This window comes from Phenylobacterium sp. (assembly GCF_024508875.1).
GTDB lineage: Bacteria > Pseudomonadota > Alphaproteobacteria > Caulobacterales > Caulobacteraceae > Phenylobacterium.
In genome coordinates, this window is sequence record NZ_JANINU010000307.1 from 1 (window position 1) to 112,108 (window position 112,108).

General features: G+C 69.2%; 104 protein-coding genes and 1 riboswitch. Of the genes, 57 read left to right on the plus strand and 47 right to left on the minus strand.

Annotated elements, in window-relative coordinates; genetic code table 11:
• The 7 genes from Q0L11_RS20035 to Q0L11_RS20065 form a co-directional block, all read right to left on the minus strand.
• A partial coding sequence (locus tag Q0L11_RS20035) for an AAA family ATPase (RefSeq protein WP_296599606.1) occupies positions 1 to 969 on the minus strand: 969 nt, incomplete at its 3' end.
• Complete coding sequence (locus tag Q0L11_RS20040) at positions 969 to 2,114, minus strand: exonuclease SbcCD subunit D (RefSeq protein ID WP_296599607.1); 1,146 nt, start codon at positions 2,112 to 2,114, stop codon at positions 969 to 971. The genes Q0L11_RS20035 and Q0L11_RS20040, both read right to left, overlap by 1 nt.
• Before the next feature lie 125 nt (positions 2,115 to 2,239).
• Positions 2,240 to 4,666 (minus strand): AAA family ATPase, encoded by a 2,427-nt coding sequence (locus Q0L11_RS20045; RefSeq protein WP_296599609.1) that lies wholly within the window; start codon positions 4,664 to 4,666, stop codon positions 2,240 to 2,242.
• Between the two features lie 463 nt (positions 4,667 to 5,129).
• Positions 5,130 to 6,332 (minus strand): hypothetical protein, encoded by a 1,203-nt coding sequence (locus tag Q0L11_RS20050; RefSeq protein ID WP_296599610.1) that lies wholly within the window; start codon positions 6,330 to 6,332, stop codon positions 5,130 to 5,132.
• Positions 6,329 to 7,441, minus strand: a complete 1,113-nt coding sequence (locus tag Q0L11_RS20055) for a hypothetical protein (RefSeq protein WP_296599611.1) — start codon at positions 7,439 to 7,441, stop codon at positions 6,329 to 6,331. Before Q0L11_RS20055 ends, Q0L11_RS20050 begins: the two co-directional genes overlap by 4 nt.
• Positions 7,442 to 7,448: 7 nt before the next feature.
• Positions 7,449 to 7,808, minus strand: a complete 360-nt coding sequence (locus Q0L11_RS20060) for a hypothetical protein (protein WP_296599613.1) — start codon at positions 7,806 to 7,808, stop codon at positions 7,449 to 7,451.
• Between the two features lie 275 nt (positions 7,809 to 8,083).
• The gene (locus tag Q0L11_RS20065) at positions 8,084 to 8,221 is read right to left on the minus strand and encodes a hypothetical protein (RefSeq protein ID WP_296599614.1); all 138 of its coding nucleotides are present in this window, start codon (positions 8,219 to 8,221) and stop codon (positions 8,084 to 8,086) included.
• A gap of 110 nt (positions 8,222 to 8,331) precedes the next feature.
• Between Q0L11_RS20065 and Q0L11_RS20070 the strand changes: the two genes are divergently transcribed.
• Positions 8,332 to 8,784, plus strand: a complete 453-nt coding sequence (locus tag Q0L11_RS20070) for a type II toxin-antitoxin system VapC family toxin (protein WP_296599764.1) — start codon at positions 8,332 to 8,334, stop codon at positions 8,782 to 8,784.
• Positions 8,785 to 9,284: 500 nt separating this feature from the next.
• Entirely contained in the window at positions 9,285 to 9,833 is a 549-nt protein-coding gene (locus Q0L11_RS20075; protein WP_296599616.1) for a VOC family protein, read from the plus strand.
• 112 nt (positions 9,834 to 9,945) lie between these two features.
• Here the strand turns inward: Q0L11_RS20075 and Q0L11_RS20080 are convergent, their stop codons facing one another.
• The 7 genes from Q0L11_RS20080 to Q0L11_RS20110 all read right to left on the minus strand — a co-directional run bounded on the left by Q0L11_RS20080 (position 9,946) and on the right by Q0L11_RS20110 (position 18,254).
• On the minus strand, positions 9,946 to 11,541 hold the full coding sequence (locus Q0L11_RS20080; RefSeq protein ID WP_296599618.1) for an ATP-binding protein: 1,596 nt from the start codon (positions 11,539 to 11,541) through the stop codon (positions 9,946 to 9,948).
• 252 nt (positions 11,542 to 11,793) lie between these two features.
• Positions 11,794 to 13,005, minus strand: coding sequence for a carbohydrate porin (locus Q0L11_RS20085; RefSeq protein ID WP_296599620.1), 1,212 nt, complete (start codon positions 13,003 to 13,005; stop codon positions 11,794 to 11,796).
• A gap of 26 nt (positions 13,006 to 13,031) precedes the next feature.
• A complete protein-coding gene (locus Q0L11_RS20090) occupies positions 13,032 to 13,607 on the minus strand; it encodes an NADPH-dependent FMN reductase (RefSeq protein ID WP_296599621.1) in 576 nt (191 codons plus the stop codon).
• 54 nt (positions 13,608 to 13,661) lie between these two features.
• Positions 13,662 to 14,732 (minus strand): MBL fold metallo-hydrolase, encoded by a 1,071-nt coding sequence (locus Q0L11_RS20095; RefSeq protein ID WP_296599623.1) that lies wholly within the window; start codon positions 14,730 to 14,732, stop codon positions 13,662 to 13,664.
• Positions 14,733 to 15,067: 335 nt separating this feature from the next.
• A complete protein-coding gene (locus Q0L11_RS20100) occupies positions 15,068 to 16,000 on the minus strand; it encodes an alpha/beta hydrolase (RefSeq protein WP_296599624.1) in 933 nt (310 codons plus the stop codon).
• Between the two features lie 8 nt (positions 16,001 to 16,008).
• A complete protein-coding gene (locus tag Q0L11_RS20105; protein ID WP_296599625.1) occupies positions 16,009 to 16,965 on the minus strand; it encodes an enoyl-CoA hydratase/isomerase family protein in 957 nt (318 codons plus the stop codon).
• Between the two features lie 212 nt (positions 16,966 to 17,177).
• Entirely contained in the window at positions 17,178 to 18,254 is a 1,077-nt protein-coding gene (locus Q0L11_RS20110) for an SDR family oxidoreductase (protein ID WP_296599626.1), read from the minus strand.
• 21 nt (positions 18,255 to 18,275) lie between these two features.
• Between Q0L11_RS20110 and Q0L11_RS20115 the strand changes: the two genes are divergently transcribed.
• Both Q0L11_RS20115 and Q0L11_RS20120 read left to right on the plus strand, forming a co-directional pair.
• Complete coding sequence (locus tag Q0L11_RS20115) at positions 18,276 to 18,989, plus strand: SDR family oxidoreductase (RefSeq protein WP_296599627.1); 714 nt, start codon at positions 18,276 to 18,278, stop codon at positions 18,987 to 18,989.
• A 46-nt stretch (positions 18,990 to 19,035) separates the two neighbouring features.
• A complete protein-coding gene (locus tag Q0L11_RS20120) occupies positions 19,036 to 19,275 on the plus strand; it encodes a 4-oxalocrotonate tautomerase family protein (protein ID WP_296599628.1) in 240 nt (79 codons plus the stop codon).
• On the opposite strand, the gene Q0L11_RS20125 is transcribed toward Q0L11_RS20120, so the two are convergent.
• From Q0L11_RS20125 to Q0L11_RS20155, 7 genes are all read right to left on the minus strand, one after another.
• Positions 19,272 to 20,222 (minus strand): LysR substrate-binding domain-containing protein, encoded by a 951-nt coding sequence (locus Q0L11_RS20125; RefSeq protein WP_296599629.1) that lies wholly within the window; start codon positions 20,220 to 20,222, stop codon positions 19,272 to 19,274. The two genes, Q0L11_RS20120 and Q0L11_RS20125, sit on opposite strands and share 4 nt — an antisense overlap.
• A 13-nt stretch (positions 20,223 to 20,235) precedes the next feature.
• Entirely contained in the window at positions 20,236 to 21,309 is a 1,074-nt protein-coding gene (locus Q0L11_RS20130) for a nitronate monooxygenase (protein ID WP_296599630.1), read from the minus strand.
• Positions 21,306 to 21,938 carry a sensor histidine kinase gene (locus Q0L11_RS20135; protein WP_296599631.1) on the minus strand — a complete coding sequence of 211 codons (633 nt, stop codon included), beginning with the start codon at positions 21,936 to 21,938 and terminating at the stop codon, positions 21,306 to 21,308. The genes Q0L11_RS20130 and Q0L11_RS20135 overlap by 4 nt, the downstream gene beginning before the upstream one ends.
• A 111-nt stretch (positions 21,939 to 22,049) precedes the next feature.
• Positions 22,050 to 22,649 carry a response regulator gene (locus Q0L11_RS20140; RefSeq protein WP_296599633.1) on the minus strand — a complete coding sequence of 200 codons (600 nt, stop codon included), beginning with the start codon at positions 22,647 to 22,649 and terminating at the stop codon, positions 22,050 to 22,052.
• Between the two features lie 92 nt (positions 22,650 to 22,741).
• Positions 22,742 to 23,113: a response regulator gene (locus tag Q0L11_RS20145; protein ID WP_296599635.1), complete on the minus strand. Its 372-nt coding sequence runs from the start codon at positions 23,111 to 23,113 to the stop codon at positions 22,742 to 22,744.
• Positions 23,113 to 27,096, minus strand: a complete 3,984-nt coding sequence (locus Q0L11_RS20150) for a PAS domain-containing protein (protein WP_296599638.1) — start codon at positions 27,094 to 27,096, stop codon at positions 23,113 to 23,115. The genes Q0L11_RS20145 and Q0L11_RS20150 overlap by 1 nt, the downstream gene beginning before the upstream one ends.
• A gap of 116 nt (positions 27,097 to 27,212) precedes the next feature.
• On the minus strand, positions 27,213 to 29,531 hold the full coding sequence (locus Q0L11_RS20155) for a TonB-dependent receptor (protein WP_296599640.1): 2,319 nt from the start codon (positions 29,529 to 29,531) through the stop codon (positions 27,213 to 27,215).
• Between the two features lie 183 nt (positions 29,532 to 29,714).
• Here Q0L11_RS20155 and Q0L11_RS20160 point away from each other — a divergent pair, with 183 nt between their 5' ends.
• The 9 genes from Q0L11_RS20160 to Q0L11_RS20200 all read left to right on the plus strand — a co-directional run bounded on the left by Q0L11_RS20160 (position 29,715) and on the right by Q0L11_RS20200 (position 37,624).
• A complete protein-coding gene (locus tag Q0L11_RS20160; RefSeq protein WP_296599641.1) occupies positions 29,715 to 30,137 on the plus strand; it encodes an OsmC family protein in 423 nt (140 codons plus the stop codon).
• 241 nt (positions 30,138 to 30,378) lie between these two features.
• Positions 30,379 to 31,677 (plus strand): epoxide hydrolase family protein, encoded by a 1,299-nt coding sequence (locus Q0L11_RS20165; RefSeq protein WP_296599643.1) that lies wholly within the window; start codon positions 30,379 to 30,381, stop codon positions 31,675 to 31,677.
• Positions 31,678 to 31,762: 85 nt separating this feature from the next.
• Positions 31,763 to 32,848 (plus strand): redoxin domain-containing protein, encoded by a 1,086-nt coding sequence (locus Q0L11_RS20170; protein ID WP_296599644.1) that lies wholly within the window; start codon positions 31,763 to 31,765, stop codon positions 32,846 to 32,848.
• A gap of 13 nt (positions 32,849 to 32,861) precedes the next feature.
• On the plus strand, positions 32,862 to 33,887 hold the full coding sequence (locus tag Q0L11_RS20175) for an alpha/beta hydrolase (RefSeq protein ID WP_296599646.1): 1,026 nt from the start codon (positions 32,862 to 32,864) through the stop codon (positions 33,885 to 33,887).
• Positions 33,888 to 33,904: 17 nt separating this feature from the next.
• A complete protein-coding gene (locus tag Q0L11_RS20180; RefSeq protein WP_296599647.1) occupies positions 33,905 to 34,441 on the plus strand; it encodes a hypothetical protein in 537 nt (178 codons plus the stop codon).
• An 8-nt stretch (positions 34,442 to 34,449) separates the two neighbouring features.
• Positions 34,450 to 35,073, plus strand: a complete 624-nt coding sequence (locus tag Q0L11_RS20185) for an isochorismatase family cysteine hydrolase (RefSeq protein ID WP_296599649.1) — start codon at positions 34,450 to 34,452, stop codon at positions 35,071 to 35,073.
• Positions 35,070 to 35,927 carry an enoyl-CoA hydratase/isomerase family protein gene (locus tag Q0L11_RS20190; protein WP_296599650.1) on the plus strand — a complete coding sequence of 286 codons (858 nt, stop codon included), beginning with the start codon at positions 35,070 to 35,072 and terminating at the stop codon, positions 35,925 to 35,927. Before Q0L11_RS20185 ends, Q0L11_RS20190 begins: the two co-directional genes overlap by 4 nt.
• 13 nt (positions 35,928 to 35,940) lie before the next feature.
• Positions 35,941 to 36,420: a DNA starvation/stationary phase protection protein Dps gene (dps, locus tag Q0L11_RS20195; RefSeq protein ID WP_296599652.1), complete on the plus strand. Its 480-nt coding sequence runs from the start codon at positions 35,941 to 35,943 to the stop codon at positions 36,418 to 36,420.
• 451 nt (positions 36,421 to 36,871) lie between these two features.
• Positions 36,872 to 37,624 carry an SDR family NAD(P)-dependent oxidoreductase gene (locus Q0L11_RS20200; protein ID WP_296599653.1) on the plus strand — a complete coding sequence of 251 codons (753 nt, stop codon included), beginning with the start codon at positions 36,872 to 36,874 and terminating at the stop codon, positions 37,622 to 37,624.
• Positions 37,625 to 37,929: 305 nt separating this feature from the next.
• Here the strand turns inward: Q0L11_RS20200 and Q0L11_RS20205 are convergent, their stop codons facing one another.
• Genes Q0L11_RS20205 through Q0L11_RS20225 form a run of 5 tightly spaced genes read right to left on the minus strand, consistent with a single transcriptional unit; the run spans position 37,930 to position 44,810 of the window.
• A complete protein-coding gene (locus tag Q0L11_RS20205; protein ID WP_296599655.1) occupies positions 37,930 to 39,984 on the minus strand; it encodes a CocE/NonD family hydrolase in 2,055 nt (684 codons plus the stop codon).
• A gap of 31 nt (positions 39,985 to 40,015) precedes the next feature.
• On the minus strand, positions 40,016 to 41,122 hold the full coding sequence (locus Q0L11_RS20210; RefSeq protein WP_296599657.1) for a mandelate racemase/muconate lactonizing enzyme family protein: 1,107 nt from the start codon (positions 41,120 to 41,122) through the stop codon (positions 40,016 to 40,018).
• Between the two features lie 16 nt (positions 41,123 to 41,138).
• Complete coding sequence (locus Q0L11_RS20215; RefSeq protein WP_296599659.1) at positions 41,139 to 42,641, minus strand: aldehyde dehydrogenase; 1,503 nt, start codon at positions 42,639 to 42,641, stop codon at positions 41,139 to 41,141.
• Positions 42,642 to 42,664: 23 nt separating this feature from the next.
• Positions 42,665 to 43,807 (minus strand): iron-containing alcohol dehydrogenase, encoded by a 1,143-nt coding sequence (locus Q0L11_RS20220; RefSeq protein WP_296599660.1) that lies wholly within the window; start codon positions 43,805 to 43,807, stop codon positions 42,665 to 42,667.
• On the minus strand, positions 43,800 to 44,810 hold the full coding sequence (locus Q0L11_RS20225) for an aldo/keto reductase (RefSeq protein WP_296599662.1): 1,011 nt from the start codon (positions 44,808 to 44,810) through the stop codon (positions 43,800 to 43,802). The genes Q0L11_RS20220 and Q0L11_RS20225 overlap by 8 nt, the downstream gene beginning before the upstream one ends.
• Before the next feature lie 163 nt (positions 44,811 to 44,973).
• On the opposite strand from Q0L11_RS20225, the gene Q0L11_RS20230 reads away from it, so the two are divergent.
• The 4 genes from Q0L11_RS20230 to Q0L11_RS20245 all read left to right on the plus strand — a co-directional run bounded on the left by Q0L11_RS20230 (position 44,974) and on the right by Q0L11_RS20245 (position 49,569).
• On the plus strand, positions 44,974 to 45,594 hold the full coding sequence (locus tag Q0L11_RS20230) for a dimethylsulfonioproprionate lyase family protein (RefSeq protein WP_296599663.1): 621 nt from the start codon (positions 44,974 to 44,976) through the stop codon (positions 45,592 to 45,594).
• Positions 45,595 to 45,710: 116 nt separating this feature from the next.
• Positions 45,711 to 47,186 (plus strand): aldehyde dehydrogenase family protein, encoded by a 1,476-nt coding sequence (locus Q0L11_RS20235; RefSeq protein ID WP_296599664.1) that lies wholly within the window; start codon positions 45,711 to 45,713, stop codon positions 47,184 to 47,186.
• Positions 47,183 to 48,541 (plus strand): MFS transporter, encoded by a 1,359-nt coding sequence (locus Q0L11_RS20240; protein WP_296599665.1) that lies wholly within the window; start codon positions 47,183 to 47,185, stop codon positions 48,539 to 48,541. Before Q0L11_RS20235 ends, Q0L11_RS20240 begins: the two co-directional genes overlap by 4 nt.
• Before the next feature lie 71 nt (positions 48,542 to 48,612).
• Positions 48,613 to 49,569, plus strand: coding sequence for a LysR substrate-binding domain-containing protein (locus tag Q0L11_RS20245; protein ID WP_296599666.1), 957 nt, complete (start codon positions 48,613 to 48,615; stop codon positions 49,567 to 49,569).
• Positions 49,570 to 49,682: 113 nt separating this feature from the next.
• On the opposite strand, the gene Q0L11_RS20250 is transcribed toward Q0L11_RS20245, so the two are convergent.
• Both Q0L11_RS20250 and Q0L11_RS20255 read right to left on the minus strand, forming a co-directional pair.
• Positions 49,683 to 52,109, minus strand: a complete 2,427-nt coding sequence (locus tag Q0L11_RS20250; RefSeq protein ID WP_296599667.1) for a TonB-dependent receptor — start codon at positions 52,107 to 52,109, stop codon at positions 49,683 to 49,685.
• Positions 52,110 to 52,296: 187 nt separating this feature from the next.
• Positions 52,297 to 53,988 carry a tetratricopeptide repeat-containing sulfotransferase family protein gene (locus tag Q0L11_RS20255; protein WP_296599670.1) on the minus strand — a complete coding sequence of 564 codons (1,692 nt, stop codon included), beginning with the start codon at positions 53,986 to 53,988 and terminating at the stop codon, positions 52,297 to 52,299.
• 503 nt (positions 53,989 to 54,491) lie between these two features.
• Here Q0L11_RS20255 and Q0L11_RS20260 point away from each other — a divergent pair.
• Positions 54,492 to 54,938: a carboxymuconolactone decarboxylase family protein gene (locus tag Q0L11_RS20260; RefSeq protein WP_296599671.1), complete on the plus strand. Its 447-nt coding sequence runs from the start codon at positions 54,492 to 54,494 to the stop codon at positions 54,936 to 54,938.
• A gap of 103 nt (positions 54,939 to 55,041) precedes the next feature.
• Here Q0L11_RS20260 and Q0L11_RS20265 read toward each other — a convergent pair whose 3' ends face one another.
• On the minus strand, positions 55,042 to 55,890 hold the full coding sequence (locus Q0L11_RS20265) for a winged helix-turn-helix domain-containing protein (RefSeq protein WP_296599673.1): 849 nt from the start codon (positions 55,888 to 55,890) through the stop codon (positions 55,042 to 55,044).
• Between the two features lie 592 nt (positions 55,891 to 56,482).
• Here Q0L11_RS20265 and Q0L11_RS20270 point away from each other — a divergent pair.
• From Q0L11_RS20270 to Q0L11_RS20295, 6 genes are all read left to right on the plus strand, one after another.
• On the plus strand, positions 56,483 to 57,064 hold the full coding sequence (locus tag Q0L11_RS20270; protein WP_296599675.1) for a RadC family protein: 582 nt from the start codon (positions 56,483 to 56,485) through the stop codon (positions 57,062 to 57,064).
• A complete protein-coding gene (locus Q0L11_RS20275) occupies positions 57,061 to 57,945 on the plus strand; it encodes a toprim domain-containing protein (RefSeq protein ID WP_296599676.1) in 885 nt (294 codons plus the stop codon). Before Q0L11_RS20270 ends, Q0L11_RS20275 begins: the two co-directional genes overlap by 4 nt.
• A gap of 60 nt (positions 57,946 to 58,005) precedes the next feature.
• On the plus strand, positions 58,006 to 58,413 hold the full coding sequence (locus Q0L11_RS20280) for a DUF2958 domain-containing protein (protein ID WP_296599678.1): 408 nt from the start codon (positions 58,006 to 58,008) through the stop codon (positions 58,411 to 58,413).
• A 154-nt stretch (positions 58,414 to 58,567) separates the two neighbouring features.
• Positions 58,568 to 60,349 (plus strand): ParB/RepB/Spo0J family partition protein, encoded by a 1,782-nt coding sequence (locus Q0L11_RS20285; protein ID WP_296599679.1) that lies wholly within the window; start codon positions 58,568 to 58,570, stop codon positions 60,347 to 60,349.
• Positions 60,350 to 60,475: 126 nt separating this feature from the next.
• Positions 60,476 to 60,976, plus strand: a complete 501-nt coding sequence (locus tag Q0L11_RS20290) for a GcrA family cell cycle regulator (protein ID WP_296599680.1) — start codon at positions 60,476 to 60,478, stop codon at positions 60,974 to 60,976.
• A gap of 163 nt (positions 60,977 to 61,139) precedes the next feature.
• Positions 61,140 to 62,072 (plus strand): DUF2493 domain-containing protein, encoded by a 933-nt coding sequence (locus tag Q0L11_RS20295; protein WP_296599681.1) that lies wholly within the window; start codon positions 61,140 to 61,142, stop codon positions 62,070 to 62,072.
• Positions 62,073 to 62,143: 71 nt separating this feature from the next.
• Here the strand turns inward: Q0L11_RS20295 and Q0L11_RS20300 are convergent, their stop codons facing one another.
• The 6 genes from Q0L11_RS20300 to Q0L11_RS20325 form a co-directional block, all read right to left on the minus strand.
• Positions 62,144 to 62,686, minus strand: a complete 543-nt coding sequence (locus tag Q0L11_RS20300; protein WP_296599682.1) for a hypothetical protein — start codon at positions 62,684 to 62,686, stop codon at positions 62,144 to 62,146.
• Between the two features lie 5 nt (positions 62,687 to 62,691).
• Positions 62,692 to 63,654, minus strand: a complete 963-nt coding sequence (locus Q0L11_RS20305; RefSeq protein ID WP_296599683.1) for a hypothetical protein — start codon at positions 63,652 to 63,654, stop codon at positions 62,692 to 62,694.
• Between the two features lie 357 nt (positions 63,655 to 64,011).
• Positions 64,012 to 64,392: a helix-turn-helix transcriptional regulator gene (locus Q0L11_RS20310; protein WP_296599684.1), complete on the minus strand. Its 381-nt coding sequence runs from the start codon at positions 64,390 to 64,392 to the stop codon at positions 64,012 to 64,014.
• A 71-nt stretch (positions 64,393 to 64,463) separates the two neighbouring features.
• Positions 64,464 to 64,928, minus strand: a complete 465-nt coding sequence (locus Q0L11_RS20315) for a hypothetical protein (RefSeq protein ID WP_296599685.1) — start codon at positions 64,926 to 64,928, stop codon at positions 64,464 to 64,466.
• 16 nt (positions 64,929 to 64,944) lie between these two features.
• Entirely contained in the window at positions 64,945 to 65,370 is a 426-nt protein-coding gene (locus Q0L11_RS20320) for a hypothetical protein (RefSeq protein WP_296599686.1), read from the minus strand.
• Between the two features lie 28 nt (positions 65,371 to 65,398).
• Positions 65,399 to 65,800 carry a hypothetical protein gene (locus tag Q0L11_RS20325; RefSeq protein ID WP_296599687.1) on the minus strand — a complete coding sequence of 134 codons (402 nt, stop codon included), beginning with the start codon at positions 65,798 to 65,800 and terminating at the stop codon, positions 65,399 to 65,401.
• 130 nt (positions 65,801 to 65,930) lie between these two features.
• Here Q0L11_RS20325 and Q0L11_RS20330 point away from each other — a divergent pair, with 130 nt between their 5' ends.
• From Q0L11_RS20330 to Q0L11_RS20350, 5 genes are all read left to right on the plus strand, one after another.
• The gene (locus Q0L11_RS20330) at positions 65,931 to 66,161 is read left to right on the plus strand and encodes a helix-turn-helix transcriptional regulator (protein WP_296599688.1); all 231 of its coding nucleotides are present in this window, start codon (positions 65,931 to 65,933) and stop codon (positions 66,159 to 66,161) included.
• 511 nt (positions 66,162 to 66,672) lie between these two features.
• Positions 66,673 to 66,987, plus strand: a complete 315-nt coding sequence (locus Q0L11_RS20335) for a DUF736 domain-containing protein (RefSeq protein WP_111274218.1) — start codon at positions 66,673 to 66,675, stop codon at positions 66,985 to 66,987.
• A 219-nt stretch (positions 66,988 to 67,206) separates the two neighbouring features.
• The gene (locus Q0L11_RS20340; RefSeq protein WP_296599690.1) at positions 67,207 to 67,587 is read left to right on the plus strand and encodes a type II toxin-antitoxin system PrlF family antitoxin; all 381 of its coding nucleotides are present in this window, start codon (positions 67,207 to 67,209) and stop codon (positions 67,585 to 67,587) included.
• Between the two features lie 2 nt (positions 67,588 to 67,589).
• The gene (locus tag Q0L11_RS20345; RefSeq protein WP_296599692.1) at positions 67,590 to 68,057 is read left to right on the plus strand and encodes a type II toxin-antitoxin system YhaV family toxin; all 468 of its coding nucleotides are present in this window, start codon (positions 67,590 to 67,592) and stop codon (positions 68,055 to 68,057) included.
• A gap of 133 nt (positions 68,058 to 68,190) precedes the next feature.
• Positions 68,191 to 69,078, plus strand: a complete 888-nt coding sequence (locus tag Q0L11_RS20350; protein ID WP_296599693.1) for a hypothetical protein — start codon at positions 68,191 to 68,193, stop codon at positions 69,076 to 69,078.
• A 113-nt stretch (positions 69,079 to 69,191) separates the two neighbouring features.
• Here Q0L11_RS20350 and Q0L11_RS20355 read toward each other — a convergent pair whose 3' ends face one another.
• The 3 genes from Q0L11_RS20355 to Q0L11_RS20365 are packed head-to-tail and all read right to left on the minus strand — an operon-like array spanning position 69,192 to position 71,339.
• Positions 69,192 to 70,787: a type IV secretory system conjugative DNA transfer family protein gene (locus Q0L11_RS20355; RefSeq protein WP_296599694.1), complete on the minus strand. Its 1,596-nt coding sequence runs from the start codon at positions 70,785 to 70,787 to the stop codon at positions 69,192 to 69,194.
• The gene (locus Q0L11_RS20360; RefSeq protein ID WP_296599695.1) at positions 70,784 to 71,002 is read right to left on the minus strand and encodes a conjugal transfer protein TraD; all 219 of its coding nucleotides are present in this window, start codon (positions 71,000 to 71,002) and stop codon (positions 70,784 to 70,786) included. The genes Q0L11_RS20355 and Q0L11_RS20360 overlap by 4 nt, the downstream gene beginning before the upstream one ends.
• 37 nt (positions 71,003 to 71,039) lie before the next feature.
• Positions 71,040 to 71,339 (minus strand): conjugal transfer protein TraD, encoded by a 300-nt coding sequence (locus Q0L11_RS20365; protein ID WP_296599696.1) that lies wholly within the window; start codon positions 71,337 to 71,339, stop codon positions 71,040 to 71,042.
• A gap of 158 nt (positions 71,340 to 71,497) precedes the next feature.
• Here Q0L11_RS20365 and traA point away from each other — a divergent pair, with 158 nt between their 5' ends.
• The 3 genes from traA to Q0L11_RS20380 all read left to right on the plus strand — a co-directional run bounded on the left by traA (position 71,498) and on the right by Q0L11_RS20380 (position 75,135).
• Positions 71,498 to 74,104 carry a Ti-type conjugative transfer relaxase TraA gene (gene traA, locus Q0L11_RS20370; protein ID WP_296599697.1) on the plus strand — a complete coding sequence of 869 codons (2,607 nt, stop codon included), beginning with the start codon at positions 71,498 to 71,500 and terminating at the stop codon, positions 74,102 to 74,104.
• Positions 74,101 to 74,766 (plus strand): DUF6118 family protein, encoded by a 666-nt coding sequence (locus Q0L11_RS20375; protein WP_296599698.1) that lies wholly within the window; start codon positions 74,101 to 74,103, stop codon positions 74,764 to 74,766. Before traA ends, Q0L11_RS20375 begins: the two co-directional genes overlap by 4 nt.
• 129 nt (positions 74,767 to 74,895) lie before the next feature.
• Positions 74,896 to 75,135, plus strand: a complete 240-nt coding sequence (locus tag Q0L11_RS20380) for a helix-turn-helix transcriptional regulator (RefSeq protein ID WP_296599699.1) — start codon at positions 74,896 to 74,898, stop codon at positions 75,133 to 75,135.
• Positions 75,136 to 75,389: 254 nt separating this feature from the next.
• Here the strand turns inward: Q0L11_RS20380 and Q0L11_RS20385 are convergent, their stop codons facing one another.
• The gene (locus Q0L11_RS20385) at positions 75,390 to 75,794 is read right to left on the minus strand and encodes a ribonucleotide reductase subunit alpha (RefSeq protein ID WP_296599701.1); all 405 of its coding nucleotides are present in this window, start codon (positions 75,792 to 75,794) and stop codon (positions 75,390 to 75,392) included.
• Between the two features lie 162 nt (positions 75,795 to 75,956).
• On the opposite strand from Q0L11_RS20385, the gene Q0L11_RS20390 reads away from it, so the two are divergent.
• The 3 genes from Q0L11_RS20390 to Q0L11_RS20400 are packed head-to-tail and all read left to right on the plus strand — an operon-like array spanning position 75,957 to position 78,018.
• Complete coding sequence (locus tag Q0L11_RS20390; RefSeq protein ID WP_296599703.1) at positions 75,957 to 76,259, plus strand: MoaD/ThiS family protein; 303 nt, start codon at positions 75,957 to 75,959, stop codon at positions 76,257 to 76,259.
• Positions 76,256 to 76,831 (plus strand): molybdenum cofactor biosynthesis protein B, encoded by a 576-nt coding sequence (gene moaB, locus Q0L11_RS20395; protein ID WP_296599765.1) that lies wholly within the window; start codon positions 76,256 to 76,258, stop codon positions 76,829 to 76,831. Before Q0L11_RS20390 ends, moaB begins: the two co-directional genes overlap by 4 nt.
• The gene (locus tag Q0L11_RS20400; protein ID WP_296599704.1) at positions 76,822 to 78,018 is read left to right on the plus strand and encodes a molybdopterin molybdotransferase MoeA; all 1,197 of its coding nucleotides are present in this window, start codon (positions 76,822 to 76,824) and stop codon (positions 78,016 to 78,018) included. The genes moaB and Q0L11_RS20400 overlap by 10 nt, the downstream gene beginning before the upstream one ends.
• Here the strand turns inward: Q0L11_RS20400 and Q0L11_RS20405 are convergent, their stop codons facing one another.
• Positions 78,019 to 78,561, minus strand: a complete 543-nt coding sequence (locus tag Q0L11_RS20405) for a hemerythrin domain-containing protein (protein ID WP_296599706.1) — start codon at positions 78,559 to 78,561, stop codon at positions 78,019 to 78,021. It lies immediately after the preceding gene.
• Positions 78,562 to 78,769: 208 nt separating this feature from the next.
• Positions 78,770 to 79,324, minus strand: a complete 555-nt coding sequence (locus Q0L11_RS20410; RefSeq protein WP_296599707.1) for a hemerythrin domain-containing protein — start codon at positions 79,322 to 79,324, stop codon at positions 78,770 to 78,772.
• 180 nt (positions 79,325 to 79,504) lie between these two features.
• Here Q0L11_RS20410 and Q0L11_RS20415 point away from each other — a divergent pair, with 180 nt between their 5' ends.
• The 3 genes from Q0L11_RS20415 (at position 79,505) to moaA (ending at position 84,113) form a co-directional block, all read left to right on the plus strand.
• Positions 79,505 to 81,718 (plus strand): adenosylcobalamin-dependent ribonucleoside-diphosphate reductase, encoded by a 2,214-nt coding sequence (locus tag Q0L11_RS20415; protein WP_296599708.1) that lies wholly within the window; start codon positions 79,505 to 79,507, stop codon positions 81,716 to 81,718.
• A gap of 54 nt (positions 81,719 to 81,772) precedes the next feature.
• Entirely contained in the window at positions 81,773 to 82,948 is a 1,176-nt protein-coding gene (locus Q0L11_RS20420) for an NnrS family protein (RefSeq protein WP_296599709.1), read from the plus strand.
• 59 nt (positions 82,949 to 83,007) lie between these two features.
• A riboswitch (molybdenum cofactor riboswitch) is annotated at positions 83,008 to 83,144 on the plus strand.
• Positions 83,136 to 84,113 (plus strand): GTP 3',8-cyclase MoaA, encoded by a 978-nt coding sequence (moaA, locus tag Q0L11_RS20425; RefSeq protein ID WP_296599711.1) that lies wholly within the window; start codon positions 83,136 to 83,138, stop codon positions 84,111 to 84,113. (Overlaps the previous riboswitch by 9 nt.)
• A 2-nt stretch (positions 84,114 to 84,115) precedes the next feature.
• On the opposite strand, the gene Q0L11_RS20430 is transcribed toward moaA, so the two are convergent.
• Entirely contained in the window at positions 84,116 to 84,886 is a 771-nt protein-coding gene (locus tag Q0L11_RS20430) for a cyclic nucleotide-binding domain-containing protein (RefSeq protein ID WP_296599713.1), read from the minus strand.
• Between the two features lie 252 nt (positions 84,887 to 85,138).
• On the opposite strand from Q0L11_RS20430, the gene Q0L11_RS20435 reads away from it, so the two are divergent.
• From Q0L11_RS20435 to msrB, 14 genes are all read left to right on the plus strand, one after another.
• Entirely contained in the window at positions 85,139 to 86,527 is a 1,389-nt protein-coding gene (locus Q0L11_RS20435) for a nitrate/nitrite transporter (RefSeq protein WP_296599714.1), read from the plus strand.
• Positions 86,528 to 86,546: 19 nt separating this feature from the next.
• Positions 86,547 to 87,965 carry an MFS transporter gene (locus Q0L11_RS20440; protein ID WP_296599715.1) on the plus strand — a complete coding sequence of 473 codons (1,419 nt, stop codon included), beginning with the start codon at positions 86,547 to 86,549 and terminating at the stop codon, positions 87,963 to 87,965.
• Positions 87,962 to 91,696, plus strand: coding sequence for a nitrate reductase subunit alpha (locus Q0L11_RS20445; RefSeq protein ID WP_296599716.1), 3,735 nt, complete (start codon positions 87,962 to 87,964; stop codon positions 91,694 to 91,696). The genes Q0L11_RS20440 and Q0L11_RS20445 overlap by 4 nt, the downstream gene beginning before the upstream one ends.
• A complete protein-coding gene (gene narH, locus Q0L11_RS20450) occupies positions 91,693 to 93,219 on the plus strand; it encodes a nitrate reductase subunit beta (RefSeq protein WP_296599717.1) in 1,527 nt (508 codons plus the stop codon). The genes Q0L11_RS20445 and narH overlap by 4 nt, the downstream gene beginning before the upstream one ends.
• Complete coding sequence (gene narJ, locus Q0L11_RS20455; RefSeq protein WP_296599718.1) at positions 93,219 to 93,932, plus strand: nitrate reductase molybdenum cofactor assembly chaperone; 714 nt, start codon at positions 93,219 to 93,221, stop codon at positions 93,930 to 93,932. Before narH ends, narJ begins: the two co-directional genes overlap by 1 nt.
• Positions 93,932 to 94,708 carry a respiratory nitrate reductase subunit gamma gene (gene narI / locus Q0L11_RS20460; protein ID WP_296599719.1) on the plus strand — a complete coding sequence of 259 codons (777 nt, stop codon included), beginning with the start codon at positions 93,932 to 93,934 and terminating at the stop codon, positions 94,706 to 94,708. Before narJ ends, narI begins: the two co-directional genes overlap by 1 nt.
• 2 nt (positions 94,709 to 94,710) lie before the next feature.
• Entirely contained in the window at positions 94,711 to 95,823 is a 1,113-nt protein-coding gene (locus Q0L11_RS20465; RefSeq protein WP_296599720.1) for a peptidylprolyl isomerase, read from the plus strand.
• Positions 95,820 to 97,022: a hypothetical protein gene (locus tag Q0L11_RS20470; protein ID WP_296599721.1), complete on the plus strand. Its 1,203-nt coding sequence runs from the start codon at positions 95,820 to 95,822 to the stop codon at positions 97,020 to 97,022. The genes Q0L11_RS20465 and Q0L11_RS20470 overlap by 4 nt, the downstream gene beginning before the upstream one ends.
• A gap of 15 nt (positions 97,023 to 97,037) precedes the next feature.
• Entirely contained in the window at positions 97,038 to 97,619 is a 582-nt protein-coding gene (locus tag Q0L11_RS20475; protein ID WP_296599722.1) for a hemerythrin domain-containing protein, read from the plus strand.
• Positions 97,616 to 98,227, plus strand: a complete 612-nt coding sequence (locus tag Q0L11_RS20480) for a molybdenum cofactor guanylyltransferase (RefSeq protein ID WP_296599723.1) — start codon at positions 97,616 to 97,618, stop codon at positions 98,225 to 98,227. Before Q0L11_RS20475 ends, Q0L11_RS20480 begins: the two co-directional genes overlap by 4 nt.
• Before the next feature lie 13 nt (positions 98,228 to 98,240).
• A complete protein-coding gene (locus Q0L11_RS20485; RefSeq protein WP_296599724.1) occupies positions 98,241 to 99,521 on the plus strand; it encodes an acyl-CoA dehydrogenase family protein in 1,281 nt (426 codons plus the stop codon).
• Positions 99,522 to 99,881: 360 nt separating this feature from the next.
• A complete protein-coding gene (locus Q0L11_RS20490) occupies positions 99,882 to 100,229 on the plus strand; it encodes a hypothetical protein (RefSeq protein WP_296599726.1) in 348 nt (115 codons plus the stop codon).
• Positions 100,230 to 100,973: 744 nt separating this feature from the next.
• On the plus strand, positions 100,974 to 101,954 hold the full coding sequence (argC, locus tag Q0L11_RS20495) for an N-acetyl-gamma-glutamyl-phosphate reductase (RefSeq protein WP_296599727.1): 981 nt from the start codon (positions 100,974 to 100,976) through the stop codon (positions 101,952 to 101,954).
• Positions 101,955 to 102,037: 83 nt separating this feature from the next.
• Positions 102,038 to 102,538, plus strand: coding sequence for a peptide-methionine (R)-S-oxide reductase MsrB (gene msrB / locus Q0L11_RS20500; RefSeq protein WP_296599728.1), 501 nt, complete (start codon positions 102,038 to 102,040; stop codon positions 102,536 to 102,538).
• Between the two features lie 53 nt (positions 102,539 to 102,591).
• On the opposite strand, the gene Q0L11_RS20505 is transcribed toward msrB, so the two are convergent.
• Genes Q0L11_RS20505 through Q0L11_RS20515 form a run of 3 tightly spaced genes read right to left on the minus strand, consistent with a single transcriptional unit; the run spans position 102,592 to position 104,336 of the window.
• On the minus strand, positions 102,592 to 103,437 hold the full coding sequence (locus tag Q0L11_RS20505; RefSeq protein WP_296599729.1) for a DUF2807 domain-containing protein: 846 nt from the start codon (positions 103,435 to 103,437) through the stop codon (positions 102,592 to 102,594).
• Positions 103,438 to 103,446: 9 nt separating this feature from the next.
• Complete coding sequence (locus tag Q0L11_RS20510; protein WP_296599731.1) at positions 103,447 to 104,013, minus strand: DUF1700 domain-containing protein; 567 nt, start codon at positions 104,011 to 104,013, stop codon at positions 103,447 to 103,449.
• On the minus strand, positions 104,010 to 104,336 hold the full coding sequence (locus tag Q0L11_RS20515; protein WP_296599732.1) for a PadR family transcriptional regulator: 327 nt from the start codon (positions 104,334 to 104,336) through the stop codon (positions 104,010 to 104,012). The genes Q0L11_RS20510 and Q0L11_RS20515 overlap by 4 nt, the downstream gene beginning before the upstream one ends.
• Positions 104,337 to 104,488: 152 nt before the next feature.
• Here Q0L11_RS20515 and Q0L11_RS20520 point away from each other — a divergent pair, with 152 nt between their 5' ends.
• Complete coding sequence (locus Q0L11_RS20520) at positions 104,489 to 105,532, plus strand: S41 family peptidase (RefSeq protein ID WP_296599734.1); 1,044 nt, start codon at positions 104,489 to 104,491, stop codon at positions 105,530 to 105,532.
• Here the strand turns inward: Q0L11_RS20520 and Q0L11_RS24715 are convergent, their stop codons facing one another.
• Positions 105,533 to 106,054, minus strand: coding sequence for a lysozyme inhibitor LprI family protein (locus tag Q0L11_RS24715; protein WP_367183472.1), 522 nt, complete (start codon positions 106,052 to 106,054; stop codon positions 105,533 to 105,535). It lies immediately after the preceding gene.
• Positions 105,937 to 107,889, minus strand: coding sequence for a class I poly(R)-hydroxyalkanoic acid synthase (gene phaC, locus Q0L11_RS20530; RefSeq protein WP_296599737.1), 1,953 nt, complete (start codon positions 107,887 to 107,889; stop codon positions 105,937 to 105,939). Before phaC ends, Q0L11_RS24715 begins: the two co-directional genes overlap by 118 nt.
• 154 nt (positions 107,890 to 108,043) lie before the next feature.
• Between phaC and Q0L11_RS20535 the strand changes: the two genes are divergently transcribed.
• From Q0L11_RS20535 to glpX, 4 genes are all read left to right on the plus strand, one after another.
• Positions 108,044 to 108,412, plus strand: coding sequence for a hypothetical protein (locus tag Q0L11_RS20535; protein ID WP_296599738.1), 369 nt, complete (start codon positions 108,044 to 108,046; stop codon positions 108,410 to 108,412).
• A gap of 124 nt (positions 108,413 to 108,536) precedes the next feature.
• On the plus strand, positions 108,537 to 109,757 hold the full coding sequence (locus Q0L11_RS20540; protein ID WP_296599740.1) for an LL-diaminopimelate aminotransferase: 1,221 nt from the start codon (positions 108,537 to 108,539) through the stop codon (positions 109,755 to 109,757).
• A gap of 5 nt (positions 109,758 to 109,762) precedes the next feature.
• Entirely contained in the window at positions 109,763 to 111,058 is a 1,296-nt protein-coding gene (locus tag Q0L11_RS20545; RefSeq protein WP_296599741.1) for a homoserine dehydrogenase, read from the plus strand.
• A 48-nt stretch (positions 111,059 to 111,106) separates the two neighbouring features.
• Entirely contained in the window at positions 111,107 to 112,060 is a 954-nt protein-coding gene (glpX, locus tag Q0L11_RS20550) for a class II fructose-bisphosphatase (protein ID WP_296599742.1), read from the plus strand.
• The last annotated feature ends 48 nt before the right edge of the window (positions 112,061 to 112,108 follow it).

Genomic DNA, 112,108 nt, shown 5'->3' on the forward strand with positions numbered 1-112,108 from the left:
GGCGGCGCGGCGCGCCGCGGTTTCCAACGGGGCCAAGTCGCGGGCCGCCTCGGCCCGCACCAGACGCTGGCGCAGGCGCTCGACCTCCTCGGCGCGGGATTGCAGGTCGGCGAGCGCCGCCCGCGCCGTCGCTGCCTCGGTGAAGCGTGCCGCCAGCACCCGACCGGCGGCGAGGGCGGCCTCGGCCTGGGTGCGAGCCGCCTCCAGCGCCTGGCGCTGGGCCTGGGCCTCGAGCCGCGCCGTGTTGCGTTCCGCGATCTGCTGGGCCAGCGCTTCGGCGCTGTCGACGCCAAGGTCCTCAAGGCGTGTGAGGATCTCGCGGCGCGCGGCCTGGACGTCCGCCTCCAGGCCGGCGGCCTGCGCCTTAAGCCGCTCAGCGAAGCGCTCGAAGATGCGCACGTCGAACAAGCCGCGCAGGATCTTGGAGCGCTCGTCGCTTCCGGCGGTAAGCAGGGCGCGGAACCGTCCCTGCGGCAGCATCACCACCTGCCGGAACTGCTCGGCATCATAGCCAAGAAGGCCGCAGAGGACGTCGTCCACGTCTTTCAGCTTGCGTTCGGCGAGGGGACGTCCGGGCGTTTCGAGGCTCACGGCCTCGGGCGCGAGGCCGGTGGCGTCGAACACCGCCGCGGTGGCGGGATACGTTCGGCTGTCCTTGCGGGGAGACCTGAGCTCCTGTTCGGGCTCGCGTCGGACAAAGTAGCGCTTTGCGCCCAGCTCGAAGACGAACTCTACATAGGTGCGCGTCTCGAGGTCGGCCAGATCGGAGCGCAGGTGACCGCGCGTCCGCTCACCGCCCGAGGATTCACCAAACAGGGCGAAGGCCATGGCGTCGAGTAGGCTGGTCTTGCCGGCGCCGGTGGGGCCGTAGATGCCGAACAGGCGCTGGGCGAGGGCCGGGCTGAAGTCGATGTCGATCCGCTCGGCGAAGGGGCCGAACGCCTGGGCGACAAGGCGGATCGGGCGCATCAGATCGCCTCGTCGACCGCGTCGGCGAGCGCGGCGCGGACGATTTCACACTCCTCGGCCGAAGGGCCGGCGCCGCCACGCACGTCCTGCAGGAAGGCGTCCACCACCTCGAACGGCTCGCGACGGGCGTGGGCGGGCCGAATCCGGGCTCCAGCCTCGGCTCCCTGTCGGGCGCGCCGCTCAATCTGCAAGGCGAACGGGTAGGCGGTGCGCAGGCGCCCCATAGGGTCCACCAGCTCCCCTTCGTCGTGCAAAACCGCCTTGATGAAGTCCCGGCAGGGCGGCTGAGGCGCAGCCCGGATCAGCGCGTCTAGCGTACCCTCGATGACCCGGACCGAGCGTAGCGGAACCAGCGGGCGGGCCTCGACCGCCGAGACGCCGTGCGGTCCGAGGTCAACGAGGAGCACGCTCTTTTCCGCTCCGGCTTCGTCGAAGCCAAAGGCCATCGGCGCGCCGCTGTAGCGGATATGCTCGGCACCGACCGCCTGGCTCCGGTGCAGGTGGCCCAGCGCCACGTAGGCGGCGCCTTCGAACAGGGTGTGCGGAACGGTCTCGACCCCGCCGACGAAGTCGAGCGAGCGTTCGGTGTCGGTGACGGCGCCGCCCTGCACAAAAGCGTGCGCACAGACCACCCAGCGGCTGCCCGGCGAGACTACGGCTCGGGCCTCCTGGAGCTGCTCGCGCAGCACGTGCTCCGGACAGCTCACCTCCATAGCTTGGTAATGCGCCCGGGCAGCGTAGACCTCGCAGAACGGTAAGGCGCTGATCGCCACCGGCCCGTGGTCGTCCTTGAGGATCAGCGGCGCGGCGCGGGATGACAGGGGGCCGCGGATGAGCACTCGCGCCGAATCCTGCAAGGCGCCGCCAAAGCCCACCCGCTCCGGCGCGTCATGATTGCCGGCCAGAGCCACGATGGCCGCGGGGGTCTCGCGGTAGACTCGTGTCAGGAAGCGGTCGAATAGATCGACGGCCTCCTTGCGGGGCACAGCTCGGTCGAACACGTCGCCCGCGATGACGATCACGTCAGCGCCGCTCTCCACGAGGATGGTGAAGATCTGATCCAGGATCTCCGCCTGGTCCTCGAGCAGCGCCTCCTGCGCCATCATCCGCCCGAGGTGCCAGTCTGAGGTATGAAGGAGCCGCATCGAAGCTCTTCCTCCAAGTCGAATTGCTCAGCTACAGCCTGCGCCGGTTCCGTTCGACCGTGTGTTCCGACAGAAGGCCGAACTCATCCCTGATCCCGCCAGCGCGCCGTGCTGCGTTTAGCTGCCTATACGAGCTCCGCCTTTGGTGGGTCCTCGAGCGCTTCCCGGCGCTTCTCTGCCTCTTTAGCTCGCTTCACGTAATCCAGCCGAAATGCATCTAACGCTTCCACGTCTACAGACATGTCCTCTGGTCTTGGGATGGAGATGGGGCGCCCCGCTGGCATGTCGTGGCCGGAGCGCTCAGAGGCGCGCTTCATCGCGAAGAAAATCGTCTGGTAGTCAGCGTCACTGAGCACGACCCTCTTTAGCCGCATTGTCATCACGTCTGGCACAAGCCGCTCCACCGTCTTGTTGATGACGACTTCCTCCACGGCGCGCTCCCAGGTCTCGCGCAAATCGGAGTAGAAGTCCTTGGCGAGCCTCCGATAGGCATCACTCTCCAGATCGGTATGGGCTTTTGCAGCCTTCGCTCGTTCCCGCAGATCACTGATCCGGCCCGTGACTGGCCTCGCCAACCAAGGTTCGGTGTCCTCGGTCACCAGCCCGAATCCTTCGGTCTCCGTCTTGCGAATGACCACCTTCACCAGCGGAGCCTTCTCGCCGCAACGGGCGGCTTCCGACACCATCTCATTGAAGAACACGAGGTTGTGCGTGAAGACGACGACCTGCCGGCCCTTCGCTGCCTCCTCAACCAGCCGCTCCGCCACGCGCCGAAGCCGGACATGGTCGAGTGAAGAAACCGGGTCATCAACGATCAGGCCGTAGTTCGCAGACTCGTCTCCGATCTCGGCGAGGAAGCATGCGAGTGCGAGTGCACGCTGTTCCCCTTCGCTCAATACCTCGCGGTTGGCCACCTTACCGACGCCCTGTAGCCCGACGCTGAAAAGGCTTTGGCCCGAGCCGCTGCTATCTTTCACTACGAATGGAATGTGACCCAGATCCAGGCGCGTGATCTCAGCTTGGATGCGCGCCTGAAGGCCATCGGTAACGAGCTTGCGCCGCATGCTGCTGATCTGTGTAGAGATCGCACGAGTCTGAACCTGCGCTTGGCACGCCCGCACCGCCGCTAGAGACTCCAAATCCTCAAGGCGCTGGAGAATGATTCCAACGTCCTGCCCTAACTTCTCACGATCTTTGAATTCCGCGATCCGAGCGCGATCGGCGTCGAGTGTTCCGCCGTGTTGAGCGGCAGCTTCCAGCTGCTCGGCCTCAGTGAGCAGCGCACGGCCTTCCGCGGCGAGCTCCTCGATCATTGAGAGCGGCATCGCCGGGATTGGCGTGGTGCCATTCTCCGCCAAGGCAAGAAGCGCTACTTTGCGCGTAGCCAGACTAGCCAGTGCCAGCTCGACCCGGGCCAGAAAGGCGGCCCGTGCAGGGCTCATCTCCGCGTACGCAGCGAGATGACCAGCAACCACTTCAGGTGCAGGGATAGCGACGTCAGCCAGCACCGCTGTCTTAGCGGAGAGTGCTGCCCGAGCAGCGTCAGCTTCCTTGGCCGTTTCGCTTGCAACGAACGCGTTGAACCGACTAAGCCGAGCGGCACCGACGTCGCCCAGCGGCTGGTGACAGAGCACGCACAGATCGCTCGGCTGCTCTGGTAGTCGGTCGGCCTCTGCATCATTCTCGACAGCGAAGCGCCGTGCGGCCTCATACATGAGGCGCCAAACGCCTTCGCCCACGCCCTTCAACGAAAGATCTGCGAACTGCGCGGCCGCGCTCGCATTCGCGGCCTCGGTAGCGACCCGCGCAGCGTCGAACAGGCGCGCAAGCTCCGCTTCGGCGGCTTCTCCTAAGGCAGCTTCGGCGCTGGTGAGGACCTGCTTCAGCCGTTCCAAGCCGGGAGCGGCGCGGCGCCGTGCCGCTGCCTGCAGGCCGGGATCGGACGCGAGCCTTTTCTCAAGTGTCGCCAGCTCCTCTCGCTCGTCATGGCTCAGGCCGGCTAGTGCTCTGATGTCTTGCGCGTTCGGAAGGCTGGCTGACTTCGGATCGAGCCTGCCAAGGAGAAGGGCAACTTTGCCATTCGGCGTGTAGCCGGTCGGCAGTGGCGGCCTTACTCGCTTCTCGATGGCCTTCTCCTCCTGAGCAAAGCCATTTCCGAGCGAGGTGCAGAGCTCCCCGTGGTGTTCCAGGATCGCAAGTTGGGTCGGAAGGTAGGCGATGCGATTCTGCTGGTCTACGTAGAGCCTCGCGTTCTGACTGTCGAAGACCGAGAGCTGCTTGAGGCAGGACGGCGGCTTCGCGGTCGGCGTCCAAGCGAGCTCCTCGATCCCGTTGCTTCCAGTCTGCCAGCGCACCTGCACCTTGAGGGGATCGGTGGGCGTTGGTCTGAAGACGTCGCCTTTAAGCTCTTCGGAGGAGAGGCTACGACAGAGGCGCTTCGCAATACGGGCGTAGCCGCTCTTACCGCTGCCGTTCTCACCGAAAATCAAGGTGATGCCGTTCGGAGCGAAGCGCAGCCGCTGGTCAGCGGCCAGCCTATCGACGTTCTGCACGGGTCCGACTGACAGGAGGACGCTGCGCGGCCCCGCCGCTTCGGCAGGTGCTACATGCTCGGCGCAAATGGGTTGGCAATCGGGCGCTGGGCCCTCAGAAGCTCCCGCCGCGTGTCGAACACGATCCAGGATCGCTTGGCGATCCTCGTCGCTCAAGGAAAGCCCGGGCGAACTCACGATGCGCCTCAAGCTGTCGCGCGCCCAATCCGGCTGCTTGTTCGCCCACGGAATTAGTCCCTCGTCTGGCACGCTGGTCCCCCCAAAAACCTTAGCTCTCTGTTGTTACCACTCGGCCGCGAGTTCGTCATCGCGGCAATCCCCGCGCGAGCTGCGCTGCGCGGGCGCTGCGTTAGGATGGGGGTACCAAGTGCTGCCAAGCAGGCTGAACGTCCGCTTTCTGGCGACGCCTTGATGTCCGCCTGTGGCGCACGCCTGCCGCAGCCTCGATGCCACCCTGTTCGGCCTAGCGAAACAGGTCGTCGCGGATGATCGTGGGGAAGGCCAAGTCAGGGCTGTCAACTACCTGCATCGCCGGCATGTTGTGGCGGTGCGTCAGCGTGGAAATGCGGTCGCCAGTGTACTCCCAGTCTGCTAGGATTTGGCGCAAGCGTCGATCTGACGGGGGCGTCTCCAGGAGCGCTGCAAGCTGCTCGACAACTCGGTCCAAGACGAGCCAGAGGACCCGGTTTCGGGCTTCCAGCACCTTCTCCATCATCTGCAAGTCCCGCAGGCGCTGCTGTGGGTTAGGCGCGACGTGGATCGTAAGCCAGTGTCCGATCAGCGCCAAGTCGCGCAAGCGCAGCGCCTTGATCGCCTGGCGTTTCGCCTGGTCGTCCACGTCGGTTGAGAGCAGCAAGTCTGTGAGTTCAACGATGACCTGGGCGGTGAGCAGGCTGATCACAGATTCGACGAGCGGCTTATGCGCGCCGCTCGCGATGCGTGTGGCCATCGTCAGTCCGAACATGTCGGCGTCAAATTCGGGCGCGAAGCCGGGGCCGGCCGCGATGAAGTCCTCGAGCGAGATCTGCTGCACGTGGCCGCCGAGATCCCCGAAGTGCGCGCGCGGAATTTGTAGCGCAACGGCGTTGGCGCGTCGGTAAACGACCTCGGCCCCAAGGTCCTGATAGAAGGCGAGCATCTCGGGGTTCGGCGCCGTGAGCTGGACCAGATGCTGAAGCTCGTGGCCCAGGATGAACGCCAGGCCGAGGATGGCGTAGTTGACCTGTCCGTTGCGAGAGAGGCCAGGCAAGGGCCCCACCGGACGAACGCGCCGAAGCACGTCGTGGCGTCCCGTCCGGATCGCGGCGTGAAACAGCAAGCGTTGGATGAAGGTGTCCAAGGCACCGTCTTCGAGTGCCTCATGATACGTGGCCTTCTCCAAGAAGTCGGAGACCGGATCACAGAGGCGCAGAAAATCCACGTTCACGCGAACGACGGACGTGTCGGCGTAGCGGACGGCATGGCAGCGCAGGTCTGCGGCGCTGACGCTTGAGACGATCAGGCGCTGCAGGGTTCGATAGCCTTCGTGGCTGTCGATACAGGTTGGGACCAGTTTATGGAGGACGTTCAGTTCCTCCCGCGTTTGGTAGGCCGTCCGATAGACCCCGCTGGGATAGAAGGCCTTCCAGGTGGATGAGCTGCGCGCGTCCGGCGAGGCGTCCGTCATAAGTCAGGCTCGCTCGGGCCCGCCGTGTTGTAGGTGTCTCGGATGAGGCGGTCGTCAAACTGCCCGTAGCCCCAGGCCTGTGCGACGCGACGCCCGTCGGTTGCGCCCGCCGCCGAGGGGACCCTCGACTTCAGCGTGAGATAGGCGCTGAGGATCACGACGCGGCGACTGCCGATGTAGTTGTTTGCCCAGGTTTCTGAGAAGGCGTCTCGTCCGCCCGTTGTCGACGCCTTCCAGAAGTTCGTGAATGCCACATCTCGTAGGTAGCGAGTCTCAGCACGCAGGCCGCGCGTCGTGGCGTCGATGCCCAAGGCTTGTTCTTCGCCCAACTCAATCAGCGTTTGGGTGATCAGCAGGGAAAAGGCGGTGTGGAGCAAGAGACCTGGGGTGCAGCCGAGCCGTGGGCCGAGGGTGAGCAAAGCACGCAGGCCTTCGGCGTTCGCCCCGCCCTGCCGGAAGTGGGCCGGTGCTTCAGCTAGAAAATCGGCGAGTGTGGCGGGCGGCGGCTCGGCGCTCGGGTCGCCGATCATGATGCGGTGCATTCCTGCCATATAGGCGCGCCCGGACTCGAAGATCTCCTGCTCCCAACCCGGCGGGGGCAAGCCTTCGTCCGGAAGTTCGCGATCGACGAGGACACGCAAGTTACGGGCGGCCAGGAAGATGGGTATGAGCCAAAAAGCCTGCGACATCCGTTCGGAGTCCGGCCTCGGGAGCGGGGTCTGTGGTGTCAAGTGGCCCCAGCGATCGAGCGCGCCGCCTCGCGCGGCGCCATGGAAGATCAGCCGATCGGCCAGTCCCTCCAAGTAGTCGTCCGGCACCATCTCCCCGCGGTTCTCGACGACGTATCCGAGGCAGCCGAACACCAGCAAACAAAGGCGGGCGAACTCGAGGTTGATGAGGACGATATTCCCGGCAGCGCCGCGCACCGCCGCGCTCCGAAGGTCGGCGGAACTGACCCCGACGGACGAGAGGTTCGGGATCGCCTGGAACACCAGCCGCGACATGATCGTCTCAGCGACCAGGCGGCGAAATGCGCCTTTCTCGGCGGCGCTTTCAGGCTCCGCTCGGTGGAGGACGTTCGGCGCGAAAGTGACCGGCCCCGGCGCCATCTGCGGCTCAGGCTTCGAGCGCTTCCACGATCGCCTTCAGGACCTCGTCGGCCTCAGCGTCGCTATTGATTGAGAAGCGTAAGCCGTTGACGACGACGGTGACCTTGGCGCGCCGGGCGGCCGAGATCTTCCGAACGGTTGTCACCACCCGATTGAACGTAAGTGTCACCGCCGCCGTCGCCGCGCTGCCTACAAGACCCGAGCCGACGGTCAAGGTCAGCCAGTTGACCGCCTCTGGCCCGGACAACCCAAACTCCGAACCCTCCAGAACCGACAACTGGATGCTTGGGGCATCTTCAATCACGGCCGCGACGGCCGCGCTGAGTTCGTCATCGGTGGGGCTGATATCAATGCGAACGTCAGTCATGCGGCTCCTTGAGGCACGCCAGCGCGGGGCGGCCGAGTCAGACGTGTGTCCGCCACGACCACAACTTCACTATGTTGGGTTGGAACGAGCCCGCACAAGAGCCTGGCGGGGGTGGCGCGACGCGTAGCGGACCATAGTCGCTGTTCTGCGAGTGTCCGCTTGCCGTACCAATCCCAATGTCTCTTTGTGGCGCAAGGGCGACGTTGGCGCTCGGGCGACTTCCGGCGCCCTCAAGCGGGCTGGTGCAGCGGTAGTCAGTTCGAGGCGTTGCGCCACTACCAGATGCCGACCGCCAGCTGCGCCCAAATCAGCAGAAACGCCAAGCCAATCGCCGCGCTGACCAGGCTGAGGTGCAGGGGGCGCGTCGTGCGCCAGGCGGCAAGCTCGAACGCTCCTGCGGCGCCGATCAGCATAAGGGCTAGGGTCGCGAAGTCCTCGGGTCCCCACGCAACTTCCGCCGTAAATTGATAGCGACGGCCGGCGCCAGCAGCATCGCGGCTGCGCCACCCCAAAGTACGAGCCGCTGAGGCCCGCGCAGGCCTCGTGCTGCTTTCTCTGCCCTTGTCATCCGTTTCGCTCCCGTTGGCGCAAGAAGCTTCTTCTCGACACGCATGTCCTGCTCTGGGCAGCGGCCGGTTCGGGGCTCTCGACCAACGCCGCCGCTCTCATCAGTGATCCGGAGAATGAGCTCCTCTTTAGCGCCGCCAGCGTCTGGGAAATTGCCATCAAGTCGGGGTTGGGCCGGCCGGAGTTCAGTCTGGATCCGGGAGTTTTTCGCCGCGAGCTCCTCGAGAGTGGCTACGAGGAGTTGGCTATTGCAGGCAGTCACGCTGCCGCGGTGTCGAACCTTCCAAATCTACACAAGGACCCCTTCGATCGGATCCTGATTGCACAAGCAATGGTCGAAGGGATCACATTGCTGACCGCAGACCAGGCTGTTCTCAGCTATCCCGCTCCGGTGCGCTCCGCGCTCTGACGCTAGGCCTCGCGTTCGGTTCAAGCCGTATACTGGCTATGGCTTCACGCCGCTCCCATCCCAACCCTTGCGCCTGCTTCTGCCCATCGCCACGGTGCGCAACCTGCTGAGCTGACGGCGGGGGGCTGAACGGCGCCCGTTGGTGGGCCCTGCCGCTCACAACCGATGCATGGGGGACAGCGAAGACGCAGAATGGGCGGCAGGTCCCTCCCCAGGGTGCTGGATCGGAAACCTGTGGAGGGCTTTTCCCGCGACAACCGCCGAAGGCGCAATCCTGGCGCGGTGCTGTCCACGGGGGGCAAGCGTACTCGACGGAATGGCCCATGACGGGGTGTGGCTTGGACCGACACGGCTCAGCCGGGTCAGGCGCCGCTCGATGGGACGAAGGTATCGCCGATACGTTCGTCCAATGAGATGTCGCAGCCCGCGTCGGTAACGTCGGCGGGCCGTAAGCCGACGCAAGTGAGGGGTTACGGACCGATCCTGCCTAGGGAGCCCGCATGAGCCGCATTCCCCCCGCCGCTCCGCCATCAGAGCCGCCGACCGCGATGGCGCTCGAAGTGCTTGTCATCCCCGTCGCGGATCCGGACCGCGCGAAGCGGTTCTATGAGGACCTGGGTTGGCGACTGGACTTCGACTTCTCGGGGGAAGACGGCTACCGCGTGATGCAGTTCACGCCGCAAGGCTCGGCCTGCTCGATCATCCTTGGCCGAGGGATCTCCTCGGCGGCGCCCGGGTCGTTGCAGGACGTGCATCTCATCGTCAGCGACCTGGCGGCGGCGCGCGCCGACCTGCTCCGGCGCGGCGTGGCCGTGAGCCCGGCGTTCCACGACCCCGGCGGCATCTTCCACCATGCCGACCCGGCACACTTACGCGCGGGGCCGAACCCGGAGCGGAAGAGCTACGCTTCCTACGCGACCTTCCAGGATCCCGACGGCAACGGCTGGGTCTTGCAGGAGGTGACCGCGCATCTGACCGAACCCCCGGCGGTTGGCGATCCGCGGTTCACGCCCGAACTCGTCGCGGTCCTGCGGGGCGCTCCGCAGTAAGGGCGATTGCGATCGGGGGATAGATCGTCGGCTGCAAGGCTCGCGCGACGCTACCCTTAACGACGGCATTGGGGCTCCCCTGGCGAATTCGCGATCGACGTGACGAGCTTCGTCAGGGCGCGGTGAGCGCCTTCAGCGCGAACGTGAAAACCGTGCCCTTGGGGCTGTTCGGGGATACCCAGATGCGTCCGCCGTGAGCTTCGATGATCGAGCGGCAGATTGAGAGCCCCATGCCCATGCCTGTGGGCTTGGTCGTGAAGAGGGGGTTGAAGACCTGCTCCAGGTGCTCCGGCCTGACCCCCGTCCCGTTGTCCGACACGGATACGCTCAGTTCGTCGCGCCCGTGGTTCTCGGTCCTCACCACGAGGATCCTGGGGGCGTCGTCGGCTGCCGTGGCCTCGGCGGCGTTCGTCATCAGGTTCAGCAGGACCTGCTGCAACTGCGTTCGATCGGCCGCGACACTTGCCGGATCTGCCGCAAGGGTCATCTCGAGCCGGACGTGCTGCTTGTGCAGCTCCCTACGGAGCAGGGACGCCGTCTCACGGACGAGCCGGTTCAGGTCCACCGCCGTCCGGACGCGCTGGTCCCGCTTGAAGTTCGCGCGGATGTTCTCGATGACCGCCGCGGCCCGGTGCCCGTCGGCGGAGATCCGCCTCATGTCGCTCATGGCGTTCTCGAGGTCGGGGACGGAGCGATCGAGCCGGCGGAAGCCCAGGCCGGCTCGCCAGATCATCGCCGACAAGGGCTGCTTCAGCTCATGCGCGATCATGGCCGCCAGCGCCTCGCCGGTGGCGAGCCGCGCTTCCCGCTCGCGCTCCTGCGCGCGGACCGCCTGCAAGAGACGGCGGTAGAGGTTGGAGACCTCCACGAGCAGGACGGCCAGGACCAGGCTGTTGGCGACCAGGTTGATGATGACGACCGTGTACCAGCCGACGCTGAAGCGGCTTGGGGAACCGAAGAAGGAGATCGGGATGGCGGCCAGGTGGACGGCCGCAACGACCATCAGCCACAGACCAAGGACCGTATTGCGCTGTGGCCAGAGCAGGATCACGGCGAGCCCGTAGAGCAGGGCCCTCGGCGCGCCCGCGTAGATCAGGAACTGCGCGCTGAATCGCCGTCCGTCGGACGCGACGGACGGGAGGTGGGCGTCCCCCGCGATGCAGGCGAATCCAATGAACGCGACGAAGCCGCAGGTCGCCATGATGCTCAGCAGGAGCGGCAGGTGGACGCCCCCCGGCCGGGGGGCCGCCTTCGCGTTGCGGCTCAGGAGCGCGAACCCGACGATGGAAGCTGCGAACCCGGAATGCTTGAGGATGAACAGCCAGGCGGTCGTCTGCAGGCCGCCGACGAGCGCGCGATCCGTCACGAACAGCCCCGGGAACGCCAGGAGGTAGGGGATGAGGATCAGGGCGGCGTAGAGGTAGCCGCTCGCGATCAGGAGGAGCGCGCGGTTCCGCAGGATGGAGAACTGGCAGAAGAAGATGACGGCGGTGACCAGGTCGATGACGAAGAGCGCGGACGTCTCGATCGGCACGAACGCCGGGACGGCAGGAAGCTGCAGATCGGCGAACGGCCGGGTGATCGCGAAGAGCGTCGCGAGCACGCCGGGGACGACGGCGAGCGCCACCAGCTTCTGCCTCCGGCCGGGCGTGGTGCTGGTGAGGACCACGACATCATCCGAGGGATCCTGCGTACCGATCGCCTGCATTTCAGCCTTCGTGGACGTCGTAATGGCGTGGGTGCGGGTTCAGACGCGCGGTTCCCCGAAGGGGCGTCGGCGGCATCATATGGGCGCGCGCCGCGGAATCGAGACGCTGCCGTGGGCGATCCGCGCGCCGGCGACGTCTCCGATCTCCTCGGCTCGGCGCCGCAAGCCCTTTCCGCCAACGCCGCGTGCGGCCGGCGGTCGTTTGACAGGCGAGACCCGTGCGGACTGGCCATGCGCACCCGAAAGGATCGCCTAGGGCTGCAACGTCGCGCTGACCTTGAAGCCCATCACCACCGCCGTTCGCCTGGGCGCCCCACCGGGATTGCCGATGACCTGCACGCTGGGCTGCAGCACGAGCGCGCGCGTCGCCTGCACGCCATAGAAGAGCTCGCCGACGTACTCCGTACTGCTGCGGTCCGCGGGGTCGCTCTTGAGGCGTGGGTTGCGCCGCGTCGCCCCCAGCGCGAAGCCCAGCTCGTCGCGGGGGCGCGCGCTCAGCGGGCCGCGCCAGAAGCCGCCACCGAAGACCTGGCGGTCGATGCGCGAGGTCCGGCGGTCCGCCTGTGCGGCGCTGAAGAAGAGCGTCAGCCCCGAGATCGCCTCCCCATGGTCCGAGCGGCCGGTCACCTGCTGTTGCGCCATCACATAGGCGCCGCCGCGCCCGTCCACGTCGGGTGGCGTCTCGTCGGCAGCCGCGCGAAGCCGGCCGCCGCGGTCGAGGACCAGGTCGCGTGCGCGCGAGGTGTCGTACCAGGCGCCGATGCGGTACCGCCCGGGGCGGCCCCGGATGGACGGGGTCGCTCCCGCCTCCACCGGTATCATCACGCCCGTCGCTCCCTTGAAGCGGCCGACCGTGAAGCGCCTTCGCAGGTTGCGGGGGTTCACCTCGTAGACGGCGACCTGGACATAGCCCCTTTCCCGCACGATCCGGCCGCGCACGCCCCACTGGCTGATCGGCCAGTTGTACCAGTAATCGCTCTCCATGTTGCCGGGCTGGGAGCCGCAGAAGGTCAGGTTCTGGAACGCGCACCGGAAGGTCGCGAAGTCCTCGCCGACGGTCAGCCGCCCGGCCTTGATGTCGGCGCCGCTGGAGCCGATCGCCTGCTGGTACCAGAGTTGGGTCAAACGCCAGGTCTGCCCACGTCCGTAGACCTCCTGGACCAACTGCAGCGGGCGCAGGCCGCTGACGGCCCCCAGGTCCTCGCCCCAGCGGTAGGTGACGGTGGCCTGGAGGGTCCCGCCGGCCAGCCCGAGCGCCTCGCCGGTCTCCGCCGTCACCCCCAGCGCGAACTGTCCAGCTTCCTTTGCCTGGCTTCGCCCTGGGCCGCTGACGGTCCAGGCGGTCTGCGAGACGACGCCGGCCGAGAGGCGGACGCCGTCCGGCAGTCTTCCGGCCTGAGCGCAGGCCGCAGACGCCACCGCTGTCGCCGCGATCGCGGCGCAGCCCGTCGTTCGAATGCCCATGGTCGCAGCCCAGTCGTCGAAGCTCCCTAGCTGGCGGGGGAGGGGGTGCGCCGGGTCTTGGCCGCCCAGGCCGCGAAGCTGCGGATCACATGCTCCAGGAATCCGCGCGCCTCGGCGGTGGGCGTCTCTCCCTGGCCGTCGAACATGGCCGCCGCATCGCCGATGTAGGCCTCGGGCTGCTGCATCACCGGCATGTTCAGGAACACCAGGCTCTGGCGGATGTGGTGGTTGGCTCCGAAGCCGCCTAGCTTGTAGGGCGACACGCTGACGACCGCCGCCGGCAGTCCGTCCCAAGGGCTCGGGTAGTCGGGCCGCGATCCGACATCGATGGCGTTCTTGAGCGCGCCGGGGACGGAGCGGTTGTATTCCGGCGTGGTGATCAGCACCGCATCTGCGGCTCGGATCTCCTCGCGGAAACGCGTCCAGGCCGCGGGCGGATCGGCGTCGAGGTCCTCCGTGTAGAGCGGAAGGTCGCCGATCTCGGCGATGCGGCAGGCCAGGCTGGGCGGGGCGAGGGCGATGAGAGCGCGGGCGATGCGGCGCGTGTGTGAGTCCTTGCGCAGACTGCCGACGAGCACGAGGACGTTCAGGGGCTTGGCCATGGAAGGCGCCTTTCAAAGACCGGATGAGGGCAGGGAGGTTGGAGCGGCGCGGGATCAATCGATCCGAAGGCTCTGCTCCATCGCGAAGCACTGGTCCCAGATGTAGACGTCGAAGCCCGAGAGCCGGTCCTGCCACTTCGGCGTGACCGTGTTCATGCATTTCACCACCACGCGATCGATGTAGTTGTCGAAGACGGCCCAGGGATTGGTCTTGTCCTCGTCCGCCAACTCCTCGCCGATCGCGGTGGTCTTGAGCGCCTGCGAGGCCGCGGCCTTCACGTCGTTCATGAACTCGAGCTGCGTGCGCACGTCGGCATGCGTCCCCGTACGCGTGACGTGGCCCCCGACCAGGATTTCGAAGGGATGCTTGTCGATCAACGCCACCTGATCGAAGACGCCTTGCACCTCGTGGGCGACGGCGAACCTTCGCCACGGCATCCAGCCGGGGAAGATGACGTCCACCACCATCAGCGTCTTCTGGCGCGGGGCGTAGATGAAGATGTTCCCCGGTTCGTGGGCTTCGCCGTGGTAGCTGAGTTCCAGCACCTGACTGCCGACCTTCAGCGTGTAGCGGTCCTTGAAGGTCACCGTGGGCGGCGGCCGCTTGGGGTCCCTGTCCCGCAGCAGGAGCCGCTTGGTCTCCTCCTGGGCGATGGTGATCGGCCGGCCGCCCAGGTCCGTGACCCCGCCGATGTGATCGGTGTGGGAGTGGCTGTAGATCACGTGGGTGATCGGCTTGTCCGTCACCTCGGCGATGGCCTGTTTGAGGTGCGCGGAATAGGTCGGCGGGGCATCCACCACCACGACGCCGGTCTCGTAGACCAGGAACATCGATTGGTAGGCGTTCTCGGTGACCATGTAGAGCCCGTCGCCGAGCTTCTGCGTCCGGTAACCCTTCGCCGGGTCGATCGGGGGCGGCGTGTTCTCGGCGGAGACCGGCAGATAGCGATCGGTCCGCACGCCGATCGGGGCGAGCGCGGGCATGTTGGCGTAGGGCGTCCCGGGTTGTCCCGGCGCGGCCTCCGCCCGGACGACCGGCGCCTGACCCAGGCTCGCGGTGAGCGCCAGGGCGCCGATGACGGCGTGGCCGAGCACGTTCGAATGCCTTGCGGATCGGGGCGCCATGTTCTCTCTCCTCGCTCGCGGCGGCGCAGCGCCACCTCGTCTGGCGGGAGGATCGGGCGTGGGAGGCCCTCCCGAAATTGCACTTAGGTGTCGTCGACACCAAAGTCTCATGCGGCGCAGGCGGCACGCCCACACGCCTGCGGCGGTCGAGGATCGCTCCCGAGGGCCCATGGGCTCGGCGAGGGCGAGCGCACCGCCGCCACCGGGGGGAGCGCGCGCAGCTCCGATCCCGACGAGACGATGCAGTCGGCGCCGATGATCATGCGTCAGGCGCTGACGCCTTGCGCAGGAGTGTCGAGGCGTGAGGGGGCCGTGCCGGGTCGAGCGCGCCGCCGTCAACGCGGCAGTCGCTGCAGGAAGTCGAGGATGAGCGCCGCGGCCTCGTCGAGCGCTTCGTCCAGCGCGAAGTGGCCCGCGTCCAGCAAGTGCAGTTCCGCGCCGGGAAGCTCGCGGCGATAGGCCTCGGCGCCGGGGGTGATGAAGGAGGGGTCGTAGCGGCCCCAGAGCACCAGCGTCGGGGGATGATGGTTCCTCAGCCACGCCTGCCACGCCGGATAGGAGGCGACATTGGTCTGGTAATCATAGAGGAGCGCCCCTTGGATCTCCCGCGCACCAGGCCGCGAGAGCATGGCGTATTCATCGGCCCAGCTGTCCGGGCTGTACCGCTCAGGGGCGGGACTGCCGGCGATGTGGCGCTGTCGCGCGCCCTCGAACGAGAGGAAGGCGTCGAGCTGGTCCTGATGGGCCGCTGGGTCGCGCCAGTAGCGCGCGATCCCCGTCCATTTGGCGCCGAGCCCTTCGGCGTAGGCGTTGGCGTTCTGGACGACGAGGCCGTCGACCCGCGCAGGCCGGGCCAGCATCATGCGGAACCCGACGGGTCCGCCGTAGTCCTGAAGATAGAACACACAGTGGTCGACACCCAGCTGGTCCAGCAGCCGGCTCATCGTCGCGGCCAGTTGGTCGAAGGTGTAGGCGTAATGCGCGGGGGACGGCGCGTCGCTGTGCCCGAAGCCCGGATAGTCGGGCGCGATCACGTGGTATCGGACGGCCAGCAGCGGGATCAGCCCCTCGAACATCCGCGACGACGAGGGATAGCCGTGCAGCAGCACGACCGTGGGCGCATCCTTCGGTCCCGCCTCGCGGTAGAAGACCCCCACGCCGTCGACCTGCGTCCGATGGTAGGTGGTCGTGGCCGAAGTGGAGGGGAGCGCGCTGGGCTGGGCCGCCGCCAACGCGGCGGCCATGGCGATCGCAGTCGGGCTGGGCATGCGGGCTCCTAGGGTTGCGGCTCGCGGTAGTCGGCGGTGCGCTCGTTGAGGTGGTCCTCCAGGTCGCCCCCCTTCTGCAGGCCACGTGCGACCAGGGCGCTCACCCGCGCCTGGGCCTCTGGTCGCTGGACGGAGGCGATGAAGGCCTCCCAGCCCAAACGGATCTCCTCGTCCGGTGGCAGGCTGGCCACGTCCACCAGATGCTTGGTGTCGATGATCGCCTGGTGGTCGAAGCCAGCGATCCGGGTGGCGAGCCGGTCGACGAAGCCGTCGAGCTCGGCGTCCGGCAAGGCGCGGTTCACGTAGCCGTAACGCTCGGCCAGATCACCGTCGAGCGCGTCTGCGCCGATCAGCAGCTCCAGGGCGCGGCCGCGGCCCATCAGCCGTGGCAGGCGCGCCATGGGCCCGCCGCCGGGAGCGAAGCCGGCGCCCACCTCGAATTGCGAGAGCATCGCCTTCTCGCGGCTGGCGAAGCGCATGTCGGTCGCGAGGACGATCTCGCTTCCGATGCCGCTGGTGCGACCCCGGATCGAGGAGATGGTGACGGCCTTCAGCCGTGCGAGCCGCACCATGAAGTCCGGCACGGGGTGCATGCCCGTCGGTCCCGGAGCCATTCCGGTGGAGTCCTCCAAGGGCTTCAGCAGATCGTAGTGGGCCATGAAGTAGCCCGGGACAGCGCTGTCGAAGACAACGACCTTCACGCTGGGGTCGCCCTCGATCTGATCGAGGATCTCATCGAGCCGGCGCATCTCGGCGGGCCCCACGATGTTCAGCGGTGGGTTGGCGAAGGTCACTCGCCAGTAGGCCGGGCTCTTCCGGGTCAATCGGATGGTCTCGCGGGGCGACGGCGCCGCGGCGGACGTCTTCGGCCCCGCTGTCTCGCCGGCCAGGCCGGAGCTGGGCGTGTTGACGGCTGCCGCCGCCAGGATCGCCGCGAACGCGCGGCGTAAAGGGGAGAGGCGCATGGCGTGGCTCGATCTCTTTCCGCGGAGTGGACCTCCAGATCAGAGCACCTGCCCCTGCCGCGCGCGATTGGACCTAGGTATCCCCGAGACCAAGGTATCGGCGGCCGATGACGCGGACCGGCGCTTATGCCGCTTGCCACCCGCCCGGCGGCGCGGGCTCCGGGCGGCGCCGCGCCGTTCCGGTCCGCTCCCTCCATCCACGAGAGGCCTGATCAGGTCGCGGCGGCCGGGGCGCGTCCGACGCCGAAGCGGGCCGCAGGCTCGGACCGCGAGAGGTTCGGGAAGAGGGCGCGGCGAGCGTCCTCGTAGGCCTGCCAATCGGCGGGGTCTGGAAGCGAGGGCAGGGTGATCAGCTCGCCTTGGTCGAATCCTGCGAGTGCGGCGTCGACCGCGTCTTCCGTGCTCATGACAATCCCGGCCGGGAGGCTGGCGAGCGGGGCGCCCGACACGTCCCAGAAGTCCGTTGCGACAGCGCCCGGGAGCACCGCCTGTACGCGCACGCCGCGCGACGCGAGTTCGTGGTGGAGCGACTGGGTCAGCGCGACGACGAAGGCCTTCGTTCCGGCATAGACCCCATTGAGAATCTCCGGCCCGATCGCGGCGATGGATGCCATGTTGATGATGGTCCCGCCGCCGCGCGCGACGAAGCCGGGCGCCGCGGCATAGGTCAGCCGCGTGAGCGCTTCGACGTTCAGCGCGATCATGCCCCGCATCGTCCCGATATCGGCCTGCAGCAGCGGTGTCGCCGAGCCGACGCCGGCGTTGTTGACCAGCATGGCGATGCGCTCGTCCGTCCGCAGACGATCCTCGATATCATCCACGTGGTCCGCCCGCCGCAGATCGCTGGTCAACGTCTCCACCTGGCGTCCCGTCGCGTCCGCCACCCGCGCCGCCACCGCCTCCAGGCGCGCCGAGTTGCGCGCGACAAGGATGAGGTCGAAGCCGCGGCGCGCGAGGCGATCGGCGTAGACGGCGCCCATCCCGCCGGAGGCGCCGGTGATAAGGGCCCGTCCGACAGGGGGCGTGGTGATGGGCGTGGGCAGCATCTCGATCCTCCAGGCGGGCGCGGCGCCCGATGCTGGGGAGGTGGCGCCGCGCGTCGGCCGCGGACATTGGACTTTGGTGTCGGCGATACCTTCGTCTCGATTGCCGCGCCGGCGCGGTCGACGAACCCTCCGTTCGGTGTTGCGTGAAGCGACCGACTGTCGCTCGCGGCGCAGCTCTACGGCCCAGGTCGGGCCGGACCCACCTCTCGGGCAATGACGCTGGCCGACGTGGCCGCGCTGCATATGGAAGGTTCGAGACACATCATGACCCAGGACAACAAGGTCGCCGTGATCACCGGCGCATCGCAGGGGCTGGGCGCCGCCCTCGTCAAGGCCTACCGGCACGCCGGGTGGAAGGTCGTCGCCAACTCTCGCACCATCAAGCCGTCGAGCGATCCGGACATCGCGACGGCGCCGGGCGACATCGCTGACCCGGCCGTCGCCGAACGGGTCGTCGCCACCGCGATCGACACGTTCGGCCGCATCGACACCCTCGTGAACAACGCGGGCGTCTTCACGGCCAAGCCCTTCACCGCGTTCACGCCCGAGGACTGGGCTGCCAACACCGGCACGAACCTCGCCGGCTTCTTCTTCGTGACCCAGGCGGCGATCCGGCGGATGGAGGCGCAACGGGCCGGCCATGTGGTCCAGATCTCGACGAGCCTCGTGGAGCAGCCGATCAAGGGGGTCCCCTCGGTGCTGGCCTCGCTCACAAAGGGCGGCCTGAACGCGGCGACCAAGTCGCTGGCGATCGAGTATGCCGAGCAGGGCATCCGGGTGAATGCGGTGGCGCTCGGGATCATCAAGACGCCGATGCACCCGCCGGAGACCCATGCCGGCTTGGCGACCCTGCATCCTCTCGGCCGCGTGGGCGAGGTGGAGGAGGCCGTCCACGGCGTCCTCTACCTCGAGAACGCACCGTTCGTGACCGGGGAGATCCTGCACGTCGACGGCGGCCAGTCCGCCGGCCACTGGTGAACACGTAGCGGCCCGCAGCTGCGGGCCGCCTCACAGGGAGGCCGTCATGCCGATCGTCAACATCCTGGTGACCCGCGAAGGCACGAGCCCGGAGCGGACGTCCGTCACCGCCGAGGAGAAGGCGCGCCTGATCCGGGGCGTCAGCGACCTGCTACTGGAGGTGCTGGGCAAGCCGCTCGAGTCGACCTTCGTCACCATCCAGGAGGTGGAGCTGGACGGCTGGGGCTGGGGCGGCTTGCCGGCGCTCGAGTATCGGCGGCAGCGGGCGGGCAGTCCATCCGGCTAGCGGGGAGCGTCGACCCCGGGGAGCGCCCGCGCCTCCTCCGCCAGGCCGGCGAAGGCCGCGCGCAGCCTCGGGACCGCCAGATCCAGGAAGGCCCGCACCTTCGGCGCGGTGGCCCGGCCCGGGCGGGCGACAAGATGCACCGGCAGGGGGGCAGGCTCGGCGTCGGCCAGGACGATCGCCAGCGCGCCGCGCCGCACCTGCTCCGCCACGTGGTAGGAATAGAGGCGTGTCACGCCGAGCCCAGCCTCGGCCGACGCGGCGGCGGCGCGGACGCTGGTGACAAGCACCCGAGGCGTGAACGTGACGGTGCGTGCCTGGGCGCTGCCTGAGGCCGGCGGGAAGACCCAGCGGTCCTCGCCGAAATGCGACATGGCCACGATGTCGTGGCCGGCCAGGTCGGCAGGCTGAGAAAGTGGCCGGCGCGCCGCGAGGTACGGCGGCGCGCCGACGATCACCCGGCGCACGCTTGCGCCGACCCGCACCGCCATCAGGGACGAGGCGGCGAGCTCCCCGACCCGGAGCGCCAGATCGACGCCCTCGTCGACCAGGCTAACCTGGCGGTCGAGGAGCAGGAGGCGCGCGGACACCGCCGGATGGGCCTGCAGGAAGGCGTCGACGATGGGGCGCAGGATCTCCTCGCCGGCGATCGGCGGGGCAGACAGGGTGAGGACGCCGCGGGGGTCCGCCGCCCCGCCCGCGGCCTGGCTCTCCGCCTCCTCCAGGTCCGCCAGCAGCTGGCGACAGAACGGCGCGTAGCGCTCGCCGGCTTCGGTCAGCCGCATGGCCCGCGTGGTGCGGAACAGCAGGGCGACGCCCAGGTGCGCTTCGAGGAAGGCGATGGCCCGGCTGACCGCCGCCGGCGACCGTTTCAGTGTCCGCGCGGCGGCGGCGAGACTGCCGGCCTCCGCTGCGACCGCGAAGACCTTCATGGCGTCCAGGCGATCCATCCGTCCCGTCCGTTCAGCAGGAGCCGCCGGCTTCGATCAACTCGTCCGCCAGCGTGGCCATGAGATCGGCCGCCGGAAGCGCGCGGGCAAGGGGCGCGCCCTGGCCCGCCCATTGTGCGCCGTAGCCGCCGTCCCCTTGCGCCCGGGCCGCCGCGGCAAGGGCCTTCCCGGCATCGTAGGCGATCGGATAGTCGGGAGGTCGCGCACGCCCGGCGGGGCCTATCTTCAACCCCGTGAAGCGGTTCGGCAGGCAGCGGGCGGGACGCCCCGAGATCAGCGAGGTCATCTCCGTGGCCGACGCGCCCGCCCCGAAGAGCGCCTCGCGGTGGAAGGCGTCGGCGCTCGATTCCGGGCACGCGATGAAGGCGGTGCCGAGTTGCGCGGCCTGCGCCCCGAGGGCGAGCGCGGCCGCCACACCCGCGCCGTCCATCAGGCCGCCGGCCGCGATGACCGGGGTGGGCTGGCGAGCGGCGAGGACGCGCGTGAGGGCAGCCGTTCCGAGCTGCGCATCCTCGGCCTGCGGATCGAAGACCCCGCGGTGGCCGCCGGCTTCCCAGCCCTGCGCGACGATGGCGTCCACTCCGGCGTCGGCGGCGGCGACGGCCTCTTCCAGGCAGGTGGCCGTGGAGAAGAGCACGATCCCGGCGGCCTTCAGCCGATCGATCGCGGCTTGGGATGGCAGTCCGAAGTGGAAGCTCACGACCGCAGGACGCGCCTCCAGCAGGAGGTTCAGCATCTCGGGGTCGGCGACGAAACTGGTGTAGATCTCCGAGAGTTCGGCAGGAGGACGCGCGCCGCACCGCTCGAACTCGGGCGAGAGCGCCTGCAGCCAGGCCGCCGCGCGCACTGGATCGTGCCGGGCAGGGCGATGACAGAAGACGTTGACGTTGAAGGGGCCGGATGTGGTCTTGCGGAGCGCCGTGATCATCTCGCGCGCCGCCGCGGCCTTCACGGCGCCGACAGCGATCGACCCCAATCCGCCCGCGTTGGTCACGGCGGCCGCCAGCTCGGGCGTCGACGTGCCGGCCATGGGCGCCTGGATGATCGGGAGGCGCAGGCCGATGCGCCGCAGGAGCGATCTGTTCATCCGGGCGCCTCGATCGGCGCGCGGACGCGCGCGAGGCTGCCGCGCGGGGTGAACCACCATTCGACGGAGCCGCCCAGCTCGCCGGCCAGGGCCTGGACCAGCCCGACACCGCGACCTGGCTCGACGACTGCTTCGGCGGCGCCGTCGTCGCAGACGCTGCAGACCATATCGCCTTCTTCGCGCGCGATCCGCACGACGATGGCGCCCGCTTGCCCACGAAGGCCGTGTCGCGCGGCGTTGCGCACGAGCTCGGCGACGGCGAGTCCCACCCGCCACGCGCGGCCTGACGCCATCCAGACCTCGTCGGTCTCCACAGCCAGACGGATACGCCTGTCGGCCAGCGCCGCTTTCGAGAAAGCCGCGCAGAGGTGGCCCACATAGTCGGCGAGATCGACCTCGCCTTTCACCGGCGGAAGCAGCGCACGATGGGTTTCTGCATGGGCCCGAAGCCGTTCGGCCGCCGCGCGCAGCGCCTCCTGCACGTCCGACCGGGGCGAGCCCGCCGCCGCAAGCGACAATCCCGCGATCGCCTCCGCGTACTCGTTGGCCACCCGGTGGCTGATCTCCTCGACGAGATGGAGTGGAAGGTTCCGGGCGGGGGTCTGGCGGATGCGGACGTCCAGCGTCATGGCAGGGGCTCCCGAACCGCGGCCGGCGAGGGGGCCGCGGACAGGAGCAATGAGACGCCCTGGGCGCACCGCGCGCCATTGCACAAAGGTATCGGCGAGACCTTCGTACGGTTAGGCCGGATGCAGGCCCAGGCGCTGGCTCATGCGCACGAGGTCGGCCAGGGACTTGGCCTGCATCTTCTCCATGACGCGGCCGCGGTGCGCCTTCACGGTGATCTCGCTGATGCCAAGCTCACCGCCGACCTGCTTGTTCAACAGGCCGGACACCACCAGGTCCATCACCTCGCACTCACGCCGACTGAGGGAAGCGCGGCGGTCACGCAGCGCCTGGAGCGCGATCTTTTCGTTCGAGACGGCGAGGCTGCGTTGCAGGGCTGTCTCGATCGCCGGGAGGAGGACGTCTTCGTCGAACGGCTTCGTGAGGAACTCCGCCGCGCCGGCCTTCATCGCCCGGACCGTCATCGGTACGTCGCCGTTTCCGGTGATGAAGATGATCGGCATCTCTGCGCGTTCGCCGGCGATCATCTCCTGAAGGTCCAGGCCGTTAAGCCCGGGGAGACCCACGTCGAGCACGAGGCAGGTCGGGCCCGCTGCGGGCGCGACCTCGAGGAATTCCGCCGCCGAGGCGAACGCCCTCGCGTTCCAGCCGGTCAGCTGGATCAGGTCCGCCAGCGCCTCGCGCACCGATGCGTCGTCGTCGATGACGTACACAGTCGGTTCCGTCGCCCACAAGCTCGACGATGGCGTGGAGGTTTCGGTTCGTGGATTGGCGTCGTGGCTGGAGCATTGCATCGAAACACCCTTCATCCCCTTGCAAGCGCGGCGTTCACCGCTTCGACGATCGCCGTCTCAGTGAACGGCTTCAGCAGGAAGGCGCAGGCGCCATGCTGGAGCACCTGGGCCTCGATGAGCGGATCGGCGTGGGCCGTGATGAACACGATAGCGATGTCGACCTGGAGACGCGCAAGTTCGGTCTGCAGTTCCGGACCGGTCATGCCAGGCATCGCCACGTCGAGGACCAGGCATCGTGTGGCGGCGACGCTGTCCGACGCCAGGAACGCTTCCGCCGAAGAAAAAGACTCGGTGTCAAAGCCATAGGAGGCCAACAGGTCGGGCAAGGCCTCGCGCACGGAGTCGTCGTCGTCGACGACGCAGACCAGTTGACGCTTGGCCATTACGCTTGCCTCGATACTAGGCCTGCTTCCGCGGTGGCGTCGCAGGGGATGGAGAAGGAGAATGTCGCGCCGGGCCCCGTTTCATTGGGGGCGGCTGAAAGGCGCCCTCCGTGGGCCTCGACAATGGAGCGGCTGATCGACAGTCCGATGCCCATGCCGTCGGGCTTCGTCGTGTGGAACGGCTGGAACAGCTGCGCCGCCCGCTCCGGGTCGATCCCCGTGCCGGAATCGCGGACATCGAGGCGGATTTGTCCGCTACCCACGCGGGTGCAGACCCAGAGATCGCGAGCGCGATCATGGACGTCGGACATCGCGTCCGCAGCGTTCAGGACGAGGTTCAGGATCACCTGCTGCAGTTGGATCCGGTCGGCCTGCACAAGGGGCAGGCTCTCAGCGAACCTGGTCCGCAGGATGACCCTCCGCCTCTGCAGTTCGCTTGCAGATAGCGCCAGGACCTCGCGCGCGGCGTCGTGCAGGTCCACCGGTTCGAAAGTCGGAAGCTGGCGGGAGAAAAGGGCTCGCAGGCGCTTGATCACTTCCGAAGCACGGTTGGCGTCGCGCAGGGTGCGCTGCACCGTCACCTGAGCGCGCGCCAGGTTGGGCGGTTCGGCCGCGAGCATCCTCTGGGTGGTGCTGGCGTTGGTGATGATTCCGGCGAGCGGCTGGCTTACCTCGTGCGCGATGGAGGCGGTCAGCGTGCTCAGGGCCGCCGCGCGCGCCACGTGCGCGAGTTCCGCGCGCGCCCGGTTGAGGTCCTCCTCGGCCATCTTCCTCGCCGTGATGTCCTGCAACGCCCCCATGAACACTGGCCGGTCTGGGTATTGATCGATCCGGTGTCCGACCACATGTGCATGACGGATGTCGCCGTTCGGCGTCACGATCCGGAACACGAGGTCGAAGTTCTCGCCGACCCTGGCGCCGCTCAGCAGGTTCTGAACCTCCAACAAGTCGTCCGGGTGGATGGCCCGCATCATCATGTCCATCGTAATGCTCGTGCCGGGCTCGAAGCCGAAGACGCGATAGATGACCTCCGACCAGTTGTGCGCGTCGGCCTCCACATCCCAGGTGAAACTCCCGGTCTGGCTCAGGCGCTGGGCCGCGGTGAGATAGGTGTTGGCGCGCGCCAGTTGGGCCTCCGCGAGCTTGCTCTCGGTCACGTCCTGAGTGCTGCCGATGTAGACAAGCCGGTCGGTGATCTCCTTCACGCGGGTGCTGACCGTATGGAGGTGCTTCACGCCCCCTGAGGGGGTGACGATGCGGTAATGCAGCTCGAAGTCCTCGCCAGTCCTCGCGCCCCGCTCGATGGACGCCCCGGCGCGCTGCCGATCGTCGGGGTGCAACCGCGCCATGACCATCGGCATGGTGGGCGGGGCCGCCGGATCGAACTCCCAGATGCGGAAGTTCTCGGCCGACCAGTCCTGCTGATCCGACGCCACGTCCCAGGTGTAGCTGCCGGTCCTGCTGAGCCGCTGGGCGGCGGTGAGGTAGGCGTTGGTGCGCGCGAGCTCGGCTTCGGCCGTCTTGCGGGCAGTCACGTCCTGGGTGCTACCCACATAGACCACCCGGTCGCGGATCTCCTGGGCGCGGGTCGCGACCGTGTAGAGGTACTTCACCCCGCCCACCGGCGTGACGATCCTGTAGGAGACCTCATAGTCCTCGCCGGTGTCGCGACCCGCCGACATGGCGGCGGCCGCCGCCTCCCGGTCCTCGGGATGGACGCGCTCCAGCACGATGTCGATCGTGGGATCGACGGCAGGATCCAGCTCCCAGATCCGGAAGTTCTCGGCCGACCAGTCCTGCTCGTTGGTCTGGGTGTCCCAGGTGAAGCTGCCCGTCCGGCTGAGCGCCTGTGCGCCCCTGAGGTACTTGTTCGCCCGCGTGGCGGCCGCCTCACTGGCCCGGAGGGCCGCTTCCGCCAGCTTGGTCTCCGTGACGTCCTGGTTGGTGCCGATGTAGACCACGCGGTCGGGGAAGTCCGTGGTCCGGGTCGCAATGGTCTGCAGGTGCTTGATCGCGCCTCTAGGGGTCAAGATCCGGTAGACGAGCTCGAAATCGCCCCCGGTCTCGCGGGCCCGGCTCATCAGCCCGTGCACCGCCTCGACATCCTCGGGATGGATAGCGGACACGACGAGGGCCGTGGTCGGTGTGATGTCCGAGGCGACGTCCCAGATCCTGTAGTTCTCGTCCGACCAGTCGAGTTCGTCGCGCTCGACATCCCAGGTGAAGCTGCCGACACGGCTGATGGTCTGTGCGGCCTTGAGGTAGCGGTTGGCGCGTCGCAGGCGCGCCTCGCTGGTCTTGAGCGCCTCCTCCGCGATCCGGCTTTCACTGATGTCCTGGATGGAGCCCACATAGATCGAGCGGCCGGTGAGGTCCGCCATCCGCGTCGCCACCGAGCGGACGTGCTTCGTCACGCCCTGCGGGGTGATGATGCGGTGGAACATCTCGAAGCCGGCGCCCGCCAGCGTCGCCGCGTCCAGGGCCTCGATCGTCGCCGCTCGATCTTCGGGATGTATCCCGTCGAGGACCATCGACATCTCCGGCTTGCACGCGGGGTCGACGCCCCAGATCCGATAGGTCTCGTCCGACCAGTCGAGTTCGTCGGTTTCCACGCACCAGCTGTAACTGCCCGTCTTGGTGAGACGCTGCGCGGCGGTCAGGTACATGTTGGCGCGGACGAGGCGCGCTTCGCTGGTCCGGAGCGCGGCCTCGGCGAGCCGGCTCTGGGTGACGTCCTGGGAACTGCCGAGGTAGACGACCCGGTCGGGGAATTCCGGGATGACCTCCATCACCGTGTTCAGGTGTTTCACCCCGCCTTTGGGGGTCACGATCCGGTACGAGACCTCGAAGCCTTCCTTGGCGTGGGTCGCCGCGGCGAAGGCCGCCAGCGTCGCGGCGCGGTCCTCCGGATGTATCGCCGCCGCGACCATCTCCATCGTCGGCGGTATGGCGGGGTCGAACTCCCAGATCCGGTAGTTCTCGGCCGACCAGACCTGTTCGTCCGAGACCGTGTCCAGCGAGAAGCTGCCGGTCCTGCTGAGCCTCTGTCCCCCTGTGAGGAAATGGTTCGCCCGGCGTAGATTGGCTTCACCGGCCTTGAGCGCGACATCGGACCTGGCCCGTTCGATGGCGATGCCGGCGATCCGGGCGAAGCGATCGACCAGTTCCTCGTCCTGGGAGCTCGGTCGCTGCGCCCTGGCCCGGTAGATGGCGAAGATCCCCAGCACGTCGCCTTGGCTGCCGACGATCGGGGCCGACCAGCAGGACCTCAGGCCGAACCCGGTGACCAGCTGTGGCCAGGGCGAGCCCGCCCAGCGCGGATCGCATGGCGGATCCTCGGCGATGATCGTGGACCTCGAGACGACCGCCAGTCCGCAGGGGCCATAGCCGGGATCGATCCCCAGTCCCTCCAGCGCGTCGTTGTAGCCGGGAGGCAGGCTTGGCCCGGCGCCGACCCGGAAGCGCGGGACGTCGGCGTTCTCCACGAGCAGGATGCTGCAGAAGGAGCCCGGCGAGAGCTGCTCCACCAGCTGGCACAGGTCCTCGAGGGTGGGCTTCAGCGCCGATCCCGTCGCGACCCTCTCCAGCAGGCGCTTCTCGGCCGCCAGCTGCGCCTCGGCGCGGCTGCGGTCCTCCACGTCGGTGTTTGCGCCGCACCAGCCTGCAAGGCGCCCCTCGGCGTCGTGCAGCGGACGGGTCTCCAGCTTGAACCGGCGGTAGACGCCATCCGCGCGGCGCAGGCGCGCCTCCATGTGGATCTCCGCCGGGGGCGAGGGGGTGAGCGTCGAGGACCAGGCCGACATCGCGGCATCGACATCCTCGGGGTGGAAGATCGTCTCCCAGCCCGCCGCCCGGGCCGCCTCGAGCGTGAGCCCGGTATACTCGCACCATCCGCGATTGACGAAGTTGCATTCGCCCTCGGGCGTGGCGGTCCAGACCATCCCGGGAAGCGCGTCGAGCAGTCGCCTGAGGTCCGTCTCCATTCCGCGCTTTCGTGGGTGGGCGCCGCGCAGGATGCCGACCACGCCGCGGAGGCGTCCATAGTACTTTGGTGTCGGCCCGCTCCGGGATCGCCTCACGCGCACGCGCTGTGGCTCCGCTAGAAGCGCGCGGAGATGGACACGCCGTATGTGGCGGGCTGGCCGACGAAGCGCGCGAGGACGTTGGCGTTCAGGAAGACGTTGCTCCACGTGTAGGCGTTGGTGACGTTGCGACCCCAGATCCAGGCCCGCCGCCGCCCGTCCGGACTCTCCACGCCAGCCCGCAGGTCCAGGAGGGCGTAGCCGCCGATCCGCAGGGGGGCGGGCGAGCCGACACCGGCCCAGGTGCGGCTGCGAAAGGTCAGGCTTCCGCCGGCGAACCCGCGCCATGCCGCCGTCAGCGGGATCTCGTAGTCGAGATTGGCGACGGATTGCCATTCCGGCGCGAACGGGAAGGGGCTCCCGGCCTGGTCGCCGACCTGCGCCAGGCCGTCCACGCCCACGAAGCGGTCGATCTCGCTGTGCAACCAGGTGACGGAGGCGTCGAGGGTGAGGCTGTCGACGGGACGCGCCACCAGCTGCGCCTCTGCGCCCATGACGTGGGACGCGGGGATCGAGACCAGGGCCTCCAGGGGGCCGAAGTTCGGGTCCTCGAAGGCCCCGCGCAGCTGCTTGTCCCGGTAGCGATAGTAGAACCCGGAGCCGTTGAGGCGGAGGCGGCCTTCCAACAGCGCGGCCTTGAAGCCACCCTCGTAGGCGATGAGCGATTCCTGCGGGATCGGATCATACTGGGCGGTGGTGGAGGCCGCGGCCACCGGAACGGCCCCCGCCTTGTAGCCCTTGCTGGCGTTCGCGAAGAGGAGCAGGCTCGGACCGGCGGTCCAGGTGGCGCCGAAGCGCCACGAGAGGCTGTCCTCGTCCAGCACGTTGTGGACATTCCGCGCCGGGCGTAGCCCGTTCGCCGGATCGAGCACCGTGCAGTCGCCCACCCGGGTTGGCGGCGGGGCCCCGTTGCGGAAGAGGTTCCAGAAGCGGGCGAAGTGGTCGGACGGCGCCAGGACGCAGCTGTCGAAATCCCGGCGGTCGATATTGTAGCGAAGCGCCGCTTCAAACATCAGCGCTTCCGAGAGCCGGTACTCCAGCCGCCCGAACGCGGCGTAGGTGTTCACGTGGACCCGGCTCAGCAAGAGGTTCACGTCGGCGTAGGCCTGTGGGTCGAGGGTCTCGTAGATCTGCGCCAGGTCGACGTCGCGGAAGGTCTGCAGCGGCTGGTCCTTGGCCCGGTCGTGCGCATAGTTCACGCCCGCCAGCCAGGTCAGCCGCCCCTGTTCGCCGGCCAGGCGGAGTTCCTGGAACACCGACGAGACCTTTCCATCGTGGTCCACGACCTCGTTGAGGTCGAAGGGCGTGCCGTTCGCGTCCTGGCCGTAGGCGAGGTCGAGGTAGGCGTACGACGTCAGCGAGGTCAGGACGATGCGGCCGCCCAAACGCATGTCATTGCGCCACCCCACGTGCAGGAAGGTGGTGTCGCTCGCGTAGGGGAACGGCCCGCCGGTGTCGACGCGCGACACGCTCCAGTCGGCGGCCCGGGGGCGTGTCACGGCGGGGAAGGTGAGCAGCCCCGGTTTCGCGAGCGCGGGCACGACCGGCCGCGCGGCGATGAACTGGGCCGCCGGACTCTCCGATCCATCGTGCGTGGAGGTGACCGCGAGCCGGCTGGTCAGCCGCGGGCCAGGGGTCCACACGAGGCTGAGCCGCGCTTGGAGCTCGTCGATCCGCCCGAGCCGGTCGCCCGGTCGCGTGATGCTCTTCTGCCACCCGTCCCCCCAGCGTCCCTGCACTGCAAACCGCCCAACCAGGCGATCCGTCAGAGGACCGGTGACATAGCCGCCCAACCGGACGCGGTCGAAGCGCCCATAGGTGGCCTCCACACCGCGCTCCGGAGCGGCGCGCGGCGGCGCAGCGATGTAGTTGACGGCGCCGCCCGTGGCGTTCTGGCCGAAAAGGGTGCCTTGCGGTCCCTTGAGGACCTCGACCCGCTCGAGGTCGAACGCGACGAGCCTTGTCATGGCCGGGTAGGGGAGCGGCGCCTCGTCCAGGTAGACGGTGACGGCCGGAGACGTCGCCAGGTCGCTGTTGAAGAAGCCGACCCCGCGCAGGTTGAAGGATGTCGACGCGAAGTTGCTCTCCTGGAGGGTCAGGCCAGGGACCAGCCGTGGAAGGTCGGCGACGGCGTCGATGCCCCGCAGCCGCAGTTGCTCGGCGCTTGCGGCCGCGATCGCCATCCCGATGCTGTCGATGGCCTGCTCCCGTTTCTGGGCCGTCACGACCAGCTCCTGGATCGGTTCCGCACCGGCCTCCTCAGCCCAGGCCGGTCCCGCGCCGAACGCCGCCATCATAACGGCGCCGCCCGCCCCCGCGAGACGCCTTCGATCCATCCGCAACTCCCCTTCAGACCGGGGCAGGATCAATCAGCGCGCTCTTCAGCGGCAATTGGACCAAGGTATCGGCGACACCTTGGTCCAATGGACCTTCGCGCCGGCCGTACGCATCTGGGTCGAGGACGGCGCCTCCCTCGACCCGTCCGGGACGCGGCGACCAGGCGAGGGAGGAGGAAGGCGATGATCCGAAAGGCGCAGGCCATCTGGCGAGGCACGGGCCGAGACGGCGAGGGGGACCTCACCACCGGATCGCGGGTCCTCGACGCAAGCCCCTATTCCTGCCGGACGCGGTTCGAGGAGAAGCCGGGCACGAATCCCGAGGAGCTCATCGCCGCGGCGCACGCAGGCTGTTTCACCATGGCCTTGGCGTTCCGGCTCCAGGTGGAGGGCTACGTCCCGACCGAGCTCGCCACGGAGGCGGCGGTGTCGCTCGATCCGGACGCAGGCGGTTTCCGGATATCGCGCTCCGCCCTCAGTGTGCGCGCCGACGTGCCCGTCCTCGACGAGCCCACGCTGCAGCGGGTGGCCGCCGACGCGGAACAGAACTGCCCTGTCTCCAAGCTGCTCAAGGCCGAGATCACCCTCCAGGTTCGCCTCGCCTGAGGTTCCGGGCGCGCCCGCAACCCTTTTGAACCATGACCGCCGACGGCGCGCCGTCGACGGTCTTCTGCGTGCGAGATGCGGCCACCACAGAAGAATAGCGGACCCCATACGAAAGTATCGGCGATACCAACGTGCAATAGGACGGAGGCCGCCCGAAGATCACCTTCCCCCTTGTGTTCGAAATCGAGCCGATAGTCGGCCCATTTCTGAAGAGGAGGGGCAGATGTCCTTGGAGACCCGTTTGACCAATCGCCGTCGTTTCCTGGCGGCCTCGGCGACCGCCGGCGCCCTCGGCCTCGTCGCGCAGAGCGCGGCGGAGGCCGTCGGCTTCGCTGCGGAGCCCGGCGGCGGCGGGGGCGGAAGCGCCATCCGCCCCTACCGTATCCAGGTCCCGCAGGCGCTGCTCGACGACACGAAGCGTCGCATCCTCGCCACCCGCTGGCCGGACAAGGAGACGGTCGGCGACGACTCGCAGGGTGTCCAGCTCGCCACCATGAAGTCGCTCGCCCGATATTGGGCCCACGACTACGACTGGCGCAGCTGCGAGACCTACCTCAACAACCTGCCGAACTTCATCACCGAGATCGACGGCCTCGACATCCACTTCCTGCACGTCAAGTCGAAGCACGCCGACGCCCTGCCGATCATCGTCACCCACGGCTGGCCGGGCTCGATCATCGAGCAGCTGAAGATCATCGGCCCGCTCACGGACCCGACGGCGCACGGGGGATCCGCGGCGGACGCCTTCCACGTGGTGGTCCCCTCGCTGCCCGGCCACGGCTTTTCCGGCAAGCCGGCCGTGACCGGCTGGGACCCGATCCGGATCGCGCGCGCCTGGGCCGTCCTCATGCAGCGCTTGGGGTATTCCCGCTTCGTCGCCCAGGGCGGCGACTGGGGCAACGCCGTGACCGAGCAGCTGGCGCTGCTGAAGCCGAAAGGGTTGATCGGCATCCACACGAACATGCCCGCCACGGTCCCCGACGAGGTCGCCAAGGCGCTCCAGCTCGGGACGCCTGCGCCGGCCGGTCTGTCGGCGGAAGAGCGCCACGCCTTCGAGCAGCTCGACACGTTCTACAAGCACGGCCTGGGATACGCGAACGAGATGGCGAACCGGCCGCAGACCCTCTACGCGCTGGCCGACTCCCCGATCGGCCTGGCCGCCTGGATGCTGGACCACGACGCCAAGAGCCAGGAGCTGATCGCGCGGGTGTTCGCCGGCCAGAAGGAAGGGCTCAGCCAGGAGGACGTCGTCGACAACGTGGCGCTCTACTGGTTCACGAACACGGCGGTGTCGTCGGCGCGCCTCTACTGGGAGAGCAAGCTGGCCTTCTTCGCGCCGAAGGGCGTGACCCTGCCGGTGGCGGTGAGCGCGTTCCCTGACGAGCTCTACCAGGCGCCGGAGAGCTGGGCCCGCAAGGCCTATCCGAACCTGATCTTCTACAGGAAGCACGATCGCGGCGGGCATTTCGCCGCCTGGGAACAGCCGCAGGCCCTCACCGAGGATCTGCGGGCCGCATTCCGGCCGCTGCGGAGAGCCTGAGGCTCTGCTCGCCGGACGAGCGGATCGGCCGTCCTCCCCCAGGCCGATCCGCTCCCCCTTCGCCCCGACCGCCAAAGCCGCCTCGATGCCTGAACTGACGTCCCCACCCGACCTGCGTCCGAGCCGGCGCACCGCCGCCCTCGGCGTCCTGGCCGGTCCGTTGGCGGCCGCGCCGGTGGTGGCGGGCGGGCTGGCCGCCTGCGGATCGAGCCCGCCCGCCTATCGGGCGCTGCCGGGAAACGGCGACTGGCTCAACGCCACGCCGCTCGGCCCCGACGATCTCCTGGGCAAGGTGGTCCTGGTCAACTTCTGGACCTACACCTGCATCAACAGCCTGCGGCCGTTGCCCTACGTGCGGACGTGGGCGGAGCGCTACCGCGACCGCGGCCTCGTGGTCCTCGGCGTGCATACGCCGGAGTTCAGCTTCGAGCACGAGCTGCCGAGGGTGCGCACCGCGGTGGAGCAGCTCGGGGTCCGCTACCCGGTGGTCACCGACAACTCGTTCCGCATCTGGAATTCGTTCCGCAACAACGCCTGGCCTGGGTTCTACATCCTCGACGCCGAAGGGCGCCTCCGACACCAGCGCCTGGGTGAAGGCGACTACGACACGTCCGAACGCGTCATCCAGCAGCTGATCGCCGCCGCCGGGCGCAGCCGCGTGGACGACCCGATCCTGCCGATCGCCGGCGGCGGGGTTCAGGCGGCGCCGGACTGGGAAGACCTCGGCTCGCCGGAGACCTATGTGGGCCACGCCAAGGCGGAGCGCTTCGCCGGTCCGGGCAGCCTACGCGCGGACGTGGCCCGCGCCTACGAAGCGCCCGCGCGGCTGCCGCTCAACGAATGGAGCCTGGCCGGGCGCTGGGTCGTGCGCCCCGAATACGCCGAGGTGGCGGAGCCTTCCGGGGCGATCGCCTTCCGCTTCCATGCGCGCGACCTCCACCTCGTGATGGGACCGGGGGCCGACAACCAACCGATCCGCTTCCGCGTGCAGCTGGATGGGGCCGAGCCCGGGGCGGACCACGGCTTCGACATCACGCCCGGCGGCCAGGGCAAGGTGCGCGAGGCCCGCATGTACCAGCTGGTCCGCCAGGCGGACCCGGTCCGCGACCGCACGTGCACGATCCAATTCCTGGGCGCCGGACCGCGCGCCTACTGCTTCACCTTCGGATAGCGAGAGGCCCCGGATGTCCACGATCATCGATCCGCTCCGCCGCCGCCTGCTGCGGGCCGCCGTCGGCTCGGCCGCCGCCCTGGGGCAGGGCTCCGCGGCCGGAGCCCCAGAGCGCCCCGCCGGCGAGAGGCGCGCTGTTGGAGGCGGCTCGGCCTTGCGCACTATTCAAGCGAACGGCCTCGAGATCGCCTACGCCGAGGTCGGGCCGCCGACAGGTCCCGTCGTGATCCTCCTGCACGGGTGGCCGTACGACATCCACGCCTTCGAGGCCGCCGCGCCGAAGCTGGTCGCGCAGGGCTGCCGGGTGATCGCGCCCTACCTGCGCGGCTACGGCGCCACGCGATTCCTGTCCGCGGACACGACGCGCAACGGCCAGCCGTCGGCGGTGGCGTTCGACACCGTCGCCATGATGGATGCGCTGCGGATCGAGACCGCCGTCCTCGGCGGGTTCGACTGGGGTGCGCGCAGCGCGGGCATCATCGCCGCGCTCTGGCCGGAACGCTGCCGCGGCCTCGTCTGCGTCAGCGGCTATCTCATCGGCAGCCAGGCCGCCGGCGCCAAGCCGCTTCCGCCCGCTGCCGAATTCCAGTGGTGGTACCAGTTCTACTTCGCCACCGAGCGCGGCCGCGCCGGCTACGAGGCCAACCGCCGCTCGTTTAACCGCCTGATCTGGCAGCTCGCCTCGCCGAGATGGGCTTTCGACGACGCGACCTTCGAGCGGACGGCGCAGGCGTTCGACAATCCCGATCATGTCGACATCGTGATCCACAACTACCGCTGGCGCATGGGCCTTGCCGAGGGCGAGGCGCGGTACGACGCCTACGAGCAGCGGCTCGCGGCGGCGCCGGCCATCGGCGTTCCCACGATCTCGCTCGAGGGCGACGCCAATTGCGCCCCTCACCCGGAGCCGGGGGCCTACGCCGCGAAGTTCACCGGCCCCTACGTGCACCGCCTGATCCGCGGCGGTGTCGGCCACAACCTTCCCCAGGAAGCCCCGGACGCGTTCGCCCAGGCCATCCTGGATGTCACCCGCCTCTGACCCAACGGAGCTGAACCATGGAAGACAACGTCATCGTCGATACGAGCTTCACGGCCGTGATCAACGCCCCAATCGAGGCGGTCGACATCCCGGCCTGGTGCTTCTCGCTGCCGGATGCGGAGTACCAGGGCTGCTCGCCCGCCCACGTGGCGGCCGGCGCCACCACGGCGCGCGACGGCCGGCGCATGTCGATCAACGTCGAGGTGATCGGCGGCACTCCGATGGTGCAGCACTACGTGGAGCAGGTCGCGAGCCCGCACCAGCTGATCCTGCGCTCGGAGTCGGACCTGTTCACCACCGCCGGCCGCACCACCATGGTCGTGGTCTGGGAGCTCAGCGTGAAGCCTCTGGACGGCGGCCGCTGCGAGTTCACCAACCGCGTCCACACCTACCCGACCGAAGCGTTCATGGCCTACCTCGATCGGCAGGGGATTCCCTTCGACGTCTTCCGGGCGCAGCGCACGCCCTACAGCGCCGCGCACAACGCGGGCGAAACGCCGCTTTTCGCGGCCAGCCTCGAGCGCTTTGCCCTCCGCCAAGCCGCCGCAGCCTGAGACCCCTCATGACCCATGTCCCCGAGGCCACCGCGATCCTGCTGGTGGACCCCTACAACGACTTCCTCAGCGAAGGCGGCAAGTCGTGGCCGAGGCTCAAGGCGGTCGCCGAGGAGGTGGACCTGCTGACGCATCTGCGGGCGATCGTCGCGGCGGCGCGCAAGGCCGCCCTGAAGATCTTCTTCGTGCCGCACCATCGCTTCGAGGAAGGCGACTACGCCCACTGGCGTCACACGACGCCCTACCAGCGGTCGGGCGCCCAGCGGCGGATCTTCGAGAAGGGCAGCTGGGGCGGGACCTTCCACGACGACTTCCAGCCGCAGGCCGGCGACGTGGTGGTGCACGAGCACTGGGGCACCAGCGGGTTCGCCAATACCGATCTCGACATGCAGCTCAAACAGTACGGGATCGGCCGGGTGATCCTGATCGGCCTGATCGCCAACACGTGCCTGGAGGCGACGGGCCGCTTCGCGATGGAGCTGGGGTACCATGTGACCTTGGTGAAGGACGCCACCGCCGCCTTCAGCGCCGAGGCGATGCATGCCGCCCATGAGATCAACGGGCCCACCTATGCGCACGCCATCACCACGACGAGCGCACTGATCGCCGAGCTGGGGGAGGCGGTCGCGTGACGGCCGCCCGGTTCTTCGCGATCGACCGCGCGACGCCGGGCGTCTGGCGGGCGACGTACTCCAACCCACCCATCAACCTCCTGCCGCCGGCGGCGATCGTGGAGCTGCAGGGCCTCGTGACGGCCGTCGAGGCGGACGCGTCCGCCAGGGTGCTGGTCTTCGACTCGGCCGATCCCGACTTTTTCGTCGCCCATTTCGACACGGCCAAGGCCGGCGAGCTGCCGCGCGAACCCGGGCCGAGCGGGCATTCGCCCTGGATCGACGTGGTGGTGCGGCTGGCCCGCTCCCCGGTGGTCAGCATCGCGAAGATCCGGGGACGGGCGCGCGGGGTCGGCAGCGAGTTCGTGCTCGCTTGCGACATGCGCTTCGCCAGCCGCCAGCGCGCCATCCTCGGCCAGCCCGAGGTCGGTGTCGGCCTGCCGCCCGGCGGCGGGGCGCTCGAGTGGCTCCCGCGGCTCGCGGGGCGGGCCCGAGCGCTGGAGATCGTCCTGAGCGGCGACGACTTCGACGCCGAGACCGCCGAGCGCTACGGCTGGATCAACCGGGCCCTCGACGATAGCGCGCTCGACGGCTTCGTCGACAGCCTGGCAAGGCGCCTTGCCTCGTTCGAGCGGCAGACCCTGGGGAGCCTCAAGGGCCTGGTGAACCGGGTGGGCGTGCCCGACGGCGACGCGGTCGAGGCCAGCAATCAAGCCTTCTTCGCCGCGCTGGCCCAGCCCGCCGCCCAGGCACGGCGCAGTCGGCTCGGCGCTTTGGGCTACGGCGAGCGCAGCGAGTTCGAGCTGAATTTCGGGCGTCACCTGCCGGACCTGCAGCCGCGGCCCGCAGCCACACCGTCCGGCGCCAGGTCCTGAGCGGAGAGCCCCCATGTACGCCAGTCGGATCGACATCCCCGCCCACGCCCGCAAGGCGGCCATCCGTCTGCTGCAGGCCAGGCTCTCCGACGCGCTCGATCTGGTGGCCCAGCTGAAGCAGGCCCACTGGAACGTGCGAGGGCCCGCCTTCATCGGCCTGCACCAGCTCTTCGACGCCGTGCACGGCGACGTCGAAGGGTTCGCGGACACGCTCGCCGAACGGATCGCGGCCCTCGGCGGCATCGCGGACGGGCGGGTCCAGACCACGGCCGCGAGCACTCAGCTCTACCGCTACGCGCTGGAGACGGTGGCGGGCGCGGATCACCTGCGCGCCGTCGCCGCTGTCCTCGCGCAGTTCGGCAAGGCGCTGCGCGGCGACATCGACGCGGCCGCCGCCATTCCCGACACGGGTACCGCCGACGTCCTCACCGAGGTGTCCCGCGCGACGGACAAGCAGCTCTGGTTCGTGGAGGCGCATCTGAGCGGGACCTGATCCCGCACGCCTCCGCTGCGGCCCCGGCTCCCGGCCGGGGCCGGCGCCGCGCCTCCGGCCACACTCCCCGCCCCCCGGAGGCGCGGCGTCTCCGTTCAACCTCGGAGGCGGGCGCAGGTTCGGGCCGCCTTCCGAGACCTCGCATCGAGCCCGCCGCCGCTATGACCGCACGGAGATCCCCATGACCCGCATCCTCGTCCAGACCGCTTCTGCCGAGGGCGTCGAAAAGATTGTCTGGGGTGTCCCGACAGCGCCGCACGTCCTCCCGACGACGGACCTTCGGGCATCGGGCGCCTCCGCCGACGAACTCGACGTCATCCGCTGGAGTGGAGAAGGGGGCGCCGATCCAGCTGCTCGGTCCGCCTGGGCGGGGTCCGGTCCGCGCGGGGGTGCGCCGGTCCGGCGCCGGCGCCCCGATCGGCGCTGATCATCAACTTCAGGAGACATGCTCATGGGCCTGCTGGATGGAAAGGTCGCCGTGATCACCGGCGCCGCTGGTGGACAGGGGCGGGTCGCCTGCCTCGCCTTTGCGCGCGAAGGCGCGAGGGTGGTGGCCTGCGATCTCGACCCTGCGGGAAACGAGGAGACGGTCGTGGCCGTGCGTGCGGCCGGTGGTGACATCACCGGTTTTGGGCCGGTCGATCTCACCGATCGCGCTGCCGTCGAACGCTTCGTGGCGGCGGCCGCAGCCCGCTATCGCGGCCTGGACATCGTCTACAACAACGCGGGAGGACCGCGCTTCGGGCCGATTGCCGAGATGTCGATCGAGGACTGGCGCCTGACCATCGCCGTCGAGCTGGATTCGGTGTTCCTCGTCACGCGCTACGCCTGGCCCCACCTCGTGTCCCGCGGCGCCGGCGTGATCCTGAATGTCAGCTCCGTTGGCGGCATGATCGGCTTCCCCGAGCCGCCCATGGCGGCGCATGTGGCCGCGAAGTCCGCCGTGATCGGCCTCACGCGGCAGCTGGCGGTGGAAGGCGCGCCCCACCGGATCCGCGCGGTATCGATCAGCCCGGGCGCCATCCTCTCGCGGCAAGGCGACCTCGATCCCCCTGCGCAGGCGGCGGTGACGGGCCGCACCTTGCTCAAGCGCTGGGGCCGTCCGGACGAGGTGGTCGAGGCGGCCGTGTTCCTGGCCTCGGACCGAGCTTCCTACATCACCGGCGTGAACCTTCCTATCGAGGGAGGCGTAACGGCCTGGTAAGCGCAGGCGGGACGCCGCGCGGCAGGAGGGTCGCCGCCCGATCTGGGCGCGGCGCCGCCCCTTCTCAGCAAGTGGCGCCCTGGCGCATGGCCAGCAGAGCCTTCTGGTCGCCTGGTCGATAGGCTGCAACTGAGCTGCGATAGCCGTCCAAATCTGGCGCTTCTCATTCTCGGATAGCGCCCGAAGTCTAGCGTCCGCTATCCGGCCCGATACCAATGTCCGCAACTGGCGCAGTTCGGACATGCCCGCTGCTCGTTTGCGGTTGGCGGTCGGAAGCTGTGCCGGTCGCGGCGTCGGCAGGCTCTTCAGCTGTACTGGCGGGCGACCTGGTCCCGATGCGTGCGCGAGAAGAATGGCTTACCGTCCTTCAGCGCCATGAGCGTGTCCTCGATCAAGAACTGTGTCCCCGTCGCGGTTATGTTGATCTCGACGCGCATTTCGCAGTCCCAGCCGTCGCGCCGATACTTGCTGGTCTGGGTGACCCGCCAGCGGCAGCTCGCCCGGTCGGCCGGATCGTAGGAGAGCTCCATGTCGGGCCCGCCGCTGGAGAGTTCCGCGCCGGTGGCGGCCACCGTCTGGCTGCTTGTGGGCCAGCCGCCCTGCACGTGGATTGACCCGTCGGACGCCTCTCGGATGTCCAAGGTCGGGTCGCCGCGCGAGGAGGCGCTGTCGTGCGCGGCGATGGGGAAGGATGCCTCGGCCTCGGGGATCGGGCGCACCGGCAGGCTGAGCGTACAGCCTCCCAGATCGACCTCGAACGTCACCGGCTCGGGCGAGGGCCAAGTGAGCGGCCAGAGGTTGTCGGAAAGCGCCAGGCGCAGCGTGGAGCCGGGCTTGAAGCGGTGGGCGATCGGCTCAAGGGCCACGTCCACGTCGTAGAAGGCCCCCGGGGTCAGCCGCTCGGGATCGGCCTCGAACCCGCGGTGGAAGCAGAGGTTCAGCACGCCGTAGGAGACGAGCCAGGAACGGCCGTCCCGGTCGACTTCGCAGAGCCGGGCGGCTATGGCCGCGACCGGGCGGTCGGCGGCGATCCGCAGCTTAAGTCTTGGCGTTCCTACGATCTCGGTGGGGACTTCGACCGGCCGGTCGAAGACCAGGGAACGCGCGTCGTCCGCCTGCTGGCTACGGGGGAGTTCTGCGGGGGCGTACGGAATCCACTCGGGGGTCGCGAGGCCGACGACCTTGCCGGCGCGGTAGTTGAGCCGTCCCGCGGCGGGCGCTTCGACGAGGCGGCCCGGGGCGAGGCGCAGGTCGAGAGGGCGGATCGCTGGAGCGGGCCATTGGGCTTCCGCGGCCCAGCGGCCGGGGATGTTCTGCATGCCGGTCTCGGCGGGCGTGGCGTAGTCGATGAAGAAGCGGATCCGCGGATCGGGCTCGGCGGCCGCCGGGGCACCGGCCAGCCACCGTCGCCACCATCGGGTCTCCTCGCTGGCCCAATCGAGGCCCGGGCCGGGCTGGGCCAGATCCGGGTAGCTGTGACCCCAGGGCCCGAAGATCGCCTTGGAAGGCGCCGGCAGCGCCCGAAGCAGCCGTTCGGCGGACTGGGCGTAGGCGTCCGCCCAGCCATCGACGATATAGGCCGGGCACTGGATCGCCGCCGGGTCGAGCCCGACCGAGCCGTGACGCCAATAGGCGTCGTTGGCGTCGTGCTTCAGCCAACGCGCCGCGATGGAGGGGGTCGCCTCCAAGCGCCGTTTCCAGAGCGCCTCCCAGCGGTCGCCCACCACCTGCGGGTCGGGGGGGCTCGACATGACCAGCTCGAACCCCGCCGCCCATTTGAGGTTGGTGAGGCCCGGAAGACCGCCGACGTAGTGCGCGTCGTTGCGGAACCGCATATCCGTGGCGCACATGGGAACGATGGCCTTGAGCGCTGGCGGACGCCGGGCCGCCACCTGAAGCGTTGAGAATCCTCCCCACGAGAGGCCGCGCATGCCGACGGACCCGTTCGACCAGGTCTGGGCGGCGAGCCACGCGATGATCTCCACTCCGTCAGCCTGCTCGCTCTCAAGATACTCGTCCTCCAGGACGCCCTCGGAATTGCCGGAGCCGCGGATGTCGACGCGCGCGAAGGCGATGCCTCGTGAGGCGAGGATCTCTCCCCACCGATCGTCCAGGCCGCGATAGCGGTCGAAGGTGCGGTAGGGGATGTACTCGAGCACAACCGGGAAGCGTTCGCCCGGCCGGCCTCGGGGCAGCCAGAGACGGCCTGCGAGTTTCACGCCGTCCCGCAGCGGAATCCAGATCGGCTCAAGCGTCTGCACGCCGAAGGGGGGCGCGGATTCAGCCGCCATGGCGAGGGCGGGCGCTGCGAAAGGTAGGGCGAGTCCGCCTAGCACGCTCCGGCGTCTTGGTCTGATCATCGTCGTTTCTCCCCACCCGCGTCGCCTGCCGTCAGCGCCGTGTTCGGCGCAGCAGGTCTTCGTTCAGCTCATAGCCCAGGCCGGGCTTTTCGCTCAGATTCAACCAACCCTCGGCGTCCGGACGCAGCGGCTCGGCAAGCAGGAAATCGCGCCGGTCGAGCGACCAGTCGGGCGGGTCATAGGGGAATTCGAGGAAGGGGGCGTCGGCGACCCCCGCCGCGAGGTGGAGATTGGCCACGACGCCGGCGCCGTTGGTCCAGGTGTGGGGCGTGAACCCAACCCCGAACTGCTCCGCCATCTGGGCCACACGCCGCAGCCCCGTGATGCCGCCCACGAGCGCCGCATCGGGCTGCAGGATGTCCAGGGCTCCGGCCCTCAACAGGTCCCGGAAAGCGCTGGGGTCACGGGTCATCTCTCCGCCGGCGAGGCGCACCGAGGTCGCGTTCCGCAGCCGCTGCATGCCATCGAGGTCCGCCCGGTGGAGCGGCTCCTCCATCCAGTAGACGCCGAGCCGTTCGAGTTCCCGGGCCACTGTGAGAGCGTCCTTGAAGGTCCAGGGCGCTTCGACATCCCAGGGCATTCGCCAGCCCTGATTGCAATCGACCATGAGTTCCAGGCGGTCTCCCACCCGGGCGCGAACCGCGGCCAGGGCCGCCACGTCCTCCCGCCAGTCGCCCCGGTGAAAGCGCACCTTCAGCGCCGGGAAACCCTCGTCGAGGAACCGCTCGGCGGCGTCGGCCAGTTCGGAGGCACTGCGCAGCGCGCCTGACGAGGCATACGCCCGGACCCGGGCGTGGCGGCCGCCGAGGAGCTTCCAGACCGGTTGGCCGCTGATCTTGCCGGCCAGGTCCCAGAGGGCCAGGTCGAGCGGCCAGCAGCGACCGTAGTGGAAGTCGATGTGCGACAGCACGGTGTGGTGTCGTTCGAGCCGCAGAGGATCGTGCCCCACGAACAGCGACTCGTGGCCGTCGAACCCCACCATAAGATCGCCCGAGCCCCAGCCTTCCAGCCCCTCGTCGGTGCGGACGCGCACGACCGTCGCGTCGAAGTGGCTCCGGGCGCAGCCGTCCCAGCTGGCCTTGAACGGCGGATCCAGCGGCAGCCGGTGATGGGTGATCTCGATCGCGGCGATCTTCATCTCAGGCCCTGGCGTCTCAGTTGAAGTGGGTCCAGACCGTCTTCAGGTCGGCGTATTTCTCGAGGGCGTGGAGCGACCGGTCCCGTCCGAAGCCGGAGCGGCGGAAGCCTCCGAAGGGCGTCGCCAGACTCGACTGGTCGTAGGTGTTGATCCACACGGTGCCGGCCCGCAGGGCCTCGCTCATCCGGTGCGCGCGGTCCATGTCCGCGGTCCAGACCGAAGCGGCGAGGCCGTAGTCGGACCCGTTGGCGATGGCGATGGCCTCCGCCTCGGTTTCGAAGGGGATCGAGACCAGCACGGGCCCGAAGATCTCTTCACGTGCGACGCGGGCGTTCGGGGCCAGGTCGGTAAGGAGCGTTGGCGCCACGTAGGCGCCCTCGGCGGTGACGGCCATCGCCTCGCCGCCGAAGGCGAGCCGTCCGCCTTCACGCCGGCCCAGGGCGATGTAGTCCAGCACCCGGTCGCGGTGCTGCGGCTCGATCAGGGCTCCGAACTGGGTCTCCGGGTCCAGCGGATGGCCGATGCGAATGGACCGGGTGTGCGCCTCGACCCGCTGGTGGAAATCGTCGGCGATCGTTCGGTGGACCAGCAGGCGTGTCCCCGCGTGGCAGGTCTCGCCGGCGTTGTAGTACACGCCCCAGGCGACCGCGCTGGCGGCGGCGTCGAGATCGGGGCAGTCCGGCATGACGATCTGCGGACTCTTGCCGCCCAGTTCCAGGGCGACCCGCTTGAGGTTGGAGCTCGCCGCGGCGGCCATGACGCGCGCGCCCACCTCGGTGGAGCCAGTGAAGGCGACGAGGTCGACATCGGGGTGCGCCGCCAGGGCCGCGCCCGCCTCCTCGCCGAGGCCGGGGACGACGTTGAACACCCCATCCGGCAGGCCCGCTTCCTTCGCCAGGCGGCCGAGGACAAGGCTCGCCAGGGAGGATTGCTCCGCAGGCTTCAGCACTACCGAATTTCCCATGGCCAGCGCGGGCGCGATCTTCCAGGCGGCGATGATCAGCGGATAGTTCCAGGGGGTGATCGCCCCCACCACGCCGAGCGGCGTCCGCCGGATCAGGGCGCGGTCCTTCGGGCCGGTCGGCGCGATCTCGTCATAGATCTTGTCTACGCACTCGGCGTACCAGGCGATCGCGTCGGCGCAGGCGGGCACATCCACGTTGAGGGCGTCGCGGATGGGCTTGCCGACTTCCGCAGCTTCCAACAGAGCCAGCGACTCGAGGTGTTCGCGGATCAGCGCCGCAAGACGCAGCAGCGTCGCCTTGCGCTGCCGTGGCTCCAGGTCGCGCCAGATCCCCCGCTCGAACGCCGCCCGTGCGGCCGCCACCGCCGCGTCGATATCGGGCCCGGCGCAGCGCGCCACCAGGGCGAGCGGCGTCCCGTCGATCGGTGACCGCCGCTGGAAGGTTTCGCCGGACACAGCTGGACGGTAATCGCCATCAATGAAGGCGCGGCCTTCCGGCTTCAGCGCGCCGCGCCGTTGGCGCCAGTCGGAGAAGGTAAAGTCGTGGGCGGACATCGATAATCGCTGGAGACAGGGCGCTAGGGACGTTCGGCGAGGGCGGCGGCCGCGCTGGCGTGGCGGAGCAGGTCCGCTTCGTTCGCGGGACGACGGTTGGCGCGGAGCATGGCGGCGTTCTCCGGTCGGGCCATCTGGCGGGCCAACGCGGCGGGAGCGATCGCGCCGGTCGAAAGATCCAGGCCGCACCCCAGCACGAACCGCAGGAAGCCGGCCGCCAACTGCTGGGGACCGGCCAGGCCCATGGCGTCCGCGACCCCCGCGTAGGCCTCCGGGTCGCCCTCGACGTTCCAGTCGAGGGTGGCGGCCATGCCGATGGCGACAGCCCGCCCATGCGGAATCGGGGCGAGCGAGCCCAGCGCGTGGCCGATGTTGTGGGCGATGGCGGTCCCGGCGTTGTCGATCGCCACCCCGGCGAAGGTCGCCGCTTCGAGCAGGCGTGCACGGGCCTCCAGGTCTTGGGGCGCTCGGAGGGCGTGCGGCAGCCAGCGGGTCACGAGGGTGATGGCGTGGAGCGCGAAGAGAGTGTTGGCGGGGGCGGCGTTGGCGTTGGTGGCCGCCTCGATCGCGTGGACAAGGGCGTCGACGCCGGTGGCGGCGGTAATCGCTGGCGGCAGGTCCAGCGCGAGCTCCGGGTCGTGGACGATCACGTCCGGCTTTAGGCTGTCCGCCCAGAACCAGTATTTGGAGCCGTCCTCGCCTGCCAACACCGAGACGGCGGTGGCCTCGGCCCCGGTGCCTGCCGTGGTCGGGACGCAGAGGAGCGGCAGCCGCTCACGCGGCAGCGGGGCGGCCGCGAGACGGTAGCGGGCGAGATCGTCCGGCGCCGCCGTCAGGCTCGCGACCAGCTTGCCGGCGTCCATCACCGACCCGCCGCCGACGCAGACTACGGCGCCCGCCCGGAAGTCCCGCGTCTGCCGCGCGGCCGCGGCCACCGCCGCCTCCTTGGGTTCTCCGGGCGGCATCACGAGGAGGTCCGGCATGAAGCCGTCCGCCGCCAGGGCCGCGACGATCCCGGCGCCGCGCCCGCTGCCGGCGAGGGCCGGATCCATCAGAACGGCGACGCGGCGCGCATCGGTAAGGGGTCCGAGCCGGGCGGCGAGTTCGCGGGCCGCGCCGGGGGCGCCATGGATGGCCGGGATCCGGCCGATCGCGAGGTCAGGCATCGTCGCGGAGCTCCGCAGGGAGCCCGCGGCGACGGCGCGGGGGGGCGTGGTCGTTGATCATGTCGGCTGGCCGGTAGGGCGCTTCCAGCCAGGCCCGCTCCTCGGCGGACAGGACCAGGTCCGGCGCGCGGACGGCGGTTTCGAGCTCGGCGACCGTCTGGGCCCCGATCAGCGAGCAGTCCACCGCGCCGCTGTGGACGACCCAGGCCATGGCGATCTCCGCCGGACTGACGCCGCGGCGTCGCGCGAGGTCCGCCACCCGCGCTACGATCGCGCGATCGACCTCGTCGCCGAAGAACTCCTGGGTGAAGACGTCGGTCTTCATGCGCAGGTCGGCGGCGCCGGCCAGCATGCCGCGGGCCAGCGGGCTGAAGCTGGTGATCCCGACGCCCTCGTGGCGACAGTAGGGGAGCATCTCGCGCTCCTCCTCGCGGTAGAGCAGGCTGTACTGGCACTGCATGTTCACGAACCGCGCCCAGCCGTTGCGCTCTGCGATCGCGTTCATCTTCGCGAACTGCCAGGCGTACATGGTGGAGGCGCCGAGGTAGCGCGCCTTGCCGGCCCGCACGACATCGTTCAGGGCCTCCATCGTCTCCTCGAGCGGGGTCGCCGGATCGAAGGCGTGGACGATGTAGAGGTCGAGGTAGTCGGAGCCGATCCGGCGCAGGCTGCCGTCGATGGCCTCCAGGATGTGTTTGCGCGACAGGCCCTGGTCATTGGGCGCATCGCTCAGCGGGTAGTAGACCTTCGAGGCCAGCACCAGGTCTTCCCGGCGCGCCGCCGAGAGCAGGGTGCGGCCCACCACTTCCTCGTTGGCGCCAAGGGAATAGAAGTCGGCCATGTCGAAGAAGTTGATCCCGAGGTCCAGCGCGCGCCGGAGGACCGGCGCGGACGCCTCGGCGTCGAGCACCCAGGGCCGCCAGTTGGGGGACCCGTACCCCATAGTGCCGAGCCCGAGGGCCGACACCTGCAGCCCCGTTGACCCCAGTCTGATGTAGCGCATGCGATGCCCAGTGCCGGCCGCAACCTGTGCGGTTCGACATCGACCGTCGCATGCCGCCGCGGGCCGTCGAAATTCCAAAATTGGATCGGCGCATGATCTGGCGGCGGCTGGCGCCCCCCGGCGGCGGCGGCTAAGCGGGAGCGAATCCCGGGAGAGCCCCGCCATGGCCGAACCCCTGCCGTTTCGTCTCAACGCCGCTCTTGCAGCCCTGCGCGCCGTGCTGGCGGGCGTGGCGGCCGACGCGCCAATCCTGCCACCTGCCGGCCCGCTGCGCGCCGACCTGCCCGCCGGAAGCGCTCTGGACGTCCTGCGGCGTCTGCCAGCCGCCGCTGCGGGGGCGCCCAGCGGGGCTTTTGACGCGGTGGCACGGCTCGCAGGCCTGGCGGGCGAGCTTCGCTGGCGTCAGACCTACGGGAGCGACGAGGCGGACGAGGTGTTCCTGGCGAACTACGGCTGGACCGAGCTGGCCGGAACGGACGGCTTGGTAGCTGACCCCGCCATCTCCGCCGGGCTCCTTCTGCTTGGACCGCAGACCCTCTATCCGGCGCACAGCCATCCGGCAGTGGAACGCTACGTGCCGCTGTCGGGTGCGGCGGAATGGTGGGACGAGGACCGGGGATGGCGCCTGGAGCCGCCGCTCAGCTTTATCCTGCACCGGGCGGGGGTCCGCCACGCCATGCGCACCGGCCGGGAGCCGCTGCTCGCCTATTTCCACTGGAGCGGGCCGGGGATCTCGGAACGCTCGCGCTTCAGCGCGGCGCCCTTCCGGCCGACCCCGCGTTGACGGGACAGGGCGGCATACGGCCATCTGATTTTGTCATTTGAGTTGCGCCTCTCCCGATCGTCCTTTGGGAGCGAAGGTCTCCGCAGAGGGACGCAGGGCGCCTGGGGGAGAGACGTATGCTTCGCGAACGCGCGCTGGATTGGGCGAACCAGCCCCTTGGGCTGTTCATCGACGGGTCCTGGCGGCCGACCGCCGAGCGCCGGCCCTGCTTGGATCCGGCCCGGGGCGAGGTCGTCGCCCAGGCCGCGCAAGCGTCGGCGGCCGACGTGGACGCCGCCGTGGAGGCGGCGCGCCGGGCCTTCCGTAGCGGACCCTGGCGGGAGATGACCCGCGCAGCCCGCGCCGAGCGGCTGCGGCGGGCCGCCGAGGTGATCCGCGAGCACGCGGAGGACCTGGCGGCGATCATCGCCCTGGAGAACGGCAAGACCTTCGTCGAGGCGCGGGACGACGACATGCCCGACACCGCAGGCGTGCTCGACTACTACGCGGGCTGGATCGACAAGCTCTACGGCGAGACCGCGCCGGTCGCCGCCGGCTTCCTGAACTACATCGTCCACGAGCCAGTGGGGGTCTGCGGCTTGATCGTGCCGTGGAACTTCCCGCTGCTGCTGGCCATGTGGAAGATCGCCCCGGCCCTGGCCATGGGCAACACGGTGGTGGTCAAGCCCTCCGAGGAGACCCCGCTGTCGCTGATCCGTTGCGTGGAGCTGTGGGCGGCGGCCGAGATCTTTCCGGCGGGCGTGGTCAATATCGTCACCGGGGACGGCGCGGTCGGGGCCGCCCTGTCCGGCCATCCCGACGTGGACAAGCTGTCGTTCACCGGCAGCACGGCGACCGGGCGGAAGATCGTGCAGGCGGCCGGCGCCTCGAACCTCAAGACGGTGACGCTCGAGCTCGGCGGGAAGGCGCCGGTGGTCCTGTTCGAGGACACGCCGGACGTGGACGCGGCGGTCGCCCGCTGCGTGCAGGTGCATTTCTCCCAGAAGGGGGAGAAATGCACCGAGCCGACTCGCCTGCTGATCCAGGACGGTCTCTACGACCGGTTTGCGGCCGCCGTGGTCGAGAGCGTCCAGGCGATCCGTCTCGGCGATCCGTTCGATCCGGCGACCACCCAGGGCGCCCAGTGCGGAGCGGCCCAGCACCGCAAGATCATGGGGTACATCGAGGGTGGACGCGCGGCGGGCGCGAAGCTGCTGGCCGGTGGTCGCGCGGCGTCGCCGCCAGGGTCGCCGGACGGGTTCTTCGTCGAGCCGACGGTGTTCGGAGAGGTGTCCAAAGAACTGGCCATCGCTCGGGAGGAGATCTTCGGGCCAGTGCTGGTGCTGCAGCGGTTCGCCTCGGAGACCGAGGCGGTGGAGATGGCCAACGACACTCCCTACGGCCTCGCCGCGGGCGTCTACACCGCCGATCTGTCACGCGCCCACCGCGTCGCGGCCGCGCTCGACGCCGGTCAGGTCTTCGTCAACCGCTACGGCTGCTATGACTTCGCCTCGCCGTTCGGGGGCTTCAAGCAAAGCGGCTGGGGCAAGGAGATGGGCCCCCACGCCCTGGAAGCCTATACGCGCCGCAAGTCCGTATGGGTCGCGCTGTGAGAGGGGACGAGGAGGTCCTGCCGGAGACGGTGGCGGGCGCCGAAGTCCGCGCCGATCGCGACGGTCCCAGGCGCTGGTACGTGCTCGGCGTCATGCTTCTCGTCTATGCGATCAACATCGCCGACCGCTATGTGGTGTCCACCGTGCTGGAGCCGATCCGGCTGGAACTGCACCTCTCCGACGCGGCGGTTGGGCTGCTTACCGGGGCGGCTCTGGCGCTATTCTACGTGACCGTGAGCCTGCCGGTCTCGGCCCTGGCGGACAGGGGAAACCGCCGCAACATCGTGGCCGTGTCGCTGCTGCTGTGGTCGGCGATGACCGTGGCCTGCGGCTTCGTGCGGAACTTCTGGCAGCTGCTGGTCGCCCGGATCGGGGTGGGGGTGGGGGAGTCCGGCGCGACACCCGCCTCCACCGCGCTGATCGGCGACCGTTTCCGGCCCGCCGAGCGACCCATGGCCATGACGGTGTTCACGCTCGGCGCGCCCCTGGGAGCCTGGCTGGGCTCGGACCTGGCCGGCCGGGTGGCGGATGCCCATGGGTGGCGCGGCGCCTTCCTCGCGCTCGGCGCACCTGGTCTGGTCCTGGGTCTGGTGGTGTTCCTGACCGTGCGCGAACCCCGCCGCGCGGCCCTTGACCCCGAGGCGCCGGCGCAGGCCGAGTCGATCCCACTTCGCCGCACGCTAGCGCGCATCTGGCGCAACCGGGCGGTCATGCACCTGATGGCCGCCGGCGCGCTCAGCGCCCTGTGGGGCTGGGGATTGATCTGGTGGGCGCCCGCCTATTTCGTGCGGGCCTTCGGCCTGACGGTGGGACAGGTCGGCGCCTCGCTGGGCGCCGCCCACCTTGTCGCTGGAGCCGGGGTGACGCTGCTCGCCAGCTGGGCGATGGGCCTGCGCGTGTTCCGAGCGTCCCGCAACATCCTCTGGACCCTGGCCGCGCTGACCGCCATCAGCACCGTTCCGTCGATCCTGATGCTCTTCGCCCGCACACCCGTCGGCGCGCTGGCGATGATCTGGGCGTTCCTTCCGGCCATCTATTTCTACATTGGCCCCTCGATCGGCCTGCTGCAGAACTGGGTCCCCCCGGCTATGCGGGCGCAGACCACGGCGATCAGCGTGCTGATGGGCAATGTCACAAACCTCGTGGTCGCGCCGGTGGCTGTGGGTGTCCTTAGCGACGCCTTCGCCGGCGTGAGCGGCGCCTCCGCAAGCTCCCTGAGGTGGGCGATGGCTGTGCTGGCGCTGACCGGGTTCTGGGCGGCCTGGCACTACTGGGCCGCGGCGCGCGCGCTGCGGACGGACGGGACCCCGGGCGATGGCGGCCGCCCATCAGTTGACCGAGACGCGGCGCAATGACGGGTTCCCACGAGCGGACGAGGCACGCCAATATGGCTTCCACGTCGTCGCGTGTGGGGAGGGCCGCTCCGTTGATCAATCGCAGATGGCTGCCGCTCAACGCGCTTCGCGCCTTCGACGCGGTGGGCCAGCACCTGAGCTTCACCGCCGGCGCCCAGGCGCTCGGCGTCTCGCAAAGTGCGCTCAGCCGCCATGTGATCGGCCTGGAGGAACTGCTCGGTCGGCAACTCCTGGAGCGGCGTCCGCACCGGATCGCGCTCACCGAAGCCGGTGAGGCACTGCTGCCGGTGGTGCAGAAGTCCTTCGACCGGCTCGAGCAGGTGCTCAACACGATCCGTCACGGGACCCGGATCAGCCGGACGCTGCGCATCTACATGCCGCCGTCGCTGCTGAACCATCTTGCGATCCCGTTGCTGCGGGAGTTCCGGGCGGAGTTCCCGGATATCCTGATCGACGTCTCCTCGAGCAACGCCACCGGCCTGCCGTCCCATGACCTGGACATGGCGGTGGTCTACGACCGCCCGAACGTCGATGACCGCGTCACCGACCTGCTCTGGATGGTGCGCGTCACCCCGGTATGCGCTCCGGAGATCGCCCGGCAGCATGCCGGCAAGCCGCTCGGCCGGTTCCTCGCCGACAACGAGCTCCTGCATGTGCGCCTGGAGGGCGAGCCCCGGGGGCTGCTGTGGGCGGGATTCGCCGGTCAGTGCGGGCTCGACCTGGACACCGACCGCGGGCTGGCTTTCGACACGGTGATCTCGGCCGTGCAGTTCGCCCGTTCGGGGGCCGGGGTCGCTCTCGCGGACCGCGAGATGTTCGCCGCCGACCTGGCCTCGGGCGAGCTCGTCGCGCCCTTCGAGACGTCCTGCGAGAACGGCTTCGGCTACTACCTCAAGTTCCACGCGGAGGACCTCACCGATCCGGTGGTCGCGGCCTTCCGCAGCTGGATCATTGCGCGTTTCAGCGGGGATGCAGGTCGCTGGATGAGCGACGCCGCCGGGCGGCCGGCGCCCAGCAACGCCGCCTGACCCCCCAGCTCTCCCCGGCAATGCGAAGGGCGGCGGAGCTAAGGCTCCGCCGCCCCTTTTGGGTCGCGTCCGATCCGGGAGGCGCGCCGAAGGGCGCCGCCCACACGCCCGCGCTAGAAGCGGGCCTTGATCCGCGCGCCGATCGTGCGCGGCCGGGCCAGGGTCACGCGGTCGCCCGCCTGGTAGATCTTGTAGTAGGTCGCGCGGCTGACGTCGGTGACCTTCACGTCGTTGGTGAGGTTCGTCCCGAACAGGCCGAACTCATAGCGATCCCAGTCGTAGGCGAGTGAGAGGCTGAGGTCCTTGGCGGCCGGAATGACGGCGTAGCGCGCATTCGGGCCGTTGGGGGTCAGCACGCCGCTCACGATGGTGGTGGCGTATTCGCTGAAGGTCGTCTGTTCCTTGCCGCGGTAGTTGAAGGCCGCCATCAGGTGGAGCATGCCGTCGCCCAGATTGCGGTCGTAGAAGAGCGCGGTGGTGAAGATCCACTTGGGGAAGTAGGGCGTGCGGTCACCGTCGAAGGCGCCGACCGTGGGGATGTCCCCGTTGGCCTTGGCGTCGTTGAAGGACAGGCTGCCACGGAAGGTGAAGTCCTGCGTCAGCTTCACGGTGGACTCCACCTCGAAGCCCTTGCTCGTGATCGAGCCCTTGTTGTCGGTGAAGAAGTAGGAGCAGTTCAGGCCGAGACGGGTCTGAACATCCTGCCAGTCAATGTAGTAGACCGCCGCGTCCAAAGCGATCCGTCCGTCCGCGAAACGCCCCTTCTGGCCGATGGAATAATTCCAGAGGTGGTCGGGTCCGAAGGTCAGCGGCGCGGACGTGTAGCCGTAGTTGGCGAGGTCGCGCGTGCATTGCCCCGCGACGCCGGCCGTGCCGAGCGGAACCGGCTGGTTGGCGCCCCCGTAGCGGAAGCCCTTCGCCGCTTCGGCGTAGACCATCACGTCCGGGTTGATCTGGTAGGAGACGTTGAAGCGCGGGTTGAAACCGTCGGCCTTCTGCTTGGCGTTGAGGGTCAGGGGAACGTGGTCGACCACGCCGTAGACCCCGCTCGAGAAGAGGTAATACTTCTCGTGGAAATCGAACCAGCGGACGCCGGCCGTGACATCGAGCTTGTCCGTAACGTGCCACGTGCCGTCGGCGTAGAGCGCGAACTGGTGTTCGTCGATGTTCTGCAGGCCGGAGAAGATGTCATCCGGATTGAAGGCATGGTCGACGGTTTGCGAGTTGTAGCGGCCGTCCGGGGTGTTGAACGGACCATAGAAATAGTTCTCGTAGGAGAGCCGGTCGAAGCCGGGGACCGGGATGTCCTGCCAGAGCCGGCGGCTCTGGCGCTCGTAGAAGGCGCCGGCCGTCCACCGCACGGGACCGTCGTCGTGGGAGACCACCCGGACTTCCTGCATGAAGTCGTGGATCCGGTTGGTGATCTGGAACATCTCGGGCGGGATGCTGTTGGTGATCGCCTGGTCGTACTGGGCCGGCTGCTTGAAGAGCGGATAGGCGCTGGGCCCGACCGGTAGGCCGCTTCCGTAGTCCTGGAAGAAGTAGCCGATTTGCGGCTCGGGGCTCGAGTTGAAGCCCACGTGGCGGGTCGTATACGACGTCGTGGAGATCACATCCGCGCGCCCCAGGTTATAGGCGATGTTCAGCGAATAGAGCTGCAGGCGGTCGTTGGTGCCTTCCGGAGAATTCGTGGAGATCGTGTAGTCGGCCAGCCCACTGAGGCCCTGATTGAGGCCGTAGGCCCGGCTATGCTCGAAGGTGCCGCTTAGATCGACGGTGAGCTGATCGTTGGGGGTCCAGCGCAGAGCGATCCGGCCCTGTTCGGTGCGCGCCAGGTTGGCGTCGTCCTTGTTGCGGGCGCCGATGTTGTCGATGTAGCCGCCCAACTCGCTCTTGTAGACTGCGCCACGCAACGCCACGGTCTCGCTCAGCGGCAGGTTGATCATGCCGCGCAGGCTATAGCTCGGGTCGCCGTGCTGCGTGGTGGAGCCTGTCGCCTCGACCGAACCGAACATGTTGCTGACGCTCGGCTTGGCGGTGACGTAGCGGATCGTGCCGGCCATGGAGCTCGCCCCGAAGAGCGTGCCCTGCGGGCCGCGCAGGACTTCCACCCGCTCGAGATCGAAGACCTTCAGGTCCGGGGTCTGGCCCTGGACGGAGATCGGCGTGTCGTCGACATAGACAGCGACAAGCGAGCGATCCGAGGTGTCGGACGTAGCGTAGCGACCGGTCGAGAGGCCGCGCATATCGAACTTCTGGTAGCCGGGGGCGGTCTCGGTGATCGACAGGGAGGGGGCCACTTTCGCCAGGTCCGTAAGGCTGATCTGGCCGGCGCGGTCGAGCAGTGTGGGATTGATGGCTGAAATCGCCATCGGAACCTTCTGCAGCGCTTCCGCCGCGCCCCGGTTGGCGGTGACGACCACCTCTTCCACCTGGGCGGGCGCGGCCGACTCGGCTGCCGCGGCGGCATGCGCCGCCAGGACGCTCAGACTTGCGGCTGACAGGAGCGCATGGCTCAGCGAGGCGCGGTGATGGCGCATGGAATTCCCCCCTCGTCTTGCGACGTCGTTTTCTTTCGGTGTTCGTCAGGCCGGGGACGCGGGAATCCACCGCCCCGGTCCTAGCGACCTAATGACGGAATGTCCGCGGAACCTCGTCCCGATTGAAGCGACTTATCTGGATGCGGCCATCCAAAAAAGGCATCCACGCCTCAGCTCCGTCGGAGGTTCAGCAGCGGTCGAGAGCGTCCCGCAGCGGGGCCAGCCAAGGCTCGAAGCGTCGCCAGTCTTCGAGACCCCCACCGTCCAGTGGTCGGCGCACCTGTTCGGAGCTCGCGGTGCGAACGGGCCGGTTGGCCTCGTGGGGTCGGAGGCAGGCGTCCTCGAACGGTAGTCCGCAGTACGCCAGGAGGCGTCGGATTTCCAACTCCGGGCGGGTGACGAGATCCTCGTAGGCGATCCGGTGGATGCGTCCCGGCAGAACGGTGTCGAAATGCGCCGTGAGGCGCTCGTAGTCCCGATAGTAACTCGCGAACCAGCCGAGATCCGCGCTGTAAGCTTGCCCGCCCGCGAAGTTTTGCCGGAACGCCGACAGGGCGCAGGCCATGGGATCGCGCCGGACGTCGATGATCCGTGCCTCCGGCAGGATGAGGTGGATGAACCCGGCGTGCAGGACATTGCCCGGGAACTTGTCGGTGAACAGGAGGCGCCCGAGCCGCCGGTGCAGGCTGGTGCGGTTCAGATATCCCTCCCCAATGGATGTGAACGCGTCCGCCGGCAGCCCTGCAAGGCTGGCGGGATAGCCTTCTTCACAGGCGCTCGACCTCGCATGCGCCTGCGCCGCCAGGATCCGTACGTCGGGGAGTTCTGCGGTCCCCTCCACCTGGGAATGGCAGGCGAGGATCTGTTCCACCAGCGTCGAACCGGAACGCGGCAGGCCGACGATGAAGATTGGTCCAGCTTGGCGTGTCCCGGCGTCGGCCCTGGCGCTGAAGAAGGCTTCGGTCATGGTCGCGACCGTTGCGTCCACGAAGGCGCTGTGGGCGGCCGGATCGAAAGGATGGCGGCCCCGGCGCAGCGTGTTGCCAGCTTCATAGTGACTGAAGGCGGCGGCGAAATCGCCGGCGTCTTCCAGGGCCTTCCCCAGGGCGAAGTGCAGATCCACACGTTCCGACGGGTTGGTGCGCGGATCGGCGATAAGCTCGTGCATCCGCTGCAGATCAACTTCGTCGAACGCCACCACCTTGAGATTGGCGATCGCCCAGTAGCCGGCCCCTGCGCCGGACAACCCCGCTGCGTTCTGACGATAGGCGGTCAGGGCCTCGGCCTGACGGCCGAGCGTCTTGAGCACATGCCCCCGCGCGAGCGTGAGGTCCGGCTCGCCAGGCATCAGGTCAAGAAGGCGATCGTAGAGTTCCAGCGCCGCTTCGTAGTCTCCGGTCTGGGCCTTCAGCGCGGCGTCCAGGCGCAACACGTCGAAGCCGCTACTGCGGGTCCGCAGGATCGCGACCTCGCGGACCGCCTCAGGAAACTTCTCCTGTGCATGGAGCGCGACGGCGTAGGTGAGTCGGAGCGCGTCGAAAGCTGGCGACGCGGCGAGAGCTTCCGCCAGCCGCTTTTCCGCCTCGCTCGCCAGCCCCCAGCCCACGGCGCAGTCGGCCAGGGCCTTGAACATGATCGGATCGGCGGGGGCGAACCCGGCGGCGGCCAACGCCCGGGGTGCGTCCGGCTCGCCGCCGAAAAAGCTCTCCAGCAGCCGGCGCGGTACGGACGGCGGGACGATATCGCGGGGCGGCGCCTTGCCCTCCATCAGGCCCTGCTGGTCGCGAAGCGCCAGGCGTGCGAGCCCGGCGGCCGGATTCAAGGCGACGGCGCGCTGCAGGTGCTCGATGGCCTGCCGCGATTGGCCGAGAGCCGCCAAGGCGGCTCCGTATTCGAACTGTGGTCCCCACACCGCAGGGGCGCGCACGACGACGCTTTTCAGCCGCTCGGCCGCCTGCGCTGCATCTCCGATCCGCCGAAGCCCGGCGCCGGCCAGAAGAGCGGCTTCCAGGCTCTCGGGCGCGAGACGCAGGGCGTGGTGCGCCCGGCTCACCGCTTCACCGGGGTCGGTGGCGAGGAGCCCTCGTCCTTGCGAGATCAGGGCGGCCAGCCGCGATTTCGAAGGCGTTTGGGCGGGCACGACGAGTCCTGGTCTTGCGGACCATGGTCCGCTTGGACGCAACCTCTACCACCCTTGGCGATCTCGGCCAGCCAAGCTGGCGATCCAACGGGCCGGAAGGCGAGCGCAGGTCTGCCTCCGGGCGGGGTTCGTCGGTCCGCTTTTGGCGCGACGCGGCCCTTTGCCGACGCGCCCGCAGCGTTCGATGTCACAGCCAGGATCGGCCGCGCGTCTTGGGATCAAAGCCTATGTCAGGAGATCCCATGCCGCGCTTGAACTGGTCCAATGTCGCCCCAGAGGGCGCCAAGGCGCTCTATGGTGTCCACCACTACGTGGTGAACCGCACTAGCCTCCCAGCGGAGCTGATTCACCTCGTGTTCCTTCGCGTGTCGCAGATCAACGGCTGCGCCCACTGCATCGATCTGCACAGCCGCGATCTGCGTAAGACCATGTCGGTCGACAAGATCGCGCTTGTGCCCGTCTGGGACGAAGTCGGGCAGCTCTTCTCCGAGATGGAGCGGGCCGCGCTCGCCTGGGCGGAGGAAGTGACCCGCGTGAGCGAAACGCATGCCTCGGACGAGGCCTACGCCGCGGCGTCAGCGGCTTTCGAACCGAAGGATCTCGTCGACCTCACGATCGCGATTGCTGCGATGAACGCCTTTAACCGGTTGGGCGCGCCGTTTCGAGTACCGGTCGCCGCGAGCGCCTGAGGCGTCTCGCGTTGTGGCGTGGTCGAGCGGGGAGGCACCGCCGAAGGTCCGATCACCCGCCCGATCCCGATGCCCGCTCCTGGCGCATGGCGGGCGTCCGTACTCATCCGCGCCGCATAGCCGTTAGGGCACCGACTTCAGACAGACCGGCGAACAACTGAAAGAGATCGTCTTCGTTGCGCGCCTCGCAGGCCTGAAGCCAAGCTGCATCGGCGGGGCAGACTACGCGGCCTGGCCGCTCCCGCGTGCAGACCCCGTCCGAGACGAGTCGGCCGAGCCGTCGGGCGACCACGCTCGGCGATAGACCTGCTACGGCCGCGAGCTGGGAGGGCGAGCGCATCCTGCCATCGCTTCGCAGCAACTCGAGGACAAGCAGCGCGTCCACATAGTCACCGATCGGCGCAGCCACCGAACCGAGCAGCCGCAACACGTACCTAGCCCCGTGCGCAGCCGCCGAACGGACGGGCGGCCCCGTCAGACCCTCGTCGCCGGGGGGCAGCTGGATCGTGTCTAAGAAGCCGAGGCCCTGGAGTTGACGTTCCGTCCTGCGCAACAGCTCGTAGACCTCCTCCACCACGCGCAGGCGATGGCTCGCCTCCACCTGCTGCTCGGTGATCAGCATGCCTGCCGGCGGCGTGCGGCACTTGTCCCGGGCCTCAAGCCCCTGCACCCGCTTGCGTACGAGGGAGACCGGGAGACGGACGCCCTGAGCGAGGATCTCGATGCTGATGGGCTGGCGCAGGTCGTCTGGGGCGATGGGGTTGCGGCCGCCGAACCGCGTGCGGAGTTCTCGGCTATAGACGATGCCGTCCACGTTTGCGCGGGTGACGGCGAGCAGGACGAGCGCATCGATCGCATCATGGTCGCCGCGCCAAGCCCTGAAGAAATCCAGCGCGAGCTCGCAGCCTATGCGCAGGAGTTCCGAGGACCTTGCAGAGCGGCCACGTCCCATCGGCCCAGTACACCATTGTTCCAGCACACAGATGAAGTCACTGGGTACTCGATTCAGGTCGAGCTTGTTGTCGTAAGGCCGACGTCAAAAGATCCGCTACGCGCAGCGCGGGAGACACCCTGCCGCTGCGCTTCTCACAATCCCATTGATCCCCGGAGCTCGTTGCACTAGGCGCCAATGGCGCAGCTTCAAGTACGTTCGACGAACAACGTTCTGAGCTCGCAGGCGATCCTGAGATCCGCTTCCGGGCACGGTCGCGTTGTTCGACCCCGTGACGAAGAAGTCGTTCACCCGCACGCACGAGAACACGGCCGAAGCCGCGCACTTCCTGATCCGTGGCAGGAAGAGCAGCTCGTCGCGCAGAAGAGCAAGAAGGTGGCCTGAGGCTTCGGTCCGGCGGCTGAGGCCGGTTGAGTCCGTCCAGGGTGGCGTGGGCCGCGTTGCGGGAGGCGAAGCGAGGGCGTGTCCGGGCGGTCCCGATGTGGGGCCGTCACTGGGAGCGCCCGCTATGTCCTGTCTTCTGCCCGTCGTTGTGGGCGCCGCGTCGGCGCCGGAACTTTCCCGAAGGTTGTCCGCGTCCGGCCCGGAAGGCTTGGACGACGCTGAGGCGCTGCAGCTGGCGAGCGGGGCCTCGCCGGAGCAGGTCCGGGCGCTCCTCGACGAGTTCGGGTCGCTGCCGCAGGTGCTGGCCGCGTCTCCCGCAGCGCTGCGCCGGTTCGTGCGGCCCGGGGCGGCGGGTCGCCTGGCGCTGGCGCGCGACCTTGCGCGGCGGCTGCTGCGGGGGCCGCTCCGTGAGCGGCCCGTGCTCAGCAGCTGGTCGGCGCTGACGGATTATCTCCGGGCCGGCCTCGCCGGCCGGTCGCGCGAACGGTTCCACGTCCTCTACCTCGACAAGAAGAACCGGCTGATCCGCGACGAGATCGAGGGCGAAGGCACGGTGGACCACGCGCCGGTCTATCCGCGGGAGATCCTGCGTCGGGCGCTCGAGCTCGACGCCAGCGCGCTGATCCTGGCCCATAACCACCCGGCCGGGGATCCGACGCCATCGAGCGCCGACGTCGAGATGACGCGGCAGGTCGTCGAGGCGGCGCGGGCGCTCCGGATCAGCGTGCACGACCACGTCGTGGTCGGCGGCGAGAGCGTCGCCAGCTTCCGCGCCCTGGGGTTGCTGTGAGCCGCGGCGGCCTGGCGGCGATCGTGCGGGCGCTGGGCGGCGACCTGTACGCAGATGGTGGCCGCGCCAATGTGCCTGGTCCGGGACACAGCGCCGCCGACCGGTCGGTGTCGCTGATGCTGAGCGACGGCCGGGTGATCGCACACAGCTTCGCAGGCGATGACTGGCGCGCCGTGCTCGAGGATCTCTCCGAACGCGGCTTGGTCGACCGCAACGGCCGCCTCCTGGGCGCCGGCGTCGCGTCCGCCGCATCCGGCCCCTCGGCGCGGGCGCGCCGGGCGATTGCGTGGGGTCTGTGGGCGGAGGGCCGTCCGATCACGGGGACCCTGTCGGAGATCCATCTGCTGCGCCGCGGCGTGGCGAGCTCTTCGACGGCGCTCCGGCATCACCCGGCCGTGCCCGCGGCCGTCTATGCGGCGCGCGGGCTTCGTCGACCCGCGCTGCTGGCGGCGATCACGGCGCCGGCGGGCGAGGTGACTGGCGTGGAGGTGACGTACCTCGCGCCGAATGGCGAGCGGGCGCGCATGAGCTTGGCGCGGAAGACCATCGGCGTGCGCGCGCCGGGCGCAGCCGTCCGGCTGGACCCGCCGGCCCCGCGGATGGTCGTGGGGGAGGGGGTGGCCACCTGCCTGAGCGCCGCGGCGCGCTTCGGCCTGCCGGCCTGGGCGCTGCTGTCGACTGGCAACCTGCGCGCCTGGCGGCCGCCGCCGGGGGTCGCGTTCGTGGTCATCGCCGCGGATCGCGGGCGCGACGGCGAGCGATCGGCCCTGGTCCTGGCCGCGGCGCTGCGGGCCTCGGGGGTACGTGGGGCGGTCCGCTGGCCGCCGGCGCCGTTCGGGGACTGGAACGAGGCGTGGGTGACGATCCGGGAGGGGAAGTGAGGTCGCGCGGGGCGGGCGCGGCGGACGGGTGGTCCGGGCCGCCGGCCCGGAGTCCCCGCCATGAATCCCAACACGTCCGATGACACCGGCCTGGTCCTGATCCCCGACGACCTGCGCCCGACGCTGATCGCCAACGGCCTGCGTGACGGCGACCACGTCCCGGTCCTGAAGCTGTTCAATCCGGCCGGGCCCGGGACCTGGCTGATCACCGAGCTCGGCGACGACGGCGACACCCTGTTCGGGCTCTGCGACCTCGACATGGGCTTCCCGGAGCTGGGCTCCGTCAGCCTGTCGGAGATCACTTCGGTGAAGCTGCCGTTCGGGCTGACCATCGAGCGCGAGGTCAGCTTCGAAGGCCGTGTGCCCATCTCGCGGTGGATGGAGCTCGCGCGGGCGACCGGCTCGATCCGCGCCGCCGAGGCTATGGTCCACGAGCTGCGCGCGATCAACGGGACCGAGGCGTCCTGACAGTGAATTCGCCGGGCGCGTCCCGGCGATCCGCGGTCCGGCGCCGCCGGCCGTGGCCCGCGCCATCCCGGCGCAAGAGCCCTCGCCGTTGTCCCGCGTGAACCGCGTGGGTGGCGAGGGCCGACTCACACCCCTGACCCCCAGGAGTCCGACCATGAGACTGGCCTTTGCCGATCCCCGCAACCTGCGCCTTTCGCCGCTCAACATGCACCACGGGCGTCCCGACCCGGACGTCTCCGACATCCTGCCTTCGGTGCGCCGCCGCGGCGTGCTGCTGGCCCTGCTGGTGCTCGAGACCACGGCGGACGGCGTGGTGGTCCCGGACCACTTCGACGTGGTCGCGGGCCGGCGCCGCTGGACGGCGGCGCTCGCCGCCCTCGCTGAGGGCGTGGAGCTCGACCCGGTGCCGATCGCCATCCTCGAGCCGGGCGATGACGCGGCGGCCATCGAGGCGTCCCTGATCGAGAACCTGAACCGCCTGCCGCCGGACGAGGTGGCGTGCTGGGAGACCTTCGCGCGCCTGATCAAGGCCGGCCGCACCGTCGAGGCGATCGCCGCCACCTTCGGGATGTCCGAGGTGGTGGTGAAGCGGACCCTGGCGCTGGGGGCGCTGCTGCCGCGGATCCGTGCCCTCTACCGCAGGGAGGCGATCGACGTGGCGACGGTGCGGTGCCTGACCTTGGCCAGCAAGGCGCAGCAGAAGGCGTGGCTGTCGCTGTTCGACGATCCGGAGCAGCGGGCCCCTGTGGGTGCCCAGCTCAAGGCCTGGCTGTTCGGCGGGGCGTCGATCCCGACGAAGCACGCGCTGTTCGCCCTGGACGACTACCCCGGGCAGGTGGTCGCTGATCTGTTTGGCGAGGACAGCTACTTCGCCGATCCGGACCTCTTCTGGGCGCACCAGAACGCGGCGATCGCCGCTCGCGTCGAGGCGCTGCAGGCGGCCGGCTGGAGCGAGGTGGTTGTGCTGGACGTCGGCGACCGCTTCGCCACCTGGACGCACGAGCAGGTGGGCAAGCGCGCCGGCGGCAAGGTGTTCGTGGAGGTGAGCGGGCGGGGGGAGGTGACGGTGCACGAGGGCTGGCTGACGACCAAGGAGGCCCGCAAGGTCCGCGCGGCGGCCGATCGCGCCGCGCGGGGCGAGGCCGACGTGGCGACGCCCGCCGTAGTGCGGGCCGAGGTGACCAACGCCCAGGAGACCTACATCGACCTGCACCGCCTGGCCGCGGTCCGGGTCGCCCTGGCCGAGGCGCCGGGGGTGGCGCTCCGTCTGCTGGTGGCGCACGCGCTGGTCGGGTCCGCGCATTGGCGCGTCGAGGCGGACGGGCGGCATGGCGATGCGGCGCTGTCGGCCAGCCTCGCGACGAACACCGCCACGGGCGCGTTCGCCGAGCGCCGGCAGGCTGTGGCGCGGAGCCTGGGTCTCGATCCCGACCGGCGCAGCGTGGTCGGCCAACGACCGGAGCGCGGGGTCAGCGGCGCCTTCGTGCGGCTGCTGGCCATGCCGGACGACGAGGTGCTGGGCGTCGCCGCGGTGGTGATTGCCGAGACCCTGGCGGCCGGCAGCGCGGAGGTGGAGGCGGCCGGCGCCTGGCTCAAGGTCGAGATGGGGCGGTTCTGGAGGCCGGACGAGGCTTTCTTCGACCTGATCCGTGACCGGGAAGCGGTCAACGCCATGCTGCGGGAGGTGGGCGGCAAGAAGGTCGCCGACGGCAACCTCACCGAGCGCGTGAAGACCCAGAAGGCGATCATCCGCGACCACCTGGAGGGCGCCAACGACCGGCCGAAGGTCGAAGCCTGGACGCCGCGCTGGATGGCCTTCCCACCCACCGCCTACACCAAGCGGCCGTTCGCGCCGGCGGCGCGGGCCAGGTCGGTGGCGCCGCTGCTGCGGCGGGTGCGGCCGCCCGGCGATCCCGCGGCGATCGCCGCCGAGTAACCTGGGCCAAAGCGGCGAGGCCTCCGCGTCCGCGCGGGGGCTTTGTCGTGCTGGCGTCCGGGAGGCGGAGGCAGGGCCGCGGCGGGCGATCCGGCCCGTGGTGGGCTGGCGGTGGAGAGCCCTCCCATGACCGCTTCCTCTCGCGCTCCCGTATCGTCCGGGGGCTGGACCGACGACGCCGTCGAGACCCTGCTCCGGCTCTGGCGCACGGGCGACCTCAGCGCCGCGATGATCGCGCGCCGGCTCGGCGTCACCCGCAACGCCGTACTCGGCAAGATCCATCGGCTGGGGTTGTCGCAGCCCCGGCGTCCGCGACCGCCCGCGATCGCGCCGCCACCGCGGCCGCCGAAGGCCAAGCCGATCGCATCGGCTCGCCGGGCGCCTGCCTTGGCGCAGGTTCGGATGTCACCGCAGCCGACCGCCGAGATCGGTCGGGGTCTGGTCACGCGGCTGGAAGACCTGCCGACGAGGGCCTGCCACTGGCCGCTCGGCGATCCGCAGGCGGCGGACTTCGCGTTCTGCGGCCGGCGGGCCGAGACGGGGCCTTACTGCCCGGGGCATGCGGGCATGGCCTACCGCGGCCGGGGCGTCGCCGTGGCGGAGCTGGCGCGGCTGCTGCGGCGCTGAGCGGGGCTCTTCGGGACGGCCGAAGCGGAGGGTCGCGACGGAGCGCCACCGCGGCCCGTCACCGGCAAGGGTGCGCTGGCGCCGCCTCACGGCGCCCTGGCCCGCGCCGGCCCGCGGCGGCCGGAGGTCGCGAGCTTCGGCTCGTGACCCCAAGGAGCCCCCTATGCGCACCGCACCTTCCTTCTTCAACACCGCCGACCTCGACGGCTTCGACGCCCGGACCGCCGCCCTGCAGGATCCCAGGCCCCATCCCACCGAGCCGCAGCTCGTCCAGCTCGGCCGCAGCCTGATGACCGAGGTCCTGGACATGATCCTGGCGGGCGCGCTCGAGGATCACGCATCCACCATCTGCGAGACCCTGATCGGCGGGCTGCATGTGGGCGTGCAGCGGCTGGAGCGCGACGCGGACCGCGAGCGCGAGGCGCTGGCCAACCTGTTGCACGACTTCGACGGCTCGGAGGTGGCCGACGTCGACCTGCAGGAGGTCAAGACGCGGGCCGACGCGCTGGACGTGGCCGCGGCCGCGCTGGAGTTCGTGCGCGATGCGGCGGCGGAGACCTACGCCTCGGCGACAGGCGAGGTCTGGAGCCCGTGGCGCGGGAGCGTGCGAGGCGGCGCGACGAGTGCGGCGCAGATCGATGCGCAGTCGGCGCTGCGGTCGCGGGAGGCGCGGCGGCGTTCGCAGACCGATCCGGGCGACGCCGTGGTGGCGTTCCGGGCCTCGCCGCGGAGCGATGCGCCGGAAGATGCGCGGCGCATCTTCGACGCCTTGAACTGGGCGCGCGGCGAGTGGCCCGACATGAGCCTGGCGCTGACCGACGCCAAGGGCGGCGAGCGGCTGGCCAAACGCTGGGCGCAGCAGAAGGGTGTGCGCCTCGTGCTCGCCAAGCCGGACTTCGCCCGCTTCGGGCGGGCGGCCCCGTTCCGCGCCAACGACCAGATGCTGGCGCTGCGGCCCGTCTGCGTCCTGGTGCTGCCGGATAGCCTGGGCCCTGCGGCCGCGGCAGGAGCGCCGCCGTTCGGGCCGGCAATGAACCTGGCCGAAGAGGCGCGTCGCCGGGGCCTGCGCTGCGTGCGGATCGCCTCTCGCCCTTAAGCTGATACGCTAAACCCGCATTCAAGGTGACAGGCCCTTGCGAAGGGCTCAGCCTCGCCTGACGAGTCGCGCTATCGGCAATGCTCCTTCAGGGTCGCCGTAACCCGTGTCTGGCAGTCCACCGCCGCCGCTAGAACTAGCATCCCCGACTTCTCGCTGTTGTAACCCTTGAGAATGTCCATCTGCTGAGTTTCTGCGAACCAGTGCTTGCCGACGATCATTGGAAGGTAGGGAGCGTTGACGCGCATTTGCTCCGCCATGATGCGACCATACGCATCGATGTCATCGAACATCATGGTCCAGAGAAGCTGCTCACCCTTCGGGCTTAGGTCGTCGAACAGAAGCGCAATCTGCGTGAATATCGCCTTCCGCCAAACCTGCATGAATTCCTGGGGGCTTGGCTTGGTTACGCCGTTAGTCTGTATGTAGACATCGGCGGAGAACCAAGCTGCTGCCGCATAGTAGCGAACGATCTTCGCGGCTGTGGCGGGATTCCGCTTTAGCCAAGCGAGGTCCTCTTCGTCGCTCGCGCCAGACTTGTAGGCATCCACGACGGCCTGCGTCAGCAGTCCCGCGACCTTCTCTGCCGTGATCTTAGACCCAAACAGCGCCACTGCCGCTAATCCGTCAGCTTCGCCACGTCGGGCAACGTCGCTCGGATTGTAGCCTTAAGCTCCGCCGCTGCCTTGGGCAGATTGGCCGGGTCCCAGATGATCGTCACCAGGTGGTTGGTATCAAAGTGCGTCTTCTCCTTGTCCCAAACTGCCTTCTTGCAGGTGTAGATCACGGGCTTGCCTAGCCCTTCGGCGAACCCGCCCTCCCAATACGCGCCGGGATTTCGGTGGGTCAGGTCCGCGAGCATGAGACGGCTGGTCCGGATCGCCACGCGCATCTGATCGTCAATGCATCCAGCGCCCTGGTCGTCGGTCAGGAGCTTGAGCGTAAAGCCCGTCTCCGCGACGGCAGGCTTGAAGCAGGACGCGACGGCAGCGTTGAGCTCGGTGTCCCCGAACTGCATAGCCATGAAGGCCACGCGAGACGTCACTTCCTCGCGCATTAGGTCTTCGTATCGCTCCCAACCCGCCCAGGTGAGGCGATAGACGTGCCGCCCGCCGCTCGGCTGTGCGATCACCCAGCGCTTGAGCTGGTCCTGATTGAGCAGCCACTTCAGCCCAACGGCCGGATCCCTCTCTGAGATGGTGGTTCCCAGCCACGCGCACATCAGGAGATCATCAACCGGCACTTGGTGCGCCGCTGTCGGTAGCTGTTGGCCGACATAGAGGATCAGATCGTCAACCTGCTGCATCGGGCGCGGCAGCGGATCATTGAGCCCCCAGGCAGGAAGATCGTCTATCGGAACGCCGACATGCATCCCCTCGCGCCCCATGCGGCGCACCTTGTGGCTGAGGTTCGTCCGCGCCAGTTCCTGATTGGCGTAGCCGGATAGCGCCTCTTGATAGCTCCGCTGCGTCTTCTTAGGAGCAAGGAACTGCCAGCGCCCGCAGCGCGGACAATCCTTCACGTGCGCCACGGGATCGGGCTCGCTGGTAAGGGCCGTGCCGCAGATCGTGCAATCAGTCATCTCGGGCCTAGCGAATAGGTTACGGTCAAGCCACTATCGTTCTTGGTATGTTCGGAAACAAGTGGCTGGGAAGCCGTGAACCACTCTGCTCCCCAAGGTCAGCCACACGGGCAGGAGATTCACCTAAGCCACGGATTTTTATTATACCCCTGCACTTGTTCAAGCTGTGCATTCCGTAGGGACGAGAGTCCCCTCCACAGCACGATCCCAACGACCGTAACTGGAGCCGAGCAGCGCCTCAGTGTTGTACCGGGGACGCTACTGTCCCGTCTTCCCGCAAAGGCGAACTCTTAGCGATCACCCGGGTCTGGCCTCTCGCGCGCAATGGGGTCAGCGGGCCGCGCGGCCGCGCTGCGCTTAGCGCGCCGGCGGGAGCGTCCCGAGGAATCCGATCAGGGCCGACTGCTGCGCGCGTGGCAGCCGGCCATAGGTCTTCAGCAGCTCCAGCGCGCCGGGCGCGCCCAGCAGGTCGGCGAGCTCGTCCGTGAGGCCGCTTGCGGCGGCGTCGGTCCCGAACAGCTCGGACACGGGGACCTGCAGGAAGGCGGCGATTTCGGCCAGCTTCGAGGCGCTGACCCGGTTGGCGCCGCGCTCGTACTTCTGGATCTGCTGGAAGGTGAGGCCGACCGCTTCGGCGAGCGCCTGCTGGCTTTCGCCGCGCGCCTTGCGGGTCAGGCGGATGCGGGCGCCGACGGCCATGTCGACCGGGTGGCGTTGGGTTTCGGGCTTCAGGGGCATGGTCTCATATCGGATTGGGCGCGCCGCGTGCGCAAGAGGGCGGCCGACGGCGTAGCCGTTGTGGGCGAGGTTCACCAGAGGGCCTTGAGGTCGCGGACGGCGGTATGGAGCAGGCCGTAGATGACCGGGAAGTCCTGCACGAACAGCTCGGCCATCACGACCTCGAACTTCAGCAGCACGCCGTCGCGCGTGGTCGCCGTGGACAGGGGCAGGCTGGGGGCGAGTGCCTCGCGTTCGGCGTGCAGCTCCTCGAGTCGTGCGTCGATGGCCCGCAGGGGCGCGGCCTGGGGGCCCGCCGTCAGGGCGGCGCCCGCGGGCGAGGGGGCCTGGACCCGCATCAGCTCGGCCTCGATGTCGCCCCAGCGTTCCAGGAGCCGCATCGTCTCGGCCTTGTTCGCCAGCCATGTCCGGCAGAGGGCGACGGTGTCGGCGCCGGCCCGAGCGGGGAGGCCGGGCGCCGCGAGCCCGGCGGCCGGGGCGCCGAGCACGGCCCGCCGCGACAGGCGGGGTGGGCGGGTGTCGCGATCGTCGGTCATGTCGCGTCCTCCGGCGTCAGCCATCGCGGTCACGGACGAGGGTCAGATAGGCCTCGGCGGCGGCCAGAGCGCACCGCGGGTCCGGCAGGGGCCACGACAGGAGCGCCGGGTAGCGGAAGGCCTGGGCGTGGTGCGGACGGCTGAGCTGGCGGATGACGCCGCCGACCGCTGGGGCGCCGGGGACCTCGAAGCCGGCGTCCGACAGCGTCACGCGCCAGGCCCAGTCGAGGTCGTGGCCCAGCCACATCAGGCGCTCGTCGTCCCAGCCCGCGCGAGCGGCGACACTCTTCAGGGCGAGCTCCATCCCGTGACCCAGGAGGCCGTAGAAGGGCAGCCGCACTTGTTCGAAATCGGGCGCAGCCAGAACGCCGCGCGCCGCCGAGACATAGGCCTCGCCCAGCCTGAGGTAGCGGGCCGCCCGGTTGTGGACTTGTGGCGTCATCGCCGGTCTCGCGTCATGGGGCCGCCGCTCAGCGCGGCGTGTAGATGCGCCAGGGGCCGGCGCAGTGCTGGCGAATGAAGTCGCCGACGTGATCCAGGGCGACCCGTTCGTCGTGGTCGCCGTTGTTCTGCAGGATCCAGCGGAGGTAGCCGAACTTGGCCCGGATCGCCGGCTCCTCGGTCGACGGCGCGAGCAGGATCAGCCGGTCCAGCTCGTCCACGCGCCGGAAGAGCCGGTCGCGGGGACCTTCAGGGTCTTCCGGCAGGCTCCAGGCGAGATCCATGGCGGCGTAGGCCTCGGCGACCCAACGGTCGAAGGGGTGGGGCAGCGCGCTGACGTCCGGAGCGAGCAGGAGCGGCGCGGCCGAGGCGCCGGCGAGAACCCCGCGACGGTTCAGGTTGAAAGGCGCTTTCCTGGACTCACGCGTCATCATACGTCTCCTCTACCTGAACCCGCGCAACGCGGGCCCCGGGACGTGAGGCCGATAGTCGGTACGTTGTGCGCATTATTGATGTCATTGAGCTCGATAGTCAACGCCATGAGCGCGTTTTGAGCGCCCCATGCTGACGCCGATGCAAGTCAAGCTCGGCCGGACGGCGGTTGGCCTGGGCCTGCGCGACCTCGCCAAGGCCGCCGGGGTCGCGCCGTCGACCATCACCCGGTTCGAGAACGGCCGCGGCGGCATGCACAGCGGGACGATGGACCGCGTGCAGCAGGTACTCGAGGACGCCGGCGTCATCTTCATCCGCGCGGACGCCGAGGGCGGGGCCGGGGTCCGGCTGAAGCTGTAGGCCAGACCGGGCAGAACCTCCCACACCGCGGGCCGCTGGGATCGAGGGGCGGATGACACCGGGGCGGCGGCAAGGACCTGTTGCGGGCGGGTGACGGCGCGGGCCCTTCCGGCGCCGTGCCCGGGGGTGGCTCGGCGAAGACGGCAAGTCCTGCGATCGTGCTCATGCCGCGGGGTGCGCTGGGGCAGACGTCGTGCGACGGCGCGTTCGGCCGTGGCGGGCCATCGGCGCTTCTGGAGACCGTTGGGCGCGGGGTGGGGCTCCGGGTTGTAGGCTCGACCTGCGCGGCCTCTCGTTGGCGCAAGGGGTTCAAGGGCCGGCGCGCGGCGCAACGGCGTCCGGCGGCTTTCTTCCCCTGGGCTGACGCCCATTCCTCGCGGCCCAAGAAAGCCGCCGGTCGCCGTCCTCCGCTGACGCTGCGGGCCTTCGGCTGCGCCGCCCACCGGCCCTCGACTCCAGGTCCGCCATCGAGGCCGCGGCAGGCGCGGTCCGAGACCCAAGGAGACTTCCCATGGCGACCATCGGCACCTTCATGAAGAGCGGCGACGGCAGCTACAACGGCTCGATCCGGACCCTCAGCCTCAACGTCAAGCAGGCCCAGCTGAAGCCCGTCAGCAAGGAAAGCGAGAACGCCCCCGACTTCCGCATCTTCGCCGCCGGCACCGAGTTCGGGGCGGCCTGGAAGAAAACCAGCCGAGAGAACCGCGACTACCTGTCGGTCAAGCTCGACGATCCCAGCTTCCCGGCCCCGATCTACGCCAACCTGGTTGACGCAGAGGAAGGCTACAGCCTGGTCTGGTCCCGCAACACCCGTCCGGCGAACTGACGCCTCAGGCGGCGGCGCTTCCGGGCGCCGCCGCCGACCTCCCGAGCCGGGGGCCGTGGCCAGCGACCCGGGTGCGAGGCGCCGGGCGGCGACGGATTGTCGATACGTATTGGTGTACGTATATTGGGGCGCGGGGTTCGCCAGCCCGGAGCCGGAGAGCACATGTCCACCAGGCCTACGCAGCGGTCCACGTCCCGTGGGAGCGCGACCGGTCGTTTCGTGGCTCGCGCGCCGGCGGCGGGCGGGTTGGAAGGCCGCGCCTACAAGGGCAAGGTCACCACGACCGGGAGCTCCAAGGCGGTGCGCCTGGGCAAGCAGTTCTTCGCCGACCACCCCGAGTTCGAGGTCAGCGCGGAGGTGATGGTCCGCTCGGTGTCCCCCGGCTACGTGCTAATGGCCGTCGAGGCGCCGAAATCGACCGGCCGGAAGGCCGATGAGCTCGACCCCGTTGTGGGCGCCTTCCTGTCGTTCATGGAGGCCGACCTGAAGGCCAATCCGCACAAGGTCCAGCCGCTCGACCTGTCCCGCGTGGCGGCGCTGGTCGAGGGCGTCACGCCGCTCCGCGACGATGAGGATCTGCCCGCCGACTTCACGCTCTGACGATGGGGGAGGGCGCGGCGCCGGTTCGAAACGGCTGGACCCTGCTGGCCGCCGAGGAGTTCAATCGCCAGCTCGCGAGCCTCGCCTCCGACGTCGAGGCGCTGCGGGCCGCCGATCCGAACGGCTGGCAGAAACACCCGAAGGCCAAGTTCCTGGCGCGGGTGGTCGACATCCTGCTGAACGAGGTTCCGGCCGATCCGGCGCACAATGCGTTTCGGCAGGGCGCGACCTTGGGGGACAGCTACAAGCACTGGTTTCGGGTCAAGTTCCTGAGCCGGTTTCGCCTGTTCTTCCGCTGGGACGGCAAGGCGAAGGTGATCATCTACTGCTGGCTGAATGACGAGACGACGCTGCGTAAGGCCGGGTCGAAGACCGACCGTTATGCGGTCTTCACCCGCCGGCTGGAGAGTGGCGACCCGCCAGACAGCTGGGCGGATCTGATCGAGCCCGCAAAACCGTTGAAGGCCTGAAGGCGCCACGTCGCAAATGTCAGCGTGGAAAGGGTAAGTCTTCTCACGCAGTTGACGACCGACGGACCTCTGCGTTTTCAACCCGCACTCCCCGTGCTCAACTGCATTCTCGATCAGAACGATGGGGGCAGATATGCTGTGGCAGCTTGAGATGGCCGACTGCGCAAGGGCAGCGGCAGGATATTGGAGGAGCCGCGAGGAAGCAGCGTTCCAGCAGGACGTGACACATCGGCTCGACATGATCGCGGAAATGATCAACAGCGTTCTCGCGTCGATCGAAGCGTTGAAGCCTTTTATCGTGAATGCGCTGCGCGCAGAGGTGATCGAGATTTACAAGGACGAGATCAACGCAGCTCGCAAATCGTTGGAGGTAGTCGCTGCCGGCATCGATGGTAGACCGACCGCACTTCAAATCGCTGAACTGACTGATATTGCAGGAAAGTTACTGCCTGGAGTTTTCAAGCTGATCGGGCGAGATAAGCATTATCAAGCCTATCCAGTTCTAAACACGGGTGTAATCGCGTATATGCGATTTCTTGTGGTCGTAGGTGCCAATGACGCAACTGCGAGGGCTTTCGCTAAGGCCGTTCTCCCCTACTACAATGGAGCTTTAGACGCGAAGGCCGAAGATTCCTGGATCTACGCCCTCAGTGATGCCAATTCACACTTAGCCGCCACGACCAAGCTATGGAACGACCACGTCGATAGGTGGTGGCAGGTATTCTCTATTGGAAATCCGGAATACATGCGAGTTCAGGGAACGTTCGATGCTAGCAACGCCGACAATCCCGAGAGGGCCAATCAGGGAACTGTGCCCGCACCAGTGGTAACCGGCTTCTTTCCGTTCATTCCACAGGGGGCGATGGAGCACGAGCTCGGGTGGCAGCAGCAGTGGTTCATTGCTCAGTGGGGCGTTTGGCGCGCGGACGCAAAGGCGTGGGAAGCGAAGATCGATGAACTCAAGCCGCAGGTCGCGTGCCTAGACGAAATGCGCAAGCTATTGGACGAGATGTCCGCTTAGGGGCGGAGGGCCGCACTCGAATGAGGTCCAGAAGCGGACGCCAATTTGGCCGCGGGTGGATCATGCGACGGGCGGCGAGTGGACGGCGGTCAGCCGATCACCACCGGTACTGCTCATCTGTCGAACAAGCCAGCGAACTCCCGATCTGCGTAGTGGCGGACCTTGCCGGCGAGCAGCGGGTCGCGGCCTGGGCGCAGCACCAGCATCATGTGGTCGGGGAGCCGGATGACTTCGTCGGGCGTCAGCAGGTCGCGACGAACCCGCTGCTCGCTCCAGGACTCGCCATCGCCCGACGAGCTCGAGCCGCCCTTCAGCGACGTGGTCGAGCCGGAGTTCATCGAGGTGCCGTGGGCGATGAAGGTCGCGGTGGTGACGCCGAGCGTGCGCGAGACCCACTGGGCGGTGTCGATGTCCGCGACGTTGAACACCTGGGTGACGGCGGCGTTGGCGAGGAAGGTGCCGTGTCGCTCGCCGTACAGCGCCTTCAGCTGATGCAGATCCTGCAGGATAGCCCACAGCTGCACGCCGTACCCGGCCATCAGGCCGTAGGCCTGGGCGAGCGGCTCCAGCCGCCCCAGCGTCGCGAACTCGTCCAGCAGGAAGAGGACAGGTGAGGGCTGCGCGCCGGCGCGCGTGGGACCGCGGGCCAGGCTGTGCAGGGCCTGGGCGACGAGCAGCCTCAGCCAGCGGGCGTGCGTGCCGAGCCGCTCCGGCGGCAGCACCAGGAAGACGCTGGCGCGCTGGTCGCGCAGGTCCTCGAAGGCAAAGTCCGCGCGCGCCAGGCTGTCGGTGATCCGGCGGCTGTCGAGGAAGTGCGTGTGGCGCTGCGCGGCCGAGAGCACGCCGGTGGCTTCCCGATCCGCCTTGCCGAGATGGCGGTTGGCGGCGCGGGCCACGAGGCCGTCAGCCGCCGGGCTGGCCTGCATGGCCATGAGGGTGGCGGCGAAGCGCGCGGGGGCGGCCGTCAGCAGATCACGCACCGCCGCCAGCGTCGCGCCCTCCGGGGGCGGGTGCGTGACGACGTGCATGATCACGCCGGCGATCAGCGCCTTGGCTTCCTCGTTCCAGTGCGCCTCGCTCACCTGCTCCGGCGGATCGTAGACCAGCGCTTCGGCGATCAGCGCGGCGTCTTCGGCCAGGTCGAGGCCGAACGGGTCCAGGGCGGCGAGGGGATTGTAGCTCGCCGTCGGCTGTCCCGACGCTTCGAAGGGATCGAGCACATGCACGGGCCCGAAGCGCGCCCGCGAGCGGGCCGCGATGCGGGCGTTCTCGCCTTTCGGATCGACGCAGAGGATCGCGCTGTCGGACGTGAGCAGATTGGGAAGGACGACGCCGACGCCCTTGCCCGATCGGGTCGGCGCGAAGGTCAGCAGATGGCCGGGCCCATCGTAACGCATCAGCCAGCCGCCGGCGGCGCGGCCGATGATCAGGCCGTCCGGCCCGCCGAGCGCGCCGCGGGCGCGGCGCTCGTCGGCGAATTGCGCGCTGCCGTGGGTCGTCACCGGGCCCGTGGGGCCGTAGCGCCCCAGCCAAAGCAGGTAGCCCCAGGCCCCGCCCGCGAGCGTCGCCGTCAGGGGGATCACCCATTCGACGAGGAGGTCAGGGAGGCCGAAGTGATCGCGCACGATCAGGAAGGGCGCGTTCGCGATGACATTGCCCCAGAAGGCGCCCGCCAGGGTCGGCCAGATGGCGCCGAGGGCGAGTCTCATCCGGCGTCTTCCGCTTCGCTGGCGAAGGCGCGCTGGCCGCGGCGTCGCCACAGCAGCTTCGCACCCTCACCATCCGGCGCCCGCAGCCGGTCGGCGAGCTCCAGGAAGGCGCCGTAAAGCGCGGCGCGATCGTCCTGCGCGAGATCGACGAGGCCGGCCTTGGCGACCAGGCCGCCGAGCTCGATCAGCTGATGGGTGCGTTCACGGCGCTGCACGACCCAGGCCCTCGTGTCCGACCTTGCCTGCGCCGCCTCAAGCCGGTGGCGCGCCGCCGCCATCCGCCGCGCGGCCTTGGCTACCGCGGCCAGCGCCGCCGCCAGTCCGGCTCTGTCCCTGAAAGAAGCCGGCGCCGGCGCGCCGCCAGGCCTCCCGCGTGGGCGCGTCGGCCTTGGCGGCGGCGGCAAGCGCGCCGGCCAGCTCTTCGATGGACAGGTGATCGGCGCCGGTGGCGATCACCAGCTCGCCGAACTGCGTCACGCGCCGTCCTTTCAGCGCCTTGGCGCGCTGCTGCAGGGCCTGAAGTTCGGCGTCGAGGTCGCGCGGCTTCTTCATGACATCGCCTCCGTGGAAACGGAGACCGAACCCTGTGCGGCCGTTTTTCCGGGGGCCATGGGTAAGCTTACGCATGGCGGTCCCGTCACTCACGGCCGAAGGTCTGAGTGCGCGCTTATACGTCGCTGACGCGACGTGCTCGGGCGGGGAGGGATCGCATGGCGATCTACCACTTCTCGGCGAAGGTGATCTCGCGGGCCAAGGGCTCGTCGGCCGTCGCGGCCGCGGCCTATCGGTCTGCGTCGCGGCTGCATGACGAGCGTCTCGATCGCGCCCACGACTTCTCGGCCAAGGCCGGCGTCGTGCATTCCGAAGTCGTGCTGCCGGAGGGTGCGCCGGAGCGTTGGCGCGACCGCGAGACGCTCTGGAACGAGGTCGAGGCGCGGGAAGTCCGCAAGGATGCGCAGCTCGCGAGGGAGGTGGAGTTCGCGTTGCCGCGGGAGCTCTCGCAGCGGGACGGCGTCGAGCTCGCGCGGTCGTTCGTGCAGCGCGAGTTCGTCGGCAAGGGGATGGTCGCGGACCTCAACGTCCATTGGGATGTCGGCGCCGACGGCGAGGCCAAGCCCCATGCGCACGTCATGCTCGCCTTGCGCTCAGCGGGGCCGGACGGGTTCGGCGGCAAGGTCCGCGACTGGAACGCGACCGACCAGCTCGTCGCCTGGCGCGAGGCGTGGGCGGACCATGCCAACCGCAGGCTCGCCGAGCTCGGCATCGACGCCCGCATCGATCCGCGCGCCCTGAAGGACCAGGGGATCGACCTGGAGCCGCAGAACAAGATTGGCGCGTCGGGCGCCCGGCGCGAGACGCATGGCGAGGCCGCCGAGCGTGCGGAGGACCACCGCGCGATCGCGCGGCGCAACGGCGAGCGGATCCTGGCCGAACCCGAGATCGCGCTGTCGGCGATTACCCACCAGCAGGCGACGTTCACCGAGCATGACCTTGCGCGGTTCGTGCACCGGCATACAGACGGCAAGGCGCAGTTCGACGCTGCGTTGGCGAAGGTCCGGACCAGCGATGAGATCGTGCGGCTCGGCCGGGACGGGCAGGGGCGGGAACGCTTCACCAGCCGTGAGATGCTGCGCGTCGAACGCGGCCTGGAGCGGGATGCGGACACCCTGGCGGCGCGCCCCGGCCACACGGTGACCGAGCGCGACAAGGCGGCAGCCCTCTCGCAGTCGTCCGCAGCCGGCCTCGACCTTTCCACCGCGCAGCGCGATGCGCTCGACCATGTCACGCGCCGGGGCGATCTCGCCCTACTCGTGGGCTACGCCGGTACGGGCAAGAGCGCGCTGCTGGGCGTCGCGCGCGAGGCCTGGGAGGCGCAAGGCTATCGCGTCCGCGGCGCGGCCTTGTCGGGCATGGCCGCCGAGAGCCTCGAAGGGGGCTCCGGGATCCCGTCGCGGACCCTGGCGAGCCTGGAGCATGCGTGGGCGCGGGATCGCGAGACGCTGGGGCCGCGGGACGTGCTGGTGGTGGACGAGGCGGGGCTCGTCGGATCGCGGCAGCTCGCCCGGGTGATGGCTCAGGCCCAGGCGGCGGGCGCGAAGGTGGTGATGGTCGGCGACGCCGAGCAACTGCAGGCCATCGAGGCGGGCGCTGCGTTCCGGGCCCTCGCGGAGCGGCATAGCGCCTACGAGCTCACCGAAGTCCGGCGACAGCAGGTCGATTGGCAGCGCGATGCGACACGCCAGCTTGCCACCGGCCGGACCGCGCAGGCCCTGGCAGCCTATGCCTCAAGCGACGCCGTGCACGGCCACGAGGATGCCACGGCCGCGCGGGCGGCCGTCTTGGCAGGTTGGTGGGCGGCCAAGCAGGTGGCGCCCGAGACCTCGCAGGTCATGCTGGCCTACACGCGCGACGACGTCTCCGCCCTCAACGGCCTGGCGCGCGAGCGCATGCACGCGACCGGGATGCTGGGACCGGATCACACGGTCGAGACCACCCGCGGCGCACGGCTCTTCGCAGAGGGCGAACGGATCGTCTTCCTGCGCAACGAGCGCGAGCTCGGGGTCAAAAACGGCACCCTGGGCACGGTGGAGGAGCTGGGCGACACGCGCGTGAGCGTGCGCCTGGACGACGGCCGGCGTGTGGCCTTCGATCACAAGGCCTACACGGATCTGGACCACGGCTATGCGACGACGATCCACAAGTCGCAGGGCGTCACCGTCGATCGCGCGCACGTACTGGCCAGCGGGCATATGGACCGGCACGCGACATACGTAGCGATGTCCCGACATCGGCACGCGGTGTCGCTCCACTACGACCGCCAGACCTTCGCTGACGAAGCTGCACTCGGCCGGACTTTGTCACGCGAGCGGGCCAAGGACTCCACCCTCGACTACCCAGAGCTTTTCGCCGAGCGCCGAGGACTCGCTCAGGTTGCTGGCAGCGCGTTCGAGGCGTTTCGGCCGCACGAGTCGGGCCTGGCCGCCGGGCGTGAAGGCCGGCAGGACGAACTGGCGCGCGTCCAGGCGTTCGCCCGGGCCTGGCAGGACGGCGTGCGGATGCGCATCGCCGGTCATGATCTGCTCGCCCATCAACGCGTGGCGCTGGACCGAGCGACCGGTGCGCTGGACAGGGCGAGCCCTGGATTGGCCGCGAAGGTGGCCGCGGCGCTGGAGCGCGACCCTGCGCTCGCCGCGCCTGCGGCCCGTGGGCGGCCCCAGGGCCTGCTGCGGGCAGCCGAGCGAACGTCTGCGCCGGACCTCCAGCAGGCGCGGGACATCGGGCGCGAGACGAGCCGTGATCGCGGATGGGAGCGATGAGCCTGCAGCCCAGCGATCCGGCGGCCGACGCCTTCGAGCGCTTGAGAAGCGAGGTGGCGCTCCTTCGCCGCGCGGTGGAGGGTCTGGCGGCCGGTGCGCAAGACGCGCCGGTCGACTACAGCCCGACCCTCGCCGAGCTCTCCGAAGCGATCGCGGCCGTCAACGCTCAAGCCGTGGCGCTGGGCGAGCGCCCCGTTCTGGCGCTCGCCCCGGACCAGCTCGGGTCGTTGTTCCAGATCGCTGCGGCCAAGGTGCTGGCGAAGCCGGTGGCGGAACTCGAACGTGAGCGCACGACCCTCCGCCAGGCAGGGGAGGCGCTCCGCGCGGCTCGTGAGGCTGATCTGGCGAAGTCGCGGTCCTGGCGCAGGACCACGAGCCTGCTGGGCGGGGGGGCCTTGGTCGGCGTCGTTCTGTGGAGCCTCCTCCTCGGGCCGGTCGCCCGCATGCTCCCGGGCAGCTGGGGGGCTCCCGAGCGCTTGGCCTCCGCCACCTTGAACCTGCCGATGGCGCCGGCCGGAGAGCGGTTGCTTCGGCGCGGCGACCCGCAGGGCTGGACGGCCGTCGAGGTCGCCCGTCAGGTGCCGCACGATGAGCTTCTCGCGCTCCACGACTGCATGTCCCGTTTGCGGAAGACATGCACAGTGAAGGTGGGCCGCCAATAACTGGCGGACTTCCCGCTAAGACGTGGCGGACAATCCGCCGGTTTGCGTCGCCCCGTGGTTGTGTTTGTTGAATTCAAGTTCTTGCGGTAGCGTGGTCCTGGAGTTGCAAGCGCCCGGTGCGTCATGCGTATGCTTAAGCTTGAAGGATCTGCCCCCGCTATAGGGCGGAATCTGGTGGTCCTCAGTCGTCGTCAGCTCGAATGCTTGAGCTGGGCTGAAGCGGGCAAGAGCGCGCGCGATACCGGCCAAATCCTCGGAATCTCTCAGCGCACAGTCGAGAAGCACCTGGAACAAGCCTGCGGACTCCTGGGCGTCCGCACGCGCATCCAGGCGGTGGTGAGGGCCCGGCAGCTCGGCCTGCTCGGCTGAGTTGCGGCGATCCACGTGGCTTGGGCGCTGACGCGTCAGTAGTGTGACCGTCACCTCCGCCGGAGCGCCAGCGATGCGCGGGCGGGAGCCGAGCGGCGCTGGTGGGGCGCTTAGGCCAGGAGCGTTAGATAGCGCTCGAACTCCCCACCGAAATGCGAGAACGGCGTTGTCGCGAACAAGCGCGCGCTCAGTCGACCGGCAGCAGCGTGCATGATCAGGACGCGGGGCCCGGCCTCTCGCAAGATCGCGCAGGCTCAGAGGACTCGGATCGGCTCGCCGCTCGTGTTGTAGGCCGCGAATTGGCCGACGACGCCGAAAAGCACGGCATTGACCATCTTCTCGAGCGCAGACTCGATGCGCGCCGGCGTCGGCGGCAGCCCGTCGACACCGGCCAGGCCCGCGGCGAAAACCACCTGCCAAGGTGGGCCCGCGCGGCGCGATTCCGCCGCCAGGGCGTCGAAGTCCGTCAGCTCGTCGGGCGCCTTGTCGACGCACATGAGCGGCGAGAGCGCCCCGCCCTGGCCCGCCTGGAAGCGGCGCCGTTGCTCGGCGGTCGGGTGGTCGGGCAGTTCGGCCGCGGCGAATACGAACAGCAGGCGCTGCGGCTGGGGTTGATTCACCGAAGCGCGCAGCAACTGCTGGAAGTGCGAGCCTTGCATCATGGCCCTCTGGTAGGCCGGGTGGCCCAGGCGCGCCTTGATGCTTATCAAGCCCAGACGCGGGGCGGCCGAGGGGACGCCTGCGACCGAATGGCTTGACCAACATCAATGCCACCCCTGTGGCGGCGCCTAGGATCGGCCCGAGATCAAGGGCTCCTCCGCATGACTTCTGACAGTGTCGACCTCGCCGAACCGCCGCGCGCCCGCGCAGGCGCGATCGCCCGGGTGCTGTTCTTCGGTCGGCTCGCTGACCTGTTTGGGCGGTCGATGTCCGTGATCATCCCAGCCGAGGGCTGTGCCGTCAGCGACCTCAGGATCCGCATCGCCGCGACGGTCGAAGGCGGCGCCGAGGCGCTCGGCCAACCCGGCGTTCGTGTCGCCGTCGACCAGCTCATGGCTTGTGGCGACCCCTGGGTGTCCCCGGGCCAGGACGTGGCCTTCCTGCCGGCGTTCTCTGGAGGCTGACCGTGACCCTCGCACTTCCCGTCAAGGCGTCCAAGGCGCCGGGCGTCAATCCGGACCTGCCGTTCTATCCGCTGGCGATCGCGGTGCTCACGGTGTCGGACACCCGAACCGAACAGACCGACACCTCCGGCGGCCTCCTGGCGCAACGGCTGCAGGCCGCGGGCCATCTGCTCAGCGCCAAGGCCATCGTGGCCGACGAGGTGGACGCGATTCAAGCCCAGGTCCGGGCCTGGGCCGACGATCCGCAGATCGACGTGATCCTGACCACAGGGGGCACGGGTTTCGCGCCGCGCGATGTCACGCCGGAGGCGGTGCGGCCGCTGCTCGCCCGGGAAATGGACGGCTTTTCCGTGGTGTTCCACCAGGCCAGCCAGACCACGGTCGGCATCTCGACGCTGCAGTCCCGCGCCCTGGCCGGGCAGATCGGCGAGACGTTCATCTTCTGCGTGCCCGGTTCCACCGGCGCCTGCCGCGACGCCTGGGACCTGGTGCTCGCCCTCGAGTTCGACAGCCGGTTCAAGCCCTGCTCGCTGGTCGGCCAGATCCCTCGCTACCGAGGCGTATGCTCGTGATCGCCTTCGACGAGGCCTGCCGCCGCGTCGCGGCCGTCGCGGCGCCTGTCGGCGTCGAACGGACGTCCCTCGAGGCGGCGGCCGATCGCGTCCTGGCCGCGCCGGTCGTTGCGCGGCGCTCCGCGCCGGAGGTGGAGGTATCGGCCATGGACGGCTACGCGGTTCGCGACGCGGACCTGGGCCTGGCGCCGACCCGCCTCCGTGTCGCCGGTGAGGCCTTCGCCGGTTCGCCGCCGTTGACGACTCCGCTCGCGCTCGGCGACTGCGTGCGCATCTTCACGGGCGCGCCGATGCCGCCGGGGGCGGATCGGGTCGTGATCCAGGAAGATGTGCGCCGCGACGGCCAGACCGTCTGGCTTGCCGAGTCGCCGCCCTCCGCGCGCCACGTGCGGGCGGCCGGTTCGGACTTTGCGTCCGGCGAGGTGTTGCTGGAGGCGGGAACCCGGCTCGGGCCGCTGACGCTGGTCGCCGCCGCCGCCGCGGATGTGGAGACCGTCGAAACCTACATCCGGCCCCGGGTCGCCGTGCTCAGCACCGGCGATGAACTGGTCGCGCCGGGCCGCGCCGCGAACAGGCCGGGCGCGATCCCCGAGAGCGTGTCCTTCGGCGTCGCTGCGCTCGCGCGCGCCTGGGGTGGCGAGGTCGTGGGCCGCAGGCGCCTGCGCGACGATCTCCCCAGCCTGATCCGGGAGGCCGGCGTGGCGCTGGACGACGCCCATGTCGTCGTGGTCACCGGCGGCGCGTCCGTGGGCGAGCGCGACTTCTCCAAGGCGATGTTCCAGGCGCTGGGCCTTCGCCTCGATTTCGAGAAGGTGGCGATCAAGCCGGGCAAGCCGGTCTGGCTGGGCCGCGTCGGCGAGCGCGCCGTGATCGGGCTTCCGGGCAACCCCTCGGCGGCGATGGTCACCGCCCGCCTGTTCCTGGCGCCGCTCCTGGCCGGCATGACCGGGCGCAGGCCCGAGGAAGCCCTCGCGTGGCGCATGGCGCCGCTGGCCGCGCCATTGGGCGCCTGCGGGGACCGTGAGTGCTTCCATCGCGGGCGCAGCGCGCACGATGGCGTGCGTCCCCTGGGAAACCAGGACTCCAGCGCCCAGAAGGATCTTGCGACGGCGGACCTGCTGATCCGCCGTAGGGCCGGCGCGCGGCGCCTGGAGGCCAACGATCTGGTCGAGATCCTGAGCTTCTGACTAGGCGTCCATCCGCTGCTGGACGAGCGCGGCGTACAGCACCTCGTGCTCGAGCCGGGCGTGCGCCTTCAGGTCCGCCTCGAGCTTGCGGCACAGGAACGACAGCGCCTGCCGGCCAAGGGGCGCCTCGAACGACGGGCGGTGTCCGCTGTTGAACCGTCTAAGCGCGTCGAGCCGCAGCTCCATGTCCACGTGATCGTCCATCATCTGGCGGGTCACGAAAGCGACGCAGCGCGGTGTCCCGATGCGCAGCAGCGGAAACAGGGAGAACTCCTCCCGGCGCTGCTGGGCCTCGAGGCCTGCCGCCAGGCGGCGAAGGTGGTCGCCGAGGCCCGGCGGGCAAGTGGGGTCGCTCGCGCGGCTGTTCTCGGCCTCGTCGGCCAGGGCGATGGCGCTGGCAAGGTCGCGCAGGTGGGTGCGATGGTATCGCTCGACGATACGCTCCAGCAGGCTCGTAACGTCAAAGGGGGCGGCGTCATTGGCCGGGGCGGGGTCGCCGTCGCGGACCTTGGTCCACGTGAGGTCTATCGCTTGAGGTCGCATGGCCAACCCTTTCTGGCTCCCCGGCCCGAAGGTTAGACCGACCCTTGCCTGGACGCCTTGAGCCGAGGCGGCCGCGCCCTTGATGTTCGACAAGCGAGAAGGAAGCGGCGGCGAATCCGGAGATTCGCCGCCGCGCGACGCCCGTTCCACAATGCGGCCGAGAGCGCATCCGGGGTGTGCGCCGGAACGCGCTCGCCGCGCTCGGGCGTCAGGTCAGGAAGGGCGCGAAAAGCAGTTCGTTCTCCAGCCGCATGTGTTCGCGCAGGTCGGCGTCGAGCTTGCGGCAGAGCGCGTTCAGCGCTCGCCACGTGCCGCAGGCGTCGGCCGGGCAGGCGAAGTCGCCGGTGAGAGCCCGCAGGTCCCGCAACTGAACCTCCACATCCTCGTGCTCGGCCATCATCCGGCCGATGGGGAATCGGATCATCGGGCTGCCGCCGGCGAGGATCATCGGGAAGAGCACCTGTTCCTCGCGTTGCTGGTGGCTTTCGAGGTCGTCCAGCATCAGGGCCAGGTGGTCCGCCAGTCCGTGCGGGCAACCTGGCGCGTCGGCGTGGACGGCCTCGACCTTGCGCGCCAGGGTGATGGCCTCCGGAAACTCGCGCCGATGGGTTTCGTGATAGCGCGCCAGGATCAGCTCGATGAGGCCGGCGGCGTTCGCGTCGGGCGCCCGCGGCGGCCCTGCGGATGCCGACATCAGGGCGCAGCGGATGGCGGGTGGGTCGGCGGCCTGGCCGGCCGAGGCGGGACGGGTGTCGTCGAGCACGGTTGGCTCCCTTCGACCTGACCCTAGCCGGGCCGGGCGCGCTACGCCTTGAGCCGGCGCGATCCGCCGCTTGATATCGGTCAAGCGCCGACTTGCCCGATCGCAGGTGGCCGGCCCGTTCGGCTCAACCGGGCCGCCCGGGGAATCGATCAGTCTCGCCGCCTCTGAAGGAGTGACGACATGGCGTTCGACAACCCGCTGGCGAGCGAGATCTGGGCCAGCAAGTACCGCTTCCGGCCGGCGGGCGCGCCGGGAGACGAGACGGTGCACGACACCTGGTCGCGGGTCGCCGCCGCCCTCGCCGAGGCCGAAGCCCCGGAGCTGCGCGCGACGATGCGCGACCGCTTCGAAGGCGCCCTGCGCGACCACAGGTTCCTGCCGGCCGGCCGCATCCTCGCCGGCGCCGGGACGGCGCGGGCGGTGACCCTGTTCAATTGCTTCGTCATGGGCCGCACTCCCGACGACCTGGGCGGCATCTTCACCCACGTCCGCGAGGCGGCTCTGACCCTCCAGCAAGGCGGGGGCGTGGGGATGGACTTCTCTTCGATCCGCCCGGCCGGTGCGGCGGTGAAGGGTGTCGACGCCGACGCCTCCGGCCCGCTGAGTTTCATGGACGTCTGGGACGCCATGTGCCGGACCATCCTCTCCGCCGGCCAGCGCCGCGGCGCCATGATGGGCTGCCTACGGATCGACCATCCCGACATCGAGGCGTTCATCGACGCCAAACGGGAGGGGATGCGCCTGCGCAACTTCAACCTCTCGGTGCTCGTGCCGGACAGCTTCATGGCGGCCCTGACCGAGGACGCGGACTGGCCGCTGGTGTTCGAGGGCGAGGTGCTGGGGTCGGTGCGCGCCGCGGACCTCTGGAGCCGGCTGATGCGCGCGACCTACGACGCGGCCGAGCCGGGGGTGATCTTCATCGACCAGGTGAACGCCCGCAACAACCTCGCCTATTGCGAGACCATCCTGGCCAGCAACCCCTGCGGCGAGCAGATGCTGCCGCCGTACGGCGCGTGCCTTCTGGGGTCGATCAACCTGGCGCGGCTCGTGGCGAGGCCTTTCGAACCCGGCGCGGAGCTGGACCTCTCCGAACTCTCCGACCTGACCGGCACGGCCGTGCGGATGCTGGACAATGTCATCGACGTCTCGCGCTTTCCGCTCGAGGCGCAGGCGACGGAGGCGCGCGCCAAGCGACGGATCGGGCTGGGCGTCACGGGCCTCGCGGACGCCCTGGTGTTCTGCGGCGTTCCGTACGGCAGCGACCGCGCCGTCGAGCTGACCGGCGCCTGGCTCGGGCGGATCCAGCAGCAGGCCTACCGCGCCTCGGCCGAGCTGGCCGCCGAGAAGGGCGCGTTTCCGCTGTACGACCCGGCGATCCTGGAGCGGCCGAACCTGGCGGCCCTCGATCCCGAGACCCGCGAGCTGATCGCCCGGCATGGGCTGCGCAACGGCTGCCTGACGTCTGTGGCTCCGACAGGTACGACCTCGCTGCTAGCCGGCAATGTGTCGTCGGGCATCGAGCCGGTCTTCGCCTACGCCTATCTCCGCAAGGTGCGCCAGGCGGACGGCTCGAGCCGCGAGGAGCCGGTGGAGGACTACGCCCTCGCGGTCTGGAAGCGGCTGCACGCCGACGCGCCGCCGCCGGCCGAGGTGTTCGTCAGCGCCCAGACCCTGTCGCCGCAGGACCACGTCCGCATGCAGGCCGCCGCCCAGGCGCACGTCGACAGCTCGATCTCCAAGACCGTCAACTGCCCGGCCGACATCGGCTTCGAGGCCTTCAGCGAAATCTATCGGCTAGGTTGGCGCAGCGGCTGCAAGGGGATGACCACGTATCGGCCCAACGCCATCACCGGCTCGGTCCTGTCGGTGGATCCCGAGCCCGCGACCGGCGCCGCCGACCCGGCGCTGATCCCGCGGCCGGAGGCGCTCGAGGGTGCGACCTACAAGCTGGTCTGGCCGGAAAGCGCGCATGCCGTCTACGTGACCCTCAACGACCTCGAGGACGGCGGCGCACGTCGGCCCTTCGAGATCTTCATCAACTCCAAGAACATGGACCACTACGCCTGGACACTGGGGCTCACCCGGATGATCTCGGCGGTGTTCCGGCGGGGCGGCGACGTGAGCTTCGTGGCCGAGGAGCTGAAGGCGGTGTTCGACCCGCGCGGCGGGGCCTGGCTCGGCGGGCGTTACGTGCCTTCGTTGCTCGCCGCCATCGGCAGCGTGATCGAGCGGCACCTGGGCGGCGCACCGCCAGAGCCGGCCCCCGAGGCGGCGCCGTCGCTGGCGATCCGGCCGTTCGCCCCGGCCGGTTGCCCGCGCTGCGGGGGCTTCGAATTGGTCCGCCGGGAGGGCTGTGACAGCTGCCTGTCTTGTGGCTACTCGAAGTGCGGTTGAGGCCTGCTTGACGTGCATCAAGGCGTCCGAGGCGGCGCAGCGGTAGGTCCGCGCATGACCAGCACCTCGGCCGCGCGGCGCGCCTATGATGGGCCGGCGCTCTTCAGCTTCGGCTTCCGCCCCTTCTTTCTGTTCGGGGCCCTCTGGAGCGCGCTGGTCGTGCCCCTATGGCTCTGCAGCTATTTCCACGGCGGTTCGGCCGCTCTGACCCGCGAGTGGCACATCCACGAGATGATCTTCGGGTTCCTGGGCGCGGTCATCGCCGGGTTCCTCACCACGGCGGTTCCGAACTGGACCGGGCGGATGCCGGTGATCGGCGCGCCGCTGGGCGGCCTTGTCGCGCTGTGGGTCCTCGGGCGGCTGGCCATGCTCTATCAGGGCGTGCTCGGGCCGTTCGCGGCGGTCGCCGACAGCCTGTTCCTCCTCGCCTTCGCCGCCGTGATCTGGCGCGAGGTGCTGGCCGGCCGCAACTGGCGCAACCTGCCGGTCTGCGGCCTGGTGACGCTCTTCGCCTTCGCCAACGTGGCCTACCATCTTCCGCGCGGCGTCTCCGGGGAGGTCGGCATGCGCTTGGCGCTCGGCGCCGCGAGCGTGCTGATCGCCCAGATCGGCGGGCGTATCGTGCCCAGCTTCACCCGCAACTGGATGAAGGCCCGGGCCATGGAGCCGGGACCGGCTCCGTTCGGGACGGTCGATCGGGCGGCCCTGGGACTCTCCGGCCTGGGCGGCGCATTGTGGGTCGCCATGCCGCAGAGCCGGCTCACCGGGGCCGTCCTGGCCCTGGCGGGGATCGCCCACCTGGCGCGGCTGGCGCGCTGGCGCGGCTGGCGGGCGGCGGCCGAGCCGCTCGTCTGGATCCTGCACCTGGGCTACGGCTGGCTGGGCGTCGGCATGCTGCTGCTGGGCGGCTCGGCGCTGGCCCCCGTCCTCGTGCCGCGGTCGGCCGGCGTCCACGCGCTGACCGCCGGCGCGGTCGGGGTCATGACCCTGGCGGTGATGACCCGGGCCACGCGTGGACATACCGGGCGTCCGCTCGCCGCGGGTGGCGCCACCCTGGCGATCTATCTGGCGATCAACGCCGCGGCGATCCTGCGGGTCGCCGCCCCGTTCACGGGGGTCGCCCAGTCCTTCTGGCTCTCGGCGTCCGGCTTCGTCTGGTCGCTGGCGTTCGGAGGCTTCGCCGTCGCCTACGGGCCCATGCTCACGCTGCCGCGTCCGCGGCCTGCTTGATCTTCATCAAGGCGGTTTCGCGCACGCCGCATAGGATGCCGGCTCGGCTGGGCCTCGGCCCGGCCGTATAGCTCCGAGCGTTCCGGCCTAACGCGCACCCGCGCCACGGCCCGGCCGCCGCGCCGGCCCGCCGGCAAGGGTTACGGGGGAAACGCCGTCGCCTCCCGCGCTTGGAAAGGAGCCAGGGTTGGGTGATCTCGTCGACGGCTTTGGCCGCCGCTTCCACTATCTGCGGCTCTCGATCACCGAGGTCTGCAACTTCCGCTGCACCTACTGCCTGCCGGACGGCTTCAAGAAGACGGCCCCGCTGACCTTCCTGACGCCGCTGGAATGCGAACGCGTGGTCCGTGCGTTCGCGGACCTGGGGGTCTCGAAGATCCGCCTGACGGGCGGCGAGCCCAGCGTGCGCCGCGACGTCGCGGAGATCATCGCGAGGACCGCCGCCACCCCCGGAATCTCCAAGGTCTGCATCACCACTAACGGCTGGAACCTCGACCGCCAGATCGGCGCCTGGCGCGAGGCGGGCCTCACCAACCTCAACGTCAGCATCGACTCCCTCGACCGCGAGGGCTTCCGCCGCATCACCGGCCACGACCGGCTACCGGCCGTGGTCGCGGGACTGGACCGCGCCCTGGCGCTCGGCGTGCCCAACGTGAAGGTCAACGGGGTGCTGCTGCGCGACACCGCGCAAGCCGGCTTCGCGGACTTCGAGGCCTTCGTGCGCGAGCGGCCGGTGGCGGTGCGGTTCATCGAGCTGATGCGGACCGGCGACAACGCCCAATTCTTCGCCGACCAGCACGCGCCGGGCGCGGTGCTCACCGATTGGTTGAAGGCGCGCGGCTGGACCCCGCGGGCGCGGGGTTTCGACGACGGTCCGGCGGTCGAGTACGTTCATCCCGACTTCGCCGGTCGCATCGGCCTCATCGCGCCCTACGCGCCGGGCTTCTGTGACAGCTGCAACCGGTTGCGGATCACCGCGCGCGGGCAGCTGCGCCTGTGCCTGTTCGGCGAGCTGGGCGTCGGCCTGAAGGACCTGCTGCAGGTTGACGAGCCGGAGGCGTTGCGGGCCAGGATCCTGCGCGCGCTGGCCGGTAAGCCGGCCGGCCACCGCCTGCACCAGGGCGACGCCGGCGACACCCGCCAGCTGGCCCAGTTCGGCGGCTGAGGTCAGGCGGCGCGGGTGCGGTCATCGGCCAGCGGCCAACGCTCGCGCTGGGCCTTGCCGGTGAGTTCGTCCGTGACCGGCTGGTGGTTGTCGATCAGTGGGTCGGGCTTGGCGAGGCGTTCGAGGACGGCCGGTCGGGTGATCGTCACGGAGGGCCCGTGGACCTCCACGCCGTAGTCGGCGAGGGCGGCAATCGACCGCGAAAGGTTTTCAGGCGTCATCCCGAGTAGGGAAGCCAGCACCCGCTTCTCATGCGGCAGCACGAAGCTGGCGTCGCCGCCCTGGCGCAGGCGCTGGGTGATCAGGTAGTTGGCGAGCCGCTCGAGGCCGCCGCGCAGCTTGTGGTTCTTCAGGGTGCGCACCAGCCCCCGGTAGCAGCCGGCCATCTCCTGGGCGACCGCGACCGCGAAGGCCGCGTCCTCGGACATGACGCGGCGGATCGCGGCGCCGGACAACATGAGGATATCGGAGCGCTCCACGGTGCGGGCGCTCATCAGGCCGTCGGCGTCCAGGACCACCGCCGCCAGGATGAAGGTCGAGACGGGGCGCAGGAGCGCGAGCGTCGTCTCCTTGTCGTTCCAGGTGCCCTCGAGTTCGACGGTCCCGTCGAGCAGGACGTAAAGGAAATCGACCTGATCCCCGCCGAGCAGCAGTGTGGTGCCGGCGGGGAACCGCTGCAGGAAGGCGCCGGCCGACAGGGTCCGGAAGGTGTCGTTCGAACAGCCGCGGAACAAGGGCAGGGCCCTCACCCGTTCCACATCGACATCCCGCATCGGCGCGCCCCATCTGGATTGTAGAGCCCAGAGATGTGCCGAGCGGACGGGAGTCCTGCCTTGATTTGAGTCAAGTGGCGCTGCGACTTGATGTTGGTCAATCGCCGGGCCGAAGTAAGTCTATCCCTCCGTGTCACTACTTAGGTAGCGGCCACGTCGTCCTGAATATATCTGCGACGTCTTGGCCGGATTTGCTTCCGGCTTGATCTTCATCAATCGCCTCGGCGAGCTAGTGAGACATCTATACCGGCGATGCGGCGCCAGTGCACCGCGCTGACCGCCGAGACCATCGTGACCGACGCATCTCTCCCGCTCCAGCCTGGCGCCAAGGCCGCCCTTGGCATGAGCACCTTCGCGTTCACGGCCTGCTTCGCGGTGTGGACGGTCTTCTCGATCATCGGCATCCGCATCAAGCAGGAGCTCGGGCTCACGGAGGCCGAGTTCGGGCTCCTGGCCGGCACGCCGATCCTCACCGGATCCCTCATCCGCGTCCCGCTGGGCATCTGGGCCGACCAGATGGGCGGGCGCCTGGTCAACCTGGCGGTGATGCTGTCGGCTGCGGTCGCCACTTGGCTCCTCTCCTACGCGCACACCTATCCGCAGTTCCTGCTGGCGGCGCTGGGCGTGGGCCTGGCCGGCGGCAGTTTCTCGGTGGGCGTGGCCTACGTCTCCAAGTTCTTCTCCAAGGCGCGTCAGGGTACGGCGCTGGGCGTCTTCGGGGCCGGCAACGTCGGCGCCGCGGTGACCAAGTTCGCCGCGCCCTTCGTCATGCTGGCCTTTGGCTGGCAAGCGGTCGCCCAGGTCTGGGCCACCGCCCTGGCGATCATCGCCGGCGCCTACTTCCTCGTCACCCGTGACGACCCCGAGCTCGTCGCTCGCCGCCGGACCGGCGCGAAGGCCACCCCGGCGCTGATGCAACTCGAGCCGCTGAAGCGGCTGCAGGTCTGGCGCTTCGCCCTCTATTACTTCTTCTGCTTCGGGGCCTTCGTAGCGCTGTCGCTGTGGCTGCCCCACTACCTGGTGGCGGTCTACCACCTGCCGCTCATCACGGCCGGCATGCTGGCGGCGGCCTATTCGATCCCCGGCTCCCTGTTCCGCGTCTTCGGCGGCTGGCTGTCGGACCGCATCGGTGCGCGGCGGGTGATGTACATCACCTTCGGCGTCAGCGTGGCCTGCACCTTCCTTCTGTCCTACCCGGCGACCACCTATGTCGTCGACGGCATCGAGGGGCCGATCACCTTCCGCCTGGCGCTGGGGCTGGTTCCGTTCGTGGGCCTGCTGTTCGCGCTCGGGTTCGCGATGAGTCTCGGCAAGGCGGCGGTCTACAAGCACATCCCCGTCTACTACCCCGACACCATCGGCTCGGTAGGCGGCCTGGTCGGCATGATCGGCGGCCTGGGCGGCTTCGTCCTGCCGATCGCCTTCGGCGCCCTCAACGACCTCACCCACATCTGGACCAGCTGCTTCATGCTGCTGTTCCTGCTGGTCGCCGGCGCGCTCGCTTGGATGCACCTCGCCATCGGCCGGATGGAGCGGGCCCGCACGCCCGGCCTGCGCGACCTGCCCGAGCTCCCCGAGATGATCGACCTCAACCCCACCGGCGCAGCCGGGGCCGCTTCGGCCCTGCGCGCCGCCGAATAGCCCGCAAGAGGACCAACCCATGGGCAAACCCCGTCACGTGCTGACCGACTGGCGGCCCGAGGACGCCGCGTTCTGGGCGTCGACCGGCAAGCCGGTCGCGACCCGCAACCTGTGGATCTCGATCCCCAACCTGACCCTGGCCTTCGCGGTCTGGATGGTCTGGTCGATGGTTGTCGCCAAGCTGAAGCTGGTCGGCTTCAAGTTCACGACGGACCAGCTGTTTTGGCTGACGGCCCTGCCGGCGCTCTCCGGCGCGACCCTGCGGATTTTCTATAGCTTCATGGTGCCGATCTTCGGCGGCCGCCTGTGGACCACACTGTCGACCCTCTCGCTGCTGGTTCCGGCGATCGGCATCGGCCTCGCCGTGCAGAACCCCGGCACCCCCTACTGGACCTTCGTCGTCCTCTCGCTGCTGTGCGGCCTGGGCGGCGGCAACTTCGCCTCGTCGATGGGCAACATCTCGTTCTTCTTCCCGAAGGCGCAGAAGGGCAACGCGCTGGCGATGAACGCTGGCTTCGGCAATCTGGGCGTCAGCCTGATGCAGTTCCTGGTGCCGGTGGTGACGGGCGTCGCCCTGCTGCCGATCACCGGGCCCGCCCAGGTCTCGGTCGACAAGGGCCTTGGCGTCACGGCGCAGGTCTGGATGCAGAACGCCGGGTTCGTCTGGGCGCCCTTCATCGTGATCGCCGCCGCTGTCGCCTGGTTCGGGATGAACGACATCGCTTCTGCCAAGGCCTCGTTCGCCAGCCAGGCCGTCGTGTTCAAGCGCCGGCACAACTGGATCATGTGCTGGCTCTACCTGGGCACCTTCGGGTCATTCCTCGGCTTCTCAGCCGCCTTCCCCCTGCTGTCCAAGACCCTGTTCCCCCACGTGCAGGTGCTGAAGCTGGTGTTCCTGGGGCCGCTGATCGGCGCCGCCTCCCGGGCGCTGACGGGCTGGGTCTCGGACCGCTTCGGGGGCGAGCGCGTCACCCATTACGCGTTCCTCGCCATGGCCGCGGGCGTGCTGGGCGTGCTGCAGGGCGTCGGCGCCTTCCAGGGCGAGCCGTCGTTCCCGGTTTTCTTTGCCAGCTTCCTGTGGCTGTTCTTCTGGACCGGCGTCGGCAACGCTTCGACCTTCCAGATGATCCCCGCGATCGTGCGCAGCGACATGCCGCGCCTGATGCCGGGCGCAGCGGCCGACGCGCGCCTCAAGGCCGCCGAGATGGAATCCGCCGCCATCGTGGGCTTCACCTCGGCCATCGGCGCCTTCGGCGGCTTCTTCATCCCCAAGGCGTTCGGTGACTCGCTGAAGGCCACCGGCGGGCCCGAGACCGCCCTCTACGTCTTCCTCGCCTTCTACGTGAGCTGCGTCCTGCTGAACTGGGCCGTCTACGGCCGTCGCGGGTCGCTGCTCCACGTCCCCCAAACCGACGCGATCAAGGTTCCCGCAGAATGAGCAACACCCTCGACCGCCTGGCGTTCTTCACGCGCAAGACCGAGGTCTTCTCCGACGGCCACGGCGTCATGAACGACGAGGACCGCGCCTGGGAGGAGGCCTACCGGTCCCGCTGGCGCCACGACAAGATCGTCCGCTCCACCCACGGCGTGAACTGCACGGGCTCGTGCTCGTGGAAGATCTACGTCAAGGGCGGCATCGTCACCTGGGAGACCCAGCAGACCGACTATCCGCGCACGCGGCCGGAGCTGCCCAACCATGAGCCGCGCGGCTGCGCGCGCGGCGCCAGCTACAGCTGGTACCTCTACTCAGCCAACCGGGTTAAGTATCCGCTGGTCCGTGGCCGTCTGCTGAAACTGTGGCGCGAGGCGCGAGCGACGCTCGCGCCGGTCGCGGCCTGGGCCTCGATCCAGGCCGACGCCGAAAAGCGCAAGTCCTACACGTCCACGCGCGGCTCGGGCGGCTTCGTGCGCGCCACCTGGGACGAGGTCACCGAGATCGTGGCTGCGGCCAACGCCCACACGGTCAAGCAGTGGGGCCCGGACCGGGTGTTCGGCTTCTCGCCGATCCCCGCCATGTCGATGGTCTCCTACGCCGCCGGCGCGCGCTACCTGCAGCTGCTGGGCGGGGTCTGCGGCTCGTTCTATGACTGGTACTGCGACCTGCCGCCGTCGTCGCCACAGACCTGGGGCGAGCAGACCGACGTCGCCGAAAGCGCCGACTGGTACAATTCGGGCTTCCTCATGCTGTGGGGCTCGAACGTCCCGCAGACCCGCACGCCTGACGCCCACTTCTACACCGAGGCCCGCTACCGCGGCGCCAAGTCGGTGGTGATCTGCCCGGACTACTCCGAGGCCTCGAAGTTCTCCGACCTGTGGCTGCCGGTGAAGCAGGGGACCGACGCGGCGCTGGCCATGGCGTTCGGCCACGTGATCCTCAAGGAGTTCCACGTCGATCGCCAGGTCCCTTACTTCCGCGAGTACCTGCGCAAGTACTCCGACCTGCCGATGCTGGTGCGCCTGGTGCCGCAGGAGGGCGGCTACGTCTCCGAGCGCCTGCTCCGCGCGGCCGACTTCGAGGGCGGCCTCGGCGAGACCAACAACCCCGATTGGAAGACGGTCGCGGTCGATGAGGCCACCGGCCGGATCGTCGTGCCCAACGGCTCGATCGGCTTCCGCTGGGGCGAAGATGGCAAATGGAATCTCGAGGAGAAGGACGCCGCGGGCCGTGAAACCACGCTGCGCCTGGGCCTGAACGGCGTCCACGACGAGGTCGCCGGCGTCCGCTTCCCGTATTTCGCCAACAGCGCCTCGAACGGCTTCGCCTCCACCGAGCACCCCGACGTCCTCGTCCGCAACGTGCCGGTGAAGCGGCTGAAGCTGGCCGATGGCGAAGAGGCGCTGGTTGCGTGCGTCTACGACCTGTTCCTCGCCAACTACGGTGTCGACCAGGGCTTCGGCGGCGAACACATGCCGACGAGCTATGAGAGCCTGGAGCCTTATTCGCCGGGCTGGGCCGAGGCGATCACCACGGTACCGGCTGAGCAGATCATCGCCGTCGCCCGCGGCTTCGCCACCAACGCCGAAAAGACCAACGGCAGGTCGATGGTGATCATCGGCGCGGCAATGAACCACTGGTTCCACATGGACATGAACTACCGCGGCGTCATCAACATGCTGGTGATGTGCGGGTGCGTGGGCCAGTCCGGCGGCGGCTGGAGCCACTACGTCGGCCAGGAGAAGCTGCGGCCGCAGACCGGCTGGGCGCCGCTGGCTTTCGCGACGGACTGGATCCGGCCGCCGCGGCAGCAGAACTCCACGTCCTTCTTCTACGCCCACACCGACCAGTATCGCTACGAGACGGTCGCCGCCTCCGAGATTCTGTCGCCGACCGCGCCGAACGGGCCCTGGGACGCCTCGCTGATCGACTTCAACGTGCGCGCCGAGCGCATGGGCTGGCTGCCGTCGGCGCCGGCGCTGAAGACCAATCCGCTGGAGGTGGCCCGCGCTGCCGATGCGGCCGGCGTCGACCCCAAGGTCTATGCGGTGCGCGAGTTGAAGGCCCGCAACCTGGAGCTCTCCTGCCACGACCCGGACGACCCGGCGAACTGGCCGCGCAACATGTTCGTATGGCGCTCGAACCTGCTGGGCTCGTCCGGCAAGGGCCACGAGTACTTCCTGAAGCACCTCTTGGGCGCCGCCCACGGCGTGCAGGGCAAGGACCTGGGAGAAATGGGCCGCCAGAAGCCGCGGGACGTCGCCTGGCATGACGAGGCGCCGGAAGGGAAGCTGGACCTGCTGGTCACCCTCGACTTCCGGATGTCCACGACCGCGGTCTACTCGGACATCGTCCTGCCCACGGCCACCTGGTACGAGAAGAACGACCTCAACACCTCCGACATGCACCCCTTCATCCACCCGCTCTCGGCGGCCGTGGACCCGGCGTGGGAGTCGAAGTCCGACTGGGAGATCTTCAAGGCGATCGCCCGGCAGTTCTCCGACGTGGCGCCCGAGGTGCTGGGGGTGGAGAAGGACGTCGTCCTCACCCCCATCCAGCACGACAGCGCCGCCGAGATGGCCCAGCCGTTCGACGTGAAGGACTGGTACCTCGGTGAATGCGAGGCGATCCCGGGCAAGACCATGCCGCAGATCACCGTGGTCGAGCGCGACTACCCTAACCTCTACAAGCAGTTCACCTCCCTCGGACCGCTCATGACCAAGGCCGGCAACGGCGGCAAGGGCATGGCTTGGAACACCGAGCACGAGGTGGGCCTGCTGGGCGAACTCAACGGTCACGTCCTCGAGCCCGGCGTCAGCGAAGGCCTGCCGCGGATCGAGAGCGACATCGACGCCTGCGAGACCATCCTGATGCTCGCGCCGGAGACCAACGGCGAAGTCGCCGTGAAGGCCTGGGCGGCGCTGGAGACCCAGACCGGCCGCGAGCACACCCACCTGGCGCTGCCCAAGGAGGACGAGAAGATCCGCTACCGCGACCTGGTCGCCCAGCCGCGGAAGATCATCTCGTCGCCGATCTGGTCGGGGCTGGAGAGCGAGCACGTCTGCTACAACGCCGGCTACACCAACGTCCACGAGCTGATCCCCTGGCGGACGCTGACCGGCCGCCAGCAGCTCTACCAGGATCACCTCTGGATGCGGGCGTTCGGCGAGGCGCTCTGCGTCTACAAGCCGCCGGTCGACCTGAAGACCACCTGGGTGAAGGACAAGACGCCGAACGGCGAGACCGAGATCGTCCTCAACTTCATCACCCCGCACCAGAAGTGGGGCATCCACTCCACCTATTCCGACAACCTCCTGATGCTGACCCTGAACCGGGGCGGCCCGGTGGTGTGGATCTCGGAGGTCGACGCCAAGGCGGCGGGGATCGAGGACAACGACTGGATCGAGGTCTTCAACGCCAACGGCGCGCTGACGGCGCGCGCGGTGGTCTCCCAGCGCATCCGTGAGGGCACGACCTTCATGTACCACGCGCAGGAGAAGATCGTGAACACGCCGGGGTCGCAGGTCACCGGCCTGCGCGGCGGAATCCACAACTCCTGCACCCGCACGGTGCCCAAGCCCACGCACATGATCGGCGGCTACGCCCAGCTGGCCTACGGCTTCAACTACTACGGCACCGTGGGTTCGAACCGGGACGAGTTCGTCGTCGTCCGCAAGATGACCAAGGTCGACTGGCTGGACGAGCCGGCCACCTCGAAGGATTTCGCCCAATGAAAGTCCGCGCCCAGATCGGCATGGTGCTGAATCTCGACAAGTGCATCGGGTGTCACACCTGCTCGGTGACCTGCAAGAACGTGTGGACCAATCGCCAAGGCGTCGAATACGCCTGGTTCAACAACGTCGAGACCAAGCCCGGCGTCGGCTATCCCAAGGACTGGGAGAACCAGAAGCGCTGGAACGGCGGTTGGGTCCGCAAGCCCAACGGCAAGATCGAGCCAAAGATGGGCGCCAAGTGGCGGATCCTGGCGAAGATCTTCGCCAACCCCGACCTGCCCGAGATCGACGACTACTACGAGCCCTTCGACTTCGACTACGGCCACCTGCAGACGGCGCCGGAGATGAAGGCGTTCCCGACCGCCCGGCCGCGCTCGAAGATCACCGGCGAGCGGATGGAGAAGATCGAGTGGGGCCCGAACTGGGAGGAGATCCTGGGCGGCGAGTTTGCGAAGAGGAGGGCCGACTACAACTTCGAAGGCGTCGAGAGCGAGATCTACGGCCAGTTCGAAAACACCTTCATGATGTACCTGCCCAGGCTGTGCGAGCACTGCCTCAACCCTGCCTGTGTCGCCGCCTGTCCGTCGGGCGCGATCTACAAGCGGGAAGAAGACGGCATCGTCCTGATCGACCAGGACAAGTGCCGCGGCTGGCGGATGTGCGTCTCGGCCTGCCCGTACAAGAAGATCTACTACAACTGGGAGAGCGGGAAATCCGAGAAGTGCACCTTCTGCTTCCCGCGGATCGAGGTCGGCCAGCCGACCGTCTGCTCCGAGACCTGCGTGGGCCGCATCCGCTACCTGGGCGTCCTGCTCTATGACGCCGACCGCATCGAGGCGGCCGCCGCGGAGCCCGACGAAAAGGACCTCTACCAGGCCCAGCTCGACGTCTTCCTGGACCCCTTCGACCCGGCGGTGATCGACCAGGCGCGGCGCGACGGCGTGCCCGAGGCGTGGCTCGAGGCCGCGCGCCGCAGCCCGGTCTACAAGATGGCCATCGACTGGAAGGTCGCCTTCCCGCTGCACCCGGAATACCGGACGCTGCCGATGGTCTGGTACGTGCCCCCGCTGTCGCCGATCCAGTCGGCGGCCTCGGCCGGAGCGCTCGCCATGGACGGCGAGATGCCGGACGTGAAGTCCCTGCGCATCCCGGTCCGCTACCTGGCCAACCTGCTGACCGCGGGCAACGAGCCGCCGGTGGTTCAGGCGCTGGAACGCATGCTGGCCATGCGCAGCTACATGCGCGCCAAGACCGTCGACGGCCGCATCGACCACGCCATCGCCGAGCGGGTCGGCCTGACCGCGGGCCACATCGACGAGATGTACCGCTACATGGCGATCGCCAACTACGAGGACCGGTTCGTCATCCCGACGACCCACCGCGAGACCGTCGAGGACGCCTACGACCTCAAGGGCTCCTGCGGCTTCACCTTCGGCAACGGCTGCTCCGGCGGCCGCACGGAACTGGGCCTGTTCGGCCCCAAGACGCGCTCGCGCGCCAAGACCCCCATGGAGGTCAAGTGATGTCCCTCAGCTACCGGGCGCTCGCCCTGCTGCTCAGCTATCCCACCGAGGCGACCCGCGCGCTGCTGCACGATGCGGCGGCCATTCTGGACGCCGACGTGCGCCTGCCGGGCGCCGTCCGCCGGGCCCTCGGCAAGCTTGCCGAGGACCTCGCCACGGCCGACATCTACGAGGTGCAGGAGCGCTATGTCTGGCTCTTCGACCGCACCCGCTCGCTGTCGCTGAACCTCTACGAGCACGTCCACGGCGAGAGCCGCGATCGGGGACAGGCCATGGTGGCGTTGCTTGAGCTCTATCGGTCCAAGGGACTGGAGCTGTCGGCCAACGAGCTGCCGGACAACCTGCCGGTGTTCCTGGAGTTCCTGTCGACCCTGCCGGAAGGGGAGGCGGCCTCGCTGCTGGGGGAGGGCGCCCATGTGCTCCACGCCATCGGCGAGCGCCTGCATAAGCGCCAGAGCCCCTACCGGGCCGTGTTCGGCGCGCTGACGGCGCTCGCGGCCGATCCGGGGGATGCCGACGCCCTGGCCTCGCTGATGGCCGAGCCGGACGACAATCCCGACGACCTCGAGACCATGGACAAGCTGTGGGCCGAGACCGCGGTCAGCTTCGGGCCATCCGACGTCGGCTGTCCCAAGGCCGAGGCGCTGGTCACCGCCATGAAGCAAGGCCCCGCGCCCGTCCGCCGGCGGCCGCTCGTGCAGGGAGCGGCGTGATGGACCTCAATCAGATCGCCTTCGGGGTCTACCCCTACATCGCGCTCTCGGTGCTGGCGCTGGGGTCGGTCGTCCGCTTCGACCGTGAGCCCTACACCTGGCGCACCGGCTCTTCCCAGCTGCTGCGGCGGAAACAACTGGTCGCCGGCTCCGTCCTCTTCCACCTCGGCGTGCTGATGATCTTCGGCGGCCACTTCGTGGGCCTCCTGACGCCCATCTGGGTGTTCGACGCCTTAGGCGTGCCCCACGGCGCCAAGCAGATGCTGGCGATTGTGGCCGGCGGCCTGGCCGGCAGCTTCGCCCTGGCCGGCGGCGCGCTCCTGCTGCACCGGCGCCTCACCGACCCGCGGATCCGCAAGACCTCCAGCTTCGCCGATATCGCGATCCTCGTCCTGCTGATGGCGCAGCTGCTGCTCGGCCTCGGCACAATTCCGATCTCGCTGCAGCACCGCGACGGCCACGAGATGCTCAAGTTCATGAATTGGGCCCAGGGGGTGTTCACCTTCCAGCCGGGCGTGGCCGGTCACGTCGCCGACGTCCATTGGGTCTTCAAGGCGCACCTAATGCTCGGCATGACCATCCTGCTGGTCTTCCCGTTCACCCGGCTGGTGCACATGCTCTCCGCGCCCGTCTGGTACCTGAACCGCCGCGGCTGGCAGCTGGTGCGCACCAAGCGCGCCCTGCCGCGCCGGGCCGAGGCCCTGGCGCCCACCTACGCCCAGCAACAGGTCGCGCGCCGGGCCGCCGAGCCCCGCCCCCAAGAGGCGGCCGAATAGCCATGCGCACGCTCGTGATCGACGGGGTCGAAATCCCCGAAGCGCTGCTCGCGCAGGAAGCCCAGAACCACCCCGGGGCCTCGGCGGCCGACGCCCGCGCGGCCGCCGGCCACGCGCTGGCCATCCGCGCCCTGCTGCTGCATCGCGCGATCCGGCTGGGCCTGGAGGCGACGCCGGAGGTCGACGGGCGCGGCCGCGAGGAGACGCTCGAGGAGGCGCTGATCCGCGAGCTTCTCGATGCGGAGGTCGAGGTCGCCGCGCCCACGCACGCCGAATGTCGGCGGGTCTACGACGCTGCGCCTCAGCGGTTCCGCACGCCGGCCCTCAGCGAGGCCTCGCACATCCTGGTGGAGCCTCGCGGCGACGACGACGACGCCATCCACGCCGCCCGCGACGCCGCCACGCGGCTGATCGCGGCCCTGGCCGGCGGGGCCCGCACGTTCGCGGAGCTCGCCCGCGACCATTCCGACTGTCCGTCCGGCGCGACCGGCGGGTCGCTCGGCCAGCTGCGGCCGGGGGACCTCGTTGCCGAGGTCGAACGGGTCCTGGCCGGACTGGCGCCGGGCGAGATCGCCGCCGAGCCGGTGCGCTCGCGCTTCGGCTGGCACGTGTTGCGCCTCGATCGGCGGATCGAGGGCCGCCAGCTGCCGTTCGAGATGGTCGAAGACCAGATCCGTCTTCACCTCGAGAGCCGGGCCTGGACTGCCGCGGCCACACGTTACGTCGCCGACCTGACGGCCGAGGCCCGGCGACAGGGCGTCGCCCTGACGCTGAACGCCGACGGCGGGGTCCGCGAGGGATCGGCGACCCTGGGCGATTTCCTGAGCGACACCGGCGTCGCGGAGCGCCTCGCCCCCTGGTTGGACGTGGTCGACGCCGACCTCGCCCGTCGAGTGGGAGAGGCCGCGGCCGTCGCGGGCGACACCGTCCCGATGTTCGCGCGCGCGGCGATGGCGTCCTTCGTCGCCGAGGCCAACGACGAGCGGTGGACCAACCTCATCTCCGCCGCCCGCGACGCGAAGGATCCGGCGCTCGCCTGCCTGGCCGCGATCCTCCGCTCCAAGCTCGTCCCCGCCAAGCAGGTGTTCACGGTCATCCGCAGGGTCGCCGCATGAGCCGCGTCCATGTCCTCCTGGCGGCTGGCGGCGTTGTGCTGGCGCTCGCGGCCCCGGGCCTGGCCACGGCGCAGGACCTTCCCGGCAAGGTGATCCTGGAGATGCGCCTGCGCTCGGAATCCGTCGACCAGGACGGCTTCGCGAAGGACGCGCAGGCCGTCACCCTGCGCACGCGCCTCGGCTATGAGACGCCCGCCTGGAACGGCTTCAGAGGCCTGGTCGAGGGCGAGAATGTCGTCGCCCTGGACGAAGCCTACAACAGCACCACCAACGGTAAGGTGCGCTATCCGGTGGTCGGCGATCCGGAGGTGACCGAGCTCAATCGTGCGCAGGTCTCCTGGACCGGCAATGCGGCCGACGTCGTGGTCGGACGCCAGCGCCTGATCCTCGGCAACGCGCGCTTCGTCGGCAACGCCGGCTTCCGCCAGAACGAACAGACCTTCGACGCCCTGAAGGCGGCCTATCGGCCGACCAAGGACCTGACGGTCACCTACGCCTACATCGACAAGGTCCACCGGGTATTCGGCCGCCACAACCCCCAGGGCGCATGGGACAGCGACAGCCACCTCGTCCAGGCCGATCTCAAGACGAAGGGGGGCCAGCTCACGGGGTACGGCTACCTGCTGGCCTTCGACAACGCCCCGACGCAGTCGAACGCGACCTGGGGCGCTCGGTTCGCCGGGGCTCGCCCCCTGCAACCGAAGCTCAGCCTGACCTATGAAGCCGAGTTCGCGCGCCAGACCGACTACCGCAACAGCCCGACCGACTTCGACCTCGGCTACCTCGGCCTCGGCGTCGGCCTGAAGCGGCCTGCAGAGTGGATCACGGTAAGCTACGAGCGCCTCGATGGCGACGGCCGCCGCGGGTTCCAGACCCCGCTCGCCACGCTCTTCGCCTACCAGGGCTGGGCTGACGTCTTCCTGACCACCCCGCCGGGCGGCGTCCGCGACCTCAACCTTCGGGCCGGGGCCACCGTCAAGGTCGGACAGAAGGGCACGCCGCTGAAGCTGCAGGCCGCGGCGCACGACTTCACGGACGACGATGGGTCGCGTCGGTACGGGCGCGAGATCGACCTGTTGGCCGCCCTCCCGCTCAGCAAGCTGCTCAGCGCCGAGGCCCGCGTGGCCGTGTTCGACGGCGCCGGGACGGGATTCGCCGATCGCCAAAAGATCTGGCTGACGCTCGAAGCCAAGTATTAGCCCAGGAGGGTCGTCATGGTGGCGTTGAACCGAGCCCACGTCGTCGAAACGCCGGACGACCTTCTGTCCGACCCGATCACCTGGTTCTTCGCCGAGCACCAGCGCCACCGGCAGTTCTGCGACCTCATGCAGCGCGCCTCGATGGCCAGCGTCTACGACGAGACGCTGATCCGCTGGCTGCTGGACTTCGTCGTCCACGACCTTGCCATCCACGTGCTGGACGAGGAGGAGGACCTGTTTCCCCTCATGCGAGCGCGCGCCCAGCCGGAAGACGACGTCGACAAGGTGCTGGGACGGCTGCAGGGCGAGCATGCCAAGGACCTCACCGCCGCGGCCGCTGTGCGCCACCACCTGGAGTCCTGCCTGCGTCAGCAGGTCCCCATCAGCCGCAGCAACGTCCGTCGCCGCGCGCTGGAGGCGTTCGCCGTCCAGGAGCGCGGACACCTGGCCCTTGAGAACGCCGTCGTCCTGCCCCTGGCGCGCCTGCGCCTCACCGAACGCGATCTCCTGGACCTCTCCAACCGGCTCGCGAAGCGCCGCGGCGTGGTCTGGCGGCCCGCGCGCCGAAAGCGGACCGCCAAGGTCAGCGCCCCGTGACACCATCGCTCGTCGCCGTCGTGCTGGCCGGGGGCGAAGGTCGCCGGATGGGCGGCGCCAAGCCATTGCGCCGGTTCGCCGGCACGACGCTCGTGGGCCACGCCCTCAAGCTCGCCCGCTTCTACGGCCGGGACGTCGCCGTGGCGGTTCGCGATCCCGTCCAAGTCGCCGGGGCCGTGGACGCGCCGCTCATCCTGGACGATCCGGCTATCGAGGGGCCATTGGCGGGCCTGGCCGCTGCGCTCCGGTTTGGCCGCCGGAAGGGTGTCGCGCGTGTCCTGACGCTGCCCTGCGACTCGCCACGCCTGCCCCTCGATCTCGCGGCGCGCCTGCACGCCGCCTTGGGCGACCGCGAGGGCGTCGCGGTCGCGGAGAGCGACGGCCACCTTCACCCGGTGTGCGCGCTGTGGCGCGTGGACGCGGCCCTCGACGCCCTGCCGGCCTATCTCGCGAGCGGTCGGCGCTCCCTGAAAGGCTTCGCGGGGGCCGTTGGAATGACCCTGGCCAGCTGGCCGGCCGCCGGGATGGATCCCTTCGCCAACGCCAACACGCCCGCCGAACTCGACGCCCTGCAACTCGACCGCGGCCTGCCGGTCGCGGCTAAATGAAAGGAACTCCGCCATGGACTTCGGCCTTTCCGATCGCGAGACCGCCTGGCGCGACCGCGTGCGCGCCTTCATGGCCGCGCACGTCTATCCGGCGATCCCGGTCTACCAGCAGCAGATGGCGGTGGAGGGCGCCGCGCGCTGGCGGGTCATTCCGATCGTGGAGGAGCTCAAGGCGCGGGCCTATTCGGAGGGGCTGTGGAACCTCTTCCTCACCCCGGAGCCGGCCGGCGGCAGCGCGGAGGAGGACGCCGGGCCTGGCCTGACGAACCTCGAGTACGCCCTCTGCGCCGAGGAGATGGGCCGCGTCGGATTCGCCTCGGAGGTCTTCAACTGCTCGGCGCCGGACACCGGCAACATGGAGGTGCTGCGCAACTACGGCTCGCCGGCCCAGAAGGCGGCGTGGCTGCGGCCGCTGATGGCCGGCGAAATTCGCTCGGCCTTCCTGATGACCGAGCCGGACGTCGCCTCGTCCGACGCCACGAACATCCAGACCTCCATTCGCCGCGACGGCGACCACTACGTCATCAATGGCCGCAAGTGGTGGTCGTCGGGGCTGGGCGATCCGCGCTGCAAGATCGCCATCCTGATGGGCAAGACGAACCCGGACGGCGCACGCCACGCCCAGCAGTCGCAGATCCTGGTGCCCACCGACGCGCCCGGGCTGGAGGTCGTGCGCATGCTGCCGGTGTTCGGCTACGACGACGCCCCCCACGGCCACGCCGAGGTGGTGCTGCGCGACGTGCGCGTGCCGGTGGAGAATCTGATCCTGGGGGAGGGGCGTGGATTCGAGATCGCCCAGGGCCGCCTGGGGCCGGGGCGCATCCACCACTGCATGCGAACTCTAGGCGCGGCCGAGGTGGCGCTGGAGAAGATGGTGGATCGCCTGCTCTCCAGGGTGGCGTTCGGCAAGCGCCTGGCCGACCAGTCGGTGTGGGAGCAGCGGATCGGCGAGGCTCGCCTCGACATAGAGATGACACGGCTCCTCTGCCTGAAGGCCGCCGACATGATGGACAAGGTGGGCAACAAGGCCGCTCAGCTCGAGATCGCCATGATCAAGGTCGCGGCCCCGCGCACCGCGCTGAAGGTGCTGGACGACGCGATCCAGGCGCACGGGGGCGCCGGCGTGTCCGAGGACTTTGGCTTGGCCCGCGCCTACGCGGGGATGCGCGCCCTGCGCCTCGCCGACGGGCCCGACGAGGTGCACCTGCGCGCGATCTCGCGGCTCGAGGTGGGCCGCCACGGCGCACGGGTTCGCGCGTGGCGAGAAGGTGAGGCAGTCGCGCCTGCGGCTTGACCGAAACCCGCCGTTTACTTGATCCCCTTCAAGGCCTTTTGGCCTTCCAGCGCCTAGGTTGCCTACATGCCGCCCCACGTGGGCTTCCGACGGCGGCGCTGGAAGGAAGGTGATCGACAGAGAGGCTAGACCTTGAACGTTTTCCCCTTTCCTGGCCCTGCGGATGCGTCCGCGGGGCCTTTCGTCGGCCGGATGGCCTGAGACCTAATGGCCCCTCAGGTCCGCCCCGATCGGCGTCGCGCCGCGCGCTGATGGATGATGCAGGGCTGGCGCGATGATCAAGGCATCGCTTGACGCGCGACAATCGAGATTTGTTGCGGCGGCTTTAGCTTCGGATGGCCAATTGCAAGGAGGCCATCGATGTCCAGTCTGAACACTTTCAGTGCGCTCGCCGCGGTCGCGGCCCTGACGCTGCCGCTCGCCGCCGCGGCCCAATCCGTGGCGCCGGTCCAGGTGGACGGCCGAACGCCCACGGTGGTGCGGATCGCCCTGGCCGGGAAGCCAGCGGCCGCAGTGAAGCACGAGGTGAGGGTCGCCGCTGGAACCGTCTGCCGCAACGCAGCGACCAACCGTGAACTCGCATTTTACGATGTCGATTGGTGCCGTCGCGCGACGGAGGTGCGGGCGTTGTCGCGCTATGCAGCGATCCTGAAGCACAATGGCGATCAACTTGCCGCTGGGTCAGAGCTGACACTTGCCGTTCGTTAGGGCGCGAGGCTCTGGCCCATTTTGGCGCGAGAGGGGTGGAGAAAGCCGGGCGCAGAAGTGTCTTGGGCGCGAAGGGTCCACCCCCTAAGCTGGGCATCAGAGCCTATGATCGTGGAGCCTCGCCAGCAGGGGCGGTTCTGCCTTCGCCCGCCCCTGGACGCGGCAGCTGCCGCTGGTCTGGCGCGTGGTCCGATAGAGACGTCGCGGACCCGGCGGTGTGGCCGACCATCACGATCCGAACCTGAGTCCGATCCCGCCGTGGTTTACCCCATGTCGCCAAGCAGACATCGGCCAGTGCGGGATGCAGACCATCAGCAAGGTAGCATCGTCGGTTTGGACGCCGCCCCATTGGGTCCTGGCAAGTCGCGACGGCCGCGAAGGTGACGATACGCTCGCGCCAACGCCCTCCACGTTGACCTCGACGTGAAGGCCGTGCATGGGGACGTCCGCAGATTTGCTGATCGCCGGGTGTGCTCTATCCCAGCAGTAAGCCCGTAGTTTCCACATGCCATCACATCGACGTCGACCTTCGCAAGACACTTTGGTCAGCGCCAATCGAGAACCCCGCTTCACAGATCATTCACAATGTTTTTTCGACGACAATATCGATGCAAATACAATGACTTAGAGAGCTTCCAGTTCTCGAAGCGCTAACCCGCGCGCGAGCACTCGCGTTTGCAGAAGGGCGCTTCGGGCAACCGAGGCGCCCTTTCTCTTTTTGGCCTGCACATTTCGGGGACCCCCATGGCCCACACAGTGTTCATCGACGGCGAAGCCGGCACCACCGGGCTCCAGATTCGCGATCGGCTTGCGAAGCGTCCGGACTTGGAAATCCTCTCGATCGACCCGGCCCGGCGCAAGGACACCGACGCGCGCGCCGAACTGCTGAACGCCGCCGACGCGGTTGTGCTGTGCCTGCCCGACGACGCCTCGCGCGAGGCGGTGTCGATGATCACGTCCAACCGCGTGAAGGTGGTCGACGCCTCGACGGCGTTCCGCACGGCGCCGGACTGGAGCTACGGCTTCCCCGAGATGTCGAAGGGCCAGCGAGCCGCAATCAAGGCGTCGGACCGGGTGTCGAACCCCGGCTGCTATCCCACGGGCTTCATTGGCCTCGTGCGGCCGCTGGTGGCGGCCGGTCTGGTCCCCGCCGACTTCCCGCTGACCGTGAACGCGATCTCGGGCTACTCCGGGGGCGGGAAGGGGCTGATCGCCGAGTTCGAGGCCGCCGCCGCGCCGGTCGGCACGAGCGACGCCTTCCGCGCCTATGGCTTCACCCTGGCGCACAAGCACCTGCCTGAGATGCAGATCCATACAGGAATCTCCCATCCGCCGGTGTTCGCGCCGTCTGTTGGGCGGTACGCGCAGGGAATGCTGGTGGAGGTTCCGCTCCAGCTTTGGGCGCTCCCGGGCAAGCCGTCGCCGGCCGACCTGCATGTGGCGCTGGAAGCTGCCTACGCCGGTGAGGCCTTCGTCGAGGTGACCAGCGACGCCGAATGCGCGGAGCTCCAGAAGGCTCGCGCCGGCGCGGCCAGCTATGTCCAAGCGCTGGATCCCGAGGCGCTCAACGGTACGAACCGGATGCGCCTCTTCGTCTTCGGCAGTGCGGATGGCAGCCAGGCGCGGCTCGTCGCCCTGCTCGACAACCTGGGCAAGGGCGCGTCCGGCGCGGCGGTGCAGAACCTCAACCTGATGCTCGGCCTCCCGGAAGGCGAGGGGCTCTAGATTCGGAAATGCCCGGCGCGCATGGAGCTCATGCACCCGGACGCCCTTGCATCTCGACGCCGAGAGCGCACGTAATCGGGGTCATGAGCACCCCCAGCCCTCTTCACCGCCGCGGCTTCCTGGCCGCCGCGTCCGCGCTCGCGTTCGTTGCGCCCGTCTCGTCGCTTGCGGCGGCCAAGGACGCCTACGCCAACTCGCCGTTCCGCAAGATCACCGACGGAGAGTGGAAGCAGCGCCTTCCCGGGCCCAGCTACCAAGTGCTGCGGCGCGAGGACACCGAACGGCCGGGCACAAGTCCCCTGCTGAACGAGCATCGCAAGGGTACGTTCGCCTGCCTGGGCTGCGGCCTGCCGCTGTTCAGCTCGACCACCAAGTTCGAGAGCGGCACCGGCTGGCCCAGCTTCTACCGGGCCCTGCCCGGGGCGGTGGCCACTAAGACCGACTACAAGATCGGCGTGGCGCGCACCGAGTACCACTGCGCCCAATGCCTGGGCCACCAGGGCCACGTGTTCGACGACGGCCCCAAACCCACCGGCCTGCGCTACTGCAACAACGGCCTGGCGCTGAAGTTCATTCCCGCCTGATCCAGAAGGGACGGCCCGGGACGGCGCAATGGTCCCGGGCCGCCAGTGTCAGCCTAGAGCTTGTCACTCTTCGGGCTGGGAGACGGTGAAGGCGAAGGAACGGGAGACGGCGAGGGCCTGGCCGAAGGCTCGCTGTGCCGAACCCGCCCGGCGCCGCTGACGTCGGTTTCGAGTTGGCGGGGGTTGGTCAGCAGGCGCACGTCGCCGGCGCCCGAGATGTCGAGCTTGGCCCAGTCGGTCGGCGCGATCGTCGCTTCGGTGGCGCCGGACAGGTCCACCTTGGCGCCCTTGGCCTTGAGGTCGGCGAGGTCCGCCTCGGCCTTGCCCGACATGTCTAGGTCGAGGGTATCCGCTTCGCCATCCGCGCTGACCTCGGCCACCCCGGAGACGTGCAGGCGCAGGCTATCCTGCCGGTAGCCCTCGATCGCGAGCCGGTTGTCACCGGACACCTCGAACTGGCTGATGTTTGGGGCGCGGACGACGATGCTGAGCTTCGGCCGCCAGTGGGCGCCGTGATGTTCGTAGCGGATGCTGTCGCCGCGGACGACGACTTCGTCGATCGCCCGTTGGGGACCGGTCACGATGACGGCGGCCGGGCCGGCCTGCTGGACGTAGCGGACGTCAGCCGGCAGGTCGATGCCCAGCCGTTCGGCGCCGCTCCAGGCCAGCGTGCGGGTCCCTTGCGGGCCGAGTTCGGCGCGGTGATGGCGGGCCCCCCAATCGCTGTCGTTGTCCCAGTCCCAGCGGACGTCGGCGTCCCAGTCGTCCCAGCGACCGGAGAGGACCTTCCAGCCGCCGTTGGCGACGGCCTCCGGGCCGCCGATGGCGACCGCCGCCGACAGGGTTGCCACCGAGAGCACGAAGCCGGCGATGGCGATCATGAAGAGAACGCGGATCATGGCGAGGCCTCAGGCTTGCGGTTCGAGGGCCGGCTTCAGCAGCCGGTAGTGGAGCCGCCCGTACCAGACGAGGGCGTTGATCAGGCCGATCGAGACGATCGTCAGCAGCGCTCCGCCCGAGGCCGAACCGGCCATGATGCCGATGCCGCTGAGGATGGCGGTGGCCGGTCCGCCCGGCGGGTCCATGAAGGGGCCTGCCGCAAAGACGAAGGCGCCGGCGAAGAAGCAGGCGATCACCGCCACGAAGAGGCCCACGATCGCGCCCGCCACGCCCATGAGGATCGGCAGCAGCACCAGGATATCGATCGCGCCGAGGCCGAGGACCGCGAAGACGGCGGCCGCGGCGGAAGAAGGACTGCGCTCGTCGCGCCAGCGGTTGAGGCTGCTCTCGGCGCGGATTTCCCGCGCCAGGCGGTCGGGATCGCCCAGCGCCGCGGCGACTTCGGCCTCGGTGCGGCCGGCGGCTTCGCCGTCGATGAAATGCGCCTCATAATCGGCGACGATGTCGGTCACGGTTTGCGGGGGCAGGCCGCGCAGGCCCTCCCGCAGCCGGGCCATGAAAGCCTGGCGTGTCATTGCGCCCCTCCAAGGATGTCGTTGACGGCGCCCGAGAACGACTTCCAGGCGGCCGACTGCGAGTTGAAACTCTTCTTTCCGGCCTCGCTGAGCCGGTAGTACTTGCGCGGCGGGCCGGCGGTGCTCTCGACGAGATAGGTCTCGACGAGGCCGTCCGACTGGAGCCGGCGCATCAGGGGATAGATCGTGCCTTCACCCATGCCGATGGCGTCGGCGAGGCGGCTGGCGATCTCGTAGGCGTAGCTGTCGTGCTGGTGAAGCAGGGCCAGAACGCAGAGTTCGAGCGCCCCCTTCTTAAGCTGGATTTCGATGGCTTCGGGCACCCGGTTGGTCCCTCCTTGCTGAGCCATTGGGTACGGCAAGGTACTGGGCGACGCAAGGTAGCTTGCATTAAACCTTAGTCATGACACCGACGTAACTCGAAGCCTCGGATCCAGCGTGCGACCCAGCCTCCGCATCAACGAGCGAGGACCGAATGTTCCGTAACCTGCTGTTTGCCGCCGCCATGGCGGCGATGCCCGTCACAGCCCTGGCTGGCGACCTCACGCCGAAGGCCGCGGGGGAGGTGGTCGACCAGTTGGTCGAGAACATGGACGGCTACATGGATCCCAAGGTCGGCGCCGCGGTGCAGGCGGACCTGAAGCGCCACAGGGCAGAGTATGTGAAGCTGGACAGCCGTGCGGCGTTCGCGGAGGCCGTGACCCGCGATCTCTACGCCGTTTCGCACGACAAGCACCTCAAGGTGTCGCTCGAGACCCTGGACGCGAGCCGCGGCGCAAGACTGACCGACGAGCAGCAGGCGCTGGTGGACCGCCGGCTCGCCTACGGCCTGATGGCGATCCGCCGGCTGCCGGGCAACGTCGGGCTCCTGAAGATGAGCTACTTCGAGCAGGGCGAAGCGGGGGCGAAGCTCGTCGAGACCGCGCTGGACCTCCTCCAGGACACCGACGCCCTCATCATCGACCTGCGCGAGAACCATGGCGGCGGCGGCGCCAGCGACGAGACGTTCTTGGGTCACCTGTCGCGCGCGCCCATTCCGATGGCGAAGATCTACTGGCGCACGGAAGGTGGTGGGACCGAGGTGATGCAGCGCGCGCCGCGCGCGCCGAAGGGCCAGCCGCTCTATGCCGACAAGCCGGTCTTCGTCCTGACGTCGCGCGAAACCGGATCGGCGGCCGAGGCCTTCGCCTACGACCTGCAGGCGGCGAAGCGGGCGACGCTGATCGGCGAGACGACGGCCGGCGCCGCCAATCCGGCCAACCGCGGCTTCCACCTGGACTACGGCTTCCGCGTGTTCATCCCCACGGGGAAGGTCGTGCATCCGACGACCGGAGGAAATTGGGAGGGCGTGGGCGTGCAGCCCGACATCGCCGTGGCCCGCGACCAGGCGCTGACCGAGGCCTATGGCCGGGCGCTGGGAGCTGCAAAGCCTGCGGTGTCGACGCCGAAGAGCGAAGCCGAGCGGATGCGGGCGATCAGCGACCCCAGGGCCGCGCTGCTGGCCGATCAGGCGCTTTAGTCAGTCTTCCTTGTGGCCGGCGCAGCCCATCTCGCCCTCGGCGCAGTCCAGCTCGGCCTGGAGCGTCCTGGTCCGCTCGTCGGTCACCGCTTCCAGGCAAAGCGACAGGGACGCGGTGTAGAACGAACCGCCGCGCGAACCCGCCCGAGCGGCGCAGTCGAGGTCGCGGAAGGCGATCCAGGCGCGCTGGGCCGCGCGAAGCCGCTGCCGCCCCCCGGGCGAGGCCTCGGCCACCAGCTTGGCGTAGACGCGGTTGAGCTCCTTGTCGGCCATCTCGTGGCGCGTCCCTGCCTGCACGTTCATGTCGTACTGCGTCGGCCCATCGAGCTCCGGCCGCTTCTGGGCGAGCGCCGGTGTCGCTGCGAGCAGCAGCGCAGCGGCGAGAGCCAGGCGGCGTGTCCGGCTCAGCTCCTCACCTTCACATACTCGCCCGGCGCGTCGCCCAGCGGCTTGAGCGGCCCCTGGGCGGGATCGCGCGCCGGGACCTTCTTGCCCGACCGGGCCTGCAGCCAGACCAGCCAGTGCGGCCACCAGGACCCTGGGTGTTCAATGGCGCCGGCCTGCCACTCCTCGAGCGTCGCCGGGAGCTTGTCGTTGGTCCAGTGCTGGTACTTGTTGGCGGCGGGAGCGTTGATGACGCCGGCGATATGTCCCGAGCCCGCCATGGTAAAGGTGGTCGGTCCGCCGAACAGCCGGGCGCCCTTGTAGACCGAGCGCGCAGGGGCGATGTGGTCCTCCTTCGAGGACTGGACGTAGACCGGGACCTTCACCTTGCCGAGGTCGATCTGGACTCCGCCCAGGGTGAGTTCGCCCTTGGCCATGGCGTTCTGGCCGTAGAACCGACGCAGGTAGAAGGTGTGGAGGGTCTTCGGCATCCGCGTCTGGTCGGAATTCCAGAACAGCAGGTCGAAGGGCTTGGGCTCCTTGCCGAGCAGGTAGTTGTTCACGAAGAACGACCAGATCAGGTCGTTGCCGCGCAGCGCGTTGAACGTGTCGGCCATGCTCTGGCCCGACAGTACGCCGCCGCCCTGGTCCATCTTGGCTTCCAGATCGGCCAGCCAGTCTTCGTTGGTGAAGAGCAGGAGGTCGCCGGCCTCGGAGAAGTCCTGCTGGGCGGCGAAGAAGGTGGCCGAGCCGATGGACGTGTTTCCGGTCGCCGCCATGTGGGCGAGGGTGGCCGAGAGCAGGGTGCCGCCGATGCAATAGCCGACGGTGTTTACTTGATCGACGCCGGCCTGTTTCAGCGCGGCGCCGACGCCTTCGTAGATGCCCTCGCGCATGTAGTCTTCGAACGTCTTGGTCGCGAGCGCGCTGTCGGGGTTCACCCATGAAGCCACGAAGACCGTGACGCCCTGGGCCGCCAGCCAGCGGATCATCGAATTCTCGGGCCGCAGGTCAAGGATGTAGAACTTGTTGATCCACGGCGGGAAAATCACCAGCGGGATCTCGAACACCTCGTCGGTCGAGGGGGAGAACTGCAGCAGTTCGATGATCTCGTTGCGGAAGACGACCTTGCCCGGCGCCGTGGCCACGTTCTCGCCGATCTTGAACTGGTCGTAGTCGGTCTGGGCGATCGAGAGCTGTCCGCCGCCGCGTTGCAGGTCAGCCTGGAAGTTCTCCATGCCGCGGACCAGGCTGGCGCCCCCCGTGGCCATGACCTCCTTGAGCGCCGTCGGGTTGGAGGCGAGGAAGTTCGACGGCGAGAACGCGTCGGTCAGCATTCGCATGAAGAATTCGACGCGGCGCTTCTCAAGCGGTTCGACCCCGTCGACGTCGGCCACGAGGTCGTTCAGGAAATTGGCCGTCAGCAGATAGGACTGCTTGATCACGTCGAAGACCGGGTTGTCGTTCCAGTCGGGATCGTTGAAGCGCTTGTCGCCCTTGGCGGGGGTCACGATCGGGGCCGGAGTCTCCCCACCGGCCCTGCGCGCCGCCGACTGCCAGAGGTCGAGGTAGCGGGAGAAGAGGTCGGCCTGCGCCCGCATCAGCCGGTCCGGCTGGGCCGCGAGCCGACTCATCACCTGCGTCAGCGCCGGCGCCACATGGAAGGGGTCGGGCGACAGCGCGGCGGGGCGATCCGCCTGGCGCAGGGCCATCTCGGCGATGGCCCCCTGGGCGGCGATGGCCGCGCGGGCCAGGTTCATCGAAAGCTGTTCCATCTGCACGCGCTGTTCGGCAGTGAAGGCCGCCGGATCGAACGCAGCCGCCATGGGCTGGGGCATTGGTTCAGCGCTGGGCGGCGCAGATTCGGCAGTGAACGACTTCGCCTCGGCGGCCGCCTTGGCCGCCTTCTTCTCACCCTTCTTGGAGCCGGCTTTCTTCGCCCCCTTTGCCGGGGCCGAGGTCTGCTCGCTCATCCTGTCGTTCTCCCGAATGGCGCGATCTGCAGTCGCACTCTTCCGCATATCGCGATCATCGCATAAGACCTTGACGCAAATGAATGCGTCGCGCCCGCTTTTTCCGATCATCCTCAAGGCCGGCACAGCGCTCGCGCTAGCAGCGGGTTCCGTCGTGCTGACCGGCTGTGTCGGCAATCCCTTCAAGGACGCCAAGATCGACCCGACGTCGGCGGTCGCCGGGGACGTGGCGCGCATCACGCGCCAGGCCGGCAAGTTCCCGACCTTCGCCAGCATCCCCAAGAAGCCGACCGACATCCGGCCGCTGGCGCAGTACGGTCAGGACGCCCGCTCGGTGCTGGCGCAGGGCGACGCGCTGACCGAGGCTACGGCGCCCGGCACGTGGACGCTGCAGGGCACCGACGCGTTCGCGGAGAAGGCCCGCCAGGACGCCGGCCCGCAACTCGAGCCGCCGAAGCCCGGCGACGCCGACGCCTTCGCCCGGGAGCTTCGCGAACGAGCTACCCCGCCTCCGCCGCGCTAAGGCGCCGCGAGAGGCATAAAAATCCCCAAAGCCGGCTTGGCGGACTCCCGCCCGGAGTCTATCGAAGCCTGACGTCAGCTCGCAGATCGGCCGCATGGGCGAACCGCGGCGCAAGAGCTCAATTATGACCCCCGAATTTCACCGCATCCGCCGCCTCCCACCCTACGTCTTCGAGGAGGTGAACCGCATCAAGGCCCGCCTGCGCAGTCAGGGGACCGACATCATCGACTTCGGCATGGGCAATCCCGACATGCCGACCCCGAAGCACATCGTCGAGAAATTGATCGAGACGGCGCGCGACCCGAAGGCCGGCCGCTATTCGGCATCCAAGGGCATCGCGGGCCTGCGCAAAGCCATGGCCGGCTATTACGGCCGCCGCTTCGGCGTGAAGCTGGACCCCGACCGGGAGGTGATCGCCACCCTCGGCTCGAAAGAAGGCTTCGCGAACCTCGCCCAGGCGCTGACGGCCCCGGGCGACGTGATCATCTGCCCGAATCCGGCCTATCCGATCCACGCCTACGGCTTCATCATGGCCGGCGGCGTCATCCGCCACGTGCCCGCCGGCAGCCCGGAGGAGTATCTCTCGGGCATCAGCCGCGCGGTGAAGCACTCGGCCCCGCCTCCCAGCGTGCTGATCGTCAGCTACCCGTCGAACCCGACGGCCCAGTGGGTCGATCTCGACTTCTACAAGGAGGTCGTGGCGCTGGCCCGCAAGCACGACCTGCTCGTGCTGTCCGACATCGCCTATTCCGAGATCTACTTCGACGACAACCCGCCGCCATCGCTGCTGCAGGTGGAGGGCGCCAAGGACATCGCCGTCGAGGTAAATTCGCTCAGCAAGACCTTCGCCATGGCCGGCTGGCGCGTCGGCATGGTGGTGGGCAACGAGCGGATGTGCGCGGCGCTGGCGCGGGTGAAGTCCTACCTGGACTATGGCGCCTACACGCCGATCCAGGTGGCGGCGGCGGCGGCGCTGAACGGCCCGACCGACTGCATCGACGAGATCCGCGCCATCTACAAGAGCCGCCGCGACACCCTGGTGTCGTCCATGAAGCGCGCGGGCTGGGACGTTCCCGCCCCGCCGGCGTCGATGTTCGCCTGGGCCAAGCTGCCGCCGCAGTACGAGGAGGCGGGCTCGATGCTGTTCTCCAAGCTGCTGATCGAAGAAGCCGGCGTGGCGGTCGCCCCGGGCATCGCTTTCGGCGAGTACGGCGAGGGCTACGTCCGGATCGGCCTGGTCGAGAACGAGCACCGGATCCGCCAGGCGGCGCGCAACGTGAAAAAGTTCCTCGCCAACTCGGACGAGATCCTGGGACGGGCGCACAACGCCCTGGCGGTGCAGTGAGCGGCATGGCGAGTGACCGAAAATCCTGGCGGATCGGCGTCGCGGGCCTCGGCACCGTCGGCGCCGGCCTGCTGACCTTCCTCTCCGAACATCCGGATTTCGCGCCGGCCGGGGGCAGGGCCTCCGTCACGGGGGTGTCCGCGCGGTCGCGGTCGCGGCCCCGGCCGTTCGACATCTCGAACCTGCCCTGGTTCGACGACCCCGTGGCCTTGGCCCAGTCGCCGGACGTTGACCTGTTCGTCGAACTGATCGGCGGATCGGACGGTCCGGCGAAGGCCGCCGTCGAGGCCGCGCTGTCGGCGGGCAAGCCGGTCGTGACGGCCAACAAAGCGCTGATCGCCGAGCACGGCGCCGAGCTCGCGGCCCTGGCCGAGGCGAAGGGCGCGCCGCTGCTGTTCGAGGCCGCCGTCATGGGCGGTGTCCCCGCCGTGAAGATGGTCCGCGAGGCCCTGGTCGGCGACGAGATCAAGTCCGTCGCCGGCATTTTGAACGGCACCTGCAACTACATCCTGACGGAGATGGAGGCGACGGGGCGCTCGTTCGCCGAGGTCCTGGGCGAAGCCCAGCGGCTCGGCTACGCAGAGGCCGACCCCACGATGGACGTCGGCGGCTTCGACGCCGCGCACAAGGTCACCATCCTGGCCGCCCTGGCCTTCGGCTGTGCGCCCAACTTCGGCGCGGCTGAGATCGAGGGGATCGAGCAGGTCGACCTGCTCGACATCCGCATGGCGCGCGATCTGGGCTATCGCATCAAGCTGGTGGCTTCGGCGGAGCGCTCTGCCGACGGCGTGCTGGTGCGCGTGCATCCTTCCTTGGCGCCGTTGAACCATCCGCTAGCGCAGGCGGGCGGCGCGCTGAATGCGCTGTTCATCGAGGGCGCGCGCGTCGGGCGAATCTTCCTGCAAGGGCCGGGCGCCGGCGCGGGGCCGACCGCGGCTGCCGTCGCCGCCGACATTGCCGACGTGATGACCGGAGCCGTGCGGCCTGTCTTCCAGGCGCCGGCCACGTCGCTGAAGCCGTTCGAGCCCATCGACCCATCGCGCATGACGGGGCGAGCCTACCTGCGCTTCCTGGTCAAGGACGAGCCCGGGGTGATCGCGGCGGTGTCCGAGACCCTGGCGGAAGCCGGCGTTTCCATCGAAAGCTTCCTGCAAAAGCCGACCGAGGGCGCCGAAGGCGTTCCGATCGTGCTGACGACGCATGCCGTGGCCGAGTCCGCCTTGTCCGCCGCTGTTGAGCGTATCGCAGGACTTCCGGCTGTACTGGATCGTCCTCACCTGTTGCGGATTGCTCGCATCTAAGGTCAAACGCGCCTTCAAGGATCGGCGCTCGCTGGGGTTGGAAACGAGATGAGTTCTGAAGTTCTGGATCGCGGGCTGGTGCTGGACGCGGTCCGGGTGACCGAGATCGCCGCCATCGCTGCGTGGAAACTCGTTGGCCGCGGCGACGAGAAGGCCGCCGACCAGGCCGCCGTCGACGCCATGCGCACGGCCCTGAACGACCTCGACATCGACGGCGAGATCGTCATCGGCGAGGGCGAGCGGGACGAGGCCCCGATGCTCTACATCGGCGAGAAGGTCGGCAAGGGCAAAGGCGCCAAGATCGACATCGCGCTCGACCCGCTGGAAGGCACGACGCTGACCGCCAAGGCGATGGCCAACGCGCTGGCCGTGATGGCCTGGGCGCCCAAGGGCACGCTGCTCAACGCGCCCGACACCTACATGGATAAGATCGCCTGCGGCCCCGGGTATCCGGAGGGCGTCATCGACCTGGACAAGAGCCCGGCCGACAACGTCAAGGCGCTCGCCAGCGCCAAGGGCGTCGAGCCCGGCGACATCACGGTGTGCATCCTGGACCGCCCGCGGCATGCCGACATCATCGCCTCGGTCCGCTCGGTCGGCGCGCGCGTGTATCTGATCACCGATGGCGACGTGGCGGGCGTGATCAACACGGCGGATCCCGACACCGGCATCGACCTCTACGTCGGCTCCGGCGGCGCGCCCGAGGGGGTGCTGGCGTGCGCCGCACTGAAGTGCGTCGGCGGCCAGTTCCAGGGTCGCCTGGTTTTCCGCAACGCCGACGAGCGCGCCCGAGCCGCTCGCGTGGGGATCACCGACCTCGATAAAAAGTACGATCTCCACGAGATGGTCCGCGCGGACGCAATTTTTGCGGCGACCGGCGTCACCAAGGGTGCGCTGCTCGACGGCGTCGCGCACGCGGGCGGCTTTGTGCATACCCACACGCTGGTCATGAACTCGGCGACCCGGACTGTCCGCGAAGTGCGGATGAAGCGTCCGGTTTAACGTGCGCGGCCGGCGCAACCGGGCCGGCCCACACCACGTTTCCGCAAC

Bases quoted from the DNA above. Each gene is read 5' to 3' on its own strand.
- Q0L11_RS20435 (WP_296599714.1), top strand. From the start codon at position 85,139: ATGCGGCGCCAGTGCACCGCGCTGACCGCCGAGACCATCGTGACCGAC.
- Q0L11_RS20135 (WP_296599631.1), bottom strand. From the start codon at position 21,938: ATGACGCTGGACGTCCGCATCCGCCAGACCCCCGCCCGGAACCTTCCA.
- Q0L11_RS20145 (WP_296599635.1), bottom strand. From the start codon at position 23,113: ATGGCCAAGCGTCAACTGGTCTGCGTCGTCGACGACGACGACTCCGTG.
- Q0L11_RS20505 (WP_296599729.1), bottom strand. From the start codon at position 103,437: ATGATCCGCGTTCTCTTCATGATCGCCATCGCCGGCTTCGTGCTCTCG.
- Q0L11_RS20420 (WP_296599709.1), top strand. From the start codon at position 81,773: ATGACCAGCACCTCGGCCGCGCGGCGCGCCTATGATGGGCCGGCGCTC.
- Q0L11_RS20320 (WP_296599686.1), bottom strand. From the start codon at position 65,370: ATGACGCCACAAGTCCACAACCGGGCGGCCCGCTACCTCAGGCTGGGC.
- narH (WP_296599717.1), top strand. From the start codon at position 91,693: ATGAAAGTCCGCGCCCAGATCGGCATGGTGCTGAATCTCGACAAGTGC.
- Q0L11_RS20325 (WP_296599687.1), bottom strand. From the start codon at position 65,800: ATGACGCGTGAGTCCAGGAAAGCGCCTTTCAACCTGAACCGTCGCGGG.
- Q0L11_RS20185 (WP_296599649.1), top strand. From the start codon at position 34,450: ATGACCCATGTCCCCGAGGCCACCGCGATCCTGCTGGTGGACCCCTAC.
- phaC (WP_296599737.1), bottom strand. From the start codon at position 107,889: ATGAGCGAGCAGACCTCGGCCCCGGCAAAGGGGGCGAAGAAAGCCGGC.
- Q0L11_RS20375 (WP_296599698.1), top strand. From the start codon at position 74,101: ATGAGCCTGCAGCCCAGCGATCCGGCGGCCGACGCCTTCGAGCGCTTG.
- Q0L11_RS20205 (WP_296599655.1), bottom strand. From the start codon at position 39,984: ATGATCAGACCAAGACGCCGGAGCGTGCTAGGCGGACTCGCCCTACCT.
- Q0L11_RS20330 (WP_296599688.1), top strand. From the start codon at position 65,931: ATGCTGACGCCGATGCAAGTCAAGCTCGGCCGGACGGCGGTTGGCCTG.
- Q0L11_RS20220 (WP_296599660.1), bottom strand. From the start codon at position 43,807: ATGCCTGACCTCGCGATCGGCCGGATCCCGGCCATCCATGGCGCCCCC.
- Q0L11_RS20265 (WP_296599673.1), bottom strand. From the start codon at position 55,890: ATGGGACGTGGCCGCTCTGCAAGGTCCTCGGAACTCCTGCGCATAGGC.
- traA (WP_296599697.1), top strand. From the start codon at position 71,498: ATGGCGATCTACCACTTCTCGGCGAAGGTGATCTCGCGGGCCAAGGGC.
- narJ (WP_296599718.1), top strand. From the start codon at position 93,219: ATGTCCCTCAGCTACCGGGCGCTCGCCCTGCTGCTCAGCTATCCCACC.
- Q0L11_RS20080 (WP_296599618.1), bottom strand. From the start codon at position 11,541: ATGCAGGCGATCGGTACGCAGGATCCCTCGGATGATGTCGTGGTCCTC.
- Q0L11_RS20520 (WP_296599734.1), top strand. From the start codon at position 104,489: ATGTTCCGTAACCTGCTGTTTGCCGCCGCCATGGCGGCGATGCCCGTC.
- Q0L11_RS20090 (WP_296599621.1), bottom strand. From the start codon at position 13,607: ATGGCCAAGCCCCTGAACGTCCTCGTGCTCGTCGGCAGTCTGCGCAAG.
- Q0L11_RS20130 (WP_296599630.1), bottom strand. From the start codon at position 21,309: ATGAACAGATCGCTCCTGCGGCGCATCGGCCTGCGCCTCCCGATCATC.
- Q0L11_RS20385 (WP_296599701.1), bottom strand. From the start codon at position 75,794: ATGCAAGGCTCGCACTTCCAGCAGTTGCTGCGCGCTTCGGTGAATCAA.
- Q0L11_RS20295 (WP_296599681.1), top strand. From the start codon at position 61,140: ATGCGCACCGCACCTTCCTTCTTCAACACCGCCGACCTCGACGGCTTC.
- Q0L11_RS20235 (WP_296599664.1), top strand. From the start codon at position 45,711: ATGCTTCGCGAACGCGCGCTGGATTGGGCGAACCAGCCCCTTGGGCTG.
- Q0L11_RS20085 (WP_296599620.1), bottom strand. From the start codon at position 13,005: ATGGGCATTCGAACGACGGGCTGCGCCGCGATCGCGGCGACAGCGGTG.
- Q0L11_RS20105 (WP_296599625.1), bottom strand. From the start codon at position 16,965: ATGCGCCTCTCCCCTTTACGCCGCGCGTTCGCGGCGATCCTGGCGGCG.
- Q0L11_RS20405 (WP_296599706.1), bottom strand. From the start codon at position 78,561: ATGCGACCTCAAGCGATAGACCTCACGTGGACCAAGGTCCGCGACGGC.
- Q0L11_RS20180 (WP_296599647.1), top strand. From the start codon at position 33,905: ATGGAAGACAACGTCATCGTCGATACGAGCTTCACGGCCGTGATCAAC.
- Q0L11_RS20065 (WP_296599614.1), bottom strand. From the start codon at position 8,221: ATGCTGATCGGCGCCGCAGGAGCGTTCGAGCTTGCCGCCTGGCGCACG.
- Q0L11_RS20310 (WP_296599684.1), bottom strand. From the start codon at position 64,392: ATGCCCCTGAAGCCCGAAACCCAACGCCACCCGGTCGACATGGCCGTC.
- Q0L11_RS20380 (WP_296599699.1), top strand. From the start codon at position 74,896: ATGCTTAAGCTTGAAGGATCTGCCCCCGCTATAGGGCGGAATCTGGTG.
- Q0L11_RS20225 (WP_296599662.1), bottom strand. From the start codon at position 44,810: ATGCGCTACATCAGACTGGGGTCAACGGGGCTGCAGGTGTCGGCCCTC.
- Q0L11_RS20040 (WP_296599607.1), bottom strand. From the start codon at position 2,114: ATGCGGCTCCTTCATACCTCAGACTGGCACCTCGGGCGGATGATGGCG.
- Q0L11_RS20545 (WP_296599741.1), top strand. From the start codon at position 109,763: ATGGCGAGTGACCGAAAATCCTGGCGGATCGGCGTCGCGGGCCTCGGC.
- Q0L11_RS20160 (WP_296599641.1), top strand. From the start codon at position 29,715: ATGATCCGAAAGGCGCAGGCCATCTGGCGAGGCACGGGCCGAGACGGC.
- Q0L11_RS20260 (WP_296599671.1), top strand. From the start codon at position 54,492: ATGCCGCGCTTGAACTGGTCCAATGTCGCCCCAGAGGGCGCCAAGGCG.
- Q0L11_RS20250 (WP_296599667.1), bottom strand. From the start codon at position 52,109: ATGCGCCATCACCGCGCCTCGCTGAGCCATGCGCTCCTGTCAGCCGCA.
- Q0L11_RS20540 (WP_296599740.1), top strand. From the start codon at position 108,537: ATGACCCCCGAATTTCACCGCATCCGCCGCCTCCCACCCTACGTCTTC.
- Q0L11_RS20125 (WP_296599629.1), bottom strand. From the start codon at position 20,222: ATGGATCGCCTGGACGCCATGAAGGTCTTCGCGGTCGCAGCGGAGGCC.
- Q0L11_RS20430 (WP_296599713.1), bottom strand. From the start codon at position 84,886: ATGCGGGATGTCGATGTGGAACGGGTGAGGGCCCTGCCCTTGTTCCGC.
- Q0L11_RS20400 (WP_296599704.1), top strand. From the start codon at position 76,822: ATGCTCGTGATCGCCTTCGACGAGGCCTGCCGCCGCGTCGCGGCCGTC.
- Q0L11_RS20170 (WP_296599644.1), top strand. From the start codon at position 31,763: ATGCCTGAACTGACGTCCCCACCCGACCTGCGTCCGAGCCGGCGCACC.
- Q0L11_RS20115 (WP_296599627.1), top strand. From the start codon at position 18,276: ATGACCCAGGACAACAAGGTCGCCGTGATCACCGGCGCATCGCAGGGG.
- Q0L11_RS20175 (WP_296599646.1), top strand. From the start codon at position 32,862: ATGTCCACGATCATCGATCCGCTCCGCCGCCGCCTGCTGCGGGCCGCC.
- dps (WP_296599652.1), top strand. From the start codon at position 35,941: ATGTACGCCAGTCGGATCGACATCCCCGCCCACGCCCGCAAGGCGGCC.
- Q0L11_RS20390 (WP_296599703.1), top strand. From the start codon at position 75,957: ATGACTTCTGACAGTGTCGACCTCGCCGAACCGCCGCGCGCCCGCGCA.
- Q0L11_RS20075 (WP_296599616.1), top strand. From the start codon at position 9,285: ATGAGCCGCATTCCCCCCGCCGCTCCGCCATCAGAGCCGCCGACCGCG.
- Q0L11_RS20445 (WP_296599716.1), top strand. From the start codon at position 87,962: ATGAGCAACACCCTCGACCGCCTGGCGTTCTTCACGCGCAAGACCGAG.
- Q0L11_RS20465 (WP_296599720.1), top strand. From the start codon at position 94,711: ATGCGCACGCTCGTGATCGACGGGGTCGAAATCCCCGAAGCGCTGCTC.
- msrB (WP_296599728.1), top strand. From the start codon at position 102,038: ATGAGCACCCCCAGCCCTCTTCACCGCCGCGGCTTCCTGGCCGCCGCG.
- Q0L11_RS20475 (WP_296599722.1), top strand. From the start codon at position 97,038: ATGGTGGCGTTGAACCGAGCCCACGTCGTCGAAACGCCGGACGACCTT.
- Q0L11_RS20440 (WP_296599715.1), top strand. From the start codon at position 86,547: ATGGGCAAACCCCGTCACGTGCTGACCGACTGGCGGCCCGAGGACGCC.
- Q0L11_RS20230 (WP_296599663.1), top strand. From the start codon at position 44,974: ATGGCCGAACCCCTGCCGTTTCGTCTCAACGCCGCTCTTGCAGCCCTG.
- Q0L11_RS20350 (WP_296599693.1), top strand. From the start codon at position 68,191: ATGCTGTGGCAGCTTGAGATGGCCGACTGCGCAAGGGCAGCGGCAGGA.
- argC (WP_296599727.1), top strand. From the start codon at position 100,974: ATGGCCCACACAGTGTTCATCGACGGCGAAGCCGGCACCACCGGGCTC.
- Q0L11_RS20285 (WP_296599679.1), top strand. From the start codon at position 58,568: ATGAGACTGGCCTTTGCCGATCCCCGCAACCTGCGCCTTTCGCCGCTC.
- Q0L11_RS20290 (WP_296599680.1), top strand. From the start codon at position 60,476: ATGACCGCTTCCTCTCGCGCTCCCGTATCGTCCGGGGGCTGGACCGAC.
- Q0L11_RS20100 (WP_296599624.1), bottom strand. From the start codon at position 16,000: ATGCCCAGCCCGACTGCGATCGCCATGGCCGCCGCGTTGGCGGCGGCC.
- Q0L11_RS20355 (WP_296599694.1), bottom strand. From the start codon at position 70,787: ATGAGACTCGCCCTCGGCGCCATCTGGCCGACCCTGGCGGGCGCCTTC.
- Q0L11_RS20305 (WP_296599683.1), bottom strand. From the start codon at position 63,654: ATGACTGATTGCACGATCTGCGGCACGGCCCTTACCAGCGAGCCCGAT.
- Q0L11_RS20365 (WP_296599696.1), bottom strand. From the start codon at position 71,339: ATGAAGAAGCCGCGCGACCTCGACGCCGAACTTCAGGCCCTGCAGCAG.
- Q0L11_RS20210 (WP_296599657.1), bottom strand. From the start codon at position 41,122: ATGAAGATCGCCGCGATCGAGATCACCCATCACCGGCTGCCGCTGGAT.
- Q0L11_RS20470 (WP_296599721.1), top strand. From the start codon at position 95,820: ATGAGCCGCGTCCATGTCCTCCTGGCGGCTGGCGGCGTTGTGCTGGCG.
- Q0L11_RS20215 (WP_296599659.1), bottom strand. From the start codon at position 42,641: ATGTCCGCCCACGACTTTACCTTCTCCGACTGGCGCCAACGGCGCGGC.
- Q0L11_RS20490 (WP_296599726.1), top strand. From the start codon at position 99,882: ATGTCCAGTCTGAACACTTTCAGTGCGCTCGCCGCGGTCGCGGCCCTG.
- Q0L11_RS20335 (WP_111274218.1), top strand. From the start codon at position 66,673: ATGGCGACCATCGGCACCTTCATGAAGAGCGGCGACGGCAGCTACAAC.
- Q0L11_RS20510 (WP_296599731.1), bottom strand. From the start codon at position 104,013: ATGACACGCCAGGCTTTCATGGCCCGGCTGCGGGAGGGCCTGCGCGGC.
- Q0L11_RS20110 (WP_296599626.1), bottom strand. From the start codon at position 18,254: ATGCAGCGCGGCCACGTCGGCCAGCGTCATTGCCCGAGAGGTGGGTCC.
- Q0L11_RS20155 (WP_296599640.1), bottom strand. From the start codon at position 29,531: ATGGATCGAAGGCGTCTCGCGGGGGCGGGCGGCGCCGTTATGATGGCG.
- Q0L11_RS20280 (WP_296599678.1), top strand. From the start codon at position 58,006: ATGAATCCCAACACGTCCGATGACACCGGCCTGGTCCTGATCCCCGAC.
- Q0L11_RS20120 (WP_296599628.1), top strand. From the start codon at position 19,036: ATGCCGATCGTCAACATCCTGGTGACCCGCGAAGGCACGAGCCCGGAG.
- Q0L11_RS20485 (WP_296599724.1), top strand. From the start codon at position 98,241: ATGGACTTCGGCCTTTCCGATCGCGAGACCGCCTGGCGCGACCGCGTG.
- Q0L11_RS20150 (WP_296599638.1), bottom strand. From the start codon at position 27,096: ATGGAGACGGACCTCAGGCGACTGCTCGACGCGCTTCCCGGGATGGTC.
- Q0L11_RS20200 (WP_296599653.1), top strand. From the start codon at position 36,872: ATGGGCCTGCTGGATGGAAAGGTCGCCGTGATCACCGGCGCCGCTGGT.
- glpX (WP_296599742.1), top strand. From the start codon at position 111,107: ATGAGTTCTGAAGTTCTGGATCGCGGGCTGGTGCTGGACGCGGTCCGG.
- narI (WP_296599719.1), top strand. From the start codon at position 93,932: ATGGACCTCAATCAGATCGCCTTCGGGGTCTACCCCTACATCGCGCTC.
- Q0L11_RS20060 (WP_296599613.1), bottom strand. From the start codon at position 7,808: ATGACTGACGTTCGCATTGATATCAGCCCCACCGATGACGAACTCAGC.
- Q0L11_RS20315 (WP_296599685.1), bottom strand. From the start codon at position 64,928: ATGACCGACGATCGCGACACCCGCCCACCCCGCCTGTCGCGGCGGGCC.
- Q0L11_RS20345 (WP_296599692.1), top strand. From the start codon at position 67,590: ATGGGGGAGGGCGCGGCGCCGGTTCGAAACGGCTGGACCCTGCTGGCC.
- Q0L11_RS20415 (WP_296599708.1), top strand. From the start codon at position 79,505: ATGGCGTTCGACAACCCGCTGGCGAGCGAGATCTGGGCCAGCAAGTAC.
- Q0L11_RS20055 (WP_296599611.1), bottom strand. From the start codon at position 7,441: ATGGCGCCGGGGCCGGTCACTTTCGCGCCGAACGTCCTCCACCGAGCG.
- Q0L11_RS20050 (WP_296599610.1), bottom strand. From the start codon at position 6,332: ATGACGGACGCCTCGCCGGACGCGCGCAGCTCATCCACCTGGAAGGCC.
- Q0L11_RS20095 (WP_296599623.1), bottom strand. From the start codon at position 14,732: ATGGCGCCCCGATCCGCAAGGCATTCGAACGTGCTCGGCCACGCCGTC.